The following is a 115,343-nucleotide window of genomic DNA, read 5'->3' on the forward strand; positions in this document are numbered from 1 at the left end:
CCTGGCAGAGGGACTCTCAGCGCCAAGGGCTGCTTGCCCATGCTGCGAGCCCGATAAACCTGCTCGGTACGTTGTATGACATCAATATCAGGTATCCGGTAAATGGCCTGATACTCAAGCACCGTGCCTTCTGTGTCCGTAATGGGGCTGACAAACGCATCGAGCCACCAATCCGATCCATCGGCCTTGCGATTACAGAGCATACCCATCCAGGATTCACCCCGGCCAATGGTATCCCACAAATCCTTGAGCGGACCCTTGGGCATTTTGGGGTGTCTCAACTTCCTGAACGAGCCTGCTTTCAGCTCGTCTTCCGGGAAGCCACTGAGTGCACAAAATGCTCTGCTCGCGTAGGTGATTTCACCTTCGCTGTCGGTCAATACCAGTAGCTGAGCCTGCTCATGGGGGTGATCCGGGAACGTTTCAAATCGGGACATCCTGTTTAACCTCCGAAATGGAATAAGGGACCGCAAGCAACACCACACAGGCCTCTGTGTAACCCGATATCAGAACGCTGTGACATCGGGTTTCAGAAGGGTCTGAAACACACGCAAAGCATAGGCCCTTAAACAAATTTACCGCTCAAGGTGCCCAGGCCCTGATAACGCACGGTGAAAGCATCACCTTTCTCAACCTGAACCGCCGCCGTGATAGCACCGATCATGATAAAACTGCCAGCCGGCAAGCTCTCTCCACGCTCTCCCATCATGTTGGCTAGCATGGCCACCGAAGCAGCCGGGTGCCCCAATACCGCAGCTCCCGCACCGGTCTGAACCACTTCTCCGTTGATTTCCATCACCACGCCGATGGTCTTCAGGTCTACATCTGCAACATCGGCCATGCGCCCGCCGGTTACGAAACGGCTGGATGACGAGTTATCGGCGATCACGCTTTTGAGGTCAAATTTGAAATCCTTGTAACGGGAATCGATCACTTCAACCGCGGGCATAACGAAATCGGTGGCACGCAGAACATCGCCTATGTGTACACCCGGCCCTTTCAGTTCGTCCTTGAGTACAAAGGCCAGCTCTGCCTCAATCTTGGGATGAATCAGCTCATCGTGCTTGATCTCACCACCTTCAGGCACACTAAAATAGTCCGCAAGGAAACCATAACAAGGCTGCTCAACACCCATCTGTGCCATCTTGGCCCAGGAGGTAAGGCCCATTTTCATGCCAACAATCTTGTGACCGCGCTCTTCCTTGCGACGACGCATTTCCCACTGGATGTCGAAGGCATCCTTATAGGTCATTTGCGGGTAGTCGTCGGTGATCTTGGTGATCTCATAGGCTTCAAGTTCGGCGTTCTCGCAGTGGATCGCCAACTCTTCAATCTGCGCCTGAGTCAGTTTGTTCTCATAGGTTTCAGTCATCAGATCAATCCTTTTTCTTTAGCCATGGTCAACGCCAGGTCTTCAATCATGTCTTCTTGCCCGCCCACTGTGCCGCGCCGGCCGAGTTCAACCAGAATGTCACGGGCTGAAATGCCATACTTTTTTTCGGCCCTTTCTGCGAACAGCAGGAATGAGGAGTAAACACCCGCATAGCCCAGGGTCAACGCGTTGCGGTCCACACGGATTGGCTGATCCATCATGGGTACCACCAGGTCTTCGGCCACATCCATGATCTTGTATAGATCAACACCGGTTTCCACACCCATGCGATCCAGCACGGCACAGAATACTTCCAGAGGCGTGTTTCCAGCCCCCGCACCCAAGCCGGCAACAGAACCATCGATGCGGGATGCCCCGGCTTCAATGGCGGCCAGTGAGTTGGCAATGCCCATACCCAAGTTGTGGTGACCGTGAAAACCGATCTCGATGTTGGATGGCAGTTCTGCACGCAACAAACCAATGTGCGCCGTGACATCATCCGGTAGCATGTAACCGGCAGAATCGGTGGCGTAGATGCAGTTGGCACCATAGCCAACCATGAGCTTGGCCTGCTCCAGAATCTTCTCCGGGCTGACCATGTGCGCCATCATCAGGAAGCCCACTGTGTCCATTTCCATCTTTGATGCCATGCCGATGTGCTGTTCCGACACGTCGGCTTCGGTGCAGTGGGTAGCCACGCGGATGGTGGAAACACCGCAATCTTTCGCCATTTTCAGGTGATCAACCGTACCGATCCCCGGCAGCAGCAGCGCAGAGATCCTGGCGTTTTTCATTTTCGGCACCACCGCACGGAGGTACTCCTCATCGCTGTGAGCCGGAAAACCATAGTTCAGTGAGCGTCCGCCCAAGCCATCGCCGTGGGTGACTTCGATCAGCGGCATACCGGCTTCATCCATGGCCGTGGAGATACTCACCATTTCGTCCAGGCTAATCTGGTGGCGCTTCGCGTGCATACCATCGCGCAAGCTCATATCGTGCAGCGTGACTTTTTTACCGTTCAAGTTCATTGTTCTCTCCCCCGCTTAGCCGCGTGCCGGCAATGTGATGGTGCCGTCGGCAGCTTCTTCAGCAAACATCTCGGCAGTGCGTAGAGCGGCGGCCGTCATGATGTCCAGATTACCGGCATACTTGGGCAGGAAATCGCCCAACCCTTCCACTTGCATATAACAACTGACCTTGTTGCCATCAAAGATGGGGCCGTTGACCAGGGTGTAACCCGGAACGTACTTCTGTACATCCTTCACCATGGCGTGGATGGATTCCGTAATAGCTGTCTGGTCCGGCTCACCTTCGGTGAGACAATGGATGGTGTCACGCATCATCAGCGGCGGCTCGGCCGGGTTGATGATGATGATCGCCTTGCCTTCTTTGGCCCCACCCACTTTCTCCACGGCACCCGCTGTGGTGCGGGTGAACTCATCGATGTTCTGGCGCGTACCCGGGCCCACTGAACGTGAAGACACCGTAGCGACAATCTCGCCGTAGGCCACTGGCTGAACACGGCTGACAGCTGCAATCATCGGAATCGTCGCCTGGCCACCGCAGGTCACCATGTTGACGTTCATTTCCAGGTTTCTGGCATGGTCGGTCAGGTTCACCGGTGGCACACAGAAGGGCCCAACGGCTGCAGGTGTCAGGTCCACCATAATGACGCCCAGTTCGTTCAGCTTACGGCTGTTCTCGGCATGGACGTAGGCGGACGTTGCATCGAAAGCAACGCGAACATCATCCGCGATGATATTTTCCAGAACACCATCTACCCCGGTTGAGCAGGTTTTAATGCCCATTTCGGCAGCACGCTTGAGACCTTCGGATTCCGGGTCGATGCCCACCATCCAGACGGGCTCAATCCACTCGGAACGCTGCATTTTCATGAGCAGGTCGGTACCGATATTGCCTGGGCCGATAATGACCGCTTTAAGTTTTTTGTTCATAATCGTATTCCTGTTATCAATGGGGCCGGTCAGATAAAGCGGACAGACGCACTGCCAATTCCACCGATGCTCACATTCATAAAGTCACCGGCTTGCACTGGCTCCAGAGGCACCAACGAACCTGACAGGATCACTTCGCCAGCTTTCAATGGAATGCCAAACTGCCCAAGGGTATTTGCCAGCCAGGTAACGCAGGTCACCGGGCTACCCAAAGCCGCAGCGCCTGCACCGGTACTGATAATCGAGCCGTTCTTTTCCACCACCATGCCGCAGGTAGCCAAATCCACCTTGCGCGGATTCACAGCACGATCGCCCAGCAGGAAGACACCGCAGGAAGCGTTGTCGGCCACCGTGTCCTGAATTTTTATTTCCCAGTTTTCGATACGGGAATCGACCACCTCAAAACAAGGGAGCACACAATCGGTTGCTGCCAGCACATCGGCCGCTGTCAACCCCGGGCCCATCAGGTCTTTTTTCAGAATGAAGGCAATTTCACCCTCGGCTTTGGGCTGCATTAGGCGGTCAGATATCTGAATTTCCTCACCCTGACTAAAGGCCATTTTGTCGGTGAGATAACCGAAGTCCGGCTGACCCACCTTGAGCATGTTTTGCACAGCCTTGGAGGTCAGGCCGATCTTCTTACCGATCACTTTTTCTCCGGACTCGATACGACGCTCCAGAACCCGGAGAGAAATGTTGTAGGCATCGTCAATGCGGATATTGCTGAAACGCTCGGTCAGCGGGCGCACGGGAGTGCGGTTAATCATGGCCTCGTAAAGCTCATCACCACAGGCCTGAATCTGTTGCTTGTCCATGTCCGTTCCTCAGAGTTTGATGCAGATGTTTTTGGTTTCGGCATAGAATTCGAGGCCGTGCACACCACCCTCGCGGCCCAGACCGGACTGTTTGGCACCACCAAACGAGGTGCGCAGATCCCGTAGGAACCAGGAGTTCACCCAGGCCAGGCCAACTTCCATCTGCTGTGCCACACGGATTGCGCGGGCCGAGTTTTCGGTCCAGATTGCACAGGCCAGGCCGTAATTGGTGTCATTAGCCAAAGCGATGGCTTCGTCTTCGGTATCAAACGGGCGGATATGGCAGCAGGGACCAAAAATCTCTTCGCGCACAACGCGAGCATCATCAGGCAGGCCGGTCCAGATGGTCGGCTCGATCCAGGCACCCCCATTAAGCTCCGCGCCCATGTCCGGGATACCACCACCAATCTCAACGGTTGCACCTTCTTCCCGCGCCAGATCGTAGTAGCTCTTCACCTTGTCGCGATGCTCCAGGCTGACCAGCGGCCCAAAGTTAGCCTCGGGGTCTTCCGGGCGGCCCAGCTTCAGCTTGGCCACTTCTTCTTTCATGCGGGCAAGGAACTGGTCGAAAATCGAACGCTCCACATAAACTCTCTCGGTGCCCAGGCAAACCTGACCACAATTAACGAATGCTGAGCGCATGGTGCCTCCAACAGCTTTTTCGAGATCGCAATCGGCAAATACGAGTCCAGGGTTCTTGCCGCCGCACTCCATGGAGACGTTGCGCAAGCCCACAGACGCCGCTCTCATGATGGCTTCACCCGTGCGGGTTTCGCCGGTGAACGTGATGGCATCCACCAATGGGTGAGACGTCAGGAAAGCTCCGGCAGAATCCGGGCCAAAGCCGTGTACTACATTAAACACACCGGGTGGTACGCCACATTCGTTCATAACCTCGCCAAGCAGTGTGGCCGTAGCCGGCGTTTCTTCCGATGGCTTAACAACAACGGTGTTACCACAGGCCAACGCGGGGCCAACCTTAAAGGTCATCAGCAGCAATGGCAGGTTCCATGGGGAGACAACAGCGATAACCCCCTTTGGTGTGCGGTGGCCAACATTCAAGGCACCTGCCCCATCCGGGGTGTCCATCCGGAAACCTTCGGTCGGATGGCTCATGGATTCCGCAAATTCTTTGAAGTTAGCTGCACCACGGGGAATATCTATATGGCTGGCCATGGAGCGCGGCTTGCCAGTATCGAGGCACTCTGCATCCAGAAACTCGTCAAAACGCTCATTAATGCGATCAGCAATTTTGTACAGCATTTCAGATCGCTGCTTTTGCGTCATTTTACCCCAAGAGCCTTTCAGGGCGGCCTTGGCAGCACGGACAGCAGTATCGACTTCCGCTTCACCGGCTTCATGAACCTTGCCAATCAGGCTGTTGTCGACCGGGCAGCGGTTTTCAAATAACTTGCCGCTGGCAGACGACACATACTCGCCATTGATAAAATGTTTGAACTCTTTCATGGCTCACCTTTTTCGTTAACTATGTCTGCGCACTGCCGCAGCGTTCTGGTTGTTCGAGTAACATCTCAATGTCCTTAGCTCGATCAAGCTCTCGCCTGTTTTCGAGAGCTTGATCTCCTGGCCTTAAAACACCTTGGTAAGATGCAGGCGCAGCAAAGCCCCTTCCGGCCCTGCCTCGTTGTTATATTCCTGGTAAAAAGCGGCGTTCAGACCCAGCCCGTGGTTGGGCCAGAAATAGCCTGCTTCAGCGCCGAGAGCATGCTTCTCAGCTTTATCGGTAGAGCCACCTTTATCGCCCTCCAGTTGCCAGGCTTCATAGCCCACCAAACCGATATTCAGTCCGGTGTCCAGGCGGTGGCTCAGGGCCCACTCGATCAGGTAGCTGTCCCCGGGCGTAACACCGGTATCATCCTGCTCTGTCTTGATTTCGTACCGGGACAGCGCTGAAAAAGACCAGCTTTTATCTGCATCAAAATGCCAGTTTCCACCCAGGGTCAGCATGGTAGTGCCATGCCCCTTACCGATTGACGCTGGCTCCGTGGGCTCATAACTTGCAGTCTCAAACCAGTGGCCCGCAGCAAACACCGCGTCCCATTGTTGTCCATGCCACCCCAAAACAACCGGCCCAACAAAGATGTCACCGAGGCCGCTATCGCTGTCCTTTACGCCCACGCCTCTGAAATCAAGCGAGGTGTTCTGCAACGGAATTATGGTTTCCACACCATAGTTGGCACCCAAAAACGTTTTATCCGTGATCCAGATAAACCGGTTGGCCAAGGCTGTCACTTCACCTGTGTTCTTGCCGGGTGCTTTGTTAGCCTGGCCGTCTCTCAGATTGTCGATGTCGTAACGCACCAGATAACCACGGTAGTAAACCCCCGGCGGCGGAACGGCAGGGCCACCTATACCTTCCACGCCTGGAACATAGTGTCCGTTGGCGGCCAGCGCGGGAGACGAAAGTGGAGCCGCCGCCAAAAGGCCCGCCAGAGTCAGTATTTTTGTGTATCTCATCGATACGTCCTTTTTTGTAATTTTTGGAAGTTGTGTTTTTGATCTAGCGCCCGAGTTTTTTCGCTGACTGACCCGCAATGCCGAAGTGCTGCTTGGGCATCTCGGTAATCATCACTCGTATGCGCTCTTTAGGTGCATCCAGGGAGCGTGCCATGGCTTCGCTCACCTCCCGGATCAGCGTTTCCTTTTGCTCATCACTGCGACCTTCAATGATATAAAGCTGTGCAATTGGCATAACCTCTCCTTATTCGATGGGAACCGGCACCCAGGCCCACAAACCTGCAACAGCCGGTGATTCTGTCACCGGCAGCTGTGCTGAGGGTGCTTGTTTCCAGCACCCGGTTTATCAGGTCAGTACGGACAGGAACCGCTCGTTCAGTGCCCGGTCGTGGTAGAAAATGGCTTTGCCCAGTTCCTCGGCGTCCCAGGTCACTGGCTCATGGTCCGGGTAGTGGTAATCGCCACCGGCGAACACTTCGTTCCGGTTGCCAGACGGGTCAAAGAAGTAAATGGTCTGGCCGTGGGTGAGACCATGGCGAGTCGGGCCGATATCGATGGAGGTGTCGGTCATAGACAGCAGATCCGCGGCCTTCAGAACATCCTGCCAGGTCTCCAGAAAAAACGAGGCATGGTGGAATTTGGCTGGCTCTTCGTGATGAATAAACGCGATATCGTGCGCCTTGGTGCTGACCGTCAGGAACTGTGCAACCCGTTTTCCGTCTGGAGCTATTACTTGCTCAGCCAGATCAAAACCGAGCACATCACGGAACAAATTCAGAGTTTCATCCAGATTAGGACCATAGAGCAGGCAATGGTCAAAACGCGTTGCTTTCATACCTTCAAGCCCGCGCGGCCAGGCTTCTGGGTTGCGATTGCCCACACCCCATTTACCGGTCTGCTTCTTCGTAGCAAAGATTTCAAAGGCGTGTCCGGTGGGAGCGATAAAACGCACTCGGCGCCCGCAGTCCTTCAGTTCACCCTCGGGAACGTCTTCGATCTCACAGCCAAACGCGGCGAGTTCGCCACGCAATTGATCCACCACCTCTTCGCTGAGGCACTTGAAAGCCATAAAGTCCATACCAGGCTCATCTGCCTCACGAAGCACGACGGAGAACTTGTCCACCTCGGTCCAAGCTTTTAAATACACGCGTCCTTGATCATCACGGTCCATTTCGATCAGGCCCAAAAGGTCATTGTAGTGTTTGACGGCTTCATCCATATCGAGAACACGGATCTGGACGTGACCGGGACGCATTACACCCTTTTTCATAATCATTACCTCATTGCTTTTGTTGTTGTGTGCTCATTCGTGTGTCTGGCTGCAGGTTGCTGCGGCCGGCATTCAATAATCAGATCGGTCAATGGATAGATGCGACAGGCCAGCACCTGATCCTGTGCAAGCGCTTCCGGGGGCACGTGCATCCGGCTCATCTTTCCACAGGAATACTGGCCACTGAGCACGGTAACCTTGCAGAAGCCACAACCACCGCCCCTGCAGCCCACCGGCACGCATTTCAGCCCCTGTTGCTCCATAGCCTTGAGAACGCTCTGGCCAGACTTGCAACGAAACGACTGACCACTGCACTGTTCGGTGACTTGCAAGAACTCGCCCATGGGCCGGCCCCCATCAGATTTTTTTGAACAGGGCAGAGCGCTGTGCATCTTCCGCTCCGTCAGCCGCCGTCAGGAATTTCTCCATGAAAATATCCCGTTCAAACAGTCGCCCTCGCATCAGTGCGGTGAGGGCCGCATCAATCATTGGTGGCGGCCCACAGAGGTAGGCTTTTCGGCCCGAAAAGCGTTCGTCAAAATGCGCTTTCGCGGCATCGTGCACGTACCCCTTGAACCCTTGCCAGCTGACGTCCTCCTCGGCCTGACTCAAGGCGGGGACATAGGTAAAGTTTTCATGGTCACGTGCCAGACCTTCAAAAAGCTCTCGGTTATAGAGTTCTTCCAGATTGCGGGCGCCCTGAAAGAGCACGATCTGCCGGTCATCGTCCTGCGCCAGCAGGTCCAGAATCATGCTTTGGGGGCTGGAAAGCCCGGAGCCACCGGCAATGAAAATGAGATCACCCGGCTGGGAGCTGCGCACAAAGAACTGCCCGTATGGCCCTGACAGGTTCAGTCTGTCACCTTCTTTTAACTGCTGGTGAATGTAGGATGTGGCCGCGCCCCCTTCGACCAGCCGGATATGCAGTTCCACTTCATCTGCACGGCTAGGAGGATTCGCCAGCGAGAAAGCCCGGGAGCCTTCCACGTCAGGCAAATCGATATTGATGTACTGGCCAGCCTGAAAGGCCATTCTTCGATCAAGCTTTAAGTGCACGCCCTTGATGGTTGGCGACAGGTCAACAATTTGGGTGACCGTGGCTTGATAATCCTCAACCGGATACCCCTCAAAGTCTTCATCTACATCAATGTCCGCTTCAATGGTCACGTCACTTTCAAGCGTGGCGCAGCAAGCCAGCACCTTGCCCTCTTCTCGCTCACTGTCCATCAACGCAAATGAAGAGGCTTCTCCCAGATCCACATCACCGTCGACCACCTGAACCTTGCAGGTTCCACAGGTTCCGTGGCCACAAGCAAAGGGCAACCACACACCACTACGAAGCGCGGCCTGAAGGATGGTCTGGCCATCTTCAACTTCAATCTGTTCGCCAATCGGCTCAATGGTTACGGTATGGCTCATAACTCAACCCTCAGGATGCGGAACCCCGGATGCCTTCCAGGCCCGGAGTGGTTACGGTCAGCATGCTTTTATGGTCAATACCGCTGTCGATCAGTGTGGCGGCCGGATCCGGGGTGAAGGCTTCACCGTTAAGCAGCCACTGGGCATTCAGAAAGTCAGCTTTTTCGGAATCCGGGTGCCCGGCAGCCGCAGGCTTGAGCAGCTCGTCTACAAACGCACCAAAGGTCATGTCCGGCGCAACCAGTAACGCAAAAGGTGCGCAGAACATCAGATGCTTTGGCCAGTAGACATAAAGCAGCTGCATGCCGTTGAAGTTCTCGACACGGTCTTTGGGTTCTGCGTGATATTCGGATATAGCGTTAACACTCATGGTGTTCTCCTTCTTGTTTTGGTGGCCCGCCCGGGCTGACAGCGAGGGCGGGCAAATCTGGTCAGGCTGCGGTCTTTTTCTCGCTATTCGACTGCAATGGCTTCAGGCCCTTGATATCTAGCCAACGCTGGTGATCCGGCGAGCCGTGATATTCCATGTTGTCGACGCCAAGATTGATGTGGTAGTACTTCTCAACCACTGTCGCGACGTCCGCACCACCGCAGTTACCCTGATAAATCTGATGTACTGGCAGCCAAGCCTGTATGTACTTCTCTGGCTCGTTCTTGAAGATGTCGCAGCAACCGTCGGAGCAGAAGTGGTAGCGCTCACCTTCGTGCTTGATCTGGCGATGACTGAACACTGACGGATCGTCTTTTTCGGTAAAGATCACTGGTATCTGGCACACCTGACAGAGCTGGGGAAGCGTGTTGTTGTAGAAACGACGTCCCTCTTTCTGCTCTTTATCCCAGTGCTCAAAGCGGGCGCGGTAGTACTTGTCGAAAGTCTCCGGATACTTCTCAGAGAGCCAGGTCATCTCTTCTTCTTCGGGCATCCAGGTGTGGAAGTTGGTGGCCTGACTGTACTGGTAGAAAGTGCCCCAGGCCTGATGGCTGACGTGGTTCTTGGCAGCGTTCGCAACATCCTGATACTTGGGAGGTCGAATGCCGTAGCGCTCCAGATCCTTGAACAGGGCTCCACCATTCTGCTCGTAGTAAACTTCCCAGGCTTCCGCCCAGGACATCACCTTGTTAGGCAACATGTAGTCCATCATCATTCCCACCAGACTCAGTAGGCGGAAGCCACGCCAGAACCACTTGTCGATCCAGCGCTGAATGATCGGTACGTTGTCCTCGTGCTGCTCAAGTATGAACTTGATCACCTCAAGGCCGAGGGTCATGTGACGGGCTTCATCCGACTGGGCAGAGAACCCGAAAGTGACCGTAGCCATATCACCGTTGTAGGCGGCGCCCGACATAAAGGGCACAAACAGTAAGTTGGTCAGAACGTATTCAAACGAGAACGAAATGGCTGTCAGGAACTCGAAAGGGCCCGCAGAGCGTGCGTCATCGAAGAAAGATTTGGGAACCGAGAGGAACCAAATCCTGTCATGCTGGTGCGCCGCATCATGCAAGCCATTGAAATGCTTGTTGTAATGGCTCATTGCGTGTTGCTGGGTCTGGGAGTGGCGCAACTCGTCAATGGCCTGCAGTTGGCAAGCGACTCTGGCACCGGCCCCACTAAACTGACGACCAACCCGCGCATACCCCTGAAATGCCGCGTATTCGAGTGGCGAAACACCCGAAAGGAACAGCTTCAGCGCGTTAACGTAACGGGCGTCAGTAATGTTCTGATGGCCGTTATTCTGAGCAAACGCATCAAAAATTGCGTACAGCTTCTTTTCTTTCTCGGCCTGATACTTCCAGTAGGCATCCATGGTCAGGCGAAACGGGTCTTCCCATTGCGACCAATCGGTAATCTTGATGCCCTCAAACTGCTCATCCGGATAGATGTCTTCTTTTTTCTGGTACGTGGGCTCCCAGGCCATATCACGGGTAAGGTACTGGTACTTGTCTTTCAGGTTCAGCTTCTTGTTTTTAATAGCCATCTTGAATCTCCCAATCAGTTCCACTGAAGAATGAAGTGGTCGTCGTCTTCGTCGACATTGCCGCCAATACTGATCACATCAATCAGCATTTCCTGAACATCCCATTCGCGACCGAGTGTCTCCTCCATGGTTGCGCGGTTAATAACCAGACGTTTTTCCGCCTCAATCCGGATCATGGCCGGTTGGTGCTGTACCTCAGCCTCCGGGTTGTCCTGCATTACCGCTTCAACCAAATAGCGGGCGTTGTCGTTGTCCTGAAATGCGATGAATACTTTCTGGCTCATGCCTGAACTCCTGTACTTTCAAGACCAACTTTCTTCAGCCGGACAGAAAGCTCTGCGCGGATTTCATCCAGAGCATCGATACCGGTCGTAGCCTGAGCAATCGGTTTCAAGGCCTCATAAGCGCGAGGCTCCCACTGGGTCACCCATAACTGGAGCTGTTCACGGTTACCCTCACTCTCGCCAACAACGGTCTTGGTCATTGCGTTGGTCCAACGCAATGATTCCTTGAACCAGTCGCGTTGGAACTCGGTGAGCAGAGACACATCCTCGGCACCCTGCTCGCCCAACCAAGCGTCCATCCTGTCGTAGATCAACGGATACATAAGGCCATCCAGAAGAACGTTCTGCACAAGCGTGAGCTCGAACCAGTCATCGATCACCAGCATGTCTTCCACTAGTTTGCGCATGGGCTGCCAGAGTTCGTCGTCCATCCAGAAGGTTTTGGATTCATCCAGCGCCTTGCCTGTGCTGCCATCGAGCAGCAGAGCAATACGGGACAGGTACTGGCCAATCCCCAGTCGGTCGGCTGCAGCAAACATGTGCATCTGGGCAACGGTAGTCGCGATAGCATCGCCCGCGATTTTGCTGTTGTTCATATTCGCGCCCAGCTCAACATGGCGCAGGGGCACTAACAGTCGTAGGAGCTGGTGCTGGGTTTCCTCAGGCAGGCGGGTCAGCAGGTTTCGCTTGTCGCAGAAGCCAAAGTTGCTTTCTGCAGCTTCCTGCATCTTGGCCCGGTTGCCGACATAGGCGCCGTAGAAAAACTGGCGCGGATCGGTTACGGCATACCAGTCATCCATTTGCATGGCAGTACGGCTGGGGTCGTTCAAAGTGCGCTTCGGATCCCACAGCGGCCGGTAGTGAAAATTGGTTTTGGCTTCGATATCAAAACTGGCTTCCTGATAGCGGGTTGCCGGCTTGTCACCAAACCTGCGAGCTATCGCGGAGTAGGTATTGCGAATGGGTTCCACAGAGGTGGTTTTTATTTCAATAGTCATAACTGCCCTACCATCATTGTTGTTGTGAGGTGGATGTTGGCGCTGGTGGTTAGCTGCTTTCTAGCGGTGGCCGTTCTCTCCGAAACGCCACTTGACCATGTCTTCATCAATCTGGCGGATCATCGCGGAATCCATGTGCACTACGTTGTTGTGCTCACAGAAAGTCTTAAAGGCGCCTCGGGGCAGCACCAGCTCGACAAACAGTTCGGGGTAGCCGATTGCAAAATCGAACTCCACAAACTTGTCTTCCGGTGCGCTGCGAACCCGGATGTAGCGGGTGTACTCGTTGAAGGTCTTTACTCGGTGTTCCATTGCTGACCCCGTTATCGTTGTTGTTTGTTAAATAGGTTTGAGCAACGGCTGTGCCACAATTTTCTTCGGGCTGCCAAAAGCAATACCAACAACATGTTTTTATTGATTTTTTTAGAGATCTCGGAATTGTTTAAGCATCAGAAAATAGTTTTTGGAATTTGAGATTGATCAGGAAAATTTGATCATTTGATAAAAAACAAAAAATTAAGTGAGCAATTGATGAATCGCTCTAGGCCATCTAGTACTTTCCGATTGTTTTTTATCATTTGATTGATTTTCGACATCAATCTGTGGATACATGACTGTCGCAGACTCTGAGCATTCGCCTTCACCCCACACAAAAACAAAAGGGGACCCGAGCATGGCTATCAGCTATAAGCCGAAGCTGAAAAACATTAAATTTCAAGACCTTACTGACCAAATTCGATTCCTGAGCTCCGAAGGAAAAATCTGGCTTGGTGAGCAGCGCATGCTATTGATGGCTGTGAGCGCCATGGGCGCATTCCGCCGCGAAATGGTTAACAGCATGGGCATTGCAAGAGCAAAGGGCTTTTTCCTGCGCCTTGGCTACCAATCCGGCCTAAAGGATGCAGAGCTGGCACGTAAGCTTCGCCCGCACTGCGACGAGATGGATATTTTTCTTGCTGGCCCGCAACTCCATGCCCTGAAGGGTATGGTCAACGTTACCCCTATTCAGGTGGACATCGATCAGGAAACTGGCGACTTCTATGCGGAAATGGAGTGGATTGATTCTTTTGAAGTGGAAATTTGCCAGACCGAATTGGGGCAAATGGATGAGCCAGCTTGCTGGGCTTTGCTGGGCTATGCATGCGCCTATACATCCTCGTTCATGGGGCGTGAAATCATTTTCCGTGAAACCAGCTGCCGCGGCTGCGGGGATGAAAAATGCATTATTGTAGGAAAGCCTGCTGAACAGTGGGACGACGCCGAAGAGTTCGCCCGTTACTTCAAAGCAGACCCCATCATAGAAGAACTTTACGATCTGCAATCTCAGGTCAGCTCGTTGCGCAGCAGCCTCGAAAAGCAACAGGGGCAGTACTATGGCATTGGCCAGTCGGCGTCCTACAACAAAGTCTGCAAAATGATTGATAAAGCAGCGTTGGGAAAAGTCTCGGTGTTGCTGCTTGGTGAAACCGGTGTTGGTAAAGAAGTGATCGCGCGCAGTGTTCACTTGCGCAGTGAAAGGGCTGACAGGCCGTTTGTTGCCGTCAATTGTGCCGCCATACCACCGGACCTTATTGAATCCGAACTTTTTGGCGTTGAAAAAGGCGCCTTTACCGGTGCTAACCAATCCCGCCCGGGCCGATTTGAACGAGCTGATAAAGGCACGATTTTTCTGGATGAAGTGGTCGAACTGACACCCCGAGCGCAGGCTTCGCTACTACGAGTGCTTCAAGAGGGAGAGCTAGAGCGCGTTGGCGATAACCGCACACGATCGGTCAATGTGCGCATCATAGCTGCAACAAACGAAAGCCTTGCTGAGGCGGTTGAAGCGGGTAAATTCCGGGCAGACCTCTACTATCGCCTGAATGTTTTTCCCGTGCAGATTCCACCTTTGCGCGAACGCCTTGAAGACCTCCCGCTTCTAACCGAACATTTTCTACGGAAGTTCGAAGCAGAGTATAACAAACACACCCTCGGCCTGTCGGACAAGGCGCTGGAGCTTTGCCTTCGCTATCGCTGGCCCGGCAATATCCGGGAATTGGAAAACGTGATCGAGCGCGGCGTGATACTGACTGACAATAACGAGTCCATCAGCCAGGACGCGCTTTTTGCGGTCTTCCGAAACAGCGAATTCCAGCAGGCTTCGCCTCAACCCTCGGAATTTATCGATGACGCGGGTCAGGTAGTCTCCGGCGATTTGCAACAAGAAGGGCCCGCGCACTGGGCGGAGAGCATCATCAACAACAATATCAGTCTGGAGGAGGTGGAAGAAACTCTTATGCGGCGGGCGATGAGTCAGGCAAGCCAGAACGTGTCCGAGGCAGCACGCTTGCTTGGGCTCACCCGGCCAGCGCTGGCTTATCGGCTCAACAAAGCCGGAATACCGCAGAAAAATTAAGCGTACCAATGACTCAGAAGCGCTGACTTGCACAATCAACACGCCGGTTCCTTAGCCAACCCTCGGAAATCAGGCAGGCAAGTCACTGGTTTCAGTTTGCGTTACAATGTGGAATTCCAACACATTTTTTGCAGCATCTGCCCACATGATCCGACACCTTCTGCTCAGTGTACTGCTCCTTTTGTCCGCCTCTGTGCTGGCTGAAGGCACACAACAATCAGCATCTCCCCGCAACGTCGGCTTTTATTACGGCAACGAAGCGCCGATAGGCAGCCTCTATGCTTACGACTGGCTAGTGTTGCAAGCAGACCAAACCTCGAATGCCCGCCTCGACCTATTGAACCAAGGCCAAACCCTCCCGCTCGTATACCTGAGTGCCGGAGAAATGGCCCGGTCGCACCAAGCAGCTAAAAGCCTACAAAGCGACTGGGTGCTGGGGGAGAACAAAGCATGGAAGAGTGAGGTTTTGGATATACGCCGGGCCGATGTTCGGAATTTCATGATGGAGCAGTTAATCGCTCCGGAAATGGCCCGCGGGTTTCGAGGCGTTTTTCTGGATACCCTAGACAGCCACCTTCTTACACCTGAAGGCAAAGAAAACCAACAAGCTTTTGCCCAGTCTCAAGGGCTGCTGATCGCGGATATTCGTAACCGTTTCCCACAAAGCCGCATCATCATCAACCGTGGTTTCCACTTGCCCGAATCTGCCCATAAGCTAGTGGATGCATTAGCGTTCGAGTCATGGCGCCACGGCTATGAAGCTGGCGGCCGTCGCTACCACAGTGTTCCTGACGAGAGCCGTGAATGGCTCTCCGGCCAGCTTGCCCACTGGCGCGAACTGCACCCGGATACCCCTATCATTGCCATCGACTACGCGAAAAACATGGACGACACCCAAGAGCAGTCTCAAGTGCTCGCGCAGGAGGGTTTCATTCCTTATGTTTCCGATCACGACCTGAACCGACTTGGCCCCACACAACCGCCAGTTCATAAGCGGCATGTTTTGGTGTTCCATGACCTGCCACAACATCAGGTTGATAAAAGCGCCGCCCACCGGCGCCTTGGCATTCTGCTAGAACGGCTTGGGCTCGTACCTGTCTACCGCTCAACCCTGCAGCCTTTTTTGCAAGAACCTTTGAATGATCGCTACGCAGGCATAGTGGTCTGGTGGGAAGCCAACGCTAAAAAAACCGGTTTCTGCCGCTGGCTCAGCAGGTGGCAATCGTCAGAACTGCCGGTAGTTACTTTCGGGCTTACGCCAACAAACTCTCAATGTCGAAATCTAATGCAAAGCCAGCGTGTGGCTTTGCCAACCGGAGATCTCGAAACCTCACCCAAACATGCCTCTATGGGCAACTTTGAAAGCAAACGTTTACCTACAGCGGTTACAGGACCATTGCCGCAAGCATCCCCTGCTGACTACTGGCTTAGCGCAACAGATATAACCGGCACCCGTTTCAGCCTGGTTTATACCCACTCTGAAGGCGGCGTGGCCGTTTCACCGTTCATTTTTGAACGAGGCCCGGAGGATGAGGCATTCTGGCTTTTCGACCCTTTCGAGTTTCTGAAACAGGCTCTTAAACTGTCAGCATTTCCGGCAATCGACAGCACCACCGAAAGTGGCAGGCGTATACTGACTGCGCATATTGACGGCGATGGCTTGGTGTCCCGGGCCGAACTGCCCGGTAGCCCGCTGGGTTCAGACGCTATTGCGCAGCGTATTCTCAAGGTCTTCGATATTCCCCATACCGTTTCAGTGATTGAAGCGGAAACATCGCCGGAGGGCCTATATCCAGACATCAGCCAAGAGGCAGAAGCAAGTGCCCGCTCTATTTTCCGTATGGACAACGTGGAAGTTGCTTCCCATTCATACAGCCATCCTTTTTTCTGGCGCATGATTGAAGGCGGACCGGGAAGCGCCCCGAATCCGGAGGACACCCTCTACGGATACTCAATGAATATACCCGGATACACCCCGTCTCTGGTTCGGGAAATTCGCGACTCGGTCAGTTACATGAACGAACGTTTAGCACCCGATGATAAACCCGTGTCTATGTTTCTTTGGACCGGAGATGCCCGCCCAGGGCCCGAAGCACTGAGAATTACCCGCGAAATGGGATTACTCAACGTGAACGGGGGCGATACCCACCCACTGCCTTACGATTCCGAATTGGCTGGTGTTTGGCCCGATGCGAACCCTGTGGGTGACGAGTTGCAGGTCTATGCCGCCGTAATGAATGAAAACGTGTACACAGATCTGTGGACTGGCCCATTTTACGGTTTCCGCAACGTTATTGAGACCTTCCGGATTTTGGAGGCCAACAACCGCCTGAAACCCATCAGCATCTATTACCACTTTTATTCCGGCACCAAACCCGAAGCGCTCAAGGCACTGGAAGAGGTCTACACCTATGCACTTTCCCAACCTGTAACCCCTTTGTATTTAAGTGACTACGCCAAGCGGGTGCAGGCACAATACTATTCGGTTCTCCTGAGGCCTGATGCACACAGCTTTCGTTGGCGCGGTATACGCCCGCCTTCAACGGTGCGCATCAGTCAGAACCAGTACCCGGATATGTCACTCAGCCGTGGCGTCGCTGGCTTTCATGACGCGGGCAAGCTGCGCTTCGTTCACCTCGTAGGAGATGATCCCTTGCTGGTTCTTTCCCCCGACCCTGTCATCGGGCCTGTGCTGGATTCTGCAAATGCGAAAATCGTACAATGGCAACGCAAGAAGAGGAACAACCTCTGGCACATAACCTTGGAGTTTGAAGGGTATCAACCACTGGACTTTACCCTGTCGGGTACATCTCGCTGCTCTGTGAAAAGTCAGCAACTGTCAATTGCTAAAGACTCCAACAAACGTCTTCTCTTCCATGCTTCGGAACAAAGCCGTGGCCGTTTTGAGCTGGAGTGCCACTGATTCATGCGCCACCGCAAGCCTGCCTTTTTTAGCCTTCCAGCTTTGCTGGCGCTGGCTGGCCTGCTTTTGGTGGCCTTATACCTGTTATTTCCACGGCAGGCTGTCTTCGAGGACCCCCGTTACCTTGAGGCTCCCGACAGCATTTCTCTGGCTTATCTCGAAACGCTACTGAGATCCGATGCAGGCAACCAAAAACTGCGCCTCAACCTCAGCAAGATGCAGCAAAAAGCCGGTCAACCTGCCAAAGCCATGAACACACTGGCACCTTTGCTCGATAACGCCCAGATTCCACTCCAAGCTATGTCCACCCAAACGGAGCTTCTCCGGGGTGAGTTTTTCCGCGCCGAGACCGATGCGGGCCGATCGCAGCTTCGGGACCAGCTTGCGTCTACACTTAAGCAGGCCTTTAATCAGGATTACTCGATTGCCGAGAAGCGGGCGCTTGCCGCCAACGTGCTGCCGCTGCTTTCCGTTGAGGAACAGTTGGCTGTGCGCCAGCAACTCTTTGAACAGGCTAGCGGCACTGCCCGATTCCGGCTAGGACAGGATCTTGCGAACCTTCAGGAAGGCACCGGCAGCCCGAACAACGCGAAAGACACCCTTGAAACCATCTTACCGCTGGTTCCAAGCGACGAAGAAAGCGCATTTATCCGCAACCTGATTCGGCTGGATCTAGCTACAGGAAACGCAGGCAAAGCTCTAGAGCTGTTTCAAGCAACTCACGAAGGCACCAACCTGAGCTCGCAACAGTTGCGCGAAGGCATACGCCTTGCCGACCTTGCGGGCGATCCCGAAGTCAATGCAAACTGGCTTGATTTACTAGCGCAGAAAGAACCCGGTGACATGGATGTGCAGCGTCGATTCCTGATGCTGCAGTTAGGGCGGGGCGACATCCGCGAGGCTCTGACCACCATCAAGCGCATGGAAAACAATGGCCGGGCTTTGGCCAGAACCGATAAGGAACGCATTGCCCGGGTATATGAATGGAACAACATGCCGTCCGAAGCTCTGGGCTATTGGCGCGACCTGTTTCTTAACCAGCCTCCGGAAATCACATCTTCAATTGCCTATGAGCGGGCCAGCAATCTGGCTAGCGGCCTGTTCCGGTGGCCAACGCTCGTCGAGCTGCTTAAAGTTCGCGCCGCCCGCAAGCAACTGGGTCCTGAAGGCTATAACCAGCTTACTGATGCGCTCATTAGTACCGGTGAAATGAGCGATGCAGATGAGTACCTAACACAAGGAATCGCCCGCTTCCCCGAAAACGCTGCCTTGCGACAGCGCCGATTTGTATTGCTTGTGAACAGTCGTCGTTTGGAAGACGCCATCAGTTTGCTGCAAGCAGCACCCTCCCTGACAGACGAGGAAAAGATACGGCTTGCCAATTTGCATTGGCGCACGCGGGATCCGGAATCGGCACTGACTGTGCTGGGATTTACACCGAAAAATCCGGAGCTGGCGCAAGAAGCCGAGGCCATGCGTTTGGACCTAGCCATCATGCTGAACCGAAAAGAACTACTCAAACAGTTCTATGAACGCACCGCCAAACAGCCTGTTGATGAGATACCCGAAGAACTCAGAGATCGCGTAATCACACTCTCTTGGCAATTTGGCTCGCCCGACGAATCCCTTGCTTTGAGCCGCCAGCAATATCGCGAGACCGGAGAGTTGCGCTACCTCATCACCATGGCAGAGCTGCAGAATTCTCTGAACCTCTGGGATGAGCTGGCCGAATCGCTCGCGCAATGGGATAGCACATTTTCTCAAGCCTCGAACGACCCCCGATTTTGGGTACTGACAGCAAGGTTGCACCAAGCCCACAACAAGCCCGAGGCCGCCCAAAAAGCGTTTTTAGCAGCCGCCACGCTGGCACCGGATAACAGCAGCCTGCTGATTAACTGGGGTTGGTTTTTACTGAGCCAACCCAGCCTGCTGCCTGGCCAACTACCGCAAATTCTAGCCACACTGGCCGACTACCACTCCGCAGACACCTATCCGCTGCAGATATATGGACACCTTGCACTGAATGAACCGGAATTGGCCGAGGCCTGGCTAGCAGAAGCTCGCAAGGAGCTCAGCGGCGACCCCTCGCAATTGCTTTCGCTGTCTGACTATGCCCGCAATAATGGCGCGCGGTCTGAAGCCGAGGCAGAGGCACTGCGGCAATACGCAGTCCTCATCACCAGGAAGCTGGAGAAGCCAGATCCAGAGGTCCTTACCCAGCTAAACAGTGTTCTGAGGGATCCCATTCAAGAACCCGTAGGGCCCCTTTACCGATTTGATAACCGAGCAGTGCAAGCAAGCGCACAAATACTCGATCTTGGCGGTTTCTCAGTACACACAGCCGGGGTGACCGGACAATTCAGCCACGACCGCTACCGCTGGCTCTTTTCCGCAGAGCATACCAGCGCTCAAAACCAAGGCTTACTGCTAGCACGCCCTGAACCGACAGAAAGTGGTCGCCTGCAGTGGCAGACCAACAATCAGAACCTTCTATTGAGCACCGAACTGAGCACTTATCGCCTTGCCAGTGGCGACCAGCTGTCGGCCGTTTTTGAGCTTACAACCCAGCCCTCGGACCGTTTTACTCTGGGCGCCGGTCTGGCGGTCAACGAACGTGTAACCAACAGTGCCGAAGCCTGGTGGTTAACATCGGCTAACCGGGCCTCAGTTTCTGGCAGTTACGCTCCTTGGCCAAGGCTGGAGCTTACCGGTGATGTTGACTACATCTCTGTAGATGAAGCCTTCGGCGGCGAGATTGGCACTGGCTACAACACCGACCTGCTTGCTACTTACAGCCTGCTCAGAAACGACCCGGCTTGGCGGATTTCACTCGGGTATCAAAGCCGCCAGCTGAATTTGAGCAACAGCCTAAGCGCCGGCACCCTTGCCAAACTGAGCGTACCATTAGCACCCGACGGGCTATTAACCGATGATTATCGGCGCATCGGGCTCACATCCCAGTGGTCCCATGGGGAGCCTCAGGCCCTGAACCGAACCGCTCCATCGCCACGATTGTTTTTCTCACTGGACAGCGGTTATGTATTATCCACCTCAAGCTTCGACTTTGGCGCCCGCATGGGCCTCGGCTGGCGTATTGCGGGTGATGATGAGCTGGCGTTTTCTGCTGGCTATAGCACCGACAGTCTGGACGGTCAGTCCCGTGCAGATGCCAAATTAACGTATACCCTTTATTTGGGCCACTAACAGGAGTTTTCATCATGCTCATCCGATCCGTGACACTGGTGCTGACACTGGCCTTTCTGGCCGGTTGCTCCGTCATGCAAAGCCAGCAAGCGTCTGAGCCTGTAGACTTGAACAGCCGATTTGCGGTTATCCCGCTGGGCAACCTGTCGCAAACACCGCAGGCTGGCGACCAAGCCGCCAGCATCCTCAGTGCGCTGTTGCGGGCGAGAGGTGCGGCCGAGGTGGAGCTTTACCTACCCGCAGATGACAACCCTCTGATCTACGATAACCGAGCCAGACAGCAAGACGCGATCGCTGCCGCGCAGTCAGACGGCGCAGACATTATCGTATCGGGCACTGTTGACGAGTGGCGTTACAAATCCGGGTTAGACGGTGAACCGGCTGTCGGTATCACTCTGGAATTCCGCAACGCCGATGACAACTCGGTGCTTTGGTCTGCCACAGGCGCCCGTACAGGTTGGGGCAGTGAAGGCGTTACCGTTGCCGGGCACAAGGTCTTAGATGATCTGCTGGACGCATTGCCTGTAACCAACTCCGCGCGCTAAGGCATTATGAAAACACCCGACGTATCCAGTGATCCGGCTCTAGCCAGCAAGCAGTCACCCATTTGGCTGAAGTGGTTTGAAACCATCGCCATCACAGTGCTGTTCATCGCTTTGGGTTTCTGGAACCGACCGGACGATCCTCTGTTTGTCAGTGACGTATTTCCATGGCCAGCACTGGTCACCCTGCTTGCAGGCTTGAGATACGGCTTTTTCATGGCGCTTGTCTCCTCCACTGTCATACTCGCAACCGCGGGCCTGCTTCTGCGGGCAGAGCTGTTGCCCGGGGATCAGTTACCCTACGTATGGGGCTTGGGCGTGATGGCAATCGGCCTACTTGCGGGGGAATTTCGTGACTACTGGGATCGCCGCATCGAAAAACTGGTAGCTGCGAACCAATACCGGCATACGCGGTTAGAAGAGTTCACACGCAATTTCTATCTACTGAAAGTGTCCCACGACCGCCTAGAGCAACAACTGGCTGGCAGTTCCAGCAGCCTACGCGAAGCCCTAAGGCGCCTGTACAGCGAAATATCCCATGCCCAAGGTAGCGGACTCAACCGGGAAACCAGCGAGCTGATAATGCGTCTTATGGTGCGCTACGGCCAATTACAGATTGCTGCTATATACGCGGTTGAAGAGGGTCAACTGGCGGAGACGCCGCTGACCAGCATCGGTAACTTCCAACCCATAGAAACAGATGACCCCCTGCTAACTCATGCCCTACAAGAGCAAACACTGGTTTCGGTGCACACGGAATATCGCGACAACCGGAACGAACTGAAAACCAAACTTTTGCTGGCTCTGCCACTCATTGATTCCACCGGAATCATCATCGGCATGATTGCCGTAGAAGCCATGCCTTTTTTCAGCTTTCAGCCAAAAACCTTGCGCCTATTGGCTATTTTGGCAGGGCACATGGCAGATATGATTCAGGAACAAACAAAAGTACAACAGCAGTCTGCACCGGAATGGCGCCAATTTAAATTCCAGCTTGCACGGGTCATATCTGATGCCCAGAACCACGCACTACCCGGCTCCCTTGTACACCTATCGTTTAAGGAGGCGGCAGATGCGGTTCGCGTAATCGAGCGGATGCAACAGATGCGCCGGGGGCTCGATGTTATAGCCTACCCACCCGACGCTTCAGAGACACAAGTGGCCATATTAATGCCGCTCACGGACGAACTGGGCTGCGCGGCTTATGTGCAAAGGCTTGCAGACGATATCCGCCAACAAACTGGGCAGTCGCTGGAGGCTTTGGCACACATCCGGCAACAGCAAATCAGCGGCACAACAGACATAGCCCAGTGGTTTGAAAGAATCCGAAAGGAACCTGCATGAACGCCTGGCTGATCTCACTGGGTCTAGCACTGGAAGCAGGCAGCATCGCATCGCTTTTCGCAGACCTGCCGCCTGCCATTGCGTTTCTGACCTTTCTCTCAATTCATGCACTGGCTTGCTTGGTGTTCACGCTTTTGAGCCTACCACTGCTGCCTGCCAGCTACCGCCGCAAGGGATTCCAGGCTGCCCTGCTTTTATTTACTCTGCAGTTTGCTATTCCGGTGATCGGGAGCATCGGAGTGTTTGCAGGTATGCTCCTGCCACTGCACTTGCCTCGCTCGGAACACAACACCCCTTGGCAAGAAACGGCCATACCTGATTTGCCTTTCAGCCCGGTGGACATGAGCCAGCAAATGATTTTCAGCGAAGGCGGTTTGCGAGAGGTGCTTCGAGAGGCCCATGCTCCGGAGCGGCGCTTGAAAGCCCTGCTGGCCTCCCGCCAGCTTATCGACCGTGAAGCCATCAACATCCTACAAGAAGCACTCAAAGACCCTTCCGACGACGTGCGCTTACTGGCCTACTCCATGTTGGAACAGCAGGAGAAGCGCTTGGCATCCCGTGCTCAAAGCCTGCAAAAACTTCTAGAGCAACAGCAACACCCTGATCGAAACCGGCTAAAGCGTCGGCTGGCCCATACTTGGTGGGAAATGGCCTACCTCGGTCTGGCACAGGGCGGTCTGCGGCAATACTATCTGGAAAACGCCAGAACGATTTTGGCGGAGCTAACTGGCGCAATATCCCAGCACAACGACTGGCGGCTTTTGGGCCGGGTAGAGCTGGCACTGAACCACACCACAGCCGCCAGCCGTGCTTTTGAAGCGGCGCTTGCCAACGGCGCACCGCCTGAATTAATTTTCCCCTATCAGGCAGAGATTGCTTTTCTCGCAAGGGACTACCGCAAAGTGCGCTTTCACCTCGCCAATTGTTCGCGGTTTAGGCCCGCGCCTGTGGTCAAAAACCTGATGGAGGGCTGGCTATGATCCGCCGCACGCCCAAGCAAGAAGCTCCCATAGCCGATATCACACTGCTGCTGGAAGGCACCTATCCGTTTATCCGCGGAGGTGTTTCATCCTGGGTGCACCAAATTATCACCGGTCTGCCCCAGTTCCGTTTTTCACTGATCTTTCTGGGTGGCGATCGCAGCCACTATGGCAAGCAGCAATACACCTTGCCGGACAATGTTGTGCACCTTGAGTGCCATTACCTGATGGACAACCTTGACGACACCAAGCCAAAGCCCAGCAAAGGTAGTCGCCGAGCCTTCGAGACCCAGCGCACCTTGCATGACCAGTTCCGCAGCAATAAACCTGTACCAGAAGGTGTGCTCAGCCAAGCATTACGGGACCTTGGGCGCAAAGGCGGCATCAACAAAGAAGACTTTCTGTACAGCGAAGAAAGTTGGCAGATGATTGACGAAAGTTACCGAAATTACTGCACTGAGCCATCCTTCGTGGACTACTTCTGGACCATACGGATCATGCACGCGCCTCTGTTCATGCTTGCAGACATCGCGCAAAACATTCCGAAAACCCGGGCGGTACACTCCATTTCTACAGGCTACGCCGGGCTTCTGGGCGCCATGCTAAAAGATTTGCGCGATCTGCCTTTTATTCTCACGGAACACGGCATATACACGAAAGAACGTAAAATCGATCTTTCCCAAGCCGAATGGATACGTGAAGCCAGCGATCAAGTAAGTGCCAATCTCAACGACCAACTCGGCTATATCCGGCAGTTGTGGATTCGTTTTTTTGAGACCATGGGCAGGCTAACGTACCAGCAGGCAGACCCGATCATTTCCCTCTACCTCGGCAATCAGCAGAGACAGCTGGCGGACGGCGCCGTGCCGGAACGAACCCACATTATCCCGAACGGCATCAGCCCGGAGCAGTTCGAAGGCGCACTCGCCGCGAGGCCTGAGGCAGCACCCATGGTAATGGGCCTTGTGGGCAGGGTAGTGCCTATTAAAGACATAAAAACCTTCATAAGGGCCATGCGTTCGGTGTACGAGGTGGTTCCGAATGTCGAAGGTTGGATTGTCGGCCCGGAGGACGAAGACCCGGCCTACGTGACCGAGTGCAAAGAACTCGTCAGCAGTCTGGGCCTGCAAGACTGCGTGAAGTTTTTGGGTTTTCGCAACGTGAAAGACATACTGCCGCAACTTGGGCTGATGGTGCTAACGTCAATCTCCGAAGCCTTACCGCTGGTTATTCTGGAAGCCCACGCCGCAGGGCTGCCGTGTTTGGCCACAGACGTTGGCGCCTGTCGCGAGCTTATTGAGGGCGGCACCTCAGAAGACCAAAGTCTGGGCCGCAGTGGTGCCGTGGTTCCCATTGCCGACCCGGAGGCGACCGCAAGGGAAGCTATCCGGCTGTTACTGGACGAGAAGCGCTGGCAGCAAGCGAGTGAGGCGGGGCTGGCACGGGTGAAACGCTACTACACTCTGGACGCCATGTTTGATTCCTATCGCAACATTTACGACACAGCCATAGCCAGCGGGAGCCAGACAGACTAATGGCAGGCATTGGATTTGAACTCAGGCGCATCCTCAAACGCGACAACCTGAGCAGCCTGATCGGCGCCTACGGCCTCGCCAGCATCATCAGCTCCGGGCCCTGGGTGCTGTCGGTACTCGGGGTCATGCTGATTGGTATTATCAGTATCAACCTGTCGGTTCCCGAACGAGAGATCATTCAGTTTCTGGTTTCCGTAACCTATCTGATGGCCATTTCCCTAACGCTGTCGGGGCTGTTTCAACACGTATTTACGCGCTGGGTTGCAGACCGGCTCTATGAAAAACGTAAGCTGCTGATTCTGCCCAACCTGATGGGCGTGCTCTGGTTTTCCACCCTACTGGCGCTGGCCTGCGGCCTACCGGCAGCGCTTTTTCTGCTGCCCGGCACCTCCGTTGTATACAAGCTTCTGATGCTGGCCAATTTTGTAGTGCTGTGTAATCTCTGGCCAGTCACCATCTTTCTTTCAGGCATGAAGTCCTACACCTTGATTGTGGCGCTGTTTGCGGTGAGCTACTTCACCGCCATTGTCGCGTCTATACTGTTAGCCAAGTATGGGTTGGAAGGGCTTTTGGGCGGCCTGCTGACGGGCCATGGCTTGCTATTATTCAGCTTTCTATTCACCATCATCCGACAGTACCCAAGTGACGCCCCCATGGGCTTCGACTTTACCCGCCGGGCACAGATTTTCCCCGCATTGATCGCCACTGGCCTCTTGTTCAACGCTGCAGTTTGGGCCGATAAGTTTATCTTTTGGTTCCACCCTGACACCTCTCAACACGTCATCGGAACACTCAGGGCATCGGTGATTTACGACCTGCCGATTTTTCTCGCCTATCTGGCGATCATCCCCGGTATGGCGGTGTTTCTAGTACGCATGGAAACAGACTTTTCTGAAGCCTACGACCGCTTCTACAGCGCTGTGCGCCAAGGCGACACTCTGGCCCGGATAAACAGTTTTCGGGATGAAATGGTACGCGTTGCACGCAACGGCATTTACGAGATATGCAAGGTTCAGAGCTTTACCGTCATTATTCTGTTCCTATGGGCAGATGAACTGCTATCCGCCATCGGGATATCCACGCTCTACTTGCCCCTGTTCTATATCGATTTGGTGTCTGTAAGCATGCAGCTGATTCTGCTCGCCATTCAGAACGTCTTGTTTTATCTGGATGCCAGAAACATCAACGTTTCTTTATGTGTGATCTTTTTTGTCAGTAATATCGTGCTTACGCTTCTCACCATTGAACTGGGCGCCAGCTTTTACGGCTACGGATACGCAGGCGCTACGCTCTTATCTTCGGTAATCGGGCTGGCCATGCTGTCGCGCAAATTCGACCGACTTGAGTACGAAACCTTTATGCTTCAGGGGCGATAGCGGATAACATCTGCTTACTGTATTTGAGCAAACTTAACCCATGTTCCCCGGCTGTTTTTCCAAGAAGTGCCAGAATTTCTGTCGATACGAATAGCTCTCCAGCTTTCACCAGTGGAGACTATTTTGACATCGTAAAGTGATTTAGGAATTGGGCTTGGGTCTTTTATCTTCCTCCACTCTGTGTTCGATGCCCACCAAGTTTCGCCAGTACGTATATTGAACTTTACGTGTCGCGTTTTTCCTTCTTGTGAGAGGGAGGCTATCTCCAGAGCGTAAGTTCCATGCTCGGTGCCCAATGAGCTACATCCCGAAATGCCAAACAAAATCACAACAATAAGAACTCCGTATCGCATATCCTTCTCGCTTCATCCTTAATATGGTGTAAGTTTCTGCTGAGCTCTACCAGCGCGCCCAGCCGAGCGACAACAGCCGTTTACTATGTGATCTGAAGGCAAGACTATGCACCCGCCAGAACCATATCTTTGATCTTTAACGCTTTTTCGAAATGATCCAACCTGTGAGTTTCTATCCACCACCGAGCCGCTTCCATGAGAACCTCTGGCTGATCGTTTTTATTCTTGAAGAACGCGTAAAATGACAACCCCACTGTCGGGCCCTTTTTCTCTATTTTTAGATCACATACTTCGATAATCTTTTCTCTGAGCTCTTTCCGCAAAGCAGTAGTCCTTTGTCAGGTTGATCGCATAACGCCAGTGGTAATGGGCGCCAACGGAGCGCAGCGTAGTTGGCGTCCCGTTGACCACATTGTTAGAGATTCGCTTCTCCAGTCTCAGGTCCATTGGTGTCAACCATGAGAAGATACGCCCGAGATAGAACAGCAACCGCCAGAACCGTACCCATCCCTGCAGCAATTATTGATAGAACAGCCATTTCGGGGCCTAGCAACGCTAGAGCTCTGGGGCCATATGCTGCGGCTATAGCCGCAATCATCGTTAGTGTAATAGTGATTTGATACCCACGAGTAATTTTCCAGGATTCATTGAAAAATACTCCGCCCTCAACCGCTACCCCAGGCAAGGCCAGTGACAACCTCCCCATTAGCCAGCTTGCGCCGATCAAGCATAGGACCCAACCGATTCCCGGAATAAACAGCAATGGCAAGAATGGAATCGCCAAGAAGCTAAGAAAGAAAGCGTGGAGAAAGAACGACGCCTCTCGCTTGGATAAACTGGTAATTCCCCACTGAGGCACCGCGCCACTGCCCAATATCAGCACCCGATGGACAACCACAGCAAGCACGGCCTGAACAATCCCGCCAAAAATGATCAGAAGCAATTCAGACAGAGGACTGAGTTCAAATAAATACAGCAGGCTAATCAAGATAATGACGGAAAAAGGGAGAGCCAGCGCCTTCGAGAGTGGAGCAATGTTCCACAGGACATCTTTGAACGCTCCACCAAGAATAAAAGCCAATTTCACAAAACTTCCTTATTTGGATCCATGTTGCTTTAAGGCCGGTCAGCCTGCGAATTTCTAACGCTTGCAGCATGCGCACCCTTGGAATGAAGCCGAAGGCGCAATGGAAAGGGTGTCGCCGTGCCTGCTTTTTGTTAACTCATTGTCTCACCGCTTGCCTAAGCTCCACGGCATCGGAGAATGTTGTCTTGAAAGCTTTCGCAAGCTTCGATTTCAATCCTATGAGGATGGTTGCGCTGCTATCCCAACAAGCAATTTCGAAATTCGCTCCTTCAAGCTGAGGCCTTGGTTCAGAACCATCCCAGTAAAAAGAATTCCCCTCAACATAAGGGGTCTGGCGTACCTCGGCTCGAACTCCTTTGGGAAACGCGCTGAACACTGCCCAGATGAACTGAATATCATCCCATTCGAGACGGGATTCAAGCTCTTCACCCGAATGCCAGCCCTCTTCAAATGGGTAACCGTTGGTCTCCACATCGCTCACGTACCAGTCATAATCAGAACACTTGATGCCCAGCGCCTCTATGACTTCACGCATGTTTGTGAAGAATGTTACTTGGCTCGTTTTTTCCAGGATCAAATTCATAGCTGATCTACGAGTTAACGCCGAAAATAAGCGGCGGCCCGACAGGGGCGTCCGGTGGACGGCCGTTAGGCCGGGAACGAACTTGATTGACTGGTTAAAAGGTACGCCGCTTACGGGGTTCCTCGCAGTCGCTCTGTTACAACCACTGCATCGGCCTGATTTTTTGTGAAAAAATATCCTGAAAATGCGTATGCATCCTGCCAGTTTGGATGAGCCAACTCGAACTCTTTGAGTTTTCCCACAAGAATACTGACGGCTTCTTCTGACGACGTTGATTCCTGAATAAGCCTATCCAAAATCATGGCTTGGATACTCACTTTCAATGCTTCCAAAAATTTGGAATATGATTCCTGCCCCTTATCACGGCCAAATAATGTCTTCTTGCCGGTATTTTTTGTGACTGCGGCCATGGCCATAACCAATTTGGTCAGTGCATTGTAGGTATGGGGCGAGAAATGACGTAACTGTCGCTCAAACAGTTGATTACCAGCCATAGAACAACCTCCTTGTGTACTTTTAACGCCGCAATAAAAGGCGAGCGTAGCGAGTCCAGCCCACTATTTTTTGTGGGCGGTTTTTCATTGCCTTGTTATATTTATATTTGGGAAACATTTGTAATTAGATAACGCTTAATCACACCTCTTGCAGTCCTTGTACATTTCGCATCAAACAGCAGCTTCCCCCCGCCTTCCGTTTCTTGTGCGTAATGCATAGACCAAGTTAATAGCTGTTTTTGCATTGAACTCACGCCTTCCTCTATTTTAAAAGATACAGTTCTATCTAACTCATCAATGTAAAGACGGCCATAGCCAGATAAAATATTATATCGAGTGACATTACCCTTAATATTACTTGTGATGTCATTATCTGTTTTAAGGGATACCTTTTCTAAAGTTTCAGAGTCGAGCCTTACAACTTCACCAATTTTTTGCCTTTTAATAGTGATCACCACTCCATTATTTTTTTTAATGGGCCTTTGAGCTTGTTCAAGTGGTATTTCTAAAGCCTCCTCCATTTCTCCTATGAACGGCTCAATTCTTTCTGCAAGTTTTCGTACATGAGGAGTTTCTGGTTCATAGGCTAATTCCAGTGTTTTTGACCATGTCCATTTAACTAGATCATAAAACGCTGCAGCTGCAACACTTACACCAATAGCATCTTGGTTAGTTACTACAAATGTTACTATTTGCTCAAAACTACCTTTTCTTGATGGGTTTATATATAATTCACCACCTTCAATACGATGCCCTTTACGGCGTATTTCTCCTTCATTTAATAACGCATGTGCCGTAATCGAGAGAGCCTTCGCAAACCCTTGAAAGGAAACCGCAGCATCATACATATCAAGGCGACCATCTTCCGCATCACCGTAATGATATTTAATTGCAAACTTTATTTGAGTCAAATGCACTCTCCATGTTCATGAGAAAAATATAACGCCCGGGCTCAGCCGCCGGTTTGGAGCGGCAGCGGAAAACCGGTCGGCTGGAGCCCATTGTTATGCCATTACTCAACGCGGCTATCCAACGGGTCATGTCGCTTAATATAGTCAGTAGCATTGCTCAGGTGGCTTTCATCCTTGATATTTGTACAGGCCTTTCCGCCCCAGAGCTGCTTTTCGTGCAACTGTTTTAGGACGGGAAATTCCTTTCGAATCAGCCTTGATGTATAGCCGAGAATGGTTTGTGAAATAAATGACGGCTCAGCATCCCCCTGAACGAGGATATGGATGTGATTCACAGCTGCTGCTACAGCGTGAACTTTTAAATCGATGCTTTCAGCCTTTTCCGTCAGAAGCTGCTCCAGTCGGCTACGAATCCGCTCATCGAATACGCTTTTGCGATACTTCGTAGCTGCCGTGAAATGATAGCAATTTTGGTAGGCTTCATATTCAGAGCGATAAAACATCAGAAATTAGAACTCCCTATCACATAACGCCTGCATAAACGGCGCCCGACTAGGGCGTCCGGTGGACGGCCGTCAGGCCGGGAACGAATTTAATGCACTTGTTAAATTATTAGCACTGTTTTAGAGCCAATTTCGTCATTTCACCAATATTGATTTTTGTTCCCGGGATATCCGGGTTATCACGCCAGATAGAATTGATAGGCTGGTAACCCTTACTTCGCGCAAAACCATTCAGCTGATACTTTTTGTCACCGACTATGAATATGGCTGCACGCCCTTGAACACAATCTAGCCGCCCACCTTCAACAGTGAATGGCCATTCCCCTCCATATTCAGACGCCGACACCTCCGTTCCGGACTGCCCGCAACCAGAGACGAGAAGGACAGAAGCTGAGATGAACAAAACCATAACTCTATTCATGTGAACCCTTAAATTTAACGCTAGCCATAAGCGGCGCCCGACTAGGGCGTCCGGTGGAGGGCCATCGGCCCGGAACAACCTTCATGGCCTTGTTAGGCCTTAAACGTAAACAAGCAATGCTGGCGCATACGCAGACCAGTAAAGAGCGACTGTACCCGCAAAGCTCATGGAAATTGCGGCGAATGGCAACCATTTGGATGCGCGAAACAGTGCTGAAAAGGCCAAACCGAGACACAGAATAGGCAATACCACCCACCACTGAATCGTCCGGAAAACAAACTCCGAGTAAGCAGTCTGCTCTACACCAAAGCTATACCAGAGTTGCGTAAATGACTTGGCGGCCTCTGGTTGGTTTAGCGCATAGATAAAGTAGGACTGCGCAAACACGAAGAACAGAATGAACGACCAAAAAAACAGCTTCTTCATACTATGACCTAACAGCTAATTATACGAACACATTCGCATATCACCCATTCGTAAAACTCTACTGGATCGCGTCCAAAATACAAAACTTTCATCATTAAAACAGCACCTTGAGGCTCCATCACCACAGCTACCGCTGGAGTTATGCGCCCTATAGTGAGCCACCCTTGCTCCCTTCATGGGCGTATAACTCCACCATTCTAGCCCCTACTTTCACAAACTATCAGGCAGTTACGGGCATTTCTCAGTTGAACTCGGGAGTTTTACGAATGCGTTCGTATAACTCCGCTAATCCTCAGCTATAGGCCACAAGGCCCTAGTGTCCCGTCTGGCTAGTTAAAAGGCAGCGAAGCAGGCAAACCTGAGAAGCTGGTCCATGTCAGCTACTCAGGTTTGGCGCTATGTCGACTCGCCAACCAACGTTGGATGTTGGTACGAAGGAACAGGACTTGTTTTAGAAGTGAATGACCGTACGAATACTCTTACCCTCATGCATCAACTCAAACGCCTTGTTGATATCTTCCAAGGGCATTTTGTGGGTGATGAATACATCCAGTGGGATTTCACCTTTCTCTGCTTTTTCCACGTAGCCCGGCAACTCCGTCCGACCTTTTACACCGCCGAACGCTGAGCCTTTCCATACTCGGCCTGTGACCAGTTGGAACGGGCGAGTGCTGATTTCTTCGCCCGCACCGGCAACGCCGATGATGATGGATTCACCCCAGCCCTTGTGGCAACACTCTAGTGCCGAGCGCATAAGCTGAACATTGCCAACACACTCAAAAGAATAGTCCACGCCGCCGTCTGTCATATCGACGATGACTTCCTGAATGGGTTTGTCGTAGTCCTTTGGATTAACCACGTCGGTGGCGCCTAGCTGTTGCGCAATCTCAAACTTACCGGGGTTGATATCTACGGCGATGATACGGCTCGTTTTTGCCATTTTGGCGCCAATGATCGCCGCCAAGCCGATACCACCCAAGCCAAAGATTGAAACCGTTGCGCCTTCTTCAACCTTGGCAGTATTCAACACCGCACCAATGCCAGTAGTTACGCCACAACCCAACAAGCACACTTTATCCAGAGGGGCTTCCTTGGGGATTTTTGCCAGAGACACTTCCGGTAATACCGTGTATTCCGAGAAGGTTGAGCAGCCCATATAGTGGTACAAAGGCTCACCTTTGTACGAGAAGCGAGACGTTCCATCGGGCATTACGCCCTTGCCCTGCGTTGCTCGCACGGCGCCGCATAGGTTGGTTTTGCCAGAAGTGCAGAACTTGCACTCGCCGCACTCGGCGGTGTACAGCGGAATCACGTGGTCGCCAATTTCCAGACCGGTCACACCCTCCCCCAAGGCTTCGACAATCCCACCGCCTTCATGGCCCAAAATAGTCGGAAATAAGCCTTCGGGGTCAGCACCTGACAGCGTGTAAGCATCGGTATGGCAAACACCCGTTGCCACAATGCGAATCAGCACCTCACCCTTTTGAGGCGGTGCTACATCCACTTCAACGATTTTCAGCGGTTTGTTCGCCTCAAAGGCCACGGCAGCACGGGATTTGATCATCTTGATTCTCCTCTGATCCGGTTTGGCAAAGCCGACATCGGCCTTATCAAGGCTACTGTACCATCGAACAAAGCCCCTAGCCCCCGTGCGTTCACCGGCGGAGAAACGGCGTCGCATGGTTTGAAGAGCAGTTAATCGACTATGATGTAGCAAGCAACTATGGCAATTGGCAGTATCTGGCAGGCGTAGGCGCCAACCTGCGTGGCCTGCATACCGTAGATGCGGCAGACTGGCCACTTTCATGACATCATGACACTCGGTTACCGGCAATAAACTAACAGAGGACTCTTGTTCATGGCTTTGTTCAGCCAGAAAGATGCACGCAAACAGCTAGATGCTGAATCGGAGAAGGTAAACCGCATTGATTTGGAAGCCCTGCTTGAACGGCAGAGGGCGATTGAGGAAAAGGTCAAAAGCAGCGGCAAGTTGCAACGCTTCAGCGCGGATATCAAGCTGATGTTTTCCATGATTCAGGATTACTGGAACGGCAATTACCGCAGTGTGCCATGGAAGAGCATTGCAGCTATGGCTGGGGCACTGCTTTACGTAATGAACCCGCTGGACTTTATTCCCGATCTCATTATGGGTATCGGATTTGTGGACGATGTTGGCGTTGTTGCACTATGTTTAAAATTGGTTGAGTCGGATCTGCACAAATACGCAGCTTGGAAAGAGCATAAGGAAGAACACGGAGATCTAACACAATCGGATTGATCGATTAATGAACTACAGGTAATCTCACCGCCTGCAACTTATAACCAATACATTTCCCGGAGAGCATGTGGATTTTGCCACCCTAATTGGCCTTATAGGCGCCATCTTACTTATCGTGACTGCCGTTGTTCTTGGTGCTGCTCCGGGTGTTTTCCTTAACGGCGCATCGCTATTGATCGTTATTGGTGGCACGCTTCTGGTTGTGCTGGCAAAGTTCAGCATTCCTCAGTTTTTAGGTGCCTTCAAAGCCGCCGCCCGGGCCTTCAAGTTTAAACTGCCAGAGATCCAAACCAGTATTGAAGAGTTGGTGGATGTTGCCAATGTTGCCCGCAAAGAAGGCGTTCTAGGCCTTGAAGGGCGTGAACTCAGCTCTCCGTTCCTCGGCAAAGGCATTCAAATGCTAGTGGATGGCCAACCCGGCGATACCATCAAGCAGCTTTTGGATAAAGAACGCTTGATGACGCTAGACCACAACCGCTCCGGTGCCAAGGTGTTCACAGCCATGGGCGATGTAGCACCTGCAATGGGTATGATCGGCACCCTGATTGGTCTGGTGCAAATGCTCTCGAACATGGAAGACCCCAAATCCATAGGCCCAGCTATGGCGGTTGCGTTGCTGACCACACTCTACGGCGCAATGATTGCAACCATGATCGCTGGCCCCATTGCCGATAAGCTCACACTGCGCATGACCGAAGAAGCCCGCCTACAGATGCTTTATACCGATGCACTGGTGGCCATTCAGCAGGGAACGAACCCGCGCGTGATTGAACAGATGCTCTCCAGCTACTTGCCCCCGAACCAGCGTGACAAAGCGCCCGAGGCGGAGGCCGCCAGCGGATAAGCGCTATGGACGAGCTTCCAGAAGAAGAAAAACCGGGTATTCCAGCTTGGGTTGTGACTTTTGCCGACCTGATGTCGCTGCTCATGTGCTTCTTTGTGCTTTTACTGTCGTTTTCCGAAATCGACGCAATGAAGTTTAAGCAGATTGCAGGCGAACTGTCGAAAGCCTTCGGTGTGCAGCGAGACGTGCCGGCACTGGAAATCCCCATGGGCACCAGCCCGGTCTTTGATACATTTTCGCCTGCCCCTCCGGAACCAACTCTGGTTAACGAAGTTAAACAGACCACCACCGATCAACAGCCGGAACTGCAAACTCTTAAAAGCCCCACGGAACAAGCTCTGGACGCAGCTGCAGAAGAAGCTCTTGAAGCCAGAACTGCAAGCATTCAGGAGGTGCTTGAAGATGCTATCGACGACGGGCGCATTACAGTAGAAACTGACCAAGACCAGCATCGAATCGTGATTCGAGTTGAAGAAAAGGGTTCATTTCCCTCTGGCTCAGCGAAGCTAACCTGGGAGTTTGAAGGCCTACTTCTGGAGATGGCCGAAGTGCTGGCCGATATGCCAGGCAAACTAACGGTGGAAGGCCATACCGATGACATCCCCATTCGGACAGCGCGTTTTTATAGCAACTGGGATCTTTCAGCTGCCCGCTCCGCAGCCGTCGCAAATGTTTTGTTGGCCACGGGTGATGTTGAGCCAACGCGCCTAGCTGTCAAAGGCTTGGCCGACACAGACCCCAGAGTAGGCAATACGTCGTCGGAAAACCGCGCCAAAAACCGACGTGTCGAAATCATTATCGATATGTCTGATCCGCTAGAAGAAGAACGTTTGCGGCTTCGGGAGTTGATAGAAAAAGAGAGCAACGAGCGCGAAACTATCATCGATATACGCCCCCTTGGCCCGGAAGCAAGTTTAGACTCAGGTTCAGGATCGTCTGACAACAGTATTACTTGGTAAACCAAGCGTTAGTCGGCATATCCGGTCACCTAAGCTCCCCGCCATTCCCGAAACTGTTCCAGCCAAGACAACAGCGCCGGGATCACCAACAACACCAGTACCGTAGACAGCCCCAGGCCAAAAGCAATCGAGGTGGCCATGGGAATCAGGAATTGCGCCTGCAATGAGGTTTCAAACAGCAGCGGCAGCAATCCACCAATGGTGGTCAACGAGGTCAGCAATACAGCACGCACCCGCTGCACGGCAGCTTCGTTCAGTGCCTCATTAATACCTAGCCCTTTCTCACGCTGATGATTGTAAAAGGAAACCAGTATGATCGCGTTGTTCACCACAATGCCCGCGAGACCAAACAACCCGAACAGCGATAGAACCGTAAGTTGAATCCCCATCACCCAATGGCCTAACAAGGCACCTACCAGTGCGAACGGAATAATAGCCATCACGATCAGCGGCAGGCTCCAAGAAGCGAAGACCCACACTAATATTACGTACATCAAGGCTATACCGACGACTAAACCGGTTTTCATATCGGCGATGGTTTCTCGCTGATCCGCCGAGCGGCCTTCAAAGCTGTAGCGTACATTGTAGCGGCTGGCGATATCGGGCAAGGCATCCGCTTCCAGACTCTCGATGATTTGTGCCGTGGTGCTTACCCTTGTGTTCAGGGCAGAGGTAACTTCTACCGCCAGCTTGCCGTCGGCGTGGCGCAATGCCTCAAAACCTTGATGGTGATCCAGATTCATCACTTGTCCCAGTGGCACGAAACGGCCGGCGGGTGTGCGCACGGTCACGCGGGATAGAGTGGATAAACGCTCACGTTGCTCCTTAGGCAACTGCACACGCACTTCCATCTCATCACGACCGTCCTGATAAATCTGGGCGACGCGGCCATCGAAAGCCGCCCGCAATTGGCGCCCCAGATCGGTTGTGGTGAGCCCTAAGGCTTCGCCGTAGGCACTGGTTTGGTAGATTAACTGCTCCCGGCCCCAGGGCATGTCATCTTCTACATCCAATACGCCCGGCAAGGTCGATAACGCCTGCGCCAGCTCTTCAGCAGCAAGCTTCAGGTTTTGTGAGCTGTCACCGGTCAATCGCACATTCACATCCCGGCCCGGAGGCCCGGCTTGACGCTCGGAAATAGCCAGATTATCCAGCCCCGCAGGCAGGGCCAGTCGGCTGCGCCATTCGTTGATGAATTCCGGATTGCGCACGGGGCGCCGGTCGGAAGGCACCAGTTCAATCATCATAGAACCCAACTCATCACCGGACCGGGAGCTCCCTTCCGCGCCCAGTGTTGCGCCTTCCGTGGTAACGGCGTGCAGAATCAGGTTGCCGCCTAGTGCCGACTCTGTTTCGTTTAGCGTCTTCTGCATATCCGCCATAAACCGATCAACGGTTTTGCTGTCCGTGCCCGCAACAAAGCTGGCATTGGCGTATAACACCGAGGGCTCTGGCGTTGGGAAGAAGTTGAACCCGAGGCGACCGCCAGCTAGCAGCCCCACGGTTACTAGCGCCAAAGCGACCACACAGGCCATAGTAATGCCCCTGTGCTCCAAACTACGCTGGGAGAACCGGCGAAAAGGACCTTCACGAAAACGATCGAAACGGCGTTCAAAACCCACACGGAAACGTGCGATGGGATGACGGCTAGGCGCCGCTGGCTCTGGCGCATTCTCATTGGCATTTCGAGGTTTAAAGGCATGCCGCAAGTGCGCGGGCAGAACAATGAAGCATTCAAGCAAAGATGCAATAAGTACGCAGATCATGATGACTGGAATATCACCAAGAATATTACCAATAACCCCACCCACCACCAGCAATGGCATAAACGCCGCAACCGTGGTTAACGACGACGCCAGTACCGGCCAAACCATGCGCTTGGCTGCGCCTTCCGAGGCATAGATGGAAGCCTCGCCCATGCGGGCGTGGGCGTCTGCGTCCTCCCCAACAACAATGGCGTCATCAACAATAACCCCCAGCGCCATAATCAACGCAAACAAGGACATCATGTTGATAGAGCCGCCAATCAGCCAGAACACACCCAAAGCTGCCAGAAACGCCGTGGGGATACCGACCGCCACCCAAAGTGCAACGCGCCCGGGGAGGAACAGGTACAGCAGGCACACAACCAATATCAAACCGCTGAGACCGTTATTAGTAAGGAGGGAGATACGGTCGTTCAACAGCTGCCAGGTCTCGTCGTAAACTTCCAACTGTATAGAGGGCGGCATCGTGGCCTGGGTATCTTCAAGCCATTGTTCCAAAACATTGGCGGCTGCCAAGGAGTTTCCGTTCTCGGCTCGTTGCAGCTGCAATTCAATGGCCGGAAAACCGTTGCGGGTGAGGGATACCTGGCTATCGCGATTTTCTTGGCGAACATCGGCTATATCCCCCAGCCGCAGCTGAACACGCTCATCGCTGAGTAGCGGTAACGACTCAAATGCCTGAGGATTGCGCCTTTGTTCAACGGATCGCAGTTCCCGCGCAGAGTCCTGCTGCGCCATGATTCCGGCGGGCAAGTCCCGCGAAACTGAAGCCACTCTGTCGGCAACCTGCCCGAGGGTAAGCCCCAAGGTCTCCAGCCTTTCAACCGGTATATCGATACTGATTTGCTGCTCGGGCAACCCCCGGAAAGACACCCGGTCTATACCCTGTTGCAAGAGTTCATCTTCGTAGCGGTAAGCCAAGGCCCGCAGCTCGCTGCGATCAACATCTCCGAACATCAATAGACGAGCAACGGGCTCGTAACGCTCGATACGGGCAACTCGGGGCTCTTCAGCGTCTGTAGGTAGGTTATTGAATTCATCAACTTGCTGGCGCACATCATCCAGCGCAGTGATCGGGTTGGTGCCCTCCTGAAACTCCAGAGTGATCGACGCAATGCTTTGGGCCGACGTGGAGGTCATTTTCTTGAGGCCATTCACACTGCGAAGCCGCTGCTCCAGCGGATTGGTAATGCCCTGCTCCACATCCTCTGCAGAGGCACCACTCCAAACCACACGCACGCTGACTATATCGAGCGCAAAAGTAGGAAAAAACTGCACGTTCATACGGGTAAGCGCCAAGGTACCGGCGAGTAGCATCATCAACATCACCAGGTTGCCAGCAACCTTATGATGTACAAAAAAGCCAATGACGCCTTTTTTTCGCCTCATTTCGGGGCGCTCCCCTTGTCTTCATCTATATTTGCTATGTCTACTTTCAAGCCGGTAAGCGCATTCGGAAGGTGGGTAACAATCAGCTGTCCGCCGGGCTTTAGCGCCTCACCGGCGACTAAAAGGTGCCGCCCGCCGTTGGCGGAAACTGCTTCGCCAACCCGTTCAATAGAAACACGCTGCATGCGGCTGTCATCTGCAACCAGATATACGTTATCGGCGCCGTATAGAGCGCTGAAAGGAATAGCTACCGTTCCACTGCGCTGCGGCCGTTCAAGGCTGACGGGCAAAAGAGCACCCGGGCGTAAGCCCGCTGAGTCTCCTGCCAACGCGAGAATGGCCTCGGTTCCGGCAGGGTCGCTGGTGCCAGCAAAACGCTCGAGCCGGAATCGAACCTCCTGCTTATCACTGTACGCATAGAGATCCATGCCACTGGCCAACGCATTCAACAGCTCGGACCGGTATTTTTCAGGCACTCTGGCCCTGATCTCCATACGTTCTGTGGCGTAGACCGAGAGCAGCTTCTGGTTTCTTGATACCTGATCGCCCACCGCTACCTGAACATCCGTTACCACGCCATCGAAAGGCGCGACAACGCGAGCGCGCTCGGCATCTCGTTGGGTGGTGGCCAGTGTTGCTTCGGCCTGAGCCAGTCTGGCTTCTAGACTCTGCAACCGCGCAGGGTGTTCATCGATAGCCCGCTGGCGATTGCTGGCACTGAGTTCCGCTCTGGCCACTCCGTCGGTTACACTTTCCAGATTCTCTAGGGATGCAAGGTTACGATCGACTAAAGAGCGGGTGCGCTCCCGCTGCCTGCGGGCATTGTCCAGCATGGCTGTCTCGCTTTTTAGCGCCGCCTGATCGTTGCGATAACGCACCTGCTCTGAGCGAATTTGAGCCGCAAGGTCAGCCACTTGAGCCTTTGCCTGAGCAAGCACTGGCTCAATATCCTGAGCATCCAGAGCCACCAAAAGGTCACCTTTGCTAACCCGTTGCCCCTCGGCGATGGGCCGCTCCCGGATGCGTCCAGCCAGGGTGGCAACCACCAAAACCTGCTCAGGCGCTACGATCTCACCGTAAAGAGGTAACACAGGGGTATGAGCTTTTGGCTCAACCCGCTGAACCTCCACTCGCCAACTGCGTTCGGTAGCGGAGATTTGAGCTGGCTCCGGGCGAGTCATTTTCAAAAACAGGAAGCCCAGAACTCCGGCGACCAGAATGATTGCGGGTATAAATCGTTTGGACATAGCGTACGGGCCAGCTAAGGTAAATAAAGCTCCGCCAGAAGGCGGGAACGAATAACCAGATATCTCTTCAAGGCACCTGAAAAGCACTTCCGGATTACTATAAAGCGTACTGTCAGGAGTACTATACGTTTGTTCTCAGAAAACTATGCCAACCTGCTCAGCGCCACAGTTATCAACGCCTTCATTGTGGTGATTGTTGTGTTTATGCACCGCGAGGCGCTTGTTCGCCTGAGCGACCTTTTGAAAGCAATGCACACCCACCATAACCTGCGTCTGGTCACGGCTGTCCTTGGCGTTTTGCTGGCTCACACGGTGCAGGTGTGGGTATTTGCCGCCGCCTTTTTTTTCATGCACCACGCGGATACCTGGGGCACTCTGGCAGGCAACTTCAACGGCAGTTTTCTGGACTGCGTTTACTTTTCTTTTAGCACATTTACCACCGTTGGCTATGGTGATATCGAGCCCTTGGGCGCGCTACGTTTTTTGACCGGAATCGAAGGGCTCACAGGGTTAGTACTGATCACTTGGAGCGCTTCGTTCCTGTTTATGAAAATGCAGCGCTACTGGACAGGCAGTTAGCAGCCTGTCCAGTAGCTCGCAGCTTTATACCCACTTGCATCTGGCCAAGGTGTAATACAGCAGAGGCACTACCACAACAGTCAGCAAGGTCGAGAGCGCAAGCCCGAACACCAGCGAAATCGCCAGCCCGTTAAAGATCGGGTCATTGAGGATGAAGTAAGCACCCACCATCGCTGAGACCGCTGTCAGGGCTATGGGTTTGATCCGCACAGCCCCCGCCAGAACTACAGCTTTCTCCAGCTCAATTCCTTCTTTCAGGAGTTGCTGAATGAAGACCACCAGCAATATGGAGTTGCGCACGATAATACCTGCCAGCGCAATCATCCCGATCATACTCGTTGCGGTGAACTCCCTATCCAGCAGAGCATGCCCGGGCATGATGCCGATCAGGGTCAGCGGTATGGGTGCCATGATCACCAACGGCAGAATATACGAACGGAATTGCGCCACCAGCAACACAAAGATCATGAACACACCTACGCTGTAGGCTGCCCCCATATCCCGGAAGGTTTCATAGGTAATCTGCCACTCACCGTCCCACTTGAGCGTACCTTTTTCCGGCAGCGGTGGCTGATCAATAAAAAACTGCTCCGGCGCGCCTTTTTGCTGATTCAACAGGGATACCATGGCAAACATACCGTACAGAGGGGAATCTATATCACCGGCCATGTCGGCCGTTACATAGGTCACCGGCAGCAGATTCTTGTGGTAAATTGCCCCCATCCAGTCGGCTTCGCGCACCTGAGCTATGCTGGCCAGAGGCACTAGATTGCCATCGCGGCTGCGCACCTGTAGAGACATAAGCACCGATGGCTGAGCCTTATCGGCATCCTCAAGCGTTACCCGAATAGGTACGGGGTATTTTGCGTAGTCGTCGTGCAAGAAGCTGATGTTCATGTCACCCAGCGCCATCTGTAACGCCTCAACCACTTGTGCCTGAGATACGCCCAAGCGGGCAGCCCGGGCACGATCCACTGCAATTTCCCACTGCCGTGCGGGAGCTTCAAGCGTAGTATCAATATCCACAAGGCCTTCCACCCCCGACATCCCGGCAGCTACAGAACGGGCCAGTTTGGCGCGCTGATGAGCGTCTGCACCGTAAATCTCTGCCACCACGGGCGAAAGCACAGGCGGCCCCGGTGGCACTTCAACAATTTTGACGCTGGCATCGTAGCGCTTGCCAATAGCGGTCAGGGGCGCGCGCAGCGTCTGGGCGATATCATGGGACTGGCGGGGCCGCACGCTCTCATCGCTGAGATTGACCTGAATATCACCCTGGTAGGGGTCACTTCGCAGGTAGTACTGGCGCACCAGACCATTGAAGTTAATGGGTGCAGCAGTGCCAGCGTAGCTCTGCCAACTGGTCACTTCGTCAACGCTCTCCAGATAATGCCCCATTTCCAGAAGCGCCCGCTGGGTTTGCTCAACCGGCGTGTGTTCGGGCATATCAACCACAATCTGGAATTCGGATTTATTGTCGAAAGGCAGCATTTTCATGATCACCGCCTGAAACCCCGGCAACGAAGCCGCCACCAGAGTGAGCAGGATCACGCCGAGAGCCAGAAAGCGGCGACGCCAGTGGTGCTCACCCAGGAAGGGCGTAAGAACACCGCCAAATATTCTCATGGCCACGGGGCTGACCCCGTCCGCTGAACTGCCGGATTCTTCCGTTTCCGTCGCGGTTTCGCCTTCTTTGCGCTTCAACAACCGGAACGCCAGCCAGGGAGCGACCACAAACGCAACGATCTGGGACAGCACCATACCGGCAGATGCGTTGATAGGAATGGGGCTCATATAAGGCCCCATCAAGCCGCTCACAAAGGCCATAGGCAACAGCGCCGCCATAATAGTGAGGCTGGCCATAATGGTGGGCGTACCCACTTCATCCACCGCTACCGGAATAATGTTCTTCAAGGGATGGTTGGAATTGCGAATGCGGCGGTTAATGTTTTCTGTAATCACTATGCCGTCATCCACCAGAATACCGATGGAGAAAATCAGAGCAAACAGGGACACCCGGTTCAGGGTAAAGCCCCAAGCCCAGGAGAATACCAGCGTTAGCAACAGCGTAATCAGTACCGCTATGCCGACAATCAATGCCTGCCGCCAACCCATAGCGATCAGCACCAACAAAACCACGCCCAGAGTGGCAGATATCAGGTCAGAGATGAGTTTTTGCGCCTTGGCAGAGGCCGTTTCGCCGTAATCCCGGGTAACAACCACTTCCACACCCTCAGGCAAAGCCCGGTTGCGGATCTGCTCCAGCCTCTGCTCAATGGCCCGTGTGATATCCACGGCGTTTTGCCCGGGCTTCTTAGCGATGGCCAGCGTCACGGCCGGGTACACATCACCAGGCTGACCAACACTGTTGGCATCCACTGCTGGGCCAAAACCAGTCATCACACTCTGGTCGGCCACAGAGCCGCCACGACTGACACTGGCTACGTCGTCCAGATACACCGCAGCACCAGCGTGCATGCCAACCACGAGGCTGCGCACATCATTGACGCTCTCTAACAAAGTGCCGGCCTGAACCGGAATGGACAGGTTATCGCGAGTAATACGAGTTTCCTGAGCGCTGGCATTGGCTGCTTTCAGGGCATCGCGAATATCACCGAGGGTAAGATTGAACCCGGCAAGCAAAGCCGGATCAAAATGGATATCCACCCGGTCGGGCACACCGCCCACGGTGTAAACATCCCGGGTTCCGGGCACCCGCTTGAGTGCCACTTCCAGCATGTGGGCCAGACGCGTCAGTTCTTCTCCGGTATGACCATTAACCGGGTCATAAAGAGTCAGTGTCATGACCGGCACATCATCAATGCCTTTGGGCTTGATGACCGGCTGGGAGGCACCCAGCTCTGGCGGCAACCAGTCCTGATTGGAATACACCTGGTTGTAAAGCCGAACCAGCGCTTCCTTGCGCGGAATGCCCACTTCAAACTGCACTGTAATAACAGCCAGACCCTGACGGGACACGGAATACACGTGTTCAACGCCAGAAATTTCGCTCATAACCTGCTCCGCAGGCGTTGCGATGGCGCTTTCCACTTCCTGAGTGCTACCCCCCGGGAATGCGATCATGATATCCGCCATGGTGACGTCTATCTGCGGTTCTTCCTCTTTTGGCGTGACCACAACCGCAAGCACGCCCAGGATGATAGAGAGTAACGCTATCAAAGGCGTTAGATGGTTATTCTGAAAAACCCGGGCAATGGCTCCTGAAGGGCCGACCGGAGGCAGTTGGCTGCTCAATTCCCGGCCTCCTTGTTCAAGCGATCTGAACCCACCAGCTCATCAGGATAGATAACAACTTGCTCGCCTTCGCTCAGCCCTGCCAAAACTTCCAGACGGTCGCCCTGCTGCGCACCGGTACGAACCTGCCGTAACCGAGGGCGGCCTTGCTCATCCAACACAAACACTGCCCTCAGCTCACTGCGACGAACAAGGCTGCTGGCCGGTATCCACAACACTTCACGCGCCGCGACCGGAACGCCCACCTTTACCAACATGCCCGGAAACAATGACCCGTTGGGCTCGTTTAGGCGCATCCGCAAACGGAAGGTATGCGTCTCCGGATTGGCGTAGGGATAAAACGTCATATCGCCGGTTTCCAGCACCCGACCATCGCCGAGGGTCACCTTCGCCTGACGGTCGCGACGTGCCAGATCGGCATATTGCTGAGGCAAATCCACTACAACCCGCAACTGTTCCAGAGACAGCCCACTGAGCAGGGGTTGACCGGGGCTGACAGACTCACCGAGCTCCACATGTCGCTCAGTCAGTATGCCGCCGTATGGCGCGACAATACGAGTGTAGCCCAACTGTTCCTGAGCTTCCGCCAATGAGGCTTCGGCGCGCTCCAGCCGGGCTTTTGCACCGGCAAGATTGTTCCTTGCACTATCAAACTCCTGCCGGGACACAAGCCCACGTTCGTGGATACTCTCAATCCGGTCAAATTGCTGCTGGGCATCATCCAGAGTTGCTCTGGCTTCATCTCGCCCGGCTTGTGCCTGATTGAGCCGAGCACGTTGCTCACTGCTATCCAGCTGCACGATCAAGTCACCAGCAGCCACCGAATCGTCTACATCAAAAGGCAACTGCTGAACGGTGCCACTGGTTTGTGCAGACACGGTACTCTGTTGCACCGCCTCAATCACTCCATCTAGAACCAGAGTTTCCTGCAGCTCACTGCGCGCAACCGGCGCAGTCTGCAACTGGCCAGACGTATCCGCACCCAGAACAGGTCCCGAGCAAATCAATCCAAGCACGATCGCGCCCAGTACAGAAATGTGTCTCACCACCAGCCACCTCGACAATGGTTATTAGCTAATAACCTTAGGTTATCAGGATATTCAATGGTAGGACATAGCCAACCACCCTCAGTTATGCCGCATACTCATTCAGAGCATAGCCTATGGCACTGAAAGCAGTTCATGGAGCCGTATGTAAAAAAACCCCGTGCAGGAGGAGTAATCCTGCACGGGGCGAAGAGTTACCCGCCGGCTATGAGTAGCGGGCAACCGCCATTACAAGGTTTACCATCTGGCCGTCAGTGCAGCGCGCAACGTGCGTCCCGGTTCATTCACGCGCACAGCGCTTGCATTGAACGGGTCTGTGTTTGCGCGGCTCACATGTGGCGCCCAGGTGTTATCAAACAGGTTATCCAGAGCCCAGCTAAAAGTGAGGTACTCCATTAACGGGTGACTACCCGAAAGGCTAAACACGCCATACCCCGGTGAGGTTCCCGCATCCAGACCAGACAGTGGGTCGATGCGATCCTGACGGCGAGCCAGTTGCCACTGCGCTTCAATACTGTGGCCCAAGCTCTGCCAGCCCAGAGTTTGCACAAACTGAACCGGCGGAATTTGTGAGAGGGCCTTATTATCATCACGGTTCTCACCGCGAACGGAAGCCAGCGCACTGCTGCTGCTCCATGTGCCGTCTGTCCAGCCAACGTTTACTTCAACACCTAACAGTCGCGCATCAATATTTTTATAACGGGTACAACCTTTGGATTTGCCGCATTGGGCCTGAGTTTCTTTATAGCGCAGTACAAAATCATCCACCTGATCAACCCAAACAACCGGCTTCCAACTCCATTGATTTTTACTGCCGTTTAGGGCCAACTCCAATTTGTGGTGTTTTTCGGTATCCAGATCGGGGTTACCAATCCAACTGTCGCTCATGGTGTTGCGGGCCAAATACCGCTCGGTAACACTGGGGCTTCGCACGCTGCGGCTGCCTGTGAGAGTCAATGCCTGATTCTGTGGCAAGCGCCACTCACCGGAGACAAACCCACTAGCATTATTGTCTTCAACTTCTACCTCGGTTGTTCCGTAGGCACCCTGGTATAGCATGGCGGGGGTCATATTCATGCTCGCAATACTTCCGGCCTTTGTGGCGTCCATTTCCACTCGGTCGTATCGCAGACCCGCTCCCACTTTTATATCCTGTGCGATGCGCTGAAAGCCTTCAGCAAACAGCCCAACACGCTCCCTTTCCACGCCGGGCCACATAAGTGATACGGTCATTGGCATGGGATTGGTTAGATTAAGCAGGGTGGCATCCCAGTCGTTGGTCTCTACATCTGCGCCTATGGCCCAGTCTGTTGAGCCAGCAGGGCTTTGATCAAGAGTAAAACGCAGGCCACGAGTTTCGGTGATGGAGTTCGTCTGCATTTTCATCATGCCAGCCTGCCGCAAGCTAAAGTTATCCATGATGTGGTCAACATCCGCCTGCCAGGCCAGCAAGTTCCACTCACCTTTCGCTACCGGGGAGCCAATTTCTAAGCGGTAAATGTCCGTGTCGGTTTGTGGCGCATCCATGCCGGATCCAGCGTATTTCACATCGCTTTCTTCCTGCTGGCTGACCATGCCTTTAATAAAAAAGCCGTTCTCAGCGGTCCACGCAGCATCAACGCGGCCTTCAGCATTTTCATAGGCGCTACGTACCTTGTTGCCATCGCCGTCTTCGTAATCGTCTGCTTCGTCATAGCCCCCTGAAAGCCTTAGCCATGCATCCTCATTGCCCACTGCCACAGCAGCGTTTACCAGCTTGCCACTACCGTTGTCCGATCCGCCAAGGGTTACCTGCCCGGTAGTTGCTTGCCCGTTAAACTTCGGAGCGGCAGTGGTAGCAATCACTTGACCACCAGCAATAGGGCCCCAGCGCAATGTGCGGTTATTGGTTCTGACTTCCAGTACCGGGGCCAGCGCACTGCTCAAGCGGCTGGTAGGCGGGTCCATGCGATTGGGGCAAGCGCCTTCCACCCGAATACCATCCAGCAACACATCTACTCTTTCCTGACTTTGCCCCCGCACTATAGGCTCCAGACCACGACCACCCATTCGGGAGAGAGAGACCGACGGGTCCGAAGCCAACCGGTTTACCGGCTCACTTGCTAGCAGAGCTGAAGCGTTTTCGCTGGTGCGGCCATCGGTTACCCGGATAATCAAGGTGTCTCCCGTTGTTTGAGCAAAAGTCAACGCTGGCGATGCTGCGAGACCAACTACAAGTGCTCTTGCGCAGCTCGCAAATACTCGGTCTTTCATTCAAGGGCTTCCCGATGTGGTTCTTTTATCAATCTGAAGAGCAAAACTGTCCGGCAATGATAAACAGACCGGGGGCGACACGCGTGAGACACAATGCCGCATCTCTATGGGGGTATCCATTCTAGCGCCTGTCTGGCACTCGCTTGCCAAATCGCCCGCAATATGATCAAATCACCGCCCCATTTTTCCACCATCCTTTCCATTTTCCTGCAATAAGCAAGAACCGAAATAAGGAAGACTTTTATGGCTGCCCGACTCGATGAGAAACTGGAGCTGATTTACGAAGACGTTCTGCACCGCAATCCGGGTGAAAACGAATTCCATCAGGCTGTACATGAAGTTCTGGAAACACTCGGCCCCGTTTTGGTGAAGTACCCGGAGTTTGCCGAGAAGAAAATTATCCAACGTATTTGCGAGCCTGAGCGCCAGATCATTTTCCGTGTGCCCTGGCAGGACGATAGTGGCGAGATCCACATCAACCGCGCCTTCCGCGTGGAATTCAACAGCGCCCTGGGCCCCTACAAAGGCGGCATGCGTTTTCACCCGTCTGTTTATCTAGGCATTATCAAATTCCTAGGTTTCGAGCAGATCTTCAAGAACGCCCTGACCGGCCTGCCTATCGGCGGCGGCAAAGGCGGCAGCGACTTTGATCCCAAGGGTCGCTCCGATGATGAAATCATGCGTTTCTGCCAGAGCCTGATGACAGAACTGTATCGCCACATTGGTGAATACACAGACGTTCCTGCCGGTGACATCGGCGTAGGTGGCCGCGAAATCGGTTATCTGTTTGGCCAATACAAGCGTATCACCAACCGCTACGAGTCCGGCGTACTAACCGGCAAAGGCCTCGACTGGGGCGGCAGCCGCGCACGTACCGAAGCAACTGGCTATGGCACAGTATTCTTCACTCAGGAAATGCTGAAGGCCCGTGGCGACTCCATGGAAGGCAAAAAAGTGGTAGTTTCTGGCTCTGGTAACGTCGCCATCTACGCCATTGCAAAAGCTCATGAGCTAGGTGCCAAGGTTATTGCGTGCTCTGACTCCGGCGGCATCATTGTGGACGAGAAAGGTATTGATCTGGCCGCTCTGAAGCAGATCAAAGAAGTGGAACGTCGTCGCCTTAGCGCCTACACCGAGTTCCACAAAGACGCAAAATACGTTAAGGGCGGCAGCATCTGGTCAATTCCTTGCGATATTGCACTGCCTTGCGCTACCCAGAACGAGCTTAACGCCAACGATGCCAAAACTCTGGTTGAAAATGGCTGCATTGCGGTCGCCGAAGGCGCCAACATGCCTACCACACCCGAAGGTATCGCCATCTTCCAAGACGCCAAGTTGATGTACGGCCCGGGCAAAGCTGCCAATGCCGGTGGCGTTGCAACCTCAGCTTTAGAGATGCAGCAGAACGCCAGCCGTGATTCATGGACCTTCGACTACACTCAAAAGCGCCTTGAGGACATCATGATCGATATCCACAAGAGCTGCTATGAAACCTCAGCCGAGTTTGGAGCTGAAGGCAACTATGTACTCGGTGCAAACGTTACCGGCTTTATTAAGGTAGCTCGCGCCATGCAGTCTATGGGCGTTATTTGATCACGGAGTAGCAACACATGAACGGGAGCGGCGGAAACCTACAGGATGATAACCGGGTTTCCACTGGCCTCCCGGGGCTTGATGATGTTCTTGACGGCCTGAGAATTGGCGATAATGTCGTCTGGAGAGTCAGTGATCTAGACGACTATCGCCGATTCGTTACTCCTTTTATTGAGTCTGCGGCGTCCGCCGGGCGCCGTATCATCTACCTCCGTTTCGGCCAGCACCCGCCGCTGGTGTCCAAAAGCGCCAACATCCATATTGAAAACGTCGACGCTCTAGGTGGTTTCGAGACCTTTACCGGAAGAGTTTGGCGCTTAATTGAAGAGCATGGCCGTGGCGCATTCTACGTATGCGATTGCCTGAGCGATCTCCTTGATGCCTGGGCCACCGATGCCATGGTCGGTAATTTTTTTAGGGTGGTCTGCCCCTTCCTCTTTGAGCTAGATACCGTCGCGTGGTTTGCCCTGCACCCGGATCGGCACTCCCGTACCACCTTGGATCGAATCCGACAGACCACTCAAGTTATGGTGGACGTTCACCGGCTAGGTGATGACGTACAGATACAGCCGATCAAAGTCTGGTGTCGGCAATCCCCTACCATGTTTCTGCCGCACACCGAGTACAAAGGTCGTTTTGTTCCGGTAGACGACAGCAGCAATGCCACCCGTCTTCAGGCTGGCCTGGAACTTGCCCAGTTACATCGCCAACCACTATTGGACTACTGGGACCGGCTATTTATGCAGGTAGTCGGTGCACTTGAAGGCGACGACCAAGAACAAGTTGCAGATATTCAGAACCGTGTACTGAACGTCCTGATCAGCCGGGATCCACGCATGCTGGATTTGGCTAGAAACTATCTTGGTCTTGAAGACCTACTAGCCATACGCGCTCGCATGATTGGGAGCGGTTATATTGGTGGAAAAGCTGCTGGCATGCTGATAGCCCGCAGCATTCTGCTGACCGACAAGCCCGATATCTGGCAAGAATGTCTGGAGCCCCATGACTCCAGTTATCTGGGCTCAGATGCTTATTATGCCTACCTCGTTCACAATGGTTTGTGGCCAGCGATTATGCGCCAACGCTCTGCCGACGGTTACTTCAGCGAGGCCTCTGAACTACGCCAAGGTTTGCTAGCGGGCAGTTTTCCGCCAGAAATCCGGGCCGAGTTGGAACGTCTGCTAGACCATTATGGCCAATACCCGATTCTGGTGCGCTCAAGCAGTTTGCAAGAAGATGGTTTCGGCAACGCGTTTGCCGGTAAGTACGATAGCGTTTTTCTAATCAATCAAGGTGCACCAGAGCATCGCCTTGCTGCGCTTGAGGATGCGATCCGTCAGGTCTATGCCTCCACCATGAGTGAAGACGCTCTGGTCTACCGCAAACAGCACAAGTTAGATCAGAAGGAAGAACCCATGGCCCTACTGATCCAACGAGTCAATGGCCGCTTCCATGGGCGTTACTATTTGCCAGATGCCGCTGGAGTTGGCGTTTCTCGCAATACCTTTGCCTGGGACACCGACATGAACCCCGCTGCAGGTATGGTTCGTTTAGTCATGGGTTTAGGCACGCGCGCCGTTGACCGAATTGAAGACGACCACGCCTGCGTTATGGCGCTGGACTATCCGCTCCGTCAGCCCTTTCGAAATCAAGATGGGAGCTACAGGTTTTCCCAACACCTTCTGGATGTTCTCGATCTGCGGGAAGGAAAATTGTCTACGCGTCCATTAAGCCAGCTTACCCAAGAGGTTTCAGACCTACCCCTCAGCCATCTGGGCGAAGTGGATCAGACCGCCAGCCAGCGAGCACGGGAGCTGAGTTTGCCTTCACCAGTATGGCGACTGACCTTCCAGCCTCTAGTACGTAATGGCCATTTCGTGGCTCGCCTCTCCAACCTACTGAGCGCGCTAGAAGCTGGGTATAGCCACCCGGTCGATGTGGAGTTTACCCTACATCTGAACAGTGTCGGTGAACCGACTTTTAACCTAGTGCAGTGCAGACCGCTGGCAACCATCGGCGAAGCCACCGCGACAGAAATACCCAAGGAGATACCTGGCTCGAATCTTCTGTTCCGCACAATCGGACACTTCATGGGCGGCAATATAAACCTCGAAATCCAAAGGGTTATTCGGGTGAACGCGAGCGTTTACAGCCAATTAACCGTGAGCCAAAAATACGAGGTTGCAAGCCTTGTGGGTGAGCAGGTGCGCGCAGAAAACAGCAAAACTATGCTCATAGGTCCAGGTCGCTGGGGAACAAGCAGCCCAGAACTGGGTGTACCAGTTCGCTTTGCGGACATCGCGGGCGTTGCCGCTCTGGTGGAGGTAGCGGAAATGGACGGCAATATGGTGCCAGACCTTTCCTACGGCTCACATTTTTTTCAGGATTTAGTCGAAGCCGGAATCGCCTATGTAGCACTTTTTCCCAATGGCCGGAACTGTATTTATCAGCCGAATCAGCTTGTCGACATAGACGGGCACACACAAGAGATCACTCCTTTGGCCGCCATACAAAGCTTCGACCTGCGCGCAACACCGCTACAACTGACCGGCGATGTGATCAGCCAGAATTTGGTTTGCTATTTTCAAGATTGATACCGGACAATTAACTCATGGAATGGCTCACTCACTCTCAAACCGGTTTCCGACAAGCTGCTCGCTACCTGCTCAGCATGCGCTTGGCCATTGTTGGTCTTCAGCTTGTTGCGATCGCGGTAGCGGAAACCGTTATAACCCTTGCCTATCGAGCTGAAGCACTCATTCTTTGTTTGCTTTACGGCGTTCTCGCCACGCTGGGCTGGCTCTGGTTTACCCGCAGACCACCACGCTCTCCAACCAGTGTAAGTTTGGGCTTGGCCCTTGATCTGGCCCTAATTGGCGGATGGCTTTTTCTCACTGGCGGCTACACCAACCCGCTTGTTTCTTTATTGCTGCTTCCTATCGCTGTGGCGATCATTCTGGTTCCCCTAGGCCAAAGCCTTGCCCTGACTCTCGCGGGGATCGGCGTATATACCGCTTTGGTAGTTTGGCACTCGCCAATTACCCAGGGCCATCATGACGCTAATCTCGCTCAACTGCATCTCGCAGGAATGTGGGTCACTTTCGCAATGACGGCAGTGATTTTGCTGTTGGTTGTGGGCGCATTGGCACGGCGTATACGCCAACAACAAACGCAGTTGTCCAACATTCGTGAAACCCGGTTGCGCGATGAACAGATCATTGCGCTAGGGCTTTCTGCGGCGTCTGTAGCTCACCGCCTTGGCACGCCGCTAAACACCATGACCCTGCTTGTTGATGAAATACGCTCTACATTCCCAGACCCTGTTTTGGTGGAAGATCTTGCCCAAATGGAAAAACAGCTAGGGCTTTGCGGACAGCACTTGCAGCAACTAACCAGTGCGGCAACTCAAGCAAAAACAGCGCAACTGGAGAGCATCTCCGCCCATAAATGGGTAGCACGGCTGAGGGAATCAGCAACACTTCTGTGGCCAGCTGCGCCCATTGATTGGCCAGCCAAGGTTCCCGACTGTCGGGTTGCGGTAGACGCCACCTTGGACCAAGCCATTCTGAATCTTCTTGCGAACGCCCTAACAGTCAGCCCATCGTGGGTGGCTGTTAGCGTACGATGCGCCAAAAACAGCCGGGTCGAAATGATAGTGGAAGACCATGGCGACGGGTTGGAAGCTGCTTTCCAAGACTCTCTTGGTGAACAGATAGTGGGCTCGGAAAGTGGTTTGGGGGTAGGGCTTTTCCTTTCCAACGCGACTATCCAGCGATTGGGTGGCTCTTTGAAGGCGCGCGTTGACCCACAGGGTACAACCATGATCATCGACCTGCCAAGAGTGAACACCGACAATGCGAGCATAGGAGGCAGTAAGTGATTGCTAGCGAACAATGGCTGCTGATTGATGACGACGCTGCGTTTTTGGAGGTGCTTACACGGGCCTTAAGCCGCCAAGAAATTGAGGCCACAAGCGCCCAATCCCACGCCGAAGCGCTCAGCGCTTTGAACGAAAAAGCATTTCGAAACTGTGTTCTAGACCTGAATCTTGCTGGTGAGAGCGGTCTGCAACTGCTGCCGGAATTACATACCCTGCAACCGGATCTGAACGTACTGGTACTCACCGGCTATGGCAGCATTGCCACAGCAGTTGAGGCTATGCGCCGGGGTGCTATCAACTATTTGTGCAAACCGGTTACCGTTAGCCAGCTTCTGAGCGGATTTGAGGCTCTAGCAACAGTTCCGGATCTGCGCCCCGAGCCGCCTTCGGTGGAAGAAATGGAGTGGGAGCACATTCAACGGGTGCTAAACGAACACGAGGGCAATGTGTCTGCCACAGCCAGAGCCCTGCACATGCACCGAAGAACCTTGCAGCGCAAACTGCAGAAACACTCTCGTTGGCGCAATTGACATATCAGACACAGGATTGACGCACATCAATCCTGACACCCACAATTAGAAGTAACCTAAAAGGCTGCCTTCCAGATATGACCGCTTGAAATGTCCGCGAAGGCGCAAATTGAACAATGCCAAATATAGAGGATCCACTGGACAAAGTGCCCACCCCCAAGGTTGACTCCAAACGCTTGTCTCTGATTGCGAGCGCCAGCCGCAATATGATTTTAATCCTTGACGCAGCAGGCACAATTGAGTGGGCAAACCCCAGCTTTCTAGACAATACGGGACACGAACTGAAGAACATCTTCGGCATTCGCCCCCCTGAACTGCTCCAAGGCCCCGCCACAGATACGACAACACTGAGACGTATCGTCCGGGAACTGCACAGGGTAAATCAATTCGAAGAAGAAATTTTGCTTTACACCCGTACCGGGGAACCGTTCTGGGTTCACGCCTTCGGGCTGCCTATTGGCGAAGAGCATGGGGTGGAGCCAGGCTTCATCGTGATCATGAACAATATTTCTGATCACAAACACAGCGAACGCGGCCTTCGTATTGCCGCCAATGTATTTGACCATAGCCATGAAGCCATCATTATTACAGATCAAAAAAACCACATTCTTGATGTAAACCCATCATTTTGCCGCATTACCGGGTACAGTCGCGCCGACGTTCTAGGCCTTAATCCCTCCATTCTCAGCTCGGGGCGCCACTCCTCGGCCTATTACCGATCTATGTGGAAGAGCATTGAAGAGTTTGGGTTCTGGCGTGGGGAAATTTGGAACCGGCGGAAAAACGGGGAAGAATTGGTCGAACTGCAGTCCATTAGCCGCATTCATCTGGACGAATCTGGAAGCTATTACCATGTGGCCAACTTCACCGATATCACAGAGCTGAAAAACCACGCCAAAAACATAGATCGGGCGGCAAATTACGACGATCTCACTGGTTTGCCCAATTTACAGCTGCTTAAAGAGCGATTGCACCAGGCTCAGATACAGGCGGACGTCCACCAAAAAAGCCTGTCAGTGGGCTATATCGATCTGGATGGATTCAAGGCAATCAACAAAAACTTTGGAGCCGAGACAGGCGACAAAATTCTGCGCATTATGGCCAGCCGTCTGATGCAAGGCCTGCGCAGCGGCGACACCGTGGCCCGAATTGGCGGCGATGAATTTGGTCTTGTCCTGCAAAGCGATAACCATGACGCTATGTATGATCGGATATTGTCTACCATCAACGAGCCGGTTGATCTTGGCGACGAGGCGGGGTTAATAAGTATTACAGCAAGTCTCGGCATTACTCGCTATCCCACGGACAATGCAGATGCGGAAGGCTTGATTCGCCATGCAGACCAGGCCATGTATGCAGCCAAAGATAAAGGGCGAAATCTGCTGCACATCTTTGACCCGGAACTGAACGAGCATCGCCAACAGAAGCGCGCGCAACTCATAGAGCTCAACCGTGCGCTGGATAACAAAGAGTTTGAGCTCTACTTCCAGCCTCAAGTACAGATAGCGGATTGCAAAATTATTGGTTTCGAAGCACTTATTCGCTGGAATCATCCGCACAAAGGCCTGCTTTACCCCGACGCATTCCTGCCAACATTGGAAGCCAGCCATCTGGAAGTGCCCTTGGGTCAGTGGGTTCTTGAAGAGGCGGCTCTTCAGATGGGTCTCTGGCACGATGCAGGTGAGGATTTATCGGTCAGTATAAACATCAGTGCTCGACACCTGATGGACAGGAATTTTGCGCCCTACCTCGAAAACTATTTGCACAGCCGCCCTGCTATCAAGCCTGAACAAATAACTCTGGAAGTGCTGGAGTCGACCTCGTTGGATGACATCAAACGCGCCAGCGATGTGCTTGCCCGCTGCAAGGAACTGGGGTTCCGCGTTGCTTTGGATGACTTCGGCACAGGATTTTCGTCACTGTCCTACCTCAGCACTTTACCCATCGACCTTGTAAAAGTGGACAAGAGTTTTGTGATCAACATGCTCAATGATTCAAATGATCGGGCCATCGTGGAGAGTGTGATTTTTATGGGCCAGAGATTTCACCATCCCATTCTGGCGGAAGGCGTTGAAACTATGGACCATGCCCATGCCTTGAGCGACTTGGGTTGCGAATATATGCAAGGCTATGGGGTTGGGCGACCGATGCCCGCTGACAATGTTCTAGAATGGTCGCGGCAATGGCGCCAGAGACACCCCAAACGCGGAGTTTCTATCGATAACGACGCTGATCCAAGGTTGTCAGCCGGTCGGGATGGAATACCATCATGCCAGTAACGATCGTACCATTCACAAAGCCCTCCGGAATCATGAACAGTGGCAGATATCGCAGATAATCGTGGACCAACTCCGAAAACTCATACACTCCGCTAAACCAGAGCATAAGACACATCACCAGCCCTGCCACAGCCACGGATATGCCTGCCCCGAAAAAGCCGCAGAAAAAGATGTAGGCAAAGAAATTGCTGAAATTCCGGTGGCGTTCCCAAAGCATGATGCCATGGGTTACAAGCGCTGGAATCATAACCGTTACCAGAGCGTTGGCAGCAAACATGGTGACAGGTTCACGGCCGGTGATTACCGTGAGAATCAGGGCCAATAGCCCGGCGAAAACCGCCAGCCCCCAGCCAAGCATCAAGGTGACTGCGGTGATGCCAAAAATATGAATTGCGAGGCCGGGGTTGATGCCAGCGCGCAGTTGCCAAATAAAACCCAAAGCAACCGCAGCGCCAAAAAACGAATGCTGAAGTACATTGTCTGAGCGCAAAATGCACCAACGTACAGAACGTGCTGCTTGCGCTAGGATAAGCAGAAACAGAAACAGCGTTACAAACCACTGCGGGGTTGATAGCAGATTGTCGGTCATGCCCATAATGAAAAGCGCTCTCTGAAACCCGTGACCGGCTACATGATAACGGTGTTACCTGCTCCGTAACCAATGATCTAGGTGATACGAAGCAAAACCCGGAACAGAGGCTTGTCTTTAGGCGGCATCTTTTAATGGGCCCTGGTTACCCGTGAGCGCCTGCCAGGCTTCGTATGTGCTGAGGAATACCTGCCCCCCCAGATGCGAAAGAAACTCTGTGCGCTTCAAGCGATCCATTACCGGCCCTTTCACCTCGGAAAGGTGTAGCCGAACCCCGGCATCCTTCAGTCGTTCATTTATGGCCTCCAGACTTTCTAGGGCCGACGCATCCACTAGGTTAACCGCCGGGCATACCAGCACCAACTCTTTCAGTTCCGGCTCGCAGGCAGCCAAATCCATCACCGCCTCTTCCAGAAAGCGTGCGTTCGCAAAATACAGGCTTTCATCAACCCGCAAAAAGGTGACTTTCGGACACAGCTCAACCTTGTGCCTCAGAACATTGCGGAAGTGCTCCGTACCCGGAACCCTACCAACAACCGCGCTGTGAGGCCGGCTAGTGCGATAAAGAAATAGCCCTATGGAAAGCAATACCCCAGCAATAATGCCAGCCTCCACACTGTGCACAAGCGTCAGCACGATGGTTGCCAGCATGGCTCCAAAATCAGTACGGGAATAACGCCAAGTACGGCCCAGTGCGGGCAGGTCAATCAGTGTTGCCACGGCAACAATAATAGTTGCAGCAAGAGTGGCTTGCGGCAAAAACGCAATCGCGGGCGTCAAAAACAAGGTTGCCAAAGCAATCCCGACAGCGGCATAGGCACCCGCAGCTGGCGTCTCCGCACCCGCATCAAAGTTAACCACAGAGCGGGAGAATCCCCCGGTTACCGGCATACCGCCTGATAAGCCCGCACCCAGATTGGCTGTACCTAAGCCAATCAACTCTTGATCCGGGTCGATTTTCTGGCGCCGTTTAGCCGCCAAGGTCTGCCCCACAGAAACCGACTCCACAAAACCCACCACGCTGATCAATAAGGCGCTGACTGCCAGCTGCTGCCATAGCCCCAAATCCATGGAAGGCATGGTTAATTCAGGGAGTCCCGCAGGCACAACTCCGACCAATCGAACGCCTTGGGTATCAAGCTGGAGCAACCAGGCAACCAGCGTGGTTATTACTATCGCAAGAATCGGTGCAGTTTTGGTAAGGATATCCGCCAGCCGGGAACCCACACCTGAACGGATCAGCAGGGGCTTTAAGTGCTTGCGGGCAAAGACAAGAAATAGCAAAGCTCCGGAGCCAATCAACAGGGTTGGTACATTGGTATCGCCCAACGACACAACCAGCGATTGACCGATGGTCAACAGGTTCTGGCCAGACGCTTGTATACCAAAGATATGCTTTAGCTGGCTGGCGGCGATCACTATTCCAGACGCAGTGATAAAACCGGAGATCACCGGATGGCTAAGAAAATTGGCAAGAAACCCCAGTCGAAAAACGCCCATCATGGTGAGCATCAACCCAGACATTACAGCCAGCAGTATGGCGCCAGCAACGTATTCCGGGCTTCCAGCCTCAGCCAGAGGCGCCAGAGCGGCAGCGGTCATCAGGGAGACTACCGCCACGGGGCCCACTGAAAGCGTGCGGCTTGTGCCAAAGAGTGCGTAGAGGATCAGGGGTAGAATGCTGGCATATAAACCTATATGCGCAGGCAAGCCTGCCAGCAAAGCGTAAGCCAGAGATTGAGGAATCAGCATCACGGTTACAATAACCGCTGCCACCATGTCGCTGGTGGCTTGGCTACGCCCATACTCTGGCGCCCATTGAAGAATCGGCAAATAGCGTTTGAAGTTCATTCCGCGCTCAGAACAAGTTGACCGGAATCTTCAGGTACACCTGACCGTTATCCTCTGCTGGCGGCATTTCACCCGCCCGCATGTTGACCTGCACCGACGGTAGAATCAGCCGGGGCATGTCAAGGGTGGCATCGCGCTCGGTGCGCATCTTCACAAACTCATCTTCGCTAACGCCATCGTGTACGTGAACATTGGCCTCACGCTGCTCTGCGACGGTTGTTTGGTGCACATACTCGTCCCGGCCCGGGGCTTTGTAATCATGGCATAGGAAAATGCGGGTTTCGGAAGGCAGCGACAGCACCTTGCGAATCGACTGGTATAGCACACGGGCGTCGCCACCGGGGAAGTCGCATCGTGCGGTTCCATAATCCGGCATAAACAAAGTGTCGCCCACAAAAGCCGCATCACCAATCACATAGGTAAGGCAGGCAGGCGTATGGCCCGGAGTGTGCATTACCTGACACTCAAGGCCGCCAACGATAAAAGTGTCGCCTTCCCGGAATAGGCGATCAAACTGGCTACCATCGCGGGCGAACTCTGTACCCGCATTAAAAGCTTTACCAAAAATCTCCTGTACATCCCGTATGTGGGCGCCAATACCGGTTTTGCCTCCAAGTGTCTCGTGAAGATAGGGCGCAGCAGATAAGTGGTCCGCATGAACGTGGGTTTCCAGAATCCACTCAACCTTCAAATCATTGGCGCGCACGTACTCAATAATCTCATCGGCAGAGCGCACATCGGTAGTGCCTGCGGCGTAATCAAAATCGAGCACAGAATCAAGAATAGCGCAGGCCTGACTAGCAGGGTCGCGGACCACGTAACTGAAGGTATTGGTGGGTTCGTCAAAAAAATGCTGAACGATCGGGTTACTCACGATATTCACCTCCGTTGGGGTGGACTCTTAGGATTCAATTCTAAGGATATACCAAAACAGAATATAAGGTGAAATGCTCTTTTCTTATATGCGCGATACCCCTGATGCATCAACAATGCAGTCGCGCCCCGCCTGTTTTGCGGCATACAGCCTCTCGTCCGCCAACCCGATAATGGGATCAGGCGAATCTGGGGCGCCTCCCAGATCTTCAATACCGGCCACGCCCGCACTCACCGTCAGCGGTAGCCTCTGGCCTTTAAAAACGAAATCGTGACTGCGGACTGCACTGATAATGCGTTCTACGGTGAGGCGCACATCCAAGGGACCTATGCCACTGAACGCAACCACAAATTCCTCACCACCAAATCTCGCTACCACATCAACCCCTCGGGTTTGCTCCAGAAGAATGTCGGCAAACGCACGCAAGCACACATCCCCACCCAGGTGGCCAATAGAATCGTTGATACGTTTGAACCGGTCCAGGTCGAACATAGCGAGTGTGAAAGGTTCTCTATATCGATTAGCGCGGCTCAGCATTTCATCAAGCCTTGGCATCAGATAGCGGCGATTGTGCAGGGCAGTCAGGGGATCACGAATAGATTGATTAAGCAGCTCACTCTCAAGCCGGTTGCGCTCAAGTGCCCCGGAGATAAGGCCAGACACGATAATAAGGAGATCCGCCTGATCTTCACGCCAAGCGCGCTTACGCAGGGAGTCCACCCCAAAGAAGCCGGATACTACGCCACCAACACGAACCGGAACACAGAACATTGAACAAACACCCTGCTCTTCCAACATGGTGCGTTCTGGACCAACTGGAATCTGCTCAATTCCGGGCACAAACACAACCCGGTTGCCACTCACCATCTCGTCGATCTTGCGTTGCCACCACTCAAAATCATCCGTCGGTACACGGCGCTGGCTGTTAATCAGCGGCTGCACACCAGCTGCGCACCATTCGTGGGTGTTATCCATAACACAGTAATCCGACGAGAACTCATACAAATAGGCCCGATCCACCGCGAAAAACTCGCCGATGGCTTTCAACAACTCGCAAATGCACTCATCAATGGTACCAAAGGCATGGTTAATGAACTGGGTCGACAGTCTGGAAATCACCTTCTGAAAATCAGCCTGAAAGGCCGACTCTGCCTCGCGTTCTCTCAGCAAGTGCTCAAGCTCTTTGTAGTGCTGGATGTTATGAAACTGGCCGTACCAGACCGTGCTCCCATCCATTTGGCGTTCCGGTGCCGCATGGGCTTCAAACCATTCATAGTGGCCGGCATTCACTCTCACGCGAGCCTGACACCGCCAGAGTGTGAGAGCTCTGAGGGAAGCCTCAATACTGGCCTTAACACCTTCGGCATCCTCCGGGTGAACCGCAGAAAACACCATGCCGGCATTTCTGCGTAAAACAGCGGGATCAATCCCCAGAATGCTGTAGACCTGATCGCTGACAAACAGGTAGCGATGGGACGCCCTATCGGCACTCAGCCAATAGGTAAAGAGAACACCGGGAATACCCAAAGCCAACTTTCGGAAAAAAAAATCAGAGTCCGTATAACTCGGCCCTAGGCCGGACTGTTCTGCCATGAACTACTCGCACTTCAGGCGTGAATCAGGATGCTCTTAATAAGAATAGTCCAAAGTGCCATGCGCAGCTATTTTAGAACCGGGATCCGACGCCAGAGCTATCGATTGAAAGTGACTATAGCACTAATTGGAATATGGTTATTCCTTTAGGTGATTCTGTATCGTATAGTGATTTCATCATCAACAGCCAAGGAGCTCTAACATGGAACAACCCCACAACCCCGTATTTGGTTTACCACGCCTGAACGAACGCGCTCCGGATTTTAATGCCCCGACCACAGACGGCATGAAGAATCTGGACAGTTATAAAGGAAAGTGGCTGGTTCTTTTCTCACATCCGGCAGACTTTACACCCGTCTGTACTACTGAATTCATGGCCTTCGCCAAAATGGCTCCGGAATTCAACAAGCGCAACTGCGAACTGCTGGGCTTGTCCATCGACAGCCATCACTCGCACATTGCCTGGATGCGTAACATCAAGGAAAAATTCGGCATCGAGATACCCTTCCCGATTATCGCCGACCTTAAAATGGATGTTGCCCGCGCTTACGGCATGATTCATCCGGGTGCAGCCGATACCTCGGCAGTGCGCGCAACGTTCATGATTGACCCGAATGGTGTACTGCGGGCGATGGTGTATTACCCGATGAGCAACGGTCGCTCGATTCCCGAGTTCCTGCGGCTACTGGATGCCCTTCAGGCCAGTGATGAGCACGGCATTGCCACTCCTGAAGGCTGGCAACCGGGCGATCGCGTGATCGTACCGCCTGCGGCCACAGCAGCAGAAGCAGACGCTCGAGTGAAGTCTGGAGAGTACGACTGCAAAGACTTCTACTTCTGCACCAAAGAGTTATAAGTCTTTTAAAAGACTGGAAAGAGCGTTCTGATCGCTTAAGGAATACCATGGTGCCGAATACGCCGTATTCGGTATCATGGGTTCTTATTTTGGCAACCGGAGCCGGCCGTGACGGACCGCACCCCGCAATCTGATTCTACCCCCTCAGCATTCGAACCATCACATCATTCACCACTTTCACATGAATGGCAGGCATTCTGGCTGGCCGTTGGCTTTCTCACCCGCATTCCAATGCTCGTACACATCGATTATTCCCAGAAGCTGATGAACCAGTGCAGTATGTATTTTCCATTGGTAGGCCTTTTGCTGGGCACTTTGTATGCAGGTTTATTTGCACTGTTTAGTTTGGCTTGGAGCCCGCTGGTGTGTGTGCTGCTGGTACTGTGCTTTCACCTGTTTATTTCCGGCGCCTTTCATGAAGACGGTCTTGCCGACAGCGTAGATGCACTAGGCGGCGGTTATACCGTAGAGAAACGCTTGGAGATCATGAAAGACAGCCGCATTGGCACTTACGGCACCGTGGCTTTGGTGATGGCTCTGGGCCTGAAAGCCGCTCTACTGATGGACGCCCAAAGCATCTGGCTTGCACTGCTGGTGGCGCCTGCGATTTGTAGGCTTACACCCTTACTGCTGATGGTATTTCTACCCTATGTAACCGACCCGGATAAAAGTAAAAGCAAGCCGGTTGCGGAGGGGTTTTCGCGCATTCGTTTATGGATAAGCTGCGGGTTTACCGCTCTGGTCGCGGTTGTTTTCAGCCTGTGGTTACCGGGGCTGTGGCTGGCCGCAGCTACCGCAATCATTGCCGTGGCAGGGCTTTGGGGCTGGTATCTGCAACGGCAATTAGGCGGCTATACCGGTGATGCACTGGGCGCCAGTGTGGTGTTTTGTGAGTTGGTGTTTTTGCTTGGCATCTAATCCTTAATTTTCCACCGAAAACGATAGTATCCGCGATAACTGACTGTAGGGCAGGCCCGTTTCCAGATGCCAAGCGGTAAACGCCGCCTGCGCCTGCTGCAACCCTTTCTTGCTCATTGGCGAAGCATCCAAAAGTTTGGCGTGGCGTAGGCCGGAAACAACATCGCGGGACAGGATAAAGCCATCCCAGCCAACCATGCGCAAAAAATACTGCGCGCTGGTGCCTCCCAAGCGAGAACCGTTGCGTTTTAGCCAAAGCAGTAACCCCACTTGGTCTTCCGAAGACCACTTCTTCAAGAATGCCCCAAAGCTACCGTACTCCCGCGCTGCATCCATAATCATGCGGGCATTCTCTGGAACTGTGCGTATTTTCTGCATGTTGCGCACAATCCTCTCATCCCGAGCCAGCTCCTCCAGAACATCCGGCGGCACCTGCTGCCAGTAGGCAGGCACAAAACCATGAAAAGCCGCCTCGAAACCCGGCCATTTGTTGTCTATTACTCGCCACACAAAGCCAGCTTTAAATACACAACGAGTGATTTCCGAGAGATAGCGGTCGTCTGTTCGTTGCTCGAGCTCTATGGCTGGCGGTATTTTTGGCAGTAGGGTATTCAGTTGTTCGAGGCCGCCTTTGCGTGCAATGGCACGCTCATGAATATCTGAAAAACGCATAATTTCTCATCTTTGAATCATTGATATTTGTCTAAAAATTAATGTCACACATGTATTAATAGTGACCTAACTCAATTCATGTTGTCGCGGCTGGTCTATCCTAAAACTAGTCATTGGAAAACCGTGCTCATTTCTGGCTGAAAAGAGCAAAACGGTCGCAGCCGGGATTGAGACTTTTCGTTGGCTCTAAATAGCTGCCGATGTTGATTATAGGAGAAACGCTGTGAATGATAGCAATAGCTCCCCGACCCCTCCCGCTGATAAGTCTCTGGACAACCCACCAACCAACCTTGAGCAGGATTTGGCCACACGGTTCCCCACCGCCTACACCATTCTGTTTCTGCTGATTATATTTGTTGCGGCGCTAACCTGGATGATACCTGCAGGTCAGTACGATCGGGCGATGAACGAAGACGTCGGTCGCGAAGTAGCCGTTCCCGGCACCTACCAGACAGTGGACCCAAATCCTCAGGGTTTTATGGAGGTGATGCTCGCACCCACAGCCGGGTTTTATGATCCGGACAGTTACGTAGCCAACGCTATTGATGTTGCCCTGTTCGTACTTTTCCTAGGCGGCTTCCTCGGGGTAATGAACGCCACAGGGGCCATTGATACCGGGATACGCAGCGCCATGCGACACCTCAAAGGCCATGAAGTCTGGATGATCCCGATATTGATGACCCTATTTGCCATTGGCGGCACAACCTATGGTATGGCCGAGGAGACGCTGGCTTTCTATGCCATTTTGATCCCGGTAATGATGGCCGCCGGATACGATGCAGTAACAGGGGTGGCCATCATTCTAGTCGGTGCCGGTATCGGTGTACTCGGCTCAACCATTAACCCATTCGCCACAGTCATCGCAGCCAACGCGGCTCAAATTCCCTTCACTGACGGCATTGTCGTGCGCTTTATTCTGCTGATTGGCGGCCTGCTAATTTGCTCGGCTTACGTTATGCGATATGCCATTCGTGTAAAAGCAGATCCTTCTCGTTCGGTTGTTTCCCGGCAATGGGATGCTCACCGACGGCTTTTTCTGGGCAAGCACGAGAATGAAGTCGATGACTCCACACTAACCAGAACACAAATTGTTGCCCTGCTGATTTTTGCTGCAACCTTTGTTGTCATGATCTGGGGCGTTTCGTCACAGGGTTGGTGGATGGCCCGTATGGGTGCGCTGTTTTTTGGTGCAGCTATCGTAATCGGGTTTATTGCCCGCCTTGGCGAGAAGAAACTCACCGGCAGTTTTGTAGACGGTGCACGCGACCTTTTGGGTGTCGCTCTGGTGGTGGGTCTGGCAAGGGGCATTGTGGTGATTATGGATCAGGGAATGATTGCAGATACCATTTTGCACAGCGCTGAAACATCCCTCGGCGGTCTGCCGGAACTGGCGTTTATCAACCTGATGTTCTGGATTGAGATAGGCATGAGCTTCTTTGTACCCTCTTCATCCGGGCTGGCGGTTCTGTCAATGCCGATTCTGGCGCCGCTTGCTGATTTCGCCAACGTGGGCCGCGACCTTGTCGTCACAGCCTTCCAGTCTGCCAACGGTCTAGTAAACCTAATCAACCCAACCTTTGCCGTAGTGGTCGGCGGCCTGGCAATTGGCCGTGTGTCCTACGACCGCTGGATAGCGTTTATTTGGCCGTTGCTTCTGATTCTTACCATCTTCATTTCGGTGGTTATCAGCGCAGCCGCACTCATTTAATGGAGGATTAAACCATGTCCGAACACACGCTTGGAGTACATTCAGAAACCGGAAAACTGCGTCAGGTGGTTGTTTGCCGCCCTGGCCTAGCACACCGGAGGCTAACCCCATCCAACTGCGACGCCCTGTTGTTTGATGACGTTTTCTGGGTGAAGCAAGCCCAAAAAGATCACGACGTGTTCGCTGGCGTGATGCGGGAGCGGGGCGTTGAGGTTCTTGATGTTAACGAGTTGCTGGCCGAAACCTTGAACATTCCAGAAGCCCGAAAATGGATTCTGGATCATCGGATTACTTGGAACGACATAGGCGTGGGGATGATTTCTGATCTACGCGCTTGGATGGACGAGTTGTCAGGCAGCAAACTATCGGAATACCTGATTGGCGGGCTTGAAGTAGGAGACCTGCCGTTCGACCCTACCGGGCTATTCGGCAATCACTTGGGCCACTACGGCTTCGTACTACCGCCGTTGCCCAACTACCTGTTCACACGAGACAACAGCGCATGGATCTACGGCGGTGTAACTCTAAACCCCATGTACTGGGCTGCGCGCCAACCCGAGACCCTGTTGATGGCAGCCGTCTATCGCTTCCACCCGAAATTTGCGGGTAAAGTGGATGTGCTCTGGGGTGACCCTACGAAAGACCATGGCCTTGCCACACTCGAAGGCGGCGATGTGATGCCCGTGGGCAACGGTGTTGTACTTGTGGGTATGGGCGAGCGCTCATCGCCGCAAGCTGTAGGGCAACTGGCGAATGCTATATTCGAAAGAGGCACGGCTGAACGGGTAATTGCCTGTCAGATCCCGAAATCCCGAACCGCCATGCATTTGGACACCATTTTCACATTCTGCGGCGGCAACGTTGTCACCGCGTTCAAAGAGGTCGCGGATGAAGTAGTCTGCTACGACCTCACTCCGGGAACCGGTGATAAGCACTTAGCTTTCCGTCAGGATTCCAGGCCGTTGTTTGATGTGGTTGCAGAAGTACTCGGCTATCAATCTCTGGACGTTGTCGCAACCGGTGGTAATGACCCAGCCGAACGTGAGCGGGAGCAATGGAACGATGGCAACAATGTGCTGGCGCTAAGCCCAGGAGTCGTTATCGGCTACGACCGCAACGACGACACCAACGCAGCATTGGAATCAGCAGGCATTGAAGTGCTGTCTATTCCCGGCGCCGAGCTAGGCCGTGGCCGCGGCGGTGGGCGTTGCATGAGCTGCCCCACAATGCGTGACCCCATCTGACGGTAAAGGATAAAAATCATGGCGTTTAACCTGAAGAATCGTCACTTCCTGACCTTACGGGATTTCTCCCCGCAAGAAATCAGTTTTCTGTTACAGCTATCCAAAGATCTTAAAGCAGCGAAATACGCCGGTACTGAGGTTCCTCAACTCAAAGGTAAAGAACTTGCGCTGATTTTTGAAAAAAACTCGACTCGAACGCGAGTAGGTTTTGAGGTGGCCGCTTACGATCAGGGAGCTCGTGTCACCTATCTTGGTCCCACAGGTACCCATATCGGTCACAAGGAGTCGGTGAAAGATACAGCGAGGGTGTTGGGGCGAGTCTACGATGGCATTGAGTATCGTGGTTTTGGCCAAAAAATTGTTGAAGAACTCGCAGAGTATGCCGGAGTTCCGGTTTACAACGGCCTGACCGATGAGTTCCACCCCACGCAGATCCTTGCCGACTTCCTAACCATGCAAGAGCACGCTGAGAAGCCCTTGCATGAGGTGGCCTATGTTTATGTTGGAGATGCCGCAAACAATATGGGTGACAGCTTGTTGATCGGTGGCGCAAAAATGGGAATGGACGTGCGGTTGTGCGCACCAAAAGCCTGCTGGCCGAATCAGGAAATCATAGATGAAGCTCATGCTCTCGCCCAAGAAACCGGTGCCCGAATCACGATTACAGAAGATTTGGGTGCTGCTGTTGACGGGGTAGATTTTGTCTACACCGATGTATGGGTCTCCATGGGCGAGCCAAAAGAGAGGTGGGGCGAGCGGATCAAGCTGTTAATGCCTTATCAGGTGAACGCCGCACTAATGGAGAAAACCGGCAACCCGCGAGCCCGTTTTATGCATTGCTTGCCCGCTTTTCACAATACCGAAACAACAGTAGGCAAAGAGATAGAGGCCGAATTCGGCATTACCGCCATGGAGGTGACGGACGACGTTTTCGAAAGCCCTGCATCCATCGTGTTTGATCAGGCCGAAAACCGCATGCACACCATCAAGGCAGTTCTGGTCGCCACACTCGGAGCCTGATGCTGGTTTGAATTGCTGATATAGGATGCACAGTATGCTGATTGTTGCAGCTCTGGGCGGGAACGCCCTATTGAAACGCGGCGAACCATTAACAGCGGAAGCTCAGCGCACCAACGTGCAAACTGCCGCAAAGTCTTTGGCCAAACTGGTTCACGACGGACACCAATTGGTGATTACCCACGGCAACGGCCCTCAAGTTGGCTTGCTGGCGCTGCAAGGCGCCGCTTACAAGCCAGAGGAAGCCTATCCGCTGGATGTATTAGGGGCAGAATCAGGCGGTATGATCGGTTACATGATCGAGCAGGAAATAGAGAATGCTCTTGGCCACGACCGCCCGGTGGCAACGTTACTCACACAGGTGGTTGTCGACCGGGACGACCCTGCTTTTAAAAACCCGACCAAATTTATCGGCCCAGTCTATGATAAGACAGAAGCGGAATCCCGAGCAGCAGCGGCCGGCTGGCACATTGCAGCCGACGGCGACAGGTGGCGCAGAGTAGTCGCCTCGCCGGCACCCAAAGAAATACCGGATATGCGGGTGCTGAAATTGCTTCTGGATCAGGGGGTGATTGTCATCTGTACCGGAGGCGGCGGTATACCGGTGTTGCGCCGTAACGACGGCAGCATGGCAGGTGTGGAAGCCGTGATCGACAAAGATGCCGCCAGCGCTCTACTGGCACGGGAACTGAAAGCCGACGCCTTACTGTTGTTAACCGACGTGGATGCGGTCTACCGGGACTTTGGCACACCTGAGGCTTCACCCGTTCGAAAAGTAACCCCGGAGCATGCCAGAAAACTGGATGTACCCGCCGGTTCCATGGGGCCCAAGGTGACAGCAGCCTGTGATTTCGCCGATTCCGGAGGCATAAGCGGCATTGGCCGGCTAGAAGACGCGCTCGATATTCTGGCGGGCCGCACAGGTACGCTTATCACAAAAGACACCACCAAAAACTCTTAATTGCTCAGGCTCGCTATTCATGTCGAATCAGATCATTGATGTTGGGCAGATAGTGGGAATTCGCGGCGGTGTTGTCGATGTATGGTTTCCGGCAACGTCGCCTCGTATTCAGGATCTGGTTAACGCTGGCAATCTAGCCATGGAGGTTACCTCTCTCCTTGAGAATGGCGCCGTGCGCTGCATGGCGCTAGCACCCGTGCGTGGGCTGGGTTTAGGAATGCCAGTACAGGCCACCGGCGCACCCATTCAGGTTCCGGTGGGTGATACCGTGCTCGGGCGCATGCTCAATGTATTTGGTGAGCCTATTGACGACAAGCCAGCCCCGGCCGCTGAAGTGCGACGGTCCATTCACCAACCGCCCCCGGCGCTGGAAGACCGCGTCACCCACAGCGACATCCTGGAAACCGGCATCAAAGCCATCGACTTGTTGTCCCCCATTGAGCGCGGCGGCAAGACCGGGCTTTTCGGCGGTGCCGGCGTGGGTAAAACCGTGCTGATTACTGAGCTGATCAACAACACGGTTCAGCATTATCAGGGTGTAAGCCTGTTCTGCGGCATCGGCGAACGCTCGCGGGAAGCAGAAGAACTTTACCGGGAGATGGGTGACGCCGGTGTGCGGGATAAAACCGTGATGCTGTTCGGGCAAATGAACGAAGCCCCTGGTGTACGGTTTCTGGTGGGCAAAACCGCACTCACCATGGCGGAGTATTTCCGTGACGTTCAGAAGCAGGATGTGTTGCTGCTCATCGACAATATTTTCCGCTTTGTACAGGCGGGCTCGGAAGTCTCCGGCCTGATGGGTCGCATGCCCTCCCGGGTGGGTTACCAGCCCACTCTGGCCACCGAACTGGCGACGTTGCAGGAGCGCATCACATCCACACGCAATGGCGCCATCACCTCGATTCAGGCGGTTTATGTGCCTGCCGATGACTTCACCGACCCGGCAGCGGCGCACATTTTCTCGCACCTTTCCGCGTCGGTGGTGCTGTCACGCAAGCGCGCCAGTGAAGGCCTGTACCCGGCGGTGGATCCCCTTGGCTCCGCCTCTGTCATGTTGACCCCCGCTATTGTTGGCCAGCGCCATTACGACATTGCCAGAGCGGTAAGGCGCACCCTGGCCGAGTACGAAGATCTACGCGACATTATTGCCATGCTGGGCATGGAAGAGCTCTCAGCCGCCGACCGGGCCACCGTGGCGCAGGCACGGCGGCTTGAGCGTTTTCTCACACAACCGTTTTTCACCGTCGGCGCGCTGACCGGCGACAGCGGCAGGCGCGTGTCCATCAAGGACACTCTGGACGGTTGCGAAACCATCCTGAACCAGAGCGAGTTTCACGATAACGAAACTGACTACTACATGATTGGCTCCCTGAAGGATCTGGAGAAAAAGTCATGAGCCTTGCCGAATCCATGCAGGTAACACTGCGCCTGCCCACCCGAACCCTGTTCGAAGGTAGCGTGCAGCGGCTATTCGCCACCGCGCAAAACGGTGCTTTCGGCATGCTCCCGAACCACACGGATTTTGTGACGGCACTGGTGCCCTCGGTGCTTATTCTCACTTCGGCCGACGGTACCGAAGCCTTCTTTGGCATAGATGAGGGCGTCCTGATGAAAAAAGGCCATCGGGTAGACATCGCCATACGTCGCGGCGTTCAAGGCAAGGATCTAGAATCCTTGAACGAAACCATTCAGGCTGCGTTTATCGAAGTGGATGAGGAAGAACGGGTTGCACGCTCGGCTTTGTCCCGGCTGGAAGCAGGCATAGTGCGGCGGTTTGGCGACTTACGGAAACCCACAGTATGAGCCAGAAAAATGATCGCTCAGCGGAGGACATACGGCGCAGTGCCGAGCGCATGAAGCGCTCCCGCGATGAGCCAGGGGTCAGCCCTCTGCGCGGGCTAGGAGCCTTCGGAATCATTGGCTGGTCGATTTCTGTGCCCACCGTGGGCGGGGCCTTTCTGGGGTTGTGGCTGAACGACGTAGCACCACAGAACTTTTCCTGGCCCATTGCCCTGATTCTGGGTGGCGTGGTTGCAGGAGGCATTATTGCTTGGAGCTGGATCGAACGAGAAGGGCCAGAGCGCAAGGGAGACAAACGTTGATAATTGTAGATTGGCCAGCGGTATTGCTGGGGTTTTCATTTGGTTTGCCCTTCAGCGCGCTGTTCTTCATCGGGCTGGCCTGGGGCATGCGGCGCGCACTGAGCTCTGATCAACCCGGGCTCTGGCTGATGGCCAGCTCTTTCTGCCGAATCGCGGTGCTGCTTAGCGTTGGTTTTCTGGTAACGGCTTACGCTGGCAGTAACTGGGCCATCGCCGGCTACGGTCTAGCGTTTTTCCTTACGCGGCTGGTGGCCGTGCTTTGGGCCAGAATCAACAAGGCACCCGCAACGGCTACACAGGAGGGCGCATAGTGCAGCTTACCCCCGATGACATTATCGTTTTTACACTGGCCGGCTGGAAGGTTAACGCCACCATCGTTAACACTTGGATTGTGATGGCGTTACTGGTGGGTATTTCCATGCTGATTACCCGCAACCTCCGACCGGATGTACCGCCCAATCGCTGGCGCACCGCGCTGGAAGTCATCGTAAAACTGATTCAGAGCCAGATCGAAGAGGTTACCCGAAACTCTGCACGCCACGTGATGTACTTTGCCGGCACCCTGTTCCTATTCATCGCCTTATCAAACCTGATGTTGGTGGTACCCGGATTTTCACCGCCCACATCGTCACTATCTACCACAGCGGCACTGGCCTTGTCTGTGCTGGTAGCGGTACCGGTGTTCGGCATCGCCAGTGGGGGTGTAGGGCATTACCTCAAAACCTTTATTGAACCCTCGGTCATCATGTTGCCGTTCAACATCATCGGCGAGTTCTCCCGAGGTATTTCGCTGGCTATCCGCCTTTACGGCAACGTAATGAGCGGCGCGGTCATAGCAGCCATCCTGCTTACTGTCGCGCCATTTTTCTTCCCGGTGGTTATGGATATGCTTGGCCTATTAACCGGCATGATTCAAGCCTACATATTCGCCATTCTAGCCACCGTCTATATTTCATCTGCTACCGCAGAGCCAGACCACCCAGCGCTCAAGAAAGAGGATAAATCATGACCGATCTTGCCATTATTGCGGCCATCTCCATATTTACCGCCGGCCTGACCATTGCCATCGGAGCCATTGGCCCGGCGCTGGGCGAAGGCCGCGCCGCCGCGGCAGCAATTGCTGCCATTGCACAGCAACCGGATGCAGCTCCAACTCTGTCACGCACACTGTTTGTGAGTCTGGCGATGATTGAATCCACCGCCATCTACTGCTTTGTTGTGGCGATGATTCTGATTTTCGCCAATCCGTTCTGGGATGCCATGCAGGTTGCCGCAGGAGGCTAGAGCCGATCATGTCCATTGACTGGATAACCGTTATCGCGCAGATCGCCAACTTTTTGGTACTGGTGTGGCTGCTGAAGCGCTTTCTCTATCGCCCGATTCTCAATGGCATAGATGCCCGCGAGGCTGAAATAAAACGCCGCATGGCAGAGGCCGGAGAGGCCGAGAAAAAGGCTCAGGCTGCCGAAGCGGAGTTCCGCCAGCAGCAAAAACAGCTGTTCTCAGATCAGGATGCTGTGGTTAAAGAAGCCCTGAGGGAATCAGAAGTTCAACGCGACAGCCTCCTGGCCGAAGCCCGCACCAAACTGGAGCGGGAACAGCAAGACTGGCACAAGCACCTTGAGCGTGAACGCCAGAAGTTCACCGCACAGTTGCAGCGTGCAGGCGAAGAAACCCTGCTGGAGCTAACCCGAAAAGCACTGAGGGATCTCGCGGACGAATCTCTGGAAGAAGCTATCGTTCGCCATGTAAGCGCGCGTTTACGGCCTATTGTCGGCGAGCTCTCGGAGGCTGCAGGCGACAGCAAGGAAGCGGTAGCAACCACACGCGACACCTTGCCTGAAGCGGCACAGGCGCTGCTACTCGCTGATGTACAAAGCCTGCTACCAGGCATAGACCTGCGTTTTGAAAGCGACTCACAACAAGCGCCAGGCCTGATTCTGCGGGTTGGCGGCGCCCAGATAGCCTGGACAGTGGACAGTTACACCGAAGAATTTGACGCGTTATTAAACGAGCGCATGGCTGCGGGTGCTTCCGGGCGCATTCAGCCGACGGGCACATAAACCCGGTCGTGAATAATAAAGGAAAGATTAATCGCTATGACCGACACCGATCACAGTGTTCCGGAAAACCGCTTTCCATCACATTCTCAACCGCACGCTGAATTGCATTCAGCCGAGCAGTTCGAGGCATGGCGGAAATCCATGCTGGCGGCGCCCGCGCCTGCGCCGGTATTAACTGAGGTCGGCAGGGTCACTGAAGTGGGCGATGGTGTTGCAATTGTGACCGGCCTGGCTCGTGCCTTGGCCGATGAGCTGCTGATTTTTGAGTGCGGCATTCAAGGTATAGTGCTGGATCTGGAACCTGGTCGGCTCGGTGTGATTCTTCTCGGGCCTTCCGAGCTCATCACTTTGGGTGAGGATGTGCGCCGCACCCGTAAGGTGGTAAGCGTGCCAATAGGCCCGGCGTTTCTCGGGCGCGTGGTCGACGCCATGGGCCGCCCGAGGGACGGTTTGGGGCCTATCACCGCTGTAACAGAAACCCCCATTGAAGCAGAAGCACCGGGCATTCTCACCCGCTCGGCGATTTCCCGGCCATTGGCCACGGGCCTCAAAGCCATTGATGCCGCCGTACCTGTGGGTCTTGGCCAACGTGAGCTGATCATTGGTGACCGACAAACTGGCAAAACCTCCATTGCCATAGACACCATGCTGAACCAGTCGCGCTCGGATGTTATCTGTCTCTATTGTGCTATCGGCCAGCGCGGTGATGCCGTATCCCGGGTTATCGCGGCCCTGAAAAAAGGCAATATGCTGGCACGCAGCATCGTGATGTCGGCCGGTGACGAAGAAACACCGGGGTTGGCGTACATCGCGCCCTATTCCGCTATGGCCATGGCAGAATACTTTTCCGATCAGGGTCGGGATGTATTGATCATTTTTGATGACCTTACCCACCACGCCCGCTCCTATCGGGAGTTGTCACTTCTGTTGCGCCGGCCACCGGGGCGCGAAGCTTTCCCCGGCGATATTTTCTATGTTCATGCGCGCTTACTGGAGCGGGCTGGCCAGTTTACTCAGGAAGCGGGTGGTGGCTCGATTACCGCCTTGCCCGTGGTGGAAACCCAGGCGGAGAACCTGTCTGCCTACATTCCCACCAATCTGATCTCCATTACCGACGGACAAATTTACCTGTCACCGCGACTGGTGCGCCGAAACCAGTTCCCTGCTGTGGATCTGGGTTTGTCCGTTTCCCGCGTGGGCGGCAAAGCCCAAAGCCGCACCTTACGGCAAGTGGCTGGTAATTTGCGGGTCACACTGTCGCAGTTCGAAGAACTGGAAGACTTCGCCCGCTTTGGCACAAGACTGGACGACACCACCCGCGCCCGGCTAACTCGCGGTGCGGCCGTTCGTACCGCCATGCGTCAGGCCGAACGCGATCCCATGCCCGCCGCAGAGCAGTTGGCGGTGTTGATTGCCGCTATGGAAGGGATTTTCGATGCCTTGCCCGAAGAGCAACTGGGCAATGCCATGGACCGCATCCGTACCGCTGCCCGAAAGCACTTCCAATTCATCGATGAGCGCATCAGTGAGAACAAAGGTTTAAGCGAGGAAGACCGCAAACGAATTATCACGGCGGCGCGCAAAGCTCTGGCCGCGACCCCTGAAAGTTCAAATGAGGTCAGCCGTGCCCCAGACACTTGAGACGCTGACCCGGCACAGCGACACCCTCACCAGCATTCGCGGCATTGTTCACACCATGAAAACACTGTCTGCGATTAACGCCGCGCCATATGAGCATGCCGCCCGCTCCATTGAGGCCTATCACCAGACCATACTGGAAGGCTTTGCGGCCTTTGCTTACCGAACCAGCGGTATCAACCTGCAGCAGGAAGAGGCTTGGGAGCATCTGGTGATCGTATTTGGCTCCGATCACGGGCTTTGCGGCAACTACAACGAAGCCCTCGCAGAGGTGGTGCAGCACCATTGCCAGAGCCAGACAATCGGCAAGCAGCGCCTGTTCTGCATCGGTGCACAAATGAACGATGCTCTGGATGATCAGGACCTGCTGCCAGAAGCAGTATTGCTGCCACCGGCCTCTGCCGAAGGTATAGGCCGTCTTGCTGGAGATATCGTTACCCGTATAGACCGTTTTAGCCGGGGCCAACCTTTGCACCATCTGGCCGTCACTCTGGCATTTACCCAGCGCGGCGAACATGGCACGCGGGAGCCGACCATACAGAGCCTTCTTCCGCTTGCACCTTCTCTGCTGCAGCGTGAAAAACAATGGGACTCACGCTCACTTCCGGATTACACCATGGAGGCGGGCGCGCTGTTATCATCCCTGATTCGCAGCCATATCTTCGCCAGCGTTTTTCGTGCCTCGGCAGAAGCCATGGTGACCGAAAATTCCGCCCGGCTGGCTCTGATGCAGCAGGCTGAGCAATCGGTGGATGAACGCATTGAGGTGGTAGAGGGTGAGCTTCGGTCAGTTCGGCAAACGGAAATTACCAACGAACTGATGGATGTGATTATCGGGTTTGAGGCGTTGAAGAAGCCGAAGAAGCGGGTGGTTTCTGAGCACCCGTAATAAAGCCCAAATTGTGCCCCAAGATCACCAAGTCAGGGGCTGTCCCCAGCCGTTCCCGTGCATTAATTCCTCCAGCGGCAGGCGTGATCGCCAGCCTTTGGCCTGCAGTTTCAGGTTCTGGTCAAAAAGTTAACCCCCATCACCTCCTGACGTTCAGCAGTTCGCGCAACCACGCGGTATCGAGATGCCGCTCTATCTGATCTGCCAGCCGGTCGAGTTGCGCCATGCGATGCTGCTGATAATCCACTGCAGCGCCCGACTGATTCAGCCCGGCCCAGTGCAGGATTGCTTCGCAGGCGGCGGGCTTGTCAAAAATTCCATGCACGTAGGTACCGGCGACTTGGCCATCATTGCTCATCGCGCCTTCGCTACTGCCATTTATACGGCCCAGCGGGTGCGCCAGAGCTGCTCCTTCACTCACGCCGTTGTGCATTTCGTATCCACTAAAACCGACCCCTGTGCGAGCGCAAGCCTTTGTGGTCAGGTTCAATACACCAAACACCTTTTTCAGCTGCTTACCCGCAACCATAGTGGTGCTCATTTCCAGTAAACCCAAGCCTTCCGTAGATCCTGCGTTTCCTTCCAGTCCGTTCGGGTCAGCCACTTGCTCACCGAGCATCTGGAAACCGCCACAGATACCGAACACCTTACCGCCGTAGCGCAGATGTTTACGGATGGCTTGGGCCCAGCCTTGGCTGTGCAGAAAGGCCAAATCAGTGCGGGAGCTTTTACTGCCGGGAAGTATGATTAAATCCGCCGGAGGAATGGGCTGGTCTGGCCCGATGAACTGCAGGTTTACCCCCGGGTGCAACCGAAGCGGGTCAAAATCGTTGTGGTTACTGATGCGCGGCAATACCGGAACGACCACATTGAGCGCTCCGGCCTCGCTGGTGCCGGACGTGCCTATGCTGTCTTCAGAATCCACTATTAGGCCACGAAGGTATGGCAGCACGCCGATGACGGGCTTGCCAGTACGCTCCGCCAGCCAGTCCAGCCCCGGTTCCAGCAAGCTGATATCACCGCGAAAACGGTTAATGATGAAGCCTTTGGTACGCTGCTGCTCGCTGGCAGATATCAGCTCCAGCGTGCCTACCAGCTGTGCAAACACGCCGCCTCGGTCGATATCGCCCACCAACAATACCGGGCAATCCGCCGCTTCCGCAAAGCCCATGTTGGCTATATCGTTGGCCCGCAAGTTGACCTCAGCCGGGCTACCCGCGCCTTCGGCAATGATTACATCGTAACGTTCGCGGAGCGAGCGCCAGGCGGCCATAACCGCCTCCATGGCTTCGGCTTTGTAGGCGTGATAATCCAGCGCATCCATATTGCCACGCACTTGCCCGCGCAAAATAACCTGAGCACCGCAATCGCTTTGTGGCTTCAGCAAGACCGGGTTCATGTCGCTGTGTGGTTCAAGGCCACACGCCAGAGCCTGCAGAGCGGTGGACCGGCCAATTTCGCCACCGTCGATTGTGACTGCGCTGTTCAATGCCATGTTTTGTGGTTTGAACGGCGCAACCGATACACCTTGACGGGCCAACCAGCGGCACAGGGCCGCAACGACAGTCGTTTTACCGGCGTCGGAGGTAGTGCCTTGGATCATGAGGGTGGTCATGGATTAAAGCTCAACACCCTTTTGAGCCTTGATGCCCTGATCCTCAAAGGCGTGCTTCACCACGCCCATTTCAGTCACGGTATCTGCGATATCGATCAGTTCTTTGGGGGCGCTTCTGCCAGTAACAACCACATGTTGCATCTCCGGGCGAGCCTGCAGGTCGTCCAGAACGCGATCCAGATCAATGTAGTCGTACTTCAGTGCGATATTGAGTTCATCCAGCAAAATCAAATCGTAGCTGTCGTCTTTCAACATACCTGCAACGATATCCCAGGCAGCATTGGCCGCTGCAACATCCTGCTCCCGATTCTGGGTTTCCCAAGTGTAGCCTTGGCCCATTACGTGGTAATCCACATTGGGCAGGTTCCGAAAAAACGCTTCTTCGCCGGTACTAAAGGCACCTTTGATAAACTGCACAACACCAACTTTCATGCCGTGGCCAAGGGCTCGGGCGACCATACCGAAGCCAGAGCTGCTTTTGCCTTTTCCGGGGCCGGTTAGCACCAGCAATATGCCCTGTTCTTTCTGGGCTTTGGCTATGCGCTCCTGCATGATTTTCTGCTTGGCTGCCATGCGTTTGGCGTGGCGTTCGGGGTCTTTTGCGCGTTCCTTCATGGCGATAGCCTCATATCAAAGTTGCTTTATGGAGCCGGCACGAATACCGACAGTCCGTCTTTTTTCAGGGAGATAAGGCGCTGGTTGTATAAGCGTTCCAGTGCCTCTGGCACCAACATGCTTTCGGTTGCCCCCCAACAGGCATCGCCATTGGTGTAAAGCAGCAGAACATGGCTACACCAGCGTGCGGCCATGTTCAGGTCGTGCAGGCACATAAACACAGTTTTTCCGGACTGCGCTTGATTCCGAAGAAGGTTCATCACCCTAACCTGATGGTGCAAGTCCAGATGATTGGTGGGCTCATCCAGTAACCAGATATCCGGGTTTTGGGTCATTAAGGTAGCAATGGCCACACGCTGGCGCTCGCCACCAGACAAGGTGTTGAGCAAGCGGCTAGACAAACCTTCAACATCCAGAGCCCGCAGCGCTTGCTCGGCAAGCGCCTGATCTTCACCTTGCTCGCTCTCCCAAGGTGACAGCCAGGGATGGCGGCCAATCAAAGCTGTTTCCATCACCGTTGCCGGAAACGTATCCTGACGTTCCTGAAACACCAGCCCCAGTTGCCGGGCAATAGCGCGACGCTTCAGCTCTTTCACGGGAGCGTTATTTAGCTCTACCCACCCGTTGCGGGCGGGCAACAACCCTGCAAGTGTATGCAGTAAGGTGGTTTTTCCCGCGCCGTTGGGGCCAAGTACACCCCAGACCTGCCCAGGTTCAACGGTCATGTTCAAGGCAAAGCCATCGCGCCTTTCTGGGATGTTAATGATCAGATCACGAGTGCGTAGGGTGCTCATCAACGGCTCCGGTGCAGTAGGTACAGGAACATAGGCACGCCAAGCAACGCGGTAATAACGCCAACCGGTAACTGCTCGGGCGCAATCACGGTGCGCGCCAAAGTATCCGCCAGAACCAATAAAGTGCCGCCAGCCAGAACGCTGGCAGGCAAGATGACGCGCTGATCATTACCCAGCACCAACCGGAGCATGTGAGGCACAATCAGACCGACAAAACCGATGCTGCCAGCCGTTGTTACCGCCGTCGCCGTCAGCAAGCTTGCTAGCAGATACACCGACCACTCCAACGGCCGCACAGAAACCCCCAATGCAGCTGCCTGCATAGGCCCTCGGGCCAAAACGTTAAGGTTTCGGGCGAGCGGCATGATCAATGCAATCGATACAACCAACACCGAAAGAGCTGGCCAAGGTGTGCGAGCATAGGAAACATCACCCATCAGCCAGTACAGCATGCCGGGCAGTTTGTGGGAGGGCGTAATTGCCAGCATGAGGGTGATCACAGCGCCCCAGCCGGACGCGACCACAACACCGGTGAGCAACAGGCGAGAGGGTGTCCAACTGCCAGTTCCATGGGCAAGGCCGAACACCAGCAAGGTTGCCAACATGGCACCGGCAAAAGCCGAACCCGAGATCAACAGCGTTCCCATTCCAGCGAGCATGGCCAGTAGCGCACCCACGGCCGCACCACCTGATAACCCTAGAATATAAGGGTCGGCAAGTGGGTTTCGTAGTAATACCTGCATCAGCGCACCGGCTACCGCAAGCAGGCCGCCGGTAGCAAAGGCCGCGACTGCGCGGGGCAGTCGTAATTCCCAAACAAGCGTGCGATGTAAAGCGCTGCCGTCACCCTGAATAACCTGCCAAAGATCAGGCAGTGGGACGGTCACACTTCCCATAGCCAGAGCCAGCATCATGGCAGCCAATGCCACTATACTCAGGCTCAGAAGCGTGCGAGTCATAAATCACCTCCGCACATTTTCACGCTTAGGCCATCAATGCCCACGGGCAACTTCCAGTTGTTGGCAGATCAGCTTGCTGGCCTCGAGTAGCCTGGGAGTGGGTCGGGAAATGGGGGAAGCGGGAACGAAAATAAGGTTGTCTCGAGCCACTGCACTCAATTCGGAATAGTCTCTCCAGCGATCCAGTTGCTCGTCAGCTTCGCCATCTACGCTCCCCGTGAGAATGGCTTGAGGGTCCGCCTTCAGAACAACTTCTGCGCTGATTCTAGGAACCAAACGTGGCATGTCGCCAAACACATTGACTCCGCCGCACAACTGCAGAACCTTGCCAATCAAATGATCATTGTTGATAGTCATCAGAGGCTGCTCCCACACTTGATAAAAAACCGATATCGGCTCCGCATCGCGGTACTCTTCGGTGATATCTGCAATGCCTTTTCTGAAACGCTCTGCTTCAGCAAATCCTGACTCCTCCGTACCTGCGAGAGTCGACAGCCGCTCAAGAACGCTGGATACCCCCTCAAAGGTACGAGGCTCAATGGCAAACAAAGGAATACCCAGTTTCTCCAACAACTCAATCTGGGCTGGAGGGTTGCCTGTTACCCAGGTGATGACCAGATCCGGTTTAAGGGCCATCAGGGCTTCAAGATCTATTCGAGTATGGTTGCCAACCCGTGGGAGCTTGAGTGCTGCAGGTGGATAGTCACTGTAATTAACACCAGCGATGACCTTGTCACCCGCCCCAGCTGCGAAAGTAAGCTCTGTTGCGCCCGGCGACAAAGTGGCAATGCGCTGCGCAGGAACCGCCAAACAAAGGGATTGTCCCGCATCATCTGTGGCACAAACGTCTGCAAACGCACCGGAAATGAGCGCGAAAAACAACAAAAACACACGAAAAATCATCAAGAAGCCATTCCTTTTAGCGCCACCAAAATCGCAGGCCCTGAGCCACACGCAACATTAATTGACTGACATAAAACGGGACCCTAGACTATGCGCCAAGTTCTATCCGTAGCAGGTGCCCGTTGCGCAACATACGTTATCGTATTATTGCGCACAGGGTGAAACTGGGAAGTTCGGTTAAAGTCCGACGCTGCCCCCGCAACGGTAAGCGGCAATGAGCAGGATCAGTTCCAGCCTTCAAGCTGGTGCGAGCGCATCCTACTCTGGCGACATCGCCAGCCGCAAGCCCGGAGACCGGCCTGCTACCGGCTATCAGTGTGTACTGGCGGAGGGCTGGTGCCGCGGAGTTTTTGCCCACTCGTGTTGGCGTTAAACCTCCTGATGATAGCTGTGCTCGCAGCTAAGACAGAGTTCTGTGGCTGCAGTTTATAGCTCATTTGGCCATGGTTACTGCTCCAATGCGACGAATTGTCTGCCTGCTATTTCTTATGCCTCTGACCGTCGCGAGTGCCGATGATTCTGCGCCGTTTATCGTTGTGGAGAGCGCCCCGGCCAACGCCGCTGCAACCCTAGACCCCGCCAAGGCAACTGGCCCCGTGCGAGTAATTCCTCGCTCAGAATTTGAAAACCGCACGGCAAACCTAGCGGATGTACTGAGTGAGCAGACCGGTGTGCAGATCCGCCAAAGTGGTGGCTTAGGCAGCTATTCCTCCGTGTCTCTCAGAGGCTCCACGGCACAACAGGTTCAGGTTGTGGTCGATGGCATGCTGCTGAACGATCCGGTTACGGGTGGTGTGGATATGGGCAAGCTGGGCCTGCACGATGTCAGCCGCATTCAGGTCTACCCCAACAGCGCACCCACTCAATTTGCGCAAGCGGGCATTGGCGGCGTTGTTGTACTGGAAACTCTCGGCAAAGATATTGAGGGCTCAACCCGCCTGAATTTGGGTGCGGGCTCGTTTAATACCTACAAGATGGGCTTGTTCGATAGCGGCAGTCATAAAGATGTTTATTACTGGCTATCGCTAGACAGACAGAGCAGTGACAACGACTTTGAATACCCCAACAGCCGCAATTGGTTTAACCCGAACGATGGCGCCAACACCAAGCGCCGAAACGCAGAGTACGAACAAGATGCCGTCAGCACCAAACTTGGCTGGGAGATCAACAACACCAGCAAACTGAATGCGCTGATCCAATACAACGATAACGAGCAAAACGTTCCTAGCATTCAGAACTGGCGTAACAACAAAGCCTTCCTCACCAACGAAACACTGCGCACCCAACTCCACTACCAGCAACAAGGCTGGATGGACGGCAAAATTCACTCCAGCCACCGGCTTATCTGGTCGGACACCAACGAACGCTACAACAACGCAACCGGGCTCGTTGGGCTAGGCACCACTGATGTCTATACCGACACGGATCAGCTGGGCATGGTTAACACTCTCACTTGGCTACTGGGCAATCACACGCTTTCTACAACTGCTGATGTCGCTCATTACAACTACCAGCAACATGACAAGCTGGGCTCGGACCTTCCTGACAAAAGAGAGCGCCTACAGATTGCCGCTGTGCTTTCTCACCAATGGCTCAGCTCAAACAGCCGCTGGCGCTCGCAGGTTTCACTGCGGCAGTACCGGGTTGATGACGATTCCGACGAGACACTCGGTAATGGCACCATCACGAAGACCTCAAACACCGATCGTTATAACAGCTGGCAATTAGGCTTGAGCCATTATTTTGCCGATAACTGGGAAATCTCGGCCGGGCTGGCGCGTCAGGTTCGCGTTCCCACCTTGCAAGAGCTCTATGGTCAGCAGGGGTTGTTTGTTGGCAACACCGACCTGCAAGCCGAAGAGTCCCTAAATTACGAGATCACACTGCGCACAGACCAAGGTTGGGGGCATGTTGAGCTAACCGGCTTCTATCGTGATCTAGACCCTGCAGTTTCGGCTATTTATGACGCCCGCGGTGTTGGCCGCTATACCAATTTATCCGCTCACATCTACGGAACAGAAGTGGATGCGTCATGGCGTATTGATCACTGGTGGGAAGTCTACGCCAACGCCACGCTGCAAGAGTCTGAAAACACCGACAACAGTGTTAGCGACCGCTACGAACACAGGCTGCCCGGGATCTACCATGAATCGTTCGTAGCAGGCAGCCGCTGGCATATACGCCCATTCCGCTTTGATATTTCCTACAGCTATGACGACAAGCTCTATTACGACGCTGCCAACAGATTAACCGCAGACACGCGAACACTTGTTAACGCCTCTGCCAGTTGGACGAAAATCTGGGCAAACCGAAGCGAGAGTGAAATCGCTCTGGAACTACGGAACATAACGAATGAAGTTTACCAAGACTTCAGCCGCTTCCCGGGACCCGGTAGGAGCTGGTTTGTAAATATGAAACACCACTTTTAATGAACGACAACTCAGGAGTTTATCAATGAAAACTGAACACTATACCCGCAGCTTAGCACTGCCTTTTGTGCTTGCCCTCACAGCCACACTTACCGCCTGTGGCGGAAGCTCAAGCGGCAACGATGGTAATTTGCAAGTAGGCGAAGACACAAAATATGTGGCTGTTATTGCAACGGCTGCAAGCGATTACAGCTCGGGCGAGGTTGAGCTGGCAGAGCTTGATAAAGAGGATATAACGGCTTCGGGTGGCTACTTTTCAACGATCTCAGATATCACCGTGAACGCATACGGAGAGAACTACTACCTGATTGAAAAGTTCAACGGCGACTCCATTAAGAAAGTGAATGTGAGCGAGCCGGCAATAGCAACTTGGGACTATTCCACGCTTGCGGCTGGTGACGAGGGCTCATCCAACCCTTATAAGCTTGTTTTCGTGAGTGAGGAAAAAGCCTACCTGCTTCGTTACGGTGCCAGCAAAGCGTGGATTGTGAACCCTTCAGCCGCAACAGAGTCCGAGTTCCGTATCGGTGAACTTGATCTGTCAGCCTACCTTCCTGAAGACACCATTGGCGCACCCAACATGTCCTCAGGCGTAATCGCCAACGACAAGCTGTTTATCACGCTGGAGCGGTTGGACAGCAATTACCAGCCAACAAATACCGCATACGTTGCCGTGTTTGACACAACAACCGATTTAGAAATTGATACCAACCCGGAAAGCACCGAGTCGCTGAAAGGCATTCCTCTCCAAGGCTCGAACCCCGCACGTATCGAGCATGTTGAAGGTCTTGGCCTTACCGTGGTTAACCGGGGTGCCTTCAGCTCACCCTTTACCGGAACAGGGCTGGACATTGTTAACCCGGAAACCTATGCCGTTAGCTCGTTGATTGCCGATGAAGATATCGCCACACAAATAAATAGCGCCGTGTTTGTTAGCCCAACACAAGCCTACATTCTTAACTACTCAGGCTGGCAGAACCTTGCCTTGCAACGTTTCAACCCAGCTGAAGGCGTGAGCAGCCTTGAAGATGTTGCAGACCTAACCGGTGGCGACTTCAGAGCACTCAGTTTGAGCCCGGAAGGCACCCTGTGGTTAGGCGATGCCAACACAAATGCCCAAGGTATTCGCATTCTTGATACAACCACCGATGAGCAGGTCGACTTTGTAGAAACCCAGCTATTGCCCATTGCCATCACCTTCTTGGAAACCGAGAAGTAAGACAGCAGCTCAGGGCAATGATGCCGTTAACCAAGCCGCATCATTGCCCGCTCCAACCGTTCCCAGTCTCGGTTGCTCGCGGGTAACCCGAACCGCAACATTTCTGGCTGTTCGAAATAACGAACCAACAGGCCGTTGCGTGCAAAATCTTCCGCCACTGCTTGTGCCTGATCTGCCCAGACCGTCTGAAACAGAGGGCTACCACCGACAAGTGCAAATCCAACCTGCTGGAGCCTACTTCGCAACCGACCAGAGTCCCCGCGCAATCTGTGCAAGGCTTGCCGTTGCCAGTTGTAATCGCTCAGTGCCTGCTGCATCACGTAACGCGATGGCCCACTAAGCGGCCAAGGGCCTAAAGCTCTCCGCAAGGGGCCAGCCACTGCTGCGTCCGCCAGCACAAACCCGGCGCGCACGCCCGCCAATCCAAAAAACTTTCCCAGCGACCGCAAAATGATTAAACCTGACGACCCTGCTTGATGAGCCACACTGAACGCGGGCGTAGCGTCCATGAACGCCTCATCAACAATCAGCCAACCACCACGCTTTTGCAGCCGTCGATGCCAACGCAATAACGTAGTGGGCGGTATGATTTCTCCGGTGGGATTATTGGGGTTAATCCAGACCAACACATCTAGCCGGTCCAGCCAGCGATCATCGCAACCCGCGCTTGTTTGCACCGGACCTATAGCGACAACTTCATGACCCGCTTCCCGCCAGTTATACCCGTGTTCGCGATACCCGGGCACGGGTATACCCACACGGCAGGGTTTGCGTAACCTCGGCAGCGCCATAATCGCCGCTTGGCTGCCGGGCACGGGTACGCAAACAGTCGAAGACGGCACTCCTGACCACTGCCGAATAGTTTCTTCCAGCCCATCATCGGCTTCCGGCAATCTCTGCCATAGCTCCGCCGGTATCTCAGGCACTGGCCAGCCAATGGGATTGATTCCCGTAGACAGGTCAAGCCATTGCGCAGGGGGAATGCCCCAGCGTTCCGCCGCTTTGTTCAAGCGCCCGCCATGCTCCAACATCATTATAAATACACCATTAACATTAAAAGCGCCGTAGTGACCAGAACGATGCCAAGCCAAAGCCGTACGCCGCGCTGCACCAACACAATCGCCCCGTCTACACTGTCTGAGCTCGCATGCTGAGTGCCACCCAAGACTGGGCGATGTTTCACACCTGAGGGGTAGGGCGATGGGCCGCCAAGCCGCACATTCAGTGCGCCTGCACCTGCCGCCATAACAGGCCCGGCATTGGGGCTGTCCCATTGCGGTGCTTGTTTTTGCCAGCACCGCCAAGCCAACTCCCTTTGGCCCAACAGCATATAAGTAAGCGCTGTCAGGCGGGCGGGCACCCAACCCATGAGATCATCGAGTCGTGCTGCCATCCGGCCAAAATAAAGAAAACGTGGCGTCCTGTAGCCCCACATGGCATCCAGCGTGTTTACCATTCTATGCAGTATCACCCCCGGCATTCCCGCAACCAGAAACCAAAACAAACTGGCAAACACGGCGTCTGCACCGTTTTCTAACATAGATTCGGTTGCGGCCGCCGCTACACCTTGTTCATCCAAGGCACTGGCCTTACGGCTTACAATACGGCTTACTTGATCCCGAGCTTTTTCAAGGTCGCCGTCTCGCAAGGGTTCCGCAACAGCCCTGCCATGTTCCGCCAACCCTCGCAGAGAGATGGCTAGCCACAGGGCCACCGCCTGAATCAGTATCAGCAACACCCCATCAAGCTCCACCGATACCCAGATCGCAAGGCCCAGCACAGGCGCCGTGAGCAAGAACACCGAGAACAATCCCGCCAGCAAGCTTCGAAAGGGGTCTTTGGGGGCCGTATTAAGCCGCTTTTCCAACGCAGTGGCCAAGCGCCCGAACCCGACTACCGGGTGCCAGCGACGCGGCTCACCCAGCCGAACATCAAGGGCCAGAGCAAGCACACAGACAATCAATGGAGCGAATAACAACACAGGTATTCCCGGGCTCATCGGAAGGTGAAGCCGCCAAGCCTACCTGATTCCATCCAGTCGGAGTATGATCCCGCTCCATACTGTTTTAAACCTAAGCCCTGATCACCGTAAAAGCACTCTGTGTTACGGTCTATTGATGCATAAAGGTATGTGAAATGTCGTTTCCCAGTAGTTGGACCACTTCTCCCCAGCAGCCCGATGTACGCTTTTTTGAACAGGCCGCCCGACGTCAAAGCATTCTGACCAAGCCAACTGGCTCTCTGGGCAGACTGGAAAACGCAGCCGTTCAGCTGGCTGGTCTGCAGGGAACAGATACGCCAACACTTGAACGCATACAGATCAGCGTTTTTGCCGGTGATCACGGAATTTGCGAGGAAGGTGTATCGGCCTATCCTCAAGCGGTTACGGCACAAATGATTGCCAACTTTGCCAATGGCGGCGCGGCCATCAGCGTGCTCGCAAAGTCTCTGGGTGCAGAGCTGGAAGTTGTAAACCTTGGCACCGTGTCAGATGTTGCACCCGACCTACCCGGTGTTATAGACGCTCGCATCGCCCCCTGTACCCGCAACTTCGCAGCCACCGACGCCATGACCGCCGAGCAGGTATGCGCGGCTTTGAACCATGGCGATGCTGCGGCCCAGCGGGCGGCAAATAAAGGCAGCCAGTTGTTTATTGGCGGCGAAATGGGCATAGGCAACACCACCTCTGCAACCGCCATCGCCAGTTCGCTCATGGGCAAAAACCCCATGAAGCTGACCGGCCCGGGTACTGGCCTTAATGTTGCTGGTGTTCGCCACAAAGCCGAAGTGATCATTCAGGCGATTCAACGCCACGATAACGACGATGATGGTGAGGATGCCATTGCTGTACTCAAGGCCTTCGGTGGCTTTGAGATTGCGGCCCTAGCAGGTGCCATTGCGGGCTGCGCCGCACGGTCTATCCCGGTGCTGATCGACGGCTACATTGTATCGGTTGCGGCGATGCTCGCGGTAAGCCAGCAGCCCCACATCCGGGACTGGCTGCTGTTCGCCCACCGCTCGGCCGAGCCGGGCCACCAAGCGATTCTAGCCGCATTGGACGCCGAACCACTACTTGATCTTGGCATGCGCCTTGGTGAAGGCAGCGGCGCGGCTGCCGCCGTTCCTCTACTTCGAGCTGCTTGTGACTTGCACAACAATATGGCCAGTTTTGAAGACGCTGGTGTAAGCAACAAAGACCAGTAGAAGAGTTCATCGGGAAGGTCTCACTGCCTAGAGCGAACTCATACAGCGAACCCCTAGCAAGAGCACCGCCACTATGGCTGACAACACAACCGTATTTGACCTAATTCGCCATGGCGAGCCAGAAGGCGGGCCCATGTATCGCGGCAGCAAAGACGACCCGCTGAGCGAGGCTGGCTGGCAGCAAATGCGCGACGCCATTACCGAAGGCGATGTTTGGGACGCTATTGTTACATCACCTATGCTGCGCTGCGTTCACTTTGCACAGGAATTGTCAGATCGCTACGGTATTCCCCTGCACAAGGATAAACGCCTGCGGGAAATCAATTTTGGAGAGTGGGAGGGGCGCACCGCGAGTGAGGTTATGGCGAGCGATGGCGAAAGACTCAGCCAGTTCTGGGCAAACCCGGCTGCCAACACGCCCCCTGGCGGCGAAACGGCGAGAGCATTTAACCATCGTGTTGTTGAAAGCTGGCAGCATTGGCAACAAGAGCTTGAAGGCCAGAACGTCCTGATCGTTTGCCATGGCGGCGTGATCAGAATGCTCATTGCAGATGTTATGAATATCCCACTGGAACACGCCTTCTCCAGCCTCGCTACACCCTATGCCTGTCGAAGCAGGGTACAAGTAGATACATCAGCTCATGGGCGATTTCAGAGCTTGGTCGCCCACGGCGACTTCAAGGCTTTAGCACCATAGGCAGCCCGGCAACGCTCATCATCACCTTGTCGCTCACGTTTGCTAATGATTGATTCAACCACCCCAGCTCATCAGCAAAACGACGGGTAAGCGGGTCCATGCCAATAGTGCCCAGCCCAACTTCGTTACTAACAATCACCAACTCGCCGGGGTAACGGCTTACCTCATTTAAGAAAGCTTCTCGCTCACGAGCGAAGGTTTTTTCACCCGCGTGCAAGAGGTTGCTTAACCACAAGCTCATGCAGTCCACCAACAGGCAGGGCGGGCTTTGAGCCAGTGCATGGCGGGCAAGCACCGGGGCCAGGGCAAGAGATTCTTCTTCAAGACCCCACTTTGCTGGGCGTTGCTGTTGGTGGCGTTGAATACGCAGGCGCATTTCATCATCGCCAGCGGTTGCCGTTGCCAAATACACCACGGAGTTATGAGTATCGCCCGCCAACTGCTCTGCAAGCGCAGTTTTGCCGGAACGAATGCCGCCTAGAACAAGGGTATGCATGATGGTTGGTTATTTCCTTGCCGGATAAGCTGGCATGCTAACCGCCCAACACGCCGCAAAGCAAAAGGCCAAAGACACAGCCTTGCATCGACATCGCCTTTCGGCGAAGGTCTGACTGCCTAAACGGCGGTTTCTGCTATAGTTTTGAGCAGGCACTATCCAATTCCAACCGGGAGACAGCATGCAGGCTGAACTGATCGACATCCGCAACCATCTTATCCAGCATGCCCCGTTTGATGACATGCCGGAGGAGCTGGTGAATCAGCTCACCAAAAGCATAGAAATCAGCTACGTGCGGGCGGGAACCCAGATAACAGAGACCGGGCAAATAAGTACCCGTATGTACTATGTGCGTAGCGGCGCCGTGGAAATCTTCCGCCGTTCCGGCGAGCTTTACAATCGTATTGGTGAAGGCGAGATTTTCGGCCAGTTTGGCCTGCTAATGCGGGGTCAGGTCAGGTTCCCAGCCCGAGCCTTGGAAGACAGCTTGCTGTATAGCATTCCCGCCGAAACCTTTCATAACTTGTTTGAAAACGACGAAAACTTTGCCGATTTTGTGGAGATTGAGGACCGCAGCCGTTTGCGCTCAGCCGTCTCCCGCCGGGAAAAATCTAACGCACTGATGACTTCTCGCGTTAGCCGCCTAATTTCCCGTAAAACCGTCTCCGCACCCACCACCGTGCGACTGCAAGAAGCTGCACGAATCATGACGGATCAAGGTGTTTCAGCGCTGCTGCTGATGGACGAAGAGTGTGTCGATAAGTGCGATAGTGATCGTCTCACGGGCATTATCACAGACAAAGATCTACGCACCCGCGCGGTCACTGAAGCGCTGCCTTCCGAAACCCCCATTAGCGAGATCATGACCGAAGGGCTGACCACCATTCGTGCCAGCAGCTATGTTTTTGAAGCCATGCTCACCATGCTGCATAACAATGTGCACCATTTGCCGGTAATCGACGGGGAAGAAGTGCGTGGCGTGATCGCACTTGCCGACATTGTGCGATATGAAAGCCAGAGCAGCCTATATCTGGTGAGCAACATCTTCCATCAGCAGCATGTGAAAGGCCTAAAGAAAATCAGCAATGAAGTGCGTGACAGTTTTGTGCGCATGGTCAATGAGGACGCCAACTCCCACATGATCGGCAGTGCCATGGCGGGCATTGGCCGAAGCTTTACCCAGCGCCTGCTGGAGCTGGGTGAGGCAAAATTAGGGCCGCCACCCGTACCCTACTGCTTTATGGCTTTGGGCTCCATGGCACGAGACGAGCAGCTGGTTGTAACCGATCAAGACAACGCCATGATTTTGAGTGATAACTTTGTGGCAGAGGAACACGATGCTTACTTCCTCGAATTAGCAAAGTTTGTGTCTGACGGTCTGGCAGAATGCGGCTATACATACTGTACTGGCGATATCATGGCCACCAATCCAAAATGGCGAAAGCCCTTAAAAGTGTGGCGCAATTACTTTACTGACTGGATTGAAAACCCAAAAGCCGAAGCCTTGCTGAATAGCAACATTTTCTTTGATTTAGACGGCATACATGGCCGCACGGAGTTTGCTGAAGAGCTCAAAGCGCTGGTCGCAGACAAGGCCAGTAAAAGCCAGCTTTTCTTGACGCTCATGGCCCGCAACGCCCTCAACCGGACGCCTCCGCTCGGTTTCTTCCGCACGTTCGTGCTTGAGGAAGACGGCAAACATCAAAAAACCTTCAACTTAAAGCGCCGCGGCACAGCGCCTTTATCTGACCTGATCCGGATTCACGCTCTGGCCTGCGGTTCCCGGGCACAGAATTCCTTCGAGCGGCTAAAAAGCATCGGCAAAACCAAGCTCATCATGGAGGATGACTTAAGCAACCTCAGAGACGCTTTGGAGTTCATTTCCATTGTACGCATCCGCCACCAGGCGCTCACGCTAGAGGCGGGAGGTGAGCCGGATAACAACGTGCGCCCGGAAGACTTGTCGCCGTTCGAACGCAGTCACCTTAAAGACGCGTTTCAAGTTGTCAGTAACGCCCAAAAATTTCTGAGATTCCGTTACAACTCGCAGGCGACGCGGCATGTCTGATAACGCCTCCGTGCCCAACGACATCAAAAGCCTGCCATGGCCAGAGCAGTTTCAAGCTTTGGCAAAGCGTGCCAAGGCGCCAGTATTAAAAGCCTTTTACGAAGCCGGCTGCGTTTCTCCGGACACATCCATTTGCGAAGTGCCTATGGTGGCCTTGGACTTTGAAACCACGGGCTTGGAGTCAGATGCCCACTCTATTGTCAGTATCGGGTTAGTGCCCTTTACACTAGATGCCATTGTGCTTGGCCAAGCGAAACACTGGATCGTGCGGCCCAAACTGCCGCTGCATCAAATGTCAGTCACCTTCCACGGCATCACCCACGCCGACATTGAAAAGGCGCCAGATCTGTCAGAGATACTTGAGGAAGTATTCGCCAGCCTGAACGGCCGAATTCCAGTGGTACACTTCCGACATATCGAGCGGCCTTTTCTGGATGTCGCCCTGCAATACCGTTTGAATGAAGGCATTCGCTTTCCGTTAATCGATACCATGGCCATTGAGGCGCACCTGCAACCAGGTCGTCAGCCCTCTTTCTTCAAACGCCTGATCGGGGAAAAGCCGGTGTCCATTCGGCTTTCAGACAGCAGAATGCGTTACGGGTTACCTCACTATGCTGCCCACAACGCTCTAATAGATGCCATTGCCACTGCCGAACTGCTGCAGGCGCAGATCCAACATCACTTTAGCCTGCAAACACCCATCGGCGATTTATGGCTCTAACAGGTATTTAACAGCTTTAGGCTTACTGCGACGCCTTCACCTCAGGAATCCAGTCGCCGTAACCGGCCTCAGCCATGTCCTCTAGTGGGATAAACTTCAGCGCTGCCGAGTTCATGCAGTAACGCAGGCCACTTGGGGCCGGACCATCGTTAAACACATGCCCAAGGTGCGAATCGGCAAAGCGGCTGCGGATTTCAGTGCGCTTCATGAAAAACCCGTTGTCTTCCTTCTCTACAACCATGCTTGAACTCAACGGGCGGGTGAAACTTGGCCAGCCGGTTCCAGACTTATACTTGTCGCGGGAAGAGAACAGCGGCTCACCGGAGACAACGTCCACGTAAATTCCCGGTTGCTTGTTATCCCAGTAAGGATTGCTGAAGGCACGCTCGGTGCCGTCGTTCTGTGTTACTTCATACTGGGTGCTGGTGAGGCGCTGCTTCAGCGCTTCGCTGCTTGGTTTAACGAAGGCTTTTGGATCGAAGCCCTTTTTCTCTGCTGCACCGGCCTTTTTGGCAGCCTCATTAGCGCTGCTCTGCATGCTGTTGTCGGGTTTGAACTGGCTAAAGTCCAGCTCATAATCTTCTCCATACACGTCTTCGATAAACTGATAGCGGCCAGAGTTAAAGGTATAGAGCTTGTAGCGCACCGGATTCTTCTCGTAGTAATCCTGATGATACTTTTCAGCCGCATAAAAGGTTTTCAAGGGCGTAATTTCGATCACCACAGGCTTTTCGTAAATGCCGGACGCCTGCAGATCTTTTTTAGACGCTTCTGCCAAACGCTTTTCCTCAGGGTTTTGGTAGAAAATCGCCGGACGGTACTGTTGGCCACGGTCCACAAATTGGCCGTTGGCGTCCGTCGGGTTCATCATTCGCCATAAGCCCTGCAACAATCCTTCATAAGTGATTTCTTTCGGGTCGTAATACACCTGCACGGCTTCTGTGTGTCCGGTGCTGCCGGAAGCGACTTGCTGGTAGGTTGGGTTAGACTCCTCCCCGCCTGCATAGCCGGAGACTGCCTCTACCACGCCGGGAATCTTCTCGTACCCGGCTTCCACGCACCAGAAACACCCCCCGGCAAAGGTAGCAACCTTCAAACCGGGATCTTTGGGCGCATAGGCATTGGCACCATCCATGCCTTTCTCAGCGGTGGCAACGGTGGCGTAAAAGGCGCCGGTGGCCGCGATCAGCAGTGCGGCGACCATTGCGAGCATATTTCGGTTCATAACAACTCTCCTTAGATCATTGTTGAGAGATGGATTAAGTAACGGGTTAAGACACAAGTTGAAAAAATGTACCGGGCTCAGTTAATAAAGGGGTTCAGTCGCCATTCTATCGCCGTAACTTCACTAAAATGTTCCTGAGTTCTTACGAATCTATAACACTGTGGATTCTTTTTTTGCCGAATCCGCCAGCGGCAACCAGAAACGGAACCTTGCCCCCGCACCCGGTGGGCTTACTACCGAAACACTGCCCTGCTGCAGTTCTGCCATTCTGCGCGCAATAGCAAGGCCCAGCCCCGCATGGCCGCTACGGCTCACATCCGATGCCTGATAAAACGGGTCGAATACGTGTTTCAGATCTTGTGCGGCGATTCCTTTACCCATGTCTTCAACGGTCACAGCAACACCGTTGCCGTCTAATGCGACCTTCAACTTCACCTCGCCGCCCATCGGTGAGTGGTCAACGGCGTTTCCGATCAGGTTGTCCAAAACCCGCTCGGTCATGGCAATATCCGCAAGCACCATTGCTGGCTGAACGTGGGTAATATTCAGCGCAACACTCGCCTGCTCGGCCCTCGGATTGTGTTTTTGTACCACATCGTGCAATAACTCCGCTGGCATGAACGGCTCCAAAAACGGTTGCCGTTCGCGGGCATCCAGTGCCGCTAGTTCGAACAGCTCGTCAACCAGCTTGCTTAGTCGAAGCGTTTCAGCCAGTGCCACACCTAGAAAACGCTGGCGTTCTTCCGGGCTTAACTCTTGATGCTTCGCGCCCAGAGTTTCCAGGTAGCCCTGTATCGACGCCAGAGGTGTGCGTAAGTCGTGAGATACCTGTGCTACCAGTTGGCGACGCTGATGATCTTTGTCTTTCAATAGCTCCAACTGGCCAACAATGCGGGCCGCCATCTGATCAAAACGGGCGGCCAAGTAATCAACGTCATCTCCGGGAACATCAGGTTCACCCGCCTTACCTGTATTCTCGGTATCCGGCTCAAACGCCTCCACCCGCGCGGTCAGCCGGGAAAGCCGCCGTGTTAGTAATCGGAAAAACAGCAAACCGGCCAGCAGTCCCACAAAGAGGCTGATTGCCAGAGCACCGCCGCCCATTTGCACAAGGCGATCGCTGTGCACCATGCTCTCGGCAAAATCGTATTCCTCACCACGCAATACAACGTAAAGATAACCCGTTGGGTTTTGAGCGCTGGGTACTGGGGTCACCGAAAAGACTTTCCGACGATCGTGGCTGCGCGGGTCATCGCCTTGTAAAGGGTAAGCATCGGGGTTTTCCAATAGCCTATGAATCGGCTCCAAGGAGACATGCTTACGCTTGATGCTGGCCGGGTTGGCAGAATAGGAAAGAATGCGCCCATCCCAATCGAGCAAATAGATCTCGATGCTGGGGTTGATACTCATGTACAGGTCAAACAAACGCTCCAGTTCGCTGTGGTTGATCTGCCCATCAGTTACCAAGTTGCGATCCGCGACCAGATGGCTGGCCAGATCGCGGTTGAGTTGGTGGCTCACTGCCGCGCTGTATTCACGAACGGAATATAGGCTCAGCGCAGTAAACAGCCCACCAACAACCACCAGCAGAACAAACAGGCCTAGGGCCAATCGCGCGTAAAGCGTTTGAAACAGGGATCGGGTCATGGGTTAATCCAAAAACCTGTAACCGACACCCCAGACCGTCTGAACATAGACAGGCTCGGCCGGATTGGTTTCAATCTTGTTGCGCAACCGGTTGATGTGAGTGTTTACCGTGTGTTCGTAGCCCTCATGGTTATAGCCCCAAACCGCGTCCAGCAACTGTGCCCGGCTGAATACGCGCCCGCGGTGGCAGGCAAAATGCCAGAGCAAATCAAACTCACGAGCTGTAAGGTCCACTTCGCTGTCGTGTACCAACACCCGGCGCCGCAGTGGGTCTATCTTGAGCCCATTTGCTTCCACTTCTTCGGCCTTAGCTTGTTCAACTGCGCGCGTTGAAAGCGCATCCACCCGCCGAAACAGGGCTTTTATCCGAGCCGCTAACTCCGCAACACTGAATGGCTTTGTTAGATAGTCATCTGCACCCATTTCGAGGCCGAGCACCCGGTCCAATTCCGTACTTTTGGCGGTCAGCATAAGCACTGGAACATAACCCGGGAGCCCTCGGATTTCACGGCATACAGAAAGCCCATCCAGCCCCGGCAGCATCAGATCGAGCACAACCAGATCAATGCCACCCTGCTTATACCGCTCAAGACCGGCATCTCCTCGATCCTCCAATACGGGCTCCATACCCAGATCTTTGACCTGCATGCCCACCAGTTCGCCGATACCGGGGTTGTCTTCAATAATCAATACAGTTCGTGTCATAGGCGCTGGTTTTGTCCGGGTGGTTGTACAGTTTCTGCTTTTTTCTATGTGACGAGTCTAGCCTTAAAAGTTCACAAATTCGTCACACCGGCATCAATGGACGTGCTTTTAACTTATAAGGATGTCTTGGTGCCCGTGCCAGGCTTCGCTATGATAAAACGAGTGGTCTACGCTAAGTGGAGGCCCGAATTTAGGCCGAGTGTCCACCGAATGAGTGAAGTGGAGCCATGCCGTTTACCAATGTGAATAAGGAGTATTCTATGTCCCGCAGTAAATCAATAACCCGGTGGTCACTGGCGCTTGTAGTCTCTCTATTGGCTTTTGCAGCTCAAGCAAAGGATTTATCCGACTCAACAATCCGAGCATTTATTGCAACGATGAACGATGCGCAGGCTCTGCAAGATAAATACGGAGACACTGAGAGATGGCCCGACCCTGAAGATGAAGAAACAACTTCAATGCCCGACATGACGCGGCTTTTTTCCACCGGTGTTGAACAAATGGAGGGCACACCCGCCTATGCCGAATTCGAATCCGTGGTTGAGAAGCGGGGCTTCGACAGTCTTGAATCTTGGGCGTCGGTCGGGGATCGTGTATTCGCCGCGATGATGGCTATTCAAATGAAATCAGAAAGCTCAGGCGTAGGGCAAGAAATGGCGGGAGTCATGGCAGAAATTGAAAACGATCCTAACATGAGCGAACAACAAAAAGCGCAAATGCGGGCAATGATGGGCGCTGCACTTAACATTACAAAAATAGCCGACGATGTTCCCGCTGCTGACATCGAAGCCGTACGGCCTCACCTAAAGGATCTGGAAGCAGCAATGAATGATGATGAAGACTGGGATGCCAGCGAGGACTGATTCTTGCCCTACAAAAAAGCCCGGAGAGCATCACTGCACTCCGGGCTTTTTTTTATTTACAGTGCACTTACGCCAGAAGGTTATAGGCAAACACAATCACAACCGCCACCGGTGTAACAAAGCGCAGAAAGCTCAACCATAGAGCAAAGACGCCATCGCCCATATCCAGATCGGCCTTCAATGATTCCTTGGCAACAAACCAGCCCACAAAGATAGCCGTTAGTAGCCCTGATAGGGGCAGCAGAATGTTAGCCGTAAAGAAATCCAACAGGTCGAAAATCGTTTTACCTTCAAAACGCGCAAACATATCAAGGGGCGCAACATCGGCCCATACGTTCAATGACAAGATAGATGCGATACCCAGCAGCCAGCAGAGTACGCCAACCAGTATGGCACTGCCTGCGCGCTCCATATTGGTGTTTTCCTCAACCCACTCAACCACCGGCTCCAACAGGGAAATGCCCGATGTCCAAGCGGCAAACAGTAGCAATATAAAGAACAGCGTGCCGAACAAGCCACCCATGGGCATATTGCCAAACGCCAGTGGCAGGGTTTGGAAAATCAAGCCAGGACCTGCACCAGCCTCAAGGCCATTAGCAAACACCACCGGAAAAATCGCAAGGCCCGCAAGCAAAGCAACAACGGTATCCATCAGCGCTATGGTAACGGCGGTACGCCCAACAGGTATGTCACGCCCTAGATACGAGCCATAGGCGATCATAATGGCCATACCCAGACTGAGGGTGAAAAACGCATGCCCTAGAGCAATCAGCACACCATCGATGGTTAACGCCTTAAAGTTGGGCGTGAATAAAAAGCTAACTGCCTCACTAAAGTGGCCTGTTGTTGTGGCATAACCAACCGCAATAAGCAGCAACACGAACAGTGCAGGCATCAAAATGGTAACTGCACGCTCAAGGCCACTTTTCAGGCCCTGGGAGACCACCAAGATAACCAGCGCCATGAACAAGGTATGCCATGCTAGCAGTTGCTTAGGGCTTGCGAGCAGATCACTGAACAAACTGCCAATAGAATCGGCGGTGCCACCAGTAAAATCACCCACAGCCGCGTGGCCTACGTATGAAGCGGCCCAGCCACCAATAACAGAATAGAAGGAGAGAATAGCAAACGCAGCAATCATGCCGATAACCGCTGAGATGCGCCACGCCGGTGAACTCAAGTTCCGCTCGGCAACCAAGCGCATACTGCCAATCGGGTTGTGACGGCCACTGCGGCCTATGTAAATCTCCGCCATCATAATTGGAATACCAATAACCGCGATACACAGCAAGTAGACCAGTACGAATGCACCACCGCCGTTCTCACCGGTTATATAAGGAAACTTCCAAACATTGCCAAGACCAACGGCGGAGCCGGTTGCAGCAAGAATGAACGCAAAACGTGAAGACCACAGGCCGCGAGAGGCCCCCGAATCGATACCCGAAGCCGGGTTTGACTGAGACATGTTAAGTTCCTGTGCTTTTGGCTAAGGAATCGCAAGCAAATAAGAGTGCCGCGGGTAGCCCCGGGCGGTTGGGGGAGGATTCTGCCAGCACTAGCCGGGGGATGCCAGTGCTGACAACAGATTGACGCCGGAATTCCGGTAATCCGTTCTTAGTCGCTTTTCCCGAGAAAACGCGAAACCAGATCTTTCAACCCGCGAGACATAGCACTCAGGCTGTCACTGCTCTGTTTGGCAGAGGTAGCTCGCCCGTCACTGTGATCCGCAAGCTCGGCAATGCTGACAATCTGGCGGTTGATCTCTTCAGACACCTGATTCTGCTCTTCAAACGCCGCAGACATGCTAATGAAGCTGTCTGAGATTGTTCGTATAGAGGTTACTATATCCCGCAGAGAGCTCTCCGCTTCGCGCACCTTCTCCAGCCCTTCACCGGCCACCGTCTCGCCATCCTCAGTTGCCTGAACGGCGGAATCCACCTGTAAGCGAAAATCATCAATAACATCTTGAATACGCACCGTGGATTCGCGGGTGCGTTGCGCCAGCGAACGCACTTCGTCTGCAACAACCGCGAAGCCCCGGCCTTGTTCACCCGCACGGGCAGCCTCAATGGCAGCATTTAATGCCAACAAGTTGGTTTGTTCTGCAATCTCAGAAATCAAACTGGCCGCTTCACCGATACTTTTGGTGGACTCACCCAACCTGCTGATCACCTCACGAATGCCATGGACACGCGTAACCAGCTGTTGGATTGCAACCAGTGCTTCCGAACTGCGTTCGCTGCCTATAACCGCCAAGCGGTCCGCTGACTCGGCTTCCCGGGCGTTACCCAGCATGGACTCGGTCACTTCCTGAATGGAAGCGGTCATCTCGGTGATCGCCGAAGCGGTCTGCTCAGTTTCGTTACGCTGGCGGCCTATTGCGTCCGCACCCTCACTAATGAAACCGTAGGAAGCACGAGCCTGCTCATAGAGAAGTTCTGCTTGGTCGTCTATACGGGCAAGAGCCGTGCGTATCCGGGCATCCTCACTGATCAACAGCAACGAAAGTTGTGAGAAAAGACCAGTCTCGCCACTGTAGGTACGTGCTACAACCGGGTCGTGAAAAGCACCAAAGCGCAGTGCCAAAAGGCGCTGTAACCGATGGGTCAAGGTTTTCTGATATAAGGCAGCGCCTACTAGGTGGCCCACCACAATCAGCGCCGCTGCTAGACCGCTTTGCTCTAGTCCAAGCGCAATAAGGCTGAGTGCCAAAGATAGAAACAAGGGCCACCCGGCTTTCACAACCGACAGAATGCGCTCCCCTGTGCTCAGAGTAGATCTACCTTCAGAAATACGGCCATAGAGCTTCTCGGCCCGCGCTATATCTTCGCGGGCAGGCTCTACCCGAACCGACTCATAGCCAACCATTTGGCCATTTTCCCGAATTGGGGTTACGTAGGCACTAACCCAATAGTGGTCTCCATTTTTCGCGCGGTTTTTGACCAATCCCATCCAGGCCTTACCCGCCTTTAAATAGCGCCACATGCCCTCAAAAACCGCCGGCGGCATGTCTGGATGGCGAATAATGTTGTGGGCTTGGCCAATCAATTCGGCTTTGCTAAAGCCGCTTATCTCCACGAACTCATCGTTGCAGTAGGTGATCACACCTTTGAGGTCGGTGGTGGAAATCAGCCGAGTTCCCTTGCGCATGTTTACTTCACGCTGGGTTACGGGGAGGTTTTTGCGCATGAATTGGCCTGTTACTTATTACGAGTAGGAAACTATGAGTTTGCCATACACAATATAGGTTCAGCTTTACAATTGATATTAATCAAAAGTAAAACTGAGTAACAGGATTTATCCGAGCCATCTTACTTCAGTGAGGCACACTGCCTTGCCTTACGTTACCCCGGCAAGTCGCGCACGGGGGTGCAGGCGAGCGTTCACCCAGAGCGAAAACGCAATAATTCCACCGCCAATGGCGAGCTTGAAAAGATCGGCATCACGATTCCAGATCAACAGGTTGACTAGTAGGCCAGCAGGGACCAGCACGTTATTCATGATAGCCAAGGTGCCAGCATCCACTTTGCAGGCGCCACGATTCCAAAGAAATAGGCCAAGCCCCGATGCTGCAAGCCCAAGCCACGAGAGAATCCCCCACTGCAGCGCGGTTGTGGGCAGGCGTTCGGCATTGCCGAATATCATAAAAGACGGCAAGGCGATTATCAGCGCCCCTATAAAAAAGTAACCGAAGGTGCGGTACGCAGGGATGTCCACCGGGTAGCGCTGCATAACGTGCTTGTAGCCCACTTGGCCAGCCGCAAAGGTAAAGTTGGCAACCTGCAGCAATAAGAAGCCGGTAATAAAATCTTCACTGAGGCCATCATAGCGGATGATACCCGCACCGAATGTCGCAATGGCGGCGGCGACCAGAGCCACCGGAGAAAAACGCCGGAACAAAGCATCGTCTAGCAGGGTTACGTAGAGAGGTGTAAATATGGTGAACAGCAACACTTCTGGCACGGTTAAATAACTGAAGGAGCGGTACAGACACAGATACGTAATGCCAAATTGCAGCATTCCGGTTATAAGAACACCGAGTCGGAGACCGCCCGGCACACCGCGCCAACGGGTAAAAGGCAAAAAAATCAGCGTTGCCAGTAACACCCGACTGAGTACCGCAAAATCGCTATCTACTCGCCCTGCGAGAAATTCGCCAATCAAGCTGAAAGAGAAGGCCCAGAGTACCGTTACAAAAACCAGAAGACCCATATTGACTGCTACCCGAATGAATTGGACATGTACTTTAACGGGTTTTAGGGCGGGTTTCAGCGTGTTTTCGTGGCAACTCCCTATGACGGGCACTCGCGCAATCGGGTAGGATATTTCGCCTCAAAATCAGCCATGAATACCGAATGGCTCCAGTACGTTCTAGCTCCTCGGACCGACACTCTATGGATGAAGCCGACCAACCATTGCCGGAAGTTCGCAAGCCGCTCATCTCCCGGACCCTGACCGAGTGGAAAACTCTGGCCATACTCGGCGGGCCGATTTTGATTGCCCAGATTGCTCAGATGGCCAACGGGGTTATCGATACGGTGATGGCAGGCCATGCCAGCGCAGAGGATCTGGCCGGTGTGGGCATAGGTAGCAGTCTTTGGATGCCGTTATTCTTGTTCTTCATGGGCATGCTAGGCGCTCTTCAGCCAATTATTTCCGGCTACAATGGTGCCCGCACACCTTCAAAAATAATGCCCGCTACTTGGCAGGGTTTATACATTGCCGGTGTGGGCGCCATCATCATGGTTCTGCTGCTCACCAACGTGCACCCGGTTCTTGAAGGCCTGAACCTAGAAGCCAACACCGCGCGCATCACCCAAGGCTACCTGAACGCTTTCGCATGGGGCATTCCAGCGTTGCTGCTAATGACAGCCCTTCGCGGACTAACAGACGGGCTGGGGCACACCCGTGTGATTATGGCCTTTTCTGTGCTGAGTACGCTGATTAACCTGCCCATGAACTACATCTTCATATACGGCAAACTCGGGCTGCCCGCCATGGGCGGTATTGGCTGTGGCTGGGCAACGTCGATTTCCAATGGGGTTGCTGCAATTGCCCTGCTGACCTATCTAAACCGAAGCCAGCTTTACAAAAAGTTCCACCTTATTACCGATTGGGCAAAACCCAACGTACCCCTGATTCGCTACATCCTGAGCATTGGCATTCCCATTGGATTCACCATTTTTGTAGAAGCCAGTATGTTCTCGGTGATTGCACTATTCCTTGCGCCGCTTGGGCCTGTTGTAGTGGCGGGGCACCAAATTGCACTAAACGTGGTCTCTCTGCTGTTCATGTTGCCCTTGAGCATTGGCATGGCGCTTACCTTGCGTGTCAGCTTTCTTATTGGTGCTGGTGCGCCAGATACCGCCCGCCTTATTTCCCGCAGTTCACTGATTCTAGCTTCTGCGACTGCTCTGGTGTTCGCCATTCTTCTGTTTGTTTTCTCGCATGGCATTTCTGCTTTATATACCAGTGATGCAGAGGTTCAAGCAGTTACTATAAGGCTGCTAATGTTTGCGGCATTTTTTCAGGTGGCGGATGTTATTCAAGTCACTTGCATCAGCGCTCTAAGGGGCTACAAGGATACGGGCATTCCCATGCTGATCATGCTGTTTTCTTTTTGGGGCGTGGGATTACCACTGGGATACGTTCTGACGTTTACCGACGTGTTAGCACCTGCCATGGGCGCTGCCGGGTTTTGGGTGGGGCTAACGGGCGGTCTTGCGTCTGCAAGCTTGCTCCTAGGCTGGCGATTGTTTCGTTATCAGCCAACAGCAGCCGACGAAACGCTAGGTGGCTAGCTCAGGTTTGTCAGAAGGTTGGTCAGAGTCACAAGCGGGCATGGTGTCCGAGAATATAACTCGATCCCGGCCTGCCTCCTTGGCCTCGTAGAGAGCGGCATCGGCTCGCTCAAGCCAGCTCTCCACACTCTCTCCGTGTTTGAGCAGCGCGACTCCAAACGAGGCAGTAATTGCACCGCCCGGATGTTTCATTTTTTTCCGCAAAACATGCTGAAGGTTATTCATTACCGATAACAGCCCCTCGCCATCCACGCCCGGCAGCAGTAACACAAACTCTTCACCACCAAAGCGGAACAACTGGTCGTACTTGCGGGTGTTCTGTTGCACCAGTGTTACCATATCAACAAGAATGAGATCTCCGGCTGCGTGCCCAAACTCGTCGTTCACCTTCTTGAAGTGATCTATATCCAGTATAACCAACGCATATGGCAAGCCCGTGCGCTCTGCGTGGGCCGCAGCCTCGTTAAGCTCTTCATCCATAGAGCGCCGGTTTTTAACGCCGGTCAGAGGATCAATAGTCGCCAAATGCTCTAAACGCTCACGCTGATTATCACTACGAAGGGCAAAAGCGTAAGCCGTAGCGCTTACAACCAAAGCGGTTGCTACAAAAGTCCACATCTGAACATCACTTTTAAAAGCATCACCTTGAACGATCATGGCGGCAATTGAGCTGACATTCAAAAGTGTTGCAACCCGCGGGCTCACAAGGAAAAAAGCAGTCACCAAACAGGGATATAGCCAGAACAGCCCAACCTCACCAACAATCGCCGCCACTGCAACGGCGCCAGAGCAGGCTACGACTGCGAGAACCATTCCACTGCGTCGCGTATCCCCGGTTACCCAGGCATAAGCCATCCCACCGGACACGACCAGCAGGATCGTGGTATCCACAAATCCCGCAACATAATTGCCCTGAAAAAACCGCATAAAGGCAAAAGGGGTGATGCCTAGTAACGCGCTGGCACCCAAAATAGTGATAATCGACAATCGAAAGTCGGTTTTTAAGCGCTTCAGCATGCTTGGCGCCTTCCTGTCAGGCAGAGTTGTCTCCACAAGCATAATCTAGTGCGGCGTAATTAGCGCCAGAACCTACGTTTTTTAACAAAATGCCCTTAAAGTGTCATAAAAGATGCTATTTTCGGCTAATCTAGGCTTAATCAGATAGCTCTTACAAATCGATTACCTTTACTATGTCCATAAGTTGATTAAAACCCGACACGCTCTACAGGAACCAATTGGATTTTGAGTGAATTCGTTCGAATAGCCCCAGGTGCACTCACTATAGGCCGCCCGTTACCGTGGGATGTACACGATACCGATGGCAAGGTGTTGTTGTGTCAGGGCTATGTGATCCAAACCGAATCACAGCTTGAACAGTTGTTTGAGCGCGGGTATTTCAAACCACGGGTTATTGAAGTGCTGCCAGAAGATGACGACGCAGCCAGTAATGAGGCCGATGGCAATCCGTTTGCCCGCTACCCGGACTATCTTCACGCTTTAGAAAAGGCGCTGGCCAGTATCGCTGCCGGTAACCCTGAAGCCCGTAAACAACTGCAAGATCTGGCTCAGGCTCTGGAGCAAGCGTGCGCACTCGCGCCAGATTCTAGTCTGGCCCTTGTACACCTTTATTCCGTTGGACCAACCATCCACGAGCAGATCATTTTTTACGCCATTCTCTGCCAGCTCATCGCACACCAGTTTGGCCTCAATGAACAGCGCACCAAGATACTGACCGAAGCGGCCCTCAGCGCAAATCTTGCACTGGTGCCGGTCGCAGATAAGCTCAACGCTTTCAATAAAGTGCTCAGCGATGAGCAAAGAAGTGTTATTCGCAAACACCCACAGCGGAGTATCCGCGCGCTGAGAGCCGTGGGTGTTGAAAACAAGTTATTACTTACCATCATCGCACAACACCATGAACAGGCAGACGGTAGCGGTTATCCGGCTGGCTTGAGCGGCGCAGATATCCGACCGGAAGCTGAGATCCTTGCTCTGGCTGAACGCTACGTTGCCATGATCACGAAACGTGCTTACCGCAATCGGATGAATGTAACAGCAGCACGCAAACTGATCGCCAACCTAGCAGACGGCGGTCTCCGGCCCGCTATCCCCAAAGCCTTGCTTCGGGTTCTAGGTGAATACCCACCAGGCACGCTTGTGCGCTTGGAAAATAACGAAGTCGGTGTCATAACCGGTAGGCCAGTACGCGCCAGCGGGCCTTTTGTGCATGTGGTTTTCGACTCTGCGGGCGAGCGGTATGAAGTTCCCCAGCAACGCGACACAAATGTGCCCGACTTCAACATTCTGGCACTGGAAGAGCCTGACATGATGCCTTCCATGAATTTCAGCCAAATTTGGGGCTTTTCGGGCTCACCGAAAATACCCTAGGCTAGGTAACTTCAGCTCAGACCCAAAGCCTTGGGATGATGACGCAGGTGCTCATCAATAAACGAAGCGATAAAGAAATAGCTGGCTGATCAATCGTCGGCGCTTGTTTGCTTCGAAAGCTCAAGCCCACAGCCGATACGAGCAAGCTCGCCAAGCACTGCCGTTCGCGTCACTACGCCAATGAGTTTGCCGTTTTCAACCACAGGGTACACCTTCGGTTTGCCTGATCCGAGCTTCTGAGCAAGGTCGACAATCGCCAAATCAGCAGAAATCGACAAAGGCTCGCGGAACATAACGTCGTCTACAATCGGATCTCCCTCGCAGTGGTAGTTGCTTACCAACAGCGCGTGAATACAGTCCTGCTCGGACACAAAACCTAGCAGACGCCGCTCAGCATCAACCACAGGCAGCCCAGAAATATGGTTCTCCAGCAACGCCTTAACCACTTCAGTTAAAGGTGTCCCACAGCGGATGGGCTCAATATGATTGGACATAACATTGGAAACTCTAAGAGCACACATGGCTAACTCCTCGCATCGTTGAATAGTCCAGCAGAACCAACTGTTCTTGTCCCTCTACTCTAACCGTAAACATAGGCAATAGGTGCCGAATCCTCAATTTTCCTCGCCTGCCAGTTTACACACGCCAATAACTGACTAAACTCAATCAGTTATAACCCTTGCGGGTAAAACTACAATATCAAGCCATGGCATTTACAAGGAGGCCCCATGGAAGCCATTGAAAGTGTTGTTGGAGCAATTAACGGGTTGGTCTGGGGGCCGCCCATGCTGGTGCTGATTTTGGGTGTTGGGCTATTTTTGAGCCTTGGCCTGAAACTGATGCCTATTTTTAAGCTTGGAGCGGGCTTCCGCCAAATGTGGAAAGGCCGCAGCGCTGCTGGCGCAGAGTCAGACGGCGAAATTCCGCCGTTTCAGGCTCTCATGACTGCGCTTTCCGCAACCGTAGGAACCGGCAATATCGCCGGGGTAGCAACAGCTGTTTTCCTCGGCGGGCCCGGTGCGCTGTTCTGGATGTGGCTTACAGCGTTGGTGGGCATGGCAACCAAATACTCAGAAGCCGTGCTCGCGGTGCGTTTTCGCGAAGTAGATGAGCGCGGCTCCTATGTAGGTGGCCCCATGTATTATATCCGCAACGGCCTCGGCAAAAAGTGGGCTTGGCTAGGTGTACTGTTTGCCATTTTTGCAGCCATCGCCGGATTTGGTATTGGCAATACTGTGCAAGCTAATTCAGTAGCAGACGTAATGGAAGCCACCTTCGGCCTGCCACACTGGATCACCGGTATTATTCTGATGGTGTTGGTGGGGCTAGTCCTCATCGGTGGTATCCGCCGCATTGGTCAGGTAGCAAGCGCTCTGGTTCCTCTTATGGCTATGTCATACCTGATCGCCGGCCTGATTGTACTGGGCATTAATTTCGCTGAAATTCCCGCAGCATTTGCACTCATTTTCGAGCATGCATTCAGCCCCATTGCAGCAGAAGGTGGCTTTGCAGGTGCTGCAGTTTGGGCTGCCATACGCTTTGGTGTCGCCCGGGGTGTTTTTTCCAATGAGGCCGGCCTTGGTTCTGCGCCCATTGCTCACGCAGCAGCACAAACCAAAAACCCAATTAATCAAGGCATGGTGGCCATGCTAGGCACCTTTATCGACACTATTATTATTTGCACGATCACTGGATTGGTCATCATCACTTCGGGAGCATGGACATCCGGCGAGTCGGGCGCTGCGCTCACTTCCATGGCCTTCTCACAAGCGCTTCCAGGGGTGGGTGATTATGTGGTGGCCATCGCCTTAGCAATTTTTGCCTTTACCACCCTACTTGGCTGGTCATTCTACGGTGAGCGCAGCGTTGAGTTTCTGTTTGGTGTAAAGGCCATAGTGCCTTACCGGATAGCCTGGATCATTGCTATACCGCTGGGCGCGACTGTTAATCTTGGTTTGATATGGCTGATAGCAGACACGCTCAACGCCATGATGGCTTTGCCCAATCTGATCGCCCTTCTGTTGCTTAGCCCAGTAGTGTTTAGGTTGACCAAAGAGCATTTCGAACGGGAGAAAGCTGTAGGCTTATAGTATCTAGCCGAAGCTTGGCTATTGGCCTTGCAAGATGAGCTGGGTCAACTGCCCCTTGCAATCCTATCACTCGACACCAATGATTATCGTATACACTCGATGAATGAGTTCCGGCAGCCCGCCTGCCGGGAATCAAACAAAACCAAGAGTTGTTGTATCAAAAGGAGAGCGAATATGAGCTTACGTTTAGGAGATACCGCACCGGATTTTGAGCAGGATTCCAGTGAAGGCAAGATTTCGTTCCACGAATGGCTGGGTGATGGTTGGGGTGTTCTTTTCTCTCACCCCGCAGACTTTACTCCAGTGTGCACAACGGAGCTTGGCCTAACCGCAAAATTGAAAGAAGAGTTTGCAAAGCGCAATGTAAAAGCTATTGCATTGAGTGTTGACCCTGTTGACTCACACAATGAGTGGATCAAAGACATCAACGAAACCCAAGGCTGCTCGGTGAACTTTCCGATTATTGCAGACCATGACGGTAAAGTTGCCGAGCTGTACGACATGATTCACCCCAACGCCGACAGCACTCTTACCGTGCGCTCGCTGTTCGTGATTGACCCGAACAAAAAAGTTCGCCTGATTATCACTTACCCAGCCAGCACCGGTCGCAACTTTAACGAAGTTCTCCGGGTAATCGACTCCCTGCAGCTGACTGACGACCACAAAGTCGCCACACCCGGTAACTGGGTACGCGGCGGTGATGTAGTGATCGTGCCATCACTTCAGGATGAAGACGAGATCAAGCAACGCTTCCCGAAAGGCTACAAAAAGGTGAAATCTTACCTGCGAATGACGCCAGACCCTACCGCTAACTGGAGCGGTGATTAATCACCCATTCCAATTACTGGAAATAGGAAACTCTGAATAAAAAAGGCCGGGCAGCTATAGCTCCCCGGCCTTTTTTTGTTACTTAAAGCTCTTACATTACAATTACATCGGCAGCATCTGAGTGACAACTCGCTCAGTGCGCTTCTCAATCTCAGGCAAAGCTTCTTCTTCTGTCATGTTCATCTGGTTAGCCCAGACTGACAAGCGAATGCCGTGAGGGAAGTAATTGCTCTTACGCGTGGCGGTTGCAGAGCTGGTGTTGCCCTGCGAGGTTCCACCACCAGAGATCATTCTGGCGTTTCCAGAACCGGCACTGTCTGACGTTCCACTGCCAGAATCGGTAGCCAACTCAAACGTGACTTGTTGGTTTTGACGCACTTCCAGCACCACGTCAATAATCAATGCCCACTCACGTGGACGGGATGCATTGCTAATCCCGATGCCTACCAGACCACCAGCAGCCACGCCGCCAACTGCTCCAGCTACGCCGCTATCAGTTGCCCGGGCTATTCCGTAGCCGGTACCTACACCCACTGCGGCACCAGAAATAAGACCCATTGTCCTTGCTGCACTAGCGCCACCGGACTCGGGCTCAACCTCGCCAAAGAATCGGGTAGAAGCACGTAGGCGATATTTTGCTGACGTGGGATCGTTTACAACGTTCCAACCTTGCTCCCTCGCAGAGTCGCGAAGAAGGCCGCGCAGATCAATGTCGCTGTCGGAAATATTCCGGTAAGAAATATAAACGTTTCTGTCAGAGGCAGCGGGCGGCTCTAACTGAGGAGGTGGTACAACCCACAAGGTGCCGCTTCGCGCATCCGCGTATTTATTGGCAGTAATACTGCCTAGCTGCCTGGAAACAGCTGTACAGCCCGAGGCCATAACAACCGCTGCAAGCAGTACAATTGCAAATCTGATGTTCGTCATAATTCTATCCCTAAACAAATGACCAAAAAATACGCCAGCTATGTCTGCCAGCAAAGCTCAGGCTGAGATTTTCTTAATCCACCTGCCGCCAAAGATAAACATTAAATTCTTTACATACAACTCAGCGGTTACGCATTTTTACGAAAACAATGAAACCGGAGGCGAGGAAACAATGCCCGGCATTCGCCGGGCACTGATTAAAATGCGGGAACGACAGCACCTTCGTACTTTTCTTTGATGAAGTCGCGAACTGAATCAGACTTCAGTGCTTTCGCAAGCTTCTGCATGGCTTCGCTATCTTTGTTATCTGGGCGCGCAACCAGAATGTTTACATACGGCGATTCGGAGCCTTCAATAATCAGCGCATCTTCAGAAGGATTAAGGCCAGCTTCTAAAGCGTAATTGGTGTTGATCAGCGCTACATCTACTTGGCCCAGAATCCGGGGCAGGGTTGCTGCTTCCAGTTCCTTGAAATCAAGGTCTTTTGGATTATCGGCAATGTCACGCGGGGTGGCGGTGATCTTGCTGCCTTCTTTTAGGGTGATAAGTCCGGCTTTTTGCAGCAGTAACAGTGCACGGCCGCCGTTGGTAGGGTCGTTGGGGATAGCAACAACTGCACCTTCTTTCAGTTCATCCAATGAGTCGATTTTATTGGAGTAGGCACCAAAGGGCTCAACGTGGATGCCTGCAACAGTGACTAGGCTAGTACCACGACCGTCGTTGAATTCATCCAAGTACGGCTGGTGTTGGAAAAAGTTGGCATCCATACGCTTCTGGTCTACCTGAATATTGGGCTGGATGTAGTCTGTGAAGACTTTTACGTCCAGTTCTACACCCTGGTCCGCCAGCTGTGGTTTTACAAATTCCAGCAGTTCAGCATGGGGTACGGGGGTTGCGGCTACGGACAGCTTCTCGGCTGAAACCGCAGCAGAGAAAACGGATGCGGCAGCTAATGCTATCAAGGCTTTTTTGAAGTTCATTAATATTCTCCTGTTCTTGGTTGTTACATCGGTAAAAGCAGAATGGTGCGTGACCGCCCGCTCGGCCGGTGAGGTGCCTTCCGAAAAACGCCCGTAAATACGTCCATGTAGGGCTCGGTCGCGCCATCCTTGGCGCTCCACGTTTTCGGAAGGCACCTCACCGGCCGGGCTTGTTTCTGACGTGTCTGCTGAGGGCTAGGCCAGCGCAGGCTAACTCAAAATTACAAAACCTACTTACGGCTGAAATACAGAACCAGACGATCACCGGCCATTTGCAGCACTTGTACAAAGATCACCAGCAGCGCCACGGTAATCACCATCACATCGGTCTGAAAGCGCTGGTAGCCAAAACGAATGGCCAAATCACCCAAACCACCACCACCGATTACGCCAGACATGGCCGCGTAAGACACTAGGGTGATCGCCGTAACCGTAATGCCAGCGATGATGCCCGGAAGGGCTTCCGGCAGCAAGGCGCCGAAGATGATCTGGCGCACGTTGGCGCCCATGGCCTGAGTGGCTTCGATAATGCCTCGGTCTACTTCCCGCAGGGAGGTTTCTACCAACCGCGCAAAGAAGGGCGCACCGCCCGCAACCAAAGGTGGTATGGCGCCTGCCACACCCAGCGAGGTGCCGATCAGCATCACGGTGAAGGGGATCATTACAATCAGCAGGATAATGAACGGCACGGAACGCAGAACGTTCACGACGAACGACAGCACAGCGTAGGCCACAGGTTGTTCCAGTAGCTGCCGTTTACCGGTCAGGAACAGCAAAACACCAATGGGTAGGCCTGCCAATACGCTGAACAGCAGCGACATGCCTACCATTACTAGGGTATCCCAACTGGCTATACCGATTTCTGGCCAGTCCACGTTACTCAGTAAAGCTTCCATCAGCGCACCACCTCCACGTGAACATCGGCCCCTTCCAGCGCACTCATGGCGAGTTCAAGATCGCCTCCTATCAACGAAAGGGTCAACTGGCCGTATGGCGTGTCTTTGATATGGTCGATTCGGCCGGAAAGAATACTGAAATCCACGCCTGATGCCCGAGCCACACTACCCAGCAGCGGTTGGTAAGTGGCTTCTCCCTTGAAGGTGAGGCGCAGAATGCGTCCGTTGGCCTTTTGCAGGTCTTCCTGCATCTCCTCGCTGTCGATGCTTTCGCTCTCAAACACGAAATCCCGAGTAGTGGGGTGTTTCGGATGCAGGAACACATCGCTTACAGCACCCATTTCCACAACACGCCCGGCGTCCATAACGGCAACCCTGTCACACACACGGCGCACCACGTCCATTTCATGGGTGATGAGTACGATAGTAAGCCCGAGCTCTTTGTTGATTTCCGCCAGCAAGCGCAGCACCGACTGGGTGGTTTGCGGGTCGAGGGCGCTAGTGGCTTCGTCGCACAGCAATATTGTTGGTCTGCAGGCCAATGCCCGGGCAATGCCCACACGCTGCTTTTGACCACCAGAAAGCTGGGACGGGTACTTGGTGGCATGGTCGGTAAGGCTGACCCGGGCCAACAGTTCCTGCACTCGATCTCGGATTTCCGCTTTGGAATAGATGCCCGCCAACTGCATAGGGAAGGCAATATTATCCGATACTGTTTTTGATGAGAGCAGGTTGAAGTGCTGGAAGATCATACCGACTTTGCGGCGGAAGGCGCGCAACTCAGCCGCGTTGTAGCGGGTAATATTCTCGCCATCAATTCGAATATCGCCACCGGTCGGCGGTTCTAGCAGATTGATCAGACGCACCAGAGTGGATTTTCCCGCCCCGGAATGCCCAACAATACCGAACACCTCGCCGGTTTCAATGGTCATATCAGTCGGGTGCAGAGCGGGGATCGCCCGGCCGTCCACCTGATACGACTTCTGTACCTGGTCAAATACAATCACGATCAGCGCCTTGTGGGTGCAGGAATAAAGCGGGCGATTATAGCGTATTCACCGGCCAAACCCGAACCCGCAAATTACCACTACAACTTGCGCAACTGCGCAACCTGCAGATCCGGCTCAAACACTCCGGTACGATCGAAGTCATCCAGTGCGTTTTCCCAATCGGTTAAATCCAGACCCTGATGGGCAATCCAATCGGGGTTGAAATAGGTGTCGATGTAACGATCACCGCCGTCACATAGAAGCGTAACAACTGAACCTTTCTCGCCGGCTTGTTGCATCTGGCTGGCCAAGCTCAGTGTCGCGATCAGATTGGTACCGGTAGACCCGCCGCAACGTCGGCCTAGATGACGTTCGAGATAACGCAACGCAGCAAAACTGGCGGCATCGGGCACTCTCACCATACGGTCAATCACCGCGGGATTGAAGGAGGGCTCCACCCTTGGGCGGCCAATACCCTCAATGCGAGAACCACACTGGCCGGTAATATCAGACCGGCCGCTGGCAAAGGCCTCATAAAACACGGAGTTTTCAGGGTCGGCCACACACAGTTCACAGCCCCGGGCAAGGTGTCCGCCGTAGCGGATATAGCGCCCTATGGTTGAGGAAGTACCTCCTGTGCCTGCGCTGACAACAATCCAGCGGGGCGTGGGGTGTGGTTCCCGCTGCAGTTGCTGGAAAATACTCTCGGCAATATTGTTGTTGCCTCGCCAATCCGTCGCTCGCTCAGCGTAAGTGAATTGGTCCATATAGTGACCGCCCAGCTCGCGGGCCAGCCGCTGCGATTCGGTATAGATCTCGCTACCGCTATTAACCAGATGACATTCACCGCCATAAAATTCAATTTTTGCGATTTTTTGCGCTGACGTTGTTCTGGGCATCACCGCTATAAACCTTAACCCTAGCAGCTTGGCAAAATACGCTTCAGACACCGCCGTGGAACCGCTAGACGCTTCAATGACGGGAGTGCTCTGCGTAATCCAACCGTTACAGAGCCCGAATAGAAAAAGCGAGCGCGCCAACCGATGCTTGAGACTGCCCGTGGGATGAGTTGATTCATCTTTAAGGTAAATATCGATGTTCTGCAGCCCGGGCAGATCCAGTTTGATCAGGTGCGTGTCTGAAGATCGGTTAAAGTCCGCATCAATTCGGGCGATGGCATCGGACAGCCACTGGGCGTGATTAGGCATGGCAGGTTCCATTTAAAAGAAGCACTCAAAAAAAAGCCAGACACTAGCCCGGCTCTTCAATTCAAGGTTTCACAGCTATCTTTTCTGAACTGTCTTCTAGTGCAACGCCCGCAACTGTCGCGGATACAACGCGGCACTCACTTCTGGCTCCTCCAAAAGATCCGCCAGCTCAAGATCAACGTCTGACGCTTCACCATGTTCAGGCAGCGGCTCGAACAGTGTACTCAACCAGGACGCAATCGAAGGCTCTTCGTCACGCCTATAATCCGTCGACAGCGCCTTGATACGGCGGAAGCCGATGATGCGCTGATGCTTGGGATCCCGGATTTGTTCGAATCCACGCCAGTACACGTGATCGCGCGTGTGGAGTTGGACAAACAAAGTATCTATCGGCTCGTTTGTCTCGTCGTCCTCGCCGTCTTTCGATGAGGCGTCAAGATTATCTGCCGACGCTTCAGCCAAAACTTCGGCGCTATCATCGTCTGCGGTTTCTTTCGTTTTCTGACGAATGGTTGTCCATGCAGGGTATAAAACCGCCACGGCATCCGCCTCAACATGCTCGCGGGCAGCGCGAAGAATTAACCCCCAGCGCGCCTTGTCGGCATCGGTTTCAAGTGAGTTGATGGGCAAGTCATAGCTTTGTTCGTTGGCCAGGACGATCGCCATCATCGGAGCGTCGAGCTCTCCCATGGCTTCAGCCTGTGCAACAGATACCAGTTCATCGATTGCCATCGGTTGGTTCATAATGCGCTCGCCTCCTCGATGCCATCAGGGTGTATCAGGAAGATGATCTCCCTGACACACAGCATAGCCTGTTACGCGCCTAAAGATAAACGTGGGGTTTCACGCAACGGATCACAAACACGCTTTTGGAAAGGCATTTTCCAGCCTTTCATAATAGCCAAACCACGGAGCGGCCTCTTCAAGCTGGGCTGCCAGCTGCAGCAGCACAGCTTCATCGCCATGGGGTGCACCCAGTTGCACGCCAACCGGAATGCCCTCCGCTGTCCAATGTACCGGCACAGACATGGCAGGCGTTCCTGTCAGGTTGGCAAGCTGAGTGAACGGCGTACGGGCCAGATTTTCTATCGCGACCTGGTCCACCTGACCGCTGCGATGCACCATTTTCCCGGCCTTGAGGGCTAGCATCAGCTTTGCCGCCATTTTTAAATGTGCAGGGGTCTCCAATTCACCGATCCGGGCGGGCAGTTGGCCGGCGGTAGGGCAGAGGTAAAGGTCGTAACCACTAAAAAACGCACCCAGCGCTCGGGCAAACTCATTCCATTGTTGGCGCCGAAGCACATAATCAGACAACGGCATAGTATTACCCAGCATGCCCAGTAGGCGGGTATCCAGTTCAAAATCGCTGTTAGTGGCACCAAGCTGCTCTTTGGCTTTCGCCATCATTGCCGACACCTCACCAAAATACAGGGCAAGATAACAGCGGGCCAACGCCATGCCATCAAACTCCGGCCGAGCATACTCAACTTTATGCCCCAGATTTTCTAGAATCCGCGCAGTTTCCTCAACAGCCGCAATACATTCGGGGGCCACTTCGGTGTCGTATGGCGATGCGGTGAACACACCTATTTTCAGGCTGCCGGGCGATTGCTGCATCAAATCCGTATAGGCGACACCGGGTTTGGGAATCACAAACGGATCACCCGGAGCGGCGCCACTCAACATGTCTAACATGGTGGCGCTATCACGCACTGTTCGGGTAACCACGTGATCCGAAGAGGCACCCGTCCAGGCTTCACCCATCGAAGGCCCATTGGAGATACGCCCACGAGATGGTTTGAGCCCAAAGAGCCCGTTATAGGCTGCGGGTATACGAATCGAGCCGCCACCATCGTTTGCACCAGCCATAGGCACAACACCAGCCGCCGTTGCAGCACCAGAGCCGCCACTGGAGCCGCCGGGAGTGAGCCGAGTATCCCACGGGTTCCGTGAAGCCCCCCATAATTCGGATTCTGTGACGGCCTTGAGGCCAAATTCCGGTGTTGCTGTACGCCCCAAAAACACCATTCCACCCTCGCGGGCACGGCGCACAAATTCGGAGTCCTGTGACGCAATATAATCTTTAAAGCCGCGACTGCCATGAGTGCAGGGCTGCCCAGCTTGCTCTTGAGACAAATCCTTTAAAAGCAAAGGTACCCCGGCAAACGCACCGTGTTTCGGGTACTCCTGCACCAGAGCTTCAGAAAATTGGGGAAAGCAGATCGCATTGAGGGAGCCATTCACAACGGTTGCTCGTTCCACCGCAGCCTCGCATACTTCCCGAGAGGTTACTTCGCCACGGCTGATGAGATCAGCCAACGCAGTGGCGTCGTAACGCAGATATTCAGATTGCTTCATAAAGGCGTCCATTTGTTATTGTGATCACCGGAATGCCACGGATACATCGTTGATGAACTTAAGATTCGCAAGCTTACGTCAGCTTGCATTGATTTTCATCCTGACCGCATGGGGACAAGGGACTGTGTGGGCAGAAGACAGCCAAGCCGAGAATGTCAGCACGGACACTCCGGATTGGACGGCCATCGTAAGGAATTCGCCTTACTGGGTTAGTCAGGGCGTCTATACCAATATTCTCACTATACGCCGCTGGGTATTGAGAGAGTCCGGTTATTGCTCAAGCCCAGACCGCCATATTCTGTTCAATATGCGCGGGCAGTTTATAGGCTGGATAAGCAATGGCACCAATCGCGCCGCGACGCAAAAACGCTTGAACGATACCCGGCAGAAACTGTATGTAAAAGGCCTTACCGAAGAGTGGGTTGCCGGTGACGTCAGCACGAAGGGCTATCCATTTGCGCTGGCCTGTGACCAGCCCCACGTGAATCTGGACATTGCCGTTGGTCGTTATCTGGGAGCCCTGAGAAAGGATAGAGTTTGGGGTGCTTGGGATGATCTTTCCTTCGCAACCCGCGAACAGCCCGGCGCACTCCACGATGCTTTGCTTTACATTGTGCAACGTCGGAGCGAGCAAAACCGCTTCGCGTTACCGGAGGTTTTACCCAGATATCTGGCCGGGCAAATCCTAATTGAAAGTGGTGGGCAGGCAAGAGCCCATTCCCGGGCAAACGCTAAGGGCATTCTCCAGCTTTCACCTTCCGCTCTTAAAGACTGCCAGATCAAACCCCAGAACTATTGGCACCGGCTGGCTCAGATTGATTGCGCACTACGCCTAATGCACCAGAATGCCCGCAACCTGCAGCCCGCGTTTGACGAACGCTTTAACCATCTACCGCACGCCAAGCGCAACGAACTCTTTGTGCTCTTGTTGGTGCAAGCCTACCACGGTGGTGCAAGCCGTGTGCAGGCGCTCCTTGATGACGAAACACTGGCTAAACCTGCAGAATACTTTGCCGCTAACCACGAGCGCTTTACCGCAGGCGACATAGCGTTTGGCATGGTGTTTCACAATTTAGGTCGAGATAGGCTGGGGTTGGCGTCACTGTATTACGTTGCCGATGTACAGCTGGCAACTGAGGCATTATGCAGAATGCCAACACTGAAACCTGAGGAATTTTGCGCATGGAAATAACCTTGCTCCCGGAGAGTCTAAGCTTATCTGTGGCGATTTTTCTGCTAACAAGCTCCGTTGTTACGTCCATGATCACCGCAAGTTTGGGAGCAGGCGGGGGTGTGCTTTTACTGATTCTGATGGCCACTTGGATGCCTGCAGCCGCCATTATCCCTGTACACGGCATGATTCAACTTGGCTCCAACGGCGGCCGGGCAATGCTGACGTGGAAACATATTGACTGGCGGACGATTGCCGCTTTTACACCTGGTGTGATCGCTGGCGCTGCGACGGGTGCCTGGTTGCTGGTAAGCCTTCCCCCTTATTTATGGCAGCTCACCATTGCGGTATTCGTGCTGTATTTGTGCTGGGGCCCAGCTCTACCAAAAAGCGCATTCGGCCCGGTGGGGGTTTTCATCGCCGCCACAGTAACCAGCTTTGTCAGTCTTTTCGTGGGCGCTACTGGCCCGCTCGTAGCAGCGTTTATAAAACAGATCCATTCAGACCGGTTCCGCACCGTCGCAACTTTTGCTACTGCAATGGTCCTTCAGCATGCGCCCAAAGCTCTGGTATTTGGTGTGACGGGGTTTGTGTTTGCGAACTGGTTACCATTTATTTTAGCTATGATTGCCTGTGGCTTTGCAGGCACCTGGGTCGGCCTGCGCCTTCTCCACTCACTTAATAACCGCTGGTTCAGCAAAGCGCTTAACCTGGTTCTAACTCTTCTGGCTTTGCGCTTAATGTGGCAAGCCAGCTTGGCAGCACACTGGTGGGCATAAACGCCTCAGACTAGTCTTTCGGCTCCTGCGGTGGTTCCGCCACAGGTGTAACCACAACACGGTTTCGGCCTTGAGACTTGGCAAGATAGGCGCCTTCATCAGCCCGGGCGACCACGTCCTTGGGTTCGCGGTCTTCGGGTAGCAACTCGGTCACACCAATACTGGCAGTCACTCCGAACATGCGCCCTTCGTGCTCAATTTTGAGCGCTTCAACCCCTGCACGAATGCGTTCGGCAAGGGTTTTGGCCCTG

At 53.7% G+C, this 115,343-nt stretch carries 104 protein-coding genes, 1 pseudogene and 1 riboswitch (2 of these 106 running past the window's edge); of the genes and pseudogenes, 46 read left to right on the forward strand and 59 right to left on the reverse strand.

All coding sequences use genetic code 11. From position 1 onward, the window contains the following. The 16 genes from KO508_RS01335 to KO508_RS01410 form a co-directional block, all read right to left on the reverse strand. Positions 1-437, reverse strand: the 5' portion of a protein-coding gene (locus tag KO508_RS01335) for a methyl-accepting chemotaxis protein (RefSeq protein WP_216006552.1). The gene continues 1,159 nt to the left of window position 1, outside the view; only the first 437 of its 1,596 coding nucleotides appear in the window; it begins with the start codon at positions 435-437; its stop codon lies beyond the left edge, outside the window. Between the two features lie 128 nt (positions 438-565). Then, on the reverse strand, positions 566-1,372 hold the full coding sequence (gene dmpH / locus KO508_RS01340) for a 2-oxo-3-hexenedioate decarboxylase (RefSeq protein ID WP_216006553.1): 807 nt from the start codon (positions 1,370-1,372) through the stop codon (positions 566-568). Beyond that, positions 1,372-2,400 carry a 4-hydroxy-2-oxovalerate aldolase gene (gene dmpG / locus KO508_RS01345; RefSeq protein WP_216006554.1) on the reverse strand — a complete coding sequence of 343 codons (1,029 nt, stop codon included), beginning with the start codon at positions 2,398-2,400 and terminating at the stop codon, positions 1,372-1,374. The genes dmpH and dmpG overlap by 1 nt, the downstream gene beginning before the upstream one ends. A gap of 15 nt (positions 2,401-2,415) precedes the next feature. Next, a complete protein-coding gene (locus tag KO508_RS01350; RefSeq protein WP_216006555.1) occupies positions 2,416-3,327 on the reverse strand; it encodes an acetaldehyde dehydrogenase (acetylating) in 912 nt (303 codons plus the stop codon). Positions 3,328-3,356: 29 nt separating this feature from the next. Beyond that, on the reverse strand, positions 3,357-4,142 hold the full coding sequence (gene dmpE / locus KO508_RS01355; RefSeq protein WP_216006556.1) for a 2-oxopent-4-enoate hydratase: 786 nt from the start codon (positions 4,140-4,142) through the stop codon (positions 3,357-3,359). Between the two features lie 9 nt (positions 4,143-4,151). Beyond that, on the reverse strand, positions 4,152-5,609 hold the full coding sequence (locus KO508_RS01360) for a 2-hydroxymuconic semialdehyde dehydrogenase (protein WP_216006557.1): 1,458 nt from the start codon (positions 5,607-5,609) through the stop codon (positions 4,152-4,154). Positions 5,610-5,732: 123 nt separating this feature from the next. Next, positions 5,733-6,620 (reverse strand): SphA family protein, encoded by an 888-nt coding sequence (locus KO508_RS01365; RefSeq protein ID WP_216006558.1) that lies wholly within the window; start codon positions 6,618-6,620, stop codon positions 5,733-5,735. 43 nt (positions 6,621-6,663) lie between these two features. Further along, complete coding sequence (locus KO508_RS01370) at positions 6,664-6,855, reverse strand: 2-hydroxymuconate tautomerase (RefSeq protein WP_216006559.1); 192 nt, start codon at positions 6,853-6,855, stop codon at positions 6,664-6,666. Between the two features lie 111 nt (positions 6,856-6,966). Next, positions 6,967-7,890: a catechol 2,3-dioxygenase gene (locus KO508_RS01375; protein WP_216006560.1), complete on the reverse strand. Its 924-nt coding sequence runs from the start codon at positions 7,888-7,890 to the stop codon at positions 6,967-6,969. 5 nt (positions 7,891-7,895) lie between these two features. Then, the gene (locus KO508_RS01380) at positions 7,896-8,234 is read right to left on the reverse strand and encodes a 2Fe-2S iron-sulfur cluster binding domain-containing protein (RefSeq protein WP_200363231.1); all 339 of its coding nucleotides are present in this window, start codon (positions 8,232-8,234) and stop codon (positions 7,896-7,898) included. Between the two features lie 13 nt (positions 8,235-8,247). Beyond that, positions 8,248-9,309, reverse strand: a complete 1,062-nt coding sequence (locus KO508_RS01385; protein WP_216006561.1) for an NADH:ubiquinone reductase (Na(+)-transporting) subunit F — start codon at positions 9,307-9,309, stop codon at positions 8,248-8,250. 10 nt (positions 9,310-9,319) lie between these two features. Then, complete coding sequence (locus KO508_RS01390) at positions 9,320-9,679, reverse strand: phenol hydroxylase subunit P4 (RefSeq protein WP_216006562.1); 360 nt, start codon at positions 9,677-9,679, stop codon at positions 9,320-9,322. A 61-nt stretch (positions 9,680-9,740) separates the two neighbouring features. Beyond that, entirely contained in the window at positions 9,741-11,285 is a 1,545-nt protein-coding gene (locus KO508_RS01395) for an aromatic/alkene/methane monooxygenase hydroxylase/oxygenase subunit alpha (protein WP_200363237.1), read from the reverse strand. Positions 11,286-11,299: 14 nt separating this feature from the next. Further along, positions 11,300-11,569 carry an MmoB/DmpM family protein gene (locus tag KO508_RS01400; RefSeq protein WP_200363239.1) on the reverse strand — a complete coding sequence of 90 codons (270 nt, stop codon included), beginning with the start codon at positions 11,567-11,569 and terminating at the stop codon, positions 11,300-11,302. Beyond that, the gene (locus tag KO508_RS01405) at positions 11,566-12,567 is read right to left on the reverse strand and encodes an aromatic/alkene monooxygenase hydroxylase subunit beta (RefSeq protein WP_216006563.1); all 1,002 of its coding nucleotides are present in this window, start codon (positions 12,565-12,567) and stop codon (positions 11,566-11,568) included. The genes KO508_RS01400 and KO508_RS01405 overlap by 4 nt, the downstream gene beginning before the upstream one ends. 60 nt (positions 12,568-12,627) lie before the next feature. Next, the gene (locus KO508_RS01410) at positions 12,628-12,879 is read right to left on the reverse strand and encodes a phenol hydroxylase subunit (protein ID WP_200363243.1); all 252 of its coding nucleotides are present in this window, start codon (positions 12,877-12,879) and stop codon (positions 12,628-12,630) included. A gap of 361 nt (positions 12,880-13,240) precedes the next feature. On the opposite strand from KO508_RS01410, the gene KO508_RS01415 reads away from it, so the two are divergent. The 8 genes from KO508_RS01415 to pelG all read left to right on the forward strand — a co-directional run bounded on the left by KO508_RS01415 (position 13,241) and on the right by pelG (position 26,866). Next, positions 13,241-14,962 (forward strand): sigma-54-dependent Fis family transcriptional regulator, encoded by a 1,722-nt coding sequence (locus KO508_RS01415; protein WP_216006564.1) that lies wholly within the window; start codon positions 13,241-13,243, stop codon positions 14,960-14,962. Between the two features lie 145 nt (positions 14,963-15,107). Next, positions 15,108-17,885 (forward strand): endo alpha-1,4 polygalactosaminidase, encoded by a 2,778-nt coding sequence (locus KO508_RS01420; RefSeq protein WP_216006565.1) that lies wholly within the window; start codon positions 15,108-15,110, stop codon positions 17,883-17,885. Positions 17,886-17,888: 3 nt separating this feature from the next. Next, the gene (locus KO508_RS01425) at positions 17,889-21,089 is read left to right on the forward strand and encodes a tetratricopeptide repeat protein (RefSeq protein ID WP_216006566.1); all 3,201 of its coding nucleotides are present in this window, start codon (positions 17,889-17,891) and stop codon (positions 21,087-21,089) included. A 14-nt stretch (positions 21,090-21,103) separates the two neighbouring features. After that, positions 21,104-21,634 carry a hypothetical protein gene (locus tag KO508_RS01430; protein ID WP_216006567.1) on the forward strand — a complete coding sequence of 177 codons (531 nt, stop codon included), beginning with the start codon at positions 21,104-21,106 and terminating at the stop codon, positions 21,632-21,634. A gap of 6 nt (positions 21,635-21,640) precedes the next feature. Continuing rightward, positions 21,641-22,975, forward strand: a complete 1,335-nt coding sequence (locus tag KO508_RS01435) for a PelD GGDEF domain-containing protein (RefSeq protein ID WP_216006568.1) — start codon at positions 21,641-21,643, stop codon at positions 22,973-22,975. After that, on the forward strand, positions 22,972-23,955 hold the full coding sequence (locus tag KO508_RS01440) for a polysaccharide biosynthesis protein (RefSeq protein WP_216006569.1): 984 nt from the start codon (positions 22,972-22,974) through the stop codon (positions 23,953-23,955). The genes KO508_RS01435 and KO508_RS01440 overlap by 4 nt, the downstream gene beginning before the upstream one ends. After that, positions 23,952-25,490: a GT4 family glycosyltransferase PelF gene (pelF, locus tag KO508_RS01445; protein ID WP_252737755.1), complete on the forward strand. Its 1,539-nt coding sequence runs from the start codon at positions 23,952-23,954 to the stop codon at positions 25,488-25,490. Before KO508_RS01440 ends, pelF begins: the two co-directional genes overlap by 4 nt. Further along, positions 25,490-26,866: an exopolysaccharide Pel transporter PelG gene (pelG, locus tag KO508_RS01450; protein ID WP_216006570.1), complete on the forward strand. Its 1,377-nt coding sequence runs from the start codon at positions 25,490-25,492 to the stop codon at positions 26,864-26,866. Before pelF ends, pelG begins: the two co-directional genes overlap by 1 nt. A 457-nt stretch (positions 26,867-27,323) precedes the next feature. Here pelG and KO508_RS18775 read toward each other — a convergent pair whose 3' ends face one another. From KO508_RS18775 to KO508_RS01490, 9 genes are all read right to left on the reverse strand, one after another. Further along, positions 27,324-27,542 (reverse strand): DUF6500 family protein, encoded by a 219-nt coding sequence (locus tag KO508_RS18775; protein WP_289851816.1) that lies wholly within the window; start codon positions 27,540-27,542, stop codon positions 27,324-27,326. Between the two features lie 92 nt (positions 27,543-27,634). After that, positions 27,635-28,306 (reverse strand): hypothetical protein, encoded by a 672-nt coding sequence (locus tag KO508_RS01455; protein WP_216006571.1) that lies wholly within the window; start codon positions 28,304-28,306, stop codon positions 27,635-27,637. Between the two features lie 136 nt (positions 28,307-28,442). Further along, entirely contained in the window at positions 28,443-28,889 is a 447-nt protein-coding gene (locus tag KO508_RS01460; protein ID WP_216006572.1) for a hypothetical protein, read from the reverse strand. A gap of 110 nt (positions 28,890-28,999) precedes the next feature. Further along, positions 29,000-29,383, reverse strand: a complete 384-nt coding sequence (locus KO508_RS01465) for a hypothetical protein (RefSeq protein WP_216006573.1) — start codon at positions 29,381-29,383, stop codon at positions 29,000-29,002. Positions 29,384-29,484: 101 nt separating this feature from the next. Further along, a complete protein-coding gene (locus KO508_RS01470; protein ID WP_216006574.1) occupies positions 29,485-30,294 on the reverse strand; it encodes a hypothetical protein in 810 nt (269 codons plus the stop codon). Between the two features lie 101 nt (positions 30,295-30,395). Further along, on the reverse strand, positions 30,396-30,797 hold the full coding sequence (gene tnpA / locus KO508_RS01475) for an IS200/IS605 family transposase (protein ID WP_216006575.1): 402 nt from the start codon (positions 30,795-30,797) through the stop codon (positions 30,396-30,398). Between the two features lie 109 nt (positions 30,798-30,906). Further along, a complete protein-coding gene (locus KO508_RS19015) occupies positions 30,907-31,218 on the reverse strand; it encodes a DUF2511 domain-containing protein (RefSeq protein WP_216006576.1) in 312 nt (103 codons plus the stop codon). Positions 31,219-31,317: 99 nt separating this feature from the next. Further along, positions 31,318-31,644, reverse strand: coding sequence for a hypothetical protein (locus tag KO508_RS01485; protein ID WP_088557788.1), 327 nt, complete (start codon positions 31,642-31,644; stop codon positions 31,318-31,320). A 451-nt stretch (positions 31,645-32,095) separates the two neighbouring features. Continuing rightward, positions 32,096-33,208 carry an S-(hydroxymethyl)glutathione dehydrogenase/class III alcohol dehydrogenase gene (locus KO508_RS01490; RefSeq protein WP_216006577.1) on the reverse strand — a complete coding sequence of 371 codons (1,113 nt, stop codon included), beginning with the start codon at positions 33,206-33,208 and terminating at the stop codon, positions 32,096-32,098. A 101-nt stretch (positions 33,209-33,309) separates the two neighbouring features. Here KO508_RS01490 and KO508_RS01495 point away from each other — a divergent pair. The 4 genes and pseudogenes from KO508_RS01495 to KO508_RS01510 form a co-directional block, all read left to right on the forward strand. Next, positions 33,310-33,453 (forward strand): annotated as a pseudogene (locus tag KO508_RS01495) (FAD-binding domain-containing protein); the annotation flags it as partial. 49 nt (positions 33,454-33,502) lie between these two features. After that, a complete protein-coding gene (locus KO508_RS01500; RefSeq protein WP_216006578.1) occupies positions 33,503-33,922 on the forward strand; it encodes a YkvA family protein in 420 nt (139 codons plus the stop codon). A gap of 67 nt (positions 33,923-33,989) precedes the next feature. Further along, positions 33,990-34,766, forward strand: coding sequence for a MotA/TolQ/ExbB proton channel family protein (locus KO508_RS01505; protein WP_216006579.1), 777 nt, complete (start codon positions 33,990-33,992; stop codon positions 34,764-34,766). A 5-nt stretch (positions 34,767-34,771) separates the two neighbouring features. After that, positions 34,772-35,725, forward strand: coding sequence for a flagellar motor protein MotB (locus KO508_RS01510; RefSeq protein WP_216006580.1), 954 nt, complete (start codon positions 34,772-34,774; stop codon positions 35,723-35,725). 29 nt (positions 35,726-35,754) lie between these two features. On the opposite strand, the gene KO508_RS01515 is transcribed toward KO508_RS01510, so the two are convergent. Then, positions 35,755-38,880: an efflux RND transporter permease subunit gene (locus tag KO508_RS01515; RefSeq protein ID WP_216006581.1), complete on the reverse strand. Its 3,126-nt coding sequence runs from the start codon at positions 38,878-38,880 to the stop codon at positions 35,755-35,757. Continuing rightward, a complete protein-coding gene (locus KO508_RS01520; protein ID WP_216006582.1) occupies positions 38,877-40,127 on the reverse strand; it encodes an efflux RND transporter periplasmic adaptor subunit in 1,251 nt (416 codons plus the stop codon). Before KO508_RS01520 ends, KO508_RS01515 begins: the two co-directional genes overlap by 4 nt. A gap of 153 nt (positions 40,128-40,280) precedes the next feature. Between KO508_RS01520 and KO508_RS01525 the strand changes: the two genes are divergently transcribed. Continuing rightward, positions 40,281-40,706 (forward strand): potassium channel family protein, encoded by a 426-nt coding sequence (locus tag KO508_RS01525; RefSeq protein ID WP_252737867.1) that lies wholly within the window; start codon positions 40,281-40,283, stop codon positions 40,704-40,706. Between the two features lie 24 nt (positions 40,707-40,730). Here KO508_RS01525 and KO508_RS01530 read toward each other — a convergent pair whose 3' ends face one another. The 3 genes from KO508_RS01530 to KO508_RS01540 all read right to left on the reverse strand — a co-directional run bounded on the left by KO508_RS01530 (position 40,731) and on the right by KO508_RS01540 (position 47,260). Further along, entirely contained in the window at positions 40,731-43,961 is a 3,231-nt protein-coding gene (locus KO508_RS01530; RefSeq protein WP_216006583.1) for an efflux RND transporter permease subunit, read from the reverse strand. Then, positions 43,958-45,007, reverse strand: coding sequence for an efflux RND transporter periplasmic adaptor subunit (locus KO508_RS01535; protein WP_354667990.1), 1,050 nt, complete (start codon positions 45,005-45,007; stop codon positions 43,958-43,960). Before KO508_RS01535 ends, KO508_RS01530 begins: the two co-directional genes overlap by 4 nt. A gap of 237 nt (positions 45,008-45,244) precedes the next feature. Further along, complete coding sequence (locus tag KO508_RS01540; RefSeq protein ID WP_252737757.1) at positions 45,245-47,260, reverse strand: TonB-dependent receptor domain-containing protein; 2,016 nt, start codon at positions 47,258-47,260, stop codon at positions 45,245-45,247. Between the two features lie 243 nt (positions 47,261-47,503). Here KO508_RS01540 and gdhA point away from each other — a divergent pair, with 243 nt between their 5' ends. The 5 genes from gdhA (at position 47,504) to KO508_RS01565 (ending at position 55,542) form a co-directional block, all read left to right on the forward strand. Continuing rightward, entirely contained in the window at positions 47,504-48,853 is a 1,350-nt protein-coding gene (gene gdhA / locus KO508_RS01545) for an NADP-specific glutamate dehydrogenase (RefSeq protein ID WP_216006584.1), read from the forward strand. Between the two features lie 17 nt (positions 48,854-48,870). Then, entirely contained in the window at positions 48,871-51,447 is a 2,577-nt protein-coding gene (locus KO508_RS01550; RefSeq protein ID WP_216006585.1) for a PEP/pyruvate-binding domain-containing protein, read from the forward strand. A gap of 17 nt (positions 51,448-51,464) precedes the next feature. Beyond that, on the forward strand, positions 51,465-52,733 hold the full coding sequence (locus tag KO508_RS01555) for a sensor histidine kinase (protein WP_216006586.1): 1,269 nt from the start codon (positions 51,465-51,467) through the stop codon (positions 52,731-52,733). Continuing rightward, a complete protein-coding gene (locus KO508_RS01560; RefSeq protein WP_216006587.1) occupies positions 52,730-53,263 on the forward strand; it encodes a response regulator transcription factor in 534 nt (177 codons plus the stop codon). The genes KO508_RS01555 and KO508_RS01560 overlap by 4 nt, the downstream gene beginning before the upstream one ends. A 116-nt stretch (positions 53,264-53,379) precedes the next feature. Continuing rightward, a complete protein-coding gene (locus tag KO508_RS01565; RefSeq protein ID WP_216006588.1) occupies positions 53,380-55,542 on the forward strand; it encodes a putative bifunctional diguanylate cyclase/phosphodiesterase in 2,163 nt (720 codons plus the stop codon). On the opposite strand, the gene KO508_RS01570 is transcribed toward KO508_RS01565, so the two are convergent. The 4 genes from KO508_RS01570 to KO508_RS01585 all read right to left on the reverse strand — a co-directional run bounded on the left by KO508_RS01570 (position 55,478) and on the right by KO508_RS01585 (position 60,449). Then, positions 55,478-56,137 carry an energy-coupling factor ABC transporter permease gene (locus KO508_RS01570; RefSeq protein WP_216006589.1) on the reverse strand — a complete coding sequence of 220 codons (660 nt, stop codon included), beginning with the start codon at positions 56,135-56,137 and terminating at the stop codon, positions 55,478-55,480. The genes KO508_RS01565 and KO508_RS01570 overlap by 65 nt on opposite strands. A 111-nt stretch (positions 56,138-56,248) precedes the next feature. Next, positions 56,249-57,982 carry a SulP family inorganic anion transporter gene (locus tag KO508_RS01575; protein WP_216006590.1) on the reverse strand — a complete coding sequence of 578 codons (1,734 nt, stop codon included), beginning with the start codon at positions 57,980-57,982 and terminating at the stop codon, positions 56,249-56,251. A gap of 7 nt (positions 57,983-57,989) precedes the next feature. After that, on the reverse strand, positions 57,990-58,856 hold the full coding sequence (locus KO508_RS01580) for an MBL fold metallo-hydrolase (RefSeq protein ID WP_216006591.1): 867 nt from the start codon (positions 58,854-58,856) through the stop codon (positions 57,990-57,992). 84 nt (positions 58,857-58,940) lie between these two features. After that, positions 58,941-60,449, reverse strand: coding sequence for a sensor domain-containing diguanylate cyclase (locus KO508_RS01585; protein WP_216006592.1), 1,509 nt, complete (start codon positions 60,447-60,449; stop codon positions 58,941-58,943). A gap of 202 nt (positions 60,450-60,651) precedes the next feature. Between KO508_RS01585 and KO508_RS01590 the strand changes: the two genes are divergently transcribed. Further along, the gene (locus tag KO508_RS01590; protein ID WP_216006593.1) at positions 60,652-61,305 is read left to right on the forward strand and encodes a peroxiredoxin; all 654 of its coding nucleotides are present in this window, start codon (positions 60,652-60,654) and stop codon (positions 61,303-61,305) included. Between the two features lie 201 nt (positions 61,306-61,506). Then, on the forward strand, positions 61,507-62,223 hold the full coding sequence (locus tag KO508_RS01595) for an adenosylcobinamide-GDP ribazoletransferase (RefSeq protein ID WP_252737873.1): 717 nt from the start codon (positions 61,507-61,509) through the stop codon (positions 62,221-62,223). A 3-nt stretch (positions 62,224-62,226) separates the two neighbouring features. Here the strand turns inward: KO508_RS01595 and KO508_RS01600 are convergent, their stop codons facing one another. After that, complete coding sequence (locus tag KO508_RS01600; protein ID WP_216006595.1) at positions 62,227-62,895, reverse strand: DNA-3-methyladenine glycosylase I; 669 nt, start codon at positions 62,893-62,895, stop codon at positions 62,227-62,229. Between the two features lie 223 nt (positions 62,896-63,118). On the opposite strand from KO508_RS01600, the gene KO508_RS01605 reads away from it, so the two are divergent. From KO508_RS01605 to KO508_RS01665, 13 genes are read left to right on the forward strand one after another with little or no spacing between them, the layout of a single operon-like run. After that, complete coding sequence (locus KO508_RS01605) at positions 63,119-64,603, forward strand: YfcC family protein (RefSeq protein WP_354667991.1); 1,485 nt, start codon at positions 63,119-63,121, stop codon at positions 64,601-64,603. Positions 64,604-64,617: 14 nt separating this feature from the next. Continuing rightward, positions 64,618-65,847, forward strand: a complete 1,230-nt coding sequence (locus tag KO508_RS01610) for an arginine deiminase (RefSeq protein ID WP_216006596.1) — start codon at positions 64,618-64,620, stop codon at positions 65,845-65,847. A gap of 18 nt (positions 65,848-65,865) precedes the next feature. Further along, positions 65,866-66,867 carry an ornithine carbamoyltransferase gene (locus tag KO508_RS01615; RefSeq protein WP_216006597.1) on the forward strand — a complete coding sequence of 334 codons (1,002 nt, stop codon included), beginning with the start codon at positions 65,866-65,868 and terminating at the stop codon, positions 66,865-66,867. Between the two features lie 34 nt (positions 66,868-66,901). After that, a complete protein-coding gene (arcC, locus tag KO508_RS01620) occupies positions 66,902-67,825 on the forward strand; it encodes a carbamate kinase (RefSeq protein WP_216006598.1) in 924 nt (307 codons plus the stop codon). A gap of 34 nt (positions 67,826-67,859) precedes the next feature. Continuing rightward, the gene (atpD, locus tag KO508_RS01625; protein ID WP_436836609.1) at positions 67,860-69,221 is read left to right on the forward strand and encodes a F0F1 ATP synthase subunit beta; all 1,362 of its coding nucleotides are present in this window, start codon (positions 67,860-67,862) and stop codon (positions 69,219-69,221) included. Then, complete coding sequence (locus KO508_RS01630) at positions 69,218-69,628, forward strand: ATPase (protein WP_216006600.1); 411 nt, start codon at positions 69,218-69,220, stop codon at positions 69,626-69,628. The genes atpD and KO508_RS01630 overlap by 4 nt, the downstream gene beginning before the upstream one ends. Next, on the forward strand, positions 69,625-69,927 hold the full coding sequence (locus KO508_RS01635; RefSeq protein WP_216006601.1) for an AtpZ/AtpI family protein: 303 nt from the start codon (positions 69,625-69,627) through the stop codon (positions 69,925-69,927). The genes KO508_RS01630 and KO508_RS01635 overlap by 4 nt, the downstream gene beginning before the upstream one ends. Continuing rightward, positions 69,924-70,238 carry an ATP synthase subunit I gene (locus tag KO508_RS01640; protein WP_252737759.1) on the forward strand — a complete coding sequence of 105 codons (315 nt, stop codon included), beginning with the start codon at positions 69,924-69,926 and terminating at the stop codon, positions 70,236-70,238. The genes KO508_RS01635 and KO508_RS01640 overlap by 4 nt, the downstream gene beginning before the upstream one ends. Then, complete coding sequence (locus tag KO508_RS01645) at positions 70,238-70,936, forward strand: F0F1 ATP synthase subunit A (RefSeq protein ID WP_216006602.1); 699 nt, start codon at positions 70,238-70,240, stop codon at positions 70,934-70,936. The genes KO508_RS01640 and KO508_RS01645 overlap by 1 nt, the downstream gene beginning before the upstream one ends. After that, positions 70,933-71,211: a F0F1 ATP synthase subunit C gene (locus KO508_RS01650; protein ID WP_022990721.1), complete on the forward strand. Its 279-nt coding sequence runs from the start codon at positions 70,933-70,935 to the stop codon at positions 71,209-71,211. Before KO508_RS01645 ends, KO508_RS01650 begins: the two co-directional genes overlap by 4 nt. An 8-nt stretch (positions 71,212-71,219) precedes the next feature. Further along, a complete protein-coding gene (locus tag KO508_RS01655) occupies positions 71,220-71,990 on the forward strand; it encodes a F0F1 ATP synthase subunit B family protein (RefSeq protein WP_216006603.1) in 771 nt (256 codons plus the stop codon). Positions 71,991-72,026: 36 nt separating this feature from the next. Further along, the gene (locus tag KO508_RS01660) at positions 72,027-73,631 is read left to right on the forward strand and encodes a F0F1 ATP synthase subunit alpha (protein ID WP_216006604.1); all 1,605 of its coding nucleotides are present in this window, start codon (positions 72,027-72,029) and stop codon (positions 73,629-73,631) included. Beyond that, positions 73,615-74,517 (forward strand): F0F1 ATP synthase subunit gamma, encoded by a 903-nt coding sequence (locus KO508_RS01665; protein WP_216006605.1) that lies wholly within the window; start codon positions 73,615-73,617, stop codon positions 74,515-74,517. The genes KO508_RS01660 and KO508_RS01665 overlap by 17 nt, the downstream gene beginning before the upstream one ends. A gap of 139 nt (positions 74,518-74,656) precedes the next feature. Here KO508_RS01665 and KO508_RS01670 read toward each other — a convergent pair whose 3' ends face one another. From KO508_RS01670 to KO508_RS01690, 5 genes are read right to left on the reverse strand one after another with little or no spacing between them, the layout of a single operon-like run. Beyond that, positions 74,657-76,132: a cobyric acid synthase gene (locus KO508_RS01670; RefSeq protein ID WP_216006606.1), complete on the reverse strand. Its 1,476-nt coding sequence runs from the start codon at positions 76,130-76,132 to the stop codon at positions 74,657-74,659. A 3-nt stretch (positions 76,133-76,135) separates the two neighbouring features. Continuing rightward, the gene (gene cobO, locus KO508_RS01675; protein WP_216006607.1) at positions 76,136-76,747 is read right to left on the reverse strand and encodes a cob(I)yrinic acid a,c-diamide adenosyltransferase; all 612 of its coding nucleotides are present in this window, start codon (positions 76,745-76,747) and stop codon (positions 76,136-76,138) included. A 26-nt stretch (positions 76,748-76,773) separates the two neighbouring features. Further along, positions 76,774-77,541 (reverse strand): ABC transporter ATP-binding protein, encoded by a 768-nt coding sequence (locus KO508_RS01680; protein WP_216006608.1) that lies wholly within the window; start codon positions 77,539-77,541, stop codon positions 76,774-76,776. Then, positions 77,541-78,500 carry a FecCD family ABC transporter permease gene (locus KO508_RS01685; RefSeq protein ID WP_216006609.1) on the reverse strand — a complete coding sequence of 320 codons (960 nt, stop codon included), beginning with the start codon at positions 78,498-78,500 and terminating at the stop codon, positions 77,541-77,543. Before KO508_RS01685 ends, KO508_RS01680 begins: the two co-directional genes overlap by 1 nt. 33 nt (positions 78,501-78,533) lie before the next feature. Then, positions 78,534-79,403: a cobalamin-binding protein gene (locus KO508_RS01690; RefSeq protein WP_216007288.1), complete on the reverse strand. Its 870-nt coding sequence runs from the start codon at positions 79,401-79,403 to the stop codon at positions 78,534-78,536. 96 nt (positions 79,404-79,499) lie between these two features. Further along, a riboswitch (cobalamin riboswitch) is annotated at positions 79,500-79,720 on the forward strand. Positions 79,721-79,861: 141 nt separating this feature from the next. On the opposite strand from KO508_RS01690, the gene KO508_RS01695 reads away from it, so the two are divergent. Then, positions 79,862-81,832, forward strand: a complete 1,971-nt coding sequence (locus tag KO508_RS01695) for a TonB-dependent receptor (protein WP_216006610.1) — start codon at positions 79,862-79,864, stop codon at positions 81,830-81,832. Between the two features lie 25 nt (positions 81,833-81,857). Next, a complete protein-coding gene (locus tag KO508_RS01700; protein WP_216006611.1) occupies positions 81,858-83,051 on the forward strand; it encodes a hypothetical protein in 1,194 nt (397 codons plus the stop codon). A gap of 26 nt (positions 83,052-83,077) precedes the next feature. Here KO508_RS01700 and cobD read toward each other — a convergent pair whose 3' ends face one another. After that, positions 83,078-84,082, reverse strand: a complete 1,005-nt coding sequence (gene cobD, locus KO508_RS01705) for a threonine-phosphate decarboxylase CobD (RefSeq protein WP_216007289.1) — start codon at positions 84,080-84,082, stop codon at positions 83,078-83,080. 2 nt (positions 84,083-84,084) lie between these two features. Then, positions 84,085-85,050: an adenosylcobinamide-phosphate synthase CbiB gene (gene cbiB, locus KO508_RS01710; protein ID WP_216006612.1), complete on the reverse strand. Its 966-nt coding sequence runs from the start codon at positions 85,048-85,050 to the stop codon at positions 84,085-84,087. Between the two features lie 137 nt (positions 85,051-85,187). On the opposite strand from cbiB, the gene cobT reads away from it, so the two are divergent. Both cobT and KO508_RS01720 read left to right on the forward strand, forming a co-directional pair. Then, complete coding sequence (gene cobT, locus KO508_RS01715) at positions 85,188-86,255, forward strand: nicotinate-nucleotide--dimethylbenzimidazole phosphoribosyltransferase (protein WP_216006613.1); 1,068 nt, start codon at positions 85,188-85,190, stop codon at positions 86,253-86,255. Between the two features lie 73 nt (positions 86,256-86,328). Beyond that, positions 86,329-86,952 (forward strand): histidine phosphatase family protein, encoded by a 624-nt coding sequence (locus KO508_RS01720; protein WP_216006614.1) that lies wholly within the window; start codon positions 86,329-86,331, stop codon positions 86,950-86,952. On the opposite strand, the gene cobU is transcribed toward KO508_RS01720, so the two are convergent. After that, entirely contained in the window at positions 86,933-87,448 is a 516-nt protein-coding gene (gene cobU / locus KO508_RS01725; RefSeq protein WP_216006615.1) for a bifunctional adenosylcobinamide kinase/adenosylcobinamide-phosphate guanylyltransferase, read from the reverse strand. The genes KO508_RS01720 and cobU overlap by 20 nt on opposite strands. 181 nt (positions 87,449-87,629) lie before the next feature. Between cobU and KO508_RS01730 the strand changes: the two genes are divergently transcribed. Then, positions 87,630-89,516, forward strand: a complete 1,887-nt coding sequence (locus KO508_RS01730; RefSeq protein ID WP_216006616.1) for a DUF294 nucleotidyltransferase-like domain-containing protein — start codon at positions 87,630-87,632, stop codon at positions 89,514-89,516. Then, positions 89,509-90,237 (forward strand): 3'-5' exonuclease, encoded by a 729-nt coding sequence (locus KO508_RS01735; RefSeq protein WP_216006617.1) that lies wholly within the window; start codon positions 89,509-89,511, stop codon positions 90,235-90,237. Before KO508_RS01730 ends, KO508_RS01735 begins: the two co-directional genes overlap by 8 nt. A 22-nt stretch (positions 90,238-90,259) precedes the next feature. Here the strand turns inward: KO508_RS01735 and msrB are convergent, their stop codons facing one another. The 3 genes from msrB to KO508_RS01750 all read right to left on the reverse strand — a co-directional run bounded on the left by msrB (position 90,260) and on the right by KO508_RS01750 (position 93,814). Continuing rightward, entirely contained in the window at positions 90,260-91,462 is a 1,203-nt protein-coding gene (msrB, locus tag KO508_RS01740; protein ID WP_216006618.1) for a peptide-methionine (R)-S-oxide reductase MsrB, read from the reverse strand. A gap of 150 nt (positions 91,463-91,612) precedes the next feature. Then, positions 91,613-93,109 (reverse strand): sensor histidine kinase, encoded by a 1,497-nt coding sequence (locus KO508_RS01745; protein ID WP_216006619.1) that lies wholly within the window; start codon positions 93,107-93,109, stop codon positions 91,613-91,615. A 3-nt stretch (positions 93,110-93,112) separates the two neighbouring features. Then, positions 93,113-93,814 carry a response regulator transcription factor gene (locus tag KO508_RS01750; protein ID WP_216006620.1) on the reverse strand — a complete coding sequence of 234 codons (702 nt, stop codon included), beginning with the start codon at positions 93,812-93,814 and terminating at the stop codon, positions 93,113-93,115. A gap of 260 nt (positions 93,815-94,074) precedes the next feature. Here KO508_RS01750 and KO508_RS01755 point away from each other — a divergent pair, with 260 nt between their 5' ends. Then, on the forward strand, positions 94,075-94,677 hold the full coding sequence (locus KO508_RS01755; RefSeq protein ID WP_216006621.1) for a hypothetical protein: 603 nt from the start codon (positions 94,075-94,077) through the stop codon (positions 94,675-94,677). A gap of 67 nt (positions 94,678-94,744) precedes the next feature. On the opposite strand, the gene KO508_RS01760 is transcribed toward KO508_RS01755, so the two are convergent. The 3 genes from KO508_RS01760 to KO508_RS01770 all read right to left on the reverse strand — a co-directional run bounded on the left by KO508_RS01760 (position 94,745) and on the right by KO508_RS01770 (position 98,889). Continuing rightward, complete coding sequence (locus tag KO508_RS01760; protein ID WP_216006622.1) at positions 94,745-96,142, reverse strand: sodium-dependent transporter; 1,398 nt, start codon at positions 96,140-96,142, stop codon at positions 94,745-94,747. Positions 96,143-96,291: 149 nt separating this feature from the next. Continuing rightward, a complete protein-coding gene (locus KO508_RS01765; RefSeq protein WP_216006623.1) occupies positions 96,292-97,866 on the reverse strand; it encodes a methyl-accepting chemotaxis protein in 1,575 nt (524 codons plus the stop codon). A 150-nt stretch (positions 97,867-98,016) separates the two neighbouring features. Continuing rightward, positions 98,017-98,889: a carboxylate/amino acid/amine transporter gene (locus tag KO508_RS01770; RefSeq protein ID WP_216006624.1), complete on the reverse strand. Its 873-nt coding sequence runs from the start codon at positions 98,887-98,889 to the stop codon at positions 98,017-98,019. Positions 98,890-99,071: 182 nt separating this feature from the next. On the opposite strand from KO508_RS01770, the gene KO508_RS01775 reads away from it, so the two are divergent. Then, positions 99,072-100,478, forward strand: coding sequence for an MATE family efflux transporter (locus tag KO508_RS01775; RefSeq protein ID WP_216007290.1), 1,407 nt, complete (start codon positions 99,072-99,074; stop codon positions 100,476-100,478). Here KO508_RS01775 and KO508_RS01780 read toward each other — a convergent pair. Continuing rightward, on the reverse strand, positions 100,467-101,495 hold the full coding sequence (locus KO508_RS01780; RefSeq protein ID WP_216006625.1) for a GGDEF domain-containing protein: 1,029 nt from the start codon (positions 101,493-101,495) through the stop codon (positions 100,467-100,469). The two genes, KO508_RS01775 and KO508_RS01780, sit on opposite strands and share 12 nt — an antisense overlap. Positions 101,496-101,720: 225 nt before the next feature. Between KO508_RS01780 and KO508_RS01785 the strand changes: the two genes are divergently transcribed. Further along, on the forward strand, positions 101,721-102,866 hold the full coding sequence (locus tag KO508_RS01785) for an HD-GYP domain-containing protein (RefSeq protein ID WP_216006626.1): 1,146 nt from the start codon (positions 101,721-101,723) through the stop codon (positions 102,864-102,866). Between the two features lie 89 nt (positions 102,867-102,955). On the opposite strand, the gene KO508_RS01790 is transcribed toward KO508_RS01785, so the two are convergent. Further along, the gene (locus tag KO508_RS01790) at positions 102,956-103,387 is read right to left on the reverse strand and encodes a CBS domain-containing protein (RefSeq protein WP_216006627.1); all 432 of its coding nucleotides are present in this window, start codon (positions 103,385-103,387) and stop codon (positions 102,956-102,958) included. A gap of 207 nt (positions 103,388-103,594) precedes the next feature. On the opposite strand from KO508_RS01790, the gene KO508_RS01795 reads away from it, so the two are divergent. Together KO508_RS01795 and KO508_RS01800 are read left to right on the forward strand one after the other, a co-directional pair. Beyond that, positions 103,595-104,956: an alanine/glycine:cation symporter family protein gene (locus tag KO508_RS01795; RefSeq protein WP_216006628.1), complete on the forward strand. Its 1,362-nt coding sequence runs from the start codon at positions 103,595-103,597 to the stop codon at positions 104,954-104,956. Positions 104,957-105,130: 174 nt separating this feature from the next. Then, positions 105,131-105,784, forward strand: a complete 654-nt coding sequence (locus KO508_RS01800) for a peroxiredoxin (protein ID WP_216006629.1) — start codon at positions 105,131-105,133, stop codon at positions 105,782-105,784. 102 nt (positions 105,785-105,886) lie between these two features. Here the strand turns inward: KO508_RS01800 and traT are convergent, their stop codons facing one another. The 7 genes from traT to KO508_RS01835 form a co-directional block, all read right to left on the reverse strand. After that, positions 105,887-106,711 carry a complement resistance protein TraT gene (gene traT / locus KO508_RS01805; protein WP_216006630.1) on the reverse strand — a complete coding sequence of 275 codons (825 nt, stop codon included), beginning with the start codon at positions 106,709-106,711 and terminating at the stop codon, positions 105,887-105,889. A gap of 197 nt (positions 106,712-106,908) precedes the next feature. After that, entirely contained in the window at positions 106,909-107,691 is a 783-nt protein-coding gene (locus KO508_RS01810; RefSeq protein WP_216006631.1) for a MetQ/NlpA family ABC transporter substrate-binding protein, read from the reverse strand. 230 nt (positions 107,692-107,921) lie between these two features. Further along, positions 107,922-108,587 carry a methionine ABC transporter permease gene (locus KO508_RS01815; protein ID WP_200363409.1) on the reverse strand — a complete coding sequence of 222 codons (666 nt, stop codon included), beginning with the start codon at positions 108,585-108,587 and terminating at the stop codon, positions 107,922-107,924. Then, the gene (locus KO508_RS01820; protein ID WP_216006632.1) at positions 108,587-109,594 is read right to left on the reverse strand and encodes a methionine ABC transporter ATP-binding protein; all 1,008 of its coding nucleotides are present in this window, start codon (positions 109,592-109,594) and stop codon (positions 108,587-108,589) included. Before KO508_RS01820 ends, KO508_RS01815 begins: the two co-directional genes overlap by 1 nt. Before the next feature lie 80 nt (positions 109,595-109,674). Then, positions 109,675-110,784 (reverse strand): PLP-dependent cysteine synthase family protein, encoded by a 1,110-nt coding sequence (locus KO508_RS01825; protein ID WP_216006633.1) that lies wholly within the window; start codon positions 110,782-110,784, stop codon positions 109,675-109,677. Positions 110,785-110,880: 96 nt separating this feature from the next. Then, positions 110,881-111,528 (reverse strand): hypothetical protein, encoded by a 648-nt coding sequence (locus KO508_RS01830; protein ID WP_216006634.1) that lies wholly within the window; start codon positions 111,526-111,528, stop codon positions 110,881-110,883. A 111-nt stretch (positions 111,529-111,639) separates the two neighbouring features. After that, positions 111,640-113,142: an amidase gene (locus KO508_RS01835; RefSeq protein WP_216006635.1), complete on the reverse strand. Its 1,503-nt coding sequence runs from the start codon at positions 113,140-113,142 to the stop codon at positions 111,640-111,642. A gap of 52 nt (positions 113,143-113,194) precedes the next feature. Between KO508_RS01835 and KO508_RS01840 the strand changes: the two genes are divergently transcribed. After that, positions 113,195-114,334, forward strand: coding sequence for a transglycosylase SLT domain-containing protein (locus KO508_RS01840; protein ID WP_216006636.1), 1,140 nt, complete (start codon positions 113,195-113,197; stop codon positions 114,332-114,334). Further along, positions 114,325-115,092 carry a sulfite exporter TauE/SafE family protein gene (locus KO508_RS01845; protein ID WP_216006637.1) on the forward strand — a complete coding sequence of 256 codons (768 nt, stop codon included), beginning with the start codon at positions 114,325-114,327 and terminating at the stop codon, positions 115,090-115,092. Before KO508_RS01840 ends, KO508_RS01845 begins: the two co-directional genes overlap by 10 nt. A 10-nt stretch (positions 115,093-115,102) precedes the next feature. Here the strand turns inward: KO508_RS01845 and KO508_RS01850 are convergent, their stop codons facing one another. After that, positions 115,103-115,343, reverse strand: the final stretch of a protein-coding gene (locus tag KO508_RS01850) for a sensor domain-containing diguanylate cyclase (protein WP_216007291.1). 2,117 nt of this gene lie beyond the right edge of the window; 241 of the gene's 2,358 nt are visible here — the last part of the coding sequence; its start codon lies beyond the right edge, outside the window; the stop codon is at positions 115,103-115,105.

Origin of the sequence: Marinobacter salexigens (assembly GCF_018860765.1) — a bacterium.
Lineage (GTDB): Bacteria > Pseudomonadota > Gammaproteobacteria > Pseudomonadales > Oleiphilaceae > Marinobacter > Marinobacter salexigens_A.

What these genes read in the sequence shown, in the direction of transcription:
- KO508_RS01365 (WP_216006558.1), bottom strand. Translation starts at nt 6,620, where the DNA reads ATGAGATACACAAAAATACTGACTCTGGCGGGCCTTTTGGCGGCGGCT.
- KO508_RS01460 (WP_216006572.1), bottom strand. Translation starts at nt 28,889, where the DNA reads ATGAATTTGATCCTGGAAAAAACGAGCCAAGTAACATTCTTCACAAAC.
- KO508_RS01800 (WP_216006629.1), top strand. Translation starts at nt 105,131, where the DNA reads ATGAGCTTACGTTTAGGAGATACCGCACCGGATTTTGAGCAGGATTCC.
- KO508_RS01400 (WP_200363239.1), bottom strand. Translation starts at nt 11,569, where the DNA reads ATGAGCCAGAAAGTATTCATCGCATTTCAGGACAACGACAACGCCCGC.
- KO508_RS01485 (WP_088557788.1), bottom strand. Translation starts at nt 31,644, where the DNA reads ATGAAGAAGCTGTTTTTTTGGTCGTTCATTCTGTTCTTCGTGTTTGCG.
- KO508_RS01465 (WP_216006573.1), bottom strand. Translation starts at nt 29,383, where the DNA reads ATGGCTGGTAATCAACTGTTTGAGCGACAGTTACGTCATTTCTCGCCC.
- KO508_RS01555 (WP_216006586.1), top strand. Translation starts at nt 51,465, where the DNA reads ATGGAATGGCTCACTCACTCTCAAACCGGTTTCCGACAAGCTGCTCGC.
- KO508_RS01775 (WP_216007290.1), top strand. Translation starts at nt 99,072, where the DNA reads ATGGATGAAGCCGACCAACCATTGCCGGAAGTTCGCAAGCCGCTCATC.
- KO508_RS19015 (WP_216006576.1), bottom strand. Translation starts at nt 31,218, where the DNA reads ATGAATAGAGTTATGGTTTTGTTCATCTCAGCTTCTGTCCTTCTCGTC.
- KO508_RS01680 (WP_216006608.1), bottom strand. Translation starts at nt 77,541, where the DNA reads ATGAGCACCCTACGCACTCGTGATCTGATCATTAACATCCCAGAAAGG.
- KO508_RS01565 (WP_216006588.1), top strand. Translation starts at nt 53,380, where the DNA reads ATGCCAAATATAGAGGATCCACTGGACAAAGTGCCCACCCCCAAGGTT.
- KO508_RS01415 (WP_216006564.1), top strand. Translation starts at nt 13,241, where the DNA reads ATGGCTATCAGCTATAAGCCGAAGCTGAAAAACATTAAATTTCAAGAC.
- KO508_RS01700 (WP_216006611.1), top strand. Translation starts at nt 81,858, where the DNA reads ATGAAAACTGAACACTATACCCGCAGCTTAGCACTGCCTTTTGTGCTT.
- cbiB (WP_216006612.1), bottom strand. Translation starts at nt 85,050, where the DNA reads ATGAGCCCGGGAATACCTGTGTTGTTATTCGCTCCATTGATTGTCTGT.
- dmpE (WP_216006556.1), bottom strand. Translation starts at nt 4,142, where the DNA reads ATGGACAAGCAACAGATTCAGGCCTGTGGTGATGAGCTTTACGAGGCC.
- KO508_RS01690 (WP_216007288.1), bottom strand. Translation starts at nt 79,403, where the DNA reads ATGATTTTTCGTGTGTTTTTGTTGTTTTTCGCGCTCATTTCCGGTGCG.
- KO508_RS01840 (WP_216006636.1), top strand. Translation starts at nt 113,195, where the DNA reads ATGAACTTAAGATTCGCAAGCTTACGTCAGCTTGCATTGATTTTCATC.
- KO508_RS01635 (WP_216006601.1), top strand. Translation starts at nt 69,625, where the DNA reads ATGAGCCAGAAAAATGATCGCTCAGCGGAGGACATACGGCGCAGTGCC.
- KO508_RS01815 (WP_200363409.1), bottom strand. Translation starts at nt 108,587, where the DNA reads ATGGAAGCTTTACTGAGTAACGTGGACTGGCCAGAAATCGGTATAGCC.
- KO508_RS01750 (WP_216006620.1), bottom strand. Translation starts at nt 93,814, where the DNA reads ATGACACGAACTGTATTGATTATTGAAGACAACCCCGGTATCGGCGAA.
- arcC (WP_216006598.1), top strand. Translation starts at nt 66,902, where the DNA reads ATGCTGATTGTTGCAGCTCTGGGCGGGAACGCCCTATTGAAACGCGGC.
- KO508_RS01845 (WP_216006637.1), top strand. Translation starts at nt 114,325, where the DNA reads ATGGAAATAACCTTGCTCCCGGAGAGTCTAAGCTTATCTGTGGCGATT.
- KO508_RS01695 (WP_216006610.1), top strand. Translation starts at nt 79,862, where the DNA reads ATGCGACGAATTGTCTGCCTGCTATTTCTTATGCCTCTGACCGTCGCG.
- KO508_RS01500 (WP_216006578.1), top strand. Translation starts at nt 33,503, where the DNA reads ATGGCTTTGTTCAGCCAGAAAGATGCACGCAAACAGCTAGATGCTGAA.
- KO508_RS01600 (WP_216006595.1), bottom strand. Translation starts at nt 62,895, where the DNA reads ATGCGTTTTTCAGATATTCATGAGCGTGCCATTGCACGCAAAGGCGGC.
- traT (WP_216006630.1), bottom strand. Translation starts at nt 106,711, where the DNA reads ATGACGAACATCAGATTTGCAATTGTACTGCTTGCAGCGGTTGTTATG.
- KO508_RS01575 (WP_216006590.1), bottom strand. Translation starts at nt 57,982, where the DNA reads ATGAACTTCAAACGCTATTTGCCGATTCTTCAATGGGCGCCAGAGTAT.
- KO508_RS01360 (WP_216006557.1), bottom strand. Translation starts at nt 5,609, where the DNA reads ATGAAAGAGTTCAAACATTTTATCAATGGCGAGTATGTGTCGTCTGCC.
- KO508_RS01435 (WP_216006568.1), top strand. Translation starts at nt 21,641, where the DNA reads ATGAAAACACCCGACGTATCCAGTGATCCGGCTCTAGCCAGCAAGCAG.
- KO508_RS01380 (WP_200363231.1), bottom strand. Translation starts at nt 8,234, where the DNA reads ATGGGCGAGTTCTTGCAAGTCACCGAACAGTGCAGTGGTCAGTCGTTT.
- KO508_RS01770 (WP_216006624.1), bottom strand. Translation starts at nt 98,889, where the DNA reads ATGGGTCTTCTGGTTTTTGTAACGGTACTCTGGGCCTTCTCTTTCAGC.
- dmpG (WP_216006554.1), bottom strand. Translation starts at nt 2,400, where the DNA reads ATGAACTTGAACGGTAAAAAAGTCACGCTGCACGATATGAGCTTGCGC.
- cobO (WP_216006607.1), bottom strand. Translation starts at nt 76,747, where the DNA reads ATGAAGGAACGCGCAAAAGACCCCGAACGCCACGCCAAACGCATGGCA.
- KO508_RS01670 (WP_216006606.1), bottom strand. Translation starts at nt 76,132, where the DNA reads ATGACCACCCTCATGATCCAAGGCACTACCTCCGACGCCGGTAAAACG.
- dmpH (WP_216006553.1), bottom strand. Translation starts at nt 1,372, where the DNA reads ATGACTGAAACCTATGAGAACAAACTGACTCAGGCGCAGATTGAAGAG.
- KO508_RS01650 (WP_022990721.1), top strand. Translation starts at nt 70,933, where the DNA reads ATGACCGATCTTGCCATTATTGCGGCCATCTCCATATTTACCGCCGGC.
- cobD (WP_216007289.1), bottom strand. Translation starts at nt 84,082, where the DNA reads ATGTTGGAGCATGGCGGGCGCTTGAACAAAGCGGCGGAACGCTGGGGC.
- KO508_RS01795 (WP_216006628.1), top strand. Translation starts at nt 103,595, where the DNA reads ATGGAAGCCATTGAAAGTGTTGTTGGAGCAATTAACGGGTTGGTCTGG.
- KO508_RS01720 (WP_216006614.1), top strand. Translation starts at nt 86,329, where the DNA reads ATGGCTGACAACACAACCGTATTTGACCTAATTCGCCATGGCGAGCCA.
- KO508_RS01755 (WP_216006621.1), top strand. Translation starts at nt 94,075, where the DNA reads ATGTCCCGCAGTAAATCAATAACCCGGTGGTCACTGGCGCTTGTAGTC.
- KO508_RS01440 (WP_216006569.1), top strand. Translation starts at nt 22,972, where the DNA reads ATGAACGCCTGGCTGATCTCACTGGGTCTAGCACTGGAAGCAGGCAGC.
- msrB (WP_216006618.1), bottom strand. Translation starts at nt 91,462, where the DNA reads ATGAACCGAAATATGCTCGCAATGGTCGCCGCACTGCTGATCGCGGCC.
- KO508_RS01615 (WP_216006597.1), top strand. Translation starts at nt 65,866, where the DNA reads ATGGCGTTTAACCTGAAGAATCGTCACTTCCTGACCTTACGGGATTTC.
- KO508_RS01540 (WP_252737757.1), bottom strand. Translation starts at nt 47,260, where the DNA reads ATGAAAGACCGAGTATTTGCGAGCTGCGCAAGAGCACTTGTAGTTGGT.
- KO508_RS01520 (WP_216006582.1), bottom strand. Translation starts at nt 40,127, where the DNA reads ATGTCCAAACGATTTATACCCGCAATCATTCTGGTCGCCGGAGTTCTG.
- cobT (WP_216006613.1), top strand. Translation starts at nt 85,188, where the DNA reads ATGTCGTTTCCCAGTAGTTGGACCACTTCTCCCCAGCAGCCCGATGTA.
- KO508_RS01430 (WP_216006567.1), top strand. Translation starts at nt 21,104, where the DNA reads ATGCTCATCCGATCCGTGACACTGGTGCTGACACTGGCCTTTCTGGCC.
- KO508_RS01590 (WP_216006593.1), top strand. Translation starts at nt 60,652, where the DNA reads ATGGAACAACCCCACAACCCCGTATTTGGTTTACCACGCCTGAACGAA.
- KO508_RS01375 (WP_216006560.1), bottom strand. Translation starts at nt 7,890, where the DNA reads ATGAAAAAGGGTGTAATGCGTCCCGGTCACGTCCAGATCCGTGTTCTC.
- KO508_RS01685 (WP_216006609.1), bottom strand. Translation starts at nt 78,500, where the DNA reads ATGACTCGCACGCTTCTGAGCCTGAGTATAGTGGCATTGGCTGCCATG.
- KO508_RS01550 (WP_216006585.1), top strand. Translation starts at nt 48,871, where the DNA reads ATGAACGGGAGCGGCGGAAACCTACAGGATGATAACCGGGTTTCCACT.
- pelF (WP_252737755.1), top strand. Translation starts at nt 23,952, where the DNA reads ATGATCCGCCGCACGCCCAAGCAAGAAGCTCCCATAGCCGATATCACA.
- KO508_RS01790 (WP_216006627.1), bottom strand. Translation starts at nt 103,387, where the DNA reads ATGTGTGCTCTTAGAGTTTCCAATGTTATGTCCAATCATATTGAGCCC.
- KO508_RS01835 (WP_216006635.1), bottom strand. Translation starts at nt 113,142, where the DNA reads ATGAAGCAATCTGAATATCTGCGTTACGACGCCACTGCGTTGGCTGAT.
- KO508_RS01735 (WP_216006617.1), top strand. Translation starts at nt 89,509, where the DNA reads ATGTCTGATAACGCCTCCGTGCCCAACGACATCAAAAGCCTGCCATGG.
- KO508_RS01385 (WP_216006561.1), bottom strand. Translation starts at nt 9,309, where the DNA reads ATGAGCCATACCGTAACCATTGAGCCGATTGGCGAACAGATTGAAGTT.
- KO508_RS01410 (WP_200363243.1), bottom strand. Translation starts at nt 12,879, where the DNA reads ATGGAACACCGAGTAAAGACCTTCAACGAGTACACCCGCTACATCCGG.
- KO508_RS01395 (WP_200363237.1), bottom strand. Translation starts at nt 11,285, where the DNA reads ATGGCTATTAAAAACAAGAAGCTGAACCTGAAAGACAAGTACCAGTAC.
- KO508_RS01585 (WP_216006592.1), bottom strand. Translation starts at nt 60,449, where the DNA reads ATGGCAGAACAGTCCGGCCTAGGGCCGAGTTATACGGACTCTGATTTT.
- KO508_RS01830 (WP_216006634.1), bottom strand. Translation starts at nt 111,528, where the DNA reads ATGAACCAACCGATGGCAATCGATGAACTGGTATCTGTTGCACAGGCT.
- KO508_RS01730 (WP_216006616.1), top strand. Translation starts at nt 87,630, where the DNA reads ATGCAGGCTGAACTGATCGACATCCGCAACCATCTTATCCAGCATGCC.
- KO508_RS01810 (WP_216006631.1), bottom strand. Translation starts at nt 107,691, where the DNA reads ATGAACTTCAAAAAAGCCTTGATAGCATTAGCTGCCGCATCCGTTTTC.
- KO508_RS01420 (WP_216006565.1), top strand. Translation starts at nt 15,108, where the DNA reads ATGATCCGACACCTTCTGCTCAGTGTACTGCTCCTTTTGTCCGCCTCT.
- KO508_RS01660 (WP_216006604.1), top strand. Translation starts at nt 72,027, where the DNA reads ATGACCGACACCGATCACAGTGTTCCGGAAAACCGCTTTCCATCACAT.
- KO508_RS01510 (WP_216006580.1), top strand. Translation starts at nt 34,772, where the DNA reads ATGGACGAGCTTCCAGAAGAAGAAAAACCGGGTATTCCAGCTTGGGTT.
- KO508_RS01745 (WP_216006619.1), bottom strand. Translation starts at nt 93,109, where the DNA reads ATGACCCGATCCCTGTTTCAAACGCTTTACGCGCGATTGGCCCTAGGC.
- KO508_RS01515 (WP_216006581.1), bottom strand. Translation starts at nt 38,880, where the DNA reads ATGAGGCGAAAAAAAGGCGTCATTGGCTTTTTTGTACATCATAAGGTT.
- cobU (WP_216006615.1), bottom strand. Translation starts at nt 87,448, where the DNA reads ATGCATACCCTTGTTCTAGGCGGCATTCGTTCCGGCAAAACTGCGCTT.
- KO508_RS01765 (WP_216006623.1), bottom strand. Translation starts at nt 97,866, where the DNA reads ATGCGCAAAAACCTCCCCGTAACCCAGCGTGAAGTAAACATGCGCAAG.
- KO508_RS01780 (WP_216006625.1), bottom strand. Translation starts at nt 101,495, where the DNA reads ATGCTGAAGCGCTTAAAAACCGACTTTCGATTGTCGATTATCACTATT.
- KO508_RS01570 (WP_216006589.1), bottom strand. Translation starts at nt 56,137, where the DNA reads ATGGGCATGACCGACAATCTGCTATCAACCCCGCAGTGGTTTGTAACG.
- KO508_RS01760 (WP_216006622.1), bottom strand. Translation starts at nt 96,142, where the DNA reads ATGTCTCAGTCAAACCCGGCTTCGGGTATCGATTCGGGGGCCTCTCGC.
- KO508_RS01350 (WP_216006555.1), bottom strand. Translation starts at nt 3,327, where the DNA reads ATGAACAAAAAACTTAAAGCGGTCATTATCGGCCCAGGCAATATCGGT.
- KO508_RS01370 (WP_216006559.1), bottom strand. Translation starts at nt 6,855, where the DNA reads ATGCCAATTGCACAGCTTTATATCATTGAAGGTCGCAGTGATGAGCAA.
- KO508_RS01610 (WP_216006596.1), top strand. Translation starts at nt 64,618, where the DNA reads ATGTCCGAACACACGCTTGGAGTACATTCAGAAACCGGAAAACTGCGT.
- pelG (WP_216006570.1), top strand. Translation starts at nt 25,490, where the DNA reads ATGGCAGGCATTGGATTTGAACTCAGGCGCATCCTCAAACGCGACAAC.
- tnpA (WP_216006575.1), bottom strand. Translation starts at nt 30,797, where the DNA reads ATGTTTTATCGCTCTGAATATGAAGCCTACCAAAATTGCTATCATTTC.
- KO508_RS01630 (WP_216006600.1), top strand. Translation starts at nt 69,218, where the DNA reads ATGAGCCTTGCCGAATCCATGCAGGTAACACTGCGCCTGCCCACCCGA.
- KO508_RS01425 (WP_216006566.1), top strand. Translation starts at nt 17,889, where the DNA reads ATGCGCCACCGCAAGCCTGCCTTTTTTAGCCTTCCAGCTTTGCTGGCG.
- KO508_RS01390 (WP_216006562.1), bottom strand. Translation starts at nt 9,679, where the DNA reads ATGAGTGTTAACGCTATATCCGAATATCACGCAGAACCCAAAGACCGT.
- KO508_RS01825 (WP_216006633.1), bottom strand. Translation starts at nt 110,784, where the DNA reads ATGCCTAATCACGCCCAGTGGCTGTCCGATGCCATCGCCCGAATTGAT.
- KO508_RS01405 (WP_216006563.1), bottom strand. Translation starts at nt 12,567, where the DNA reads ATGACTATTGAAATAAAAACCACCTCTGTGGAACCCATTCGCAATACC.
- gdhA (WP_216006584.1), top strand. Translation starts at nt 47,504, where the DNA reads ATGGCTGCCCGACTCGATGAGAAACTGGAGCTGATTTACGAAGACGTT.
- KO508_RS01490 (WP_216006577.1), bottom strand. Translation starts at nt 33,208, where the DNA reads ATGATCAAATCCCGTGCTGCCGTGGCCTTTGAGGCGAACAAACCGCTG.
- KO508_RS01655 (WP_216006603.1), top strand. Translation starts at nt 71,220, where the DNA reads ATGTCCATTGACTGGATAACCGTTATCGCGCAGATCGCCAACTTTTTG.